This is a genomic window from Polaromonas sp. P1_F6, from assembly GCF_056405695.1.
Genome location: NZ_JBFUBQ010000003.1, coordinates 111385 through 223614 on the forward strand (window position 1 = coordinate 111385; position 112230 = coordinate 223614).

The 112230-nt window shown below is 62.4% G+C and carries 107 protein-coding genes, 1 tRNA gene and 2 pseudogenes (2 of these 110 cut by a window edge); 60 read left to right on the forward strand and 50 right to left on the reverse strand.

What is annotated here, in order from left to right; translation table 11 throughout:
• The 7 genes from AC1DY9_RS10165 to AC1DY9_RS10195 all read left to right on the forward strand — a co-directional run.
• Positions 1 to 728, forward strand: the 3' portion of a protein-coding gene (locus AC1DY9_RS10165) for a hypothetical protein (protein WP_477666449.1). It extends 307 nt beyond the left edge of the window; the window shows 728 of its 1035 coding nt (coding positions 308-1035); its start codon lies beyond the left edge, outside the window; its stop codon occupies positions 726 to 728.
• Entirely contained in the window at positions 718 to 1737 is a 1020-nt protein-coding gene (locus AC1DY9_RS10170) for an alpha/beta fold hydrolase (RefSeq protein ID WP_457281451.1), read from the forward strand. The genes AC1DY9_RS10165 and AC1DY9_RS10170 overlap by 11 nt, the downstream gene beginning before the upstream one ends.
• 128 nt (positions 1738 to 1865) lie before the next feature.
• On the forward strand, positions 1866 to 2330 hold the full coding sequence (locus tag AC1DY9_RS10175) for a YiaA/YiaB family inner membrane protein (RefSeq protein ID WP_457281450.1): 465 nt from the start codon (positions 1866 to 1868) through the stop codon (positions 2328 to 2330).
• A gap of 30 nt (positions 2331 to 2360) precedes the next feature.
• Entirely contained in the window at positions 2361 to 2819 is a 459-nt protein-coding gene (locus tag AC1DY9_RS10180; RefSeq protein WP_477666450.1) for a hypothetical protein, read from the forward strand.
• 13 nt (positions 2820 to 2832) lie between these two features.
• Positions 2833 to 3648: a DUF2145 domain-containing protein gene (locus tag AC1DY9_RS10185; RefSeq protein WP_477666451.1), complete on the forward strand. Its 816-nt coding sequence runs from the start codon at positions 2833 to 2835 to the stop codon at positions 3646 to 3648.
• Between the two features lie 30 nt (positions 3649 to 3678).
• Positions 3679 to 4707, forward strand: coding sequence for a serine endopeptidase (locus tag AC1DY9_RS10190; protein WP_457281447.1), 1029 nt, complete (start codon positions 3679 to 3681; stop codon positions 4705 to 4707).
• Positions 4707 to 6125, forward strand: a complete 1419-nt coding sequence (locus AC1DY9_RS10195; protein WP_477666452.1) for an FAD-binding oxidoreductase — start codon at positions 4707 to 4709, stop codon at positions 6123 to 6125. Before AC1DY9_RS10190 ends, AC1DY9_RS10195 begins: the two co-directional genes overlap by 1 nt.
• Positions 6126 to 6172: 47 nt before the next feature.
• Here AC1DY9_RS10195 and AC1DY9_RS10200 read toward each other — a convergent pair whose 3' ends face one another.
• Positions 6173 to 7177: an aldo/keto reductase gene (locus AC1DY9_RS10200; protein ID WP_457281445.1), complete on the reverse strand. Its 1005-nt coding sequence runs from the start codon at positions 7175 to 7177 to the stop codon at positions 6173 to 6175.
• A 253-nt stretch (positions 7178 to 7430) separates the two neighbouring features.
• Here AC1DY9_RS10200 and AC1DY9_RS10205 point away from each other — a divergent pair, with 253 nt between their 5' ends.
• Positions 7431 to 7904, forward strand: a complete 474-nt coding sequence (locus AC1DY9_RS10205) for a hypothetical protein (protein ID WP_457281444.1) — start codon at positions 7431 to 7433, stop codon at positions 7902 to 7904.
• Between the two features lie 47 nt (positions 7905 to 7951).
• On the opposite strand, the gene AC1DY9_RS10210 is transcribed toward AC1DY9_RS10205, so the two are convergent.
• Genes AC1DY9_RS10210 through queA form a run of 6 tightly spaced genes read right to left on the reverse strand, consistent with a single transcriptional unit; the run spans position 7952 to position 14648 of the window.
• Positions 7952 to 8764: a YiiX/YebB-like N1pC/P60 family cysteine hydrolase gene (locus tag AC1DY9_RS10210; RefSeq protein ID WP_457281443.1), complete on the reverse strand. Its 813-nt coding sequence runs from the start codon at positions 8762 to 8764 to the stop codon at positions 7952 to 7954.
• Between the two features lie 55 nt (positions 8765 to 8819).
• The gene (locus AC1DY9_RS10215) at positions 8820 to 10619 is read right to left on the reverse strand and encodes an ArnT family glycosyltransferase (RefSeq protein ID WP_477666453.1); all 1800 of its coding nucleotides are present in this window, start codon (positions 10617 to 10619) and stop codon (positions 8820 to 8822) included.
• Positions 10606 to 11145 (reverse strand): GtrA family protein, encoded by a 540-nt coding sequence (locus tag AC1DY9_RS10220; protein WP_457281441.1) that lies wholly within the window; start codon positions 11143 to 11145, stop codon positions 10606 to 10608. Before AC1DY9_RS10220 ends, AC1DY9_RS10215 begins: the two co-directional genes overlap by 14 nt.
• A 10-nt stretch (positions 11146 to 11155) precedes the next feature.
• On the reverse strand, positions 11156 to 12388 hold the full coding sequence (locus tag AC1DY9_RS10225) for a glycosyltransferase family 9 protein (RefSeq protein ID WP_477666454.1): 1233 nt from the start codon (positions 12386 to 12388) through the stop codon (positions 11156 to 11158).
• Between the two features lie 3 nt (positions 12389 to 12391).
• Complete coding sequence (tgt, locus tag AC1DY9_RS10230; RefSeq protein ID WP_457281439.1) at positions 12392 to 13555, reverse strand: tRNA guanosine(34) transglycosylase Tgt; 1164 nt, start codon at positions 13553 to 13555, stop codon at positions 12392 to 12394.
• A 31-nt stretch (positions 13556 to 13586) separates the two neighbouring features.
• A complete protein-coding gene (queA, locus tag AC1DY9_RS10235) occupies positions 13587 to 14648 on the reverse strand; it encodes a tRNA preQ1(34) S-adenosylmethionine ribosyltransferase-isomerase QueA (protein ID WP_457281438.1) in 1062 nt (353 codons plus the stop codon).
• 256 nt (positions 14649 to 14904) lie between these two features.
• On the opposite strand from queA, the gene recG reads away from it, so the two are divergent.
• The 4 genes from recG (at position 14905) to ubiA (ending at position 19735) form a co-directional block, all read left to right on the forward strand.
• Positions 14905 to 17055 (forward strand): ATP-dependent DNA helicase RecG, encoded by a 2151-nt coding sequence (gene recG / locus AC1DY9_RS10240; protein WP_477666455.1) that lies wholly within the window; start codon positions 14905 to 14907, stop codon positions 17053 to 17055.
• Between the two features lie 47 nt (positions 17056 to 17102).
• Entirely contained in the window at positions 17103 to 18104 is a 1002-nt protein-coding gene (locus AC1DY9_RS10245) for a LysR substrate-binding domain-containing protein (protein ID WP_477666456.1), read from the forward strand.
• A gap of 91 nt (positions 18105 to 18195) precedes the next feature.
• On the forward strand, positions 18196 to 18720 hold the full coding sequence (locus AC1DY9_RS10250; protein ID WP_477666457.1) for a Dps family protein: 525 nt from the start codon (positions 18196 to 18198) through the stop codon (positions 18718 to 18720).
• 166 nt (positions 18721 to 18886) lie between these two features.
• Entirely contained in the window at positions 18887 to 19735 is an 849-nt protein-coding gene (ubiA, locus tag AC1DY9_RS10255; RefSeq protein WP_477666458.1) for a 4-hydroxybenzoate octaprenyltransferase, read from the forward strand.
• 98 nt (positions 19736 to 19833) lie between these two features.
• Here ubiA and AC1DY9_RS10260 read toward each other — a convergent pair whose 3' ends face one another.
• On the reverse strand, positions 19834 to 20046 hold the full coding sequence (locus AC1DY9_RS10260; RefSeq protein ID WP_477666459.1) for a hypothetical protein: 213 nt from the start codon (positions 20044 to 20046) through the stop codon (positions 19834 to 19836).
• A 228-nt stretch (positions 20047 to 20274) separates the two neighbouring features.
• On the opposite strand from AC1DY9_RS10260, the pseudogene AC1DY9_RS10265 reads away from it, so the two are divergent.
• Together AC1DY9_RS10265 and AC1DY9_RS10270 are read left to right on the forward strand one after the other, a co-directional pair.
• A pseudogene (locus AC1DY9_RS10265) lies at positions 20275 to 20502 on the forward strand (IS1595 family transposase); the annotation flags it as partial.
• A gap of 167 nt (positions 20503 to 20669) precedes the next feature.
• Entirely contained in the window at positions 20670 to 21512 is an 843-nt protein-coding gene (locus AC1DY9_RS10270; protein WP_477666460.1) for a creatininase family protein, read from the forward strand.
• A 19-nt stretch (positions 21513 to 21531) separates the two neighbouring features.
• On the opposite strand, the gene AC1DY9_RS10275 is transcribed toward AC1DY9_RS10270, so the two are convergent.
• Both AC1DY9_RS10275 and AC1DY9_RS10280 read right to left on the reverse strand, forming a co-directional pair.
• Complete coding sequence (locus tag AC1DY9_RS10275; RefSeq protein ID WP_457281431.1) at positions 21532 to 22956, reverse strand: hypothetical protein; 1425 nt, start codon at positions 22954 to 22956, stop codon at positions 21532 to 21534.
• Positions 22956 to 24239, reverse strand: a complete 1284-nt coding sequence (locus AC1DY9_RS10280) for an SPFH domain-containing protein (RefSeq protein WP_457281430.1) — start codon at positions 24237 to 24239, stop codon at positions 22956 to 22958. Before AC1DY9_RS10280 ends, AC1DY9_RS10275 begins: the two co-directional genes overlap by 1 nt.
• A 208-nt stretch (positions 24240 to 24447) precedes the next feature.
• On the opposite strand from AC1DY9_RS10280, the gene AC1DY9_RS10285 reads away from it, so the two are divergent.
• The 4 genes from AC1DY9_RS10285 (at position 24448) to AC1DY9_RS10300 (ending at position 29796) form a co-directional block, all read left to right on the forward strand.
• Positions 24448 to 25173 (forward strand): response regulator transcription factor, encoded by a 726-nt coding sequence (locus tag AC1DY9_RS10285; RefSeq protein ID WP_477666461.1) that lies wholly within the window; start codon positions 24448 to 24450, stop codon positions 25171 to 25173.
• Complete coding sequence (locus tag AC1DY9_RS10290; protein WP_477666462.1) at positions 25170 to 27302, forward strand: sensor histidine kinase; 2133 nt, start codon at positions 25170 to 25172, stop codon at positions 27300 to 27302. The genes AC1DY9_RS10285 and AC1DY9_RS10290 overlap by 4 nt, the downstream gene beginning before the upstream one ends.
• A gap of 561 nt (positions 27303 to 27863) precedes the next feature.
• Positions 27864 to 28322 (forward strand): Lrp/AsnC family transcriptional regulator, encoded by a 459-nt coding sequence (locus AC1DY9_RS10295; RefSeq protein WP_457281426.1) that lies wholly within the window; start codon positions 27864 to 27866, stop codon positions 28320 to 28322.
• A 133-nt stretch (positions 28323 to 28455) separates the two neighbouring features.
• Positions 28456 to 29796: a PQQ-dependent sugar dehydrogenase gene (locus AC1DY9_RS10300; protein WP_477666759.1), complete on the forward strand. Its 1341-nt coding sequence runs from the start codon at positions 28456 to 28458 to the stop codon at positions 29794 to 29796.
• 96 nt (positions 29797 to 29892) lie between these two features.
• On the opposite strand, the gene AC1DY9_RS10305 is transcribed toward AC1DY9_RS10300, so the two are convergent.
• From AC1DY9_RS10305 to AC1DY9_RS10375, 15 genes are all read right to left on the reverse strand, one after another.
• On the reverse strand, positions 29893 to 31023 hold the full coding sequence (locus AC1DY9_RS10305; RefSeq protein WP_477666760.1) for a hypothetical protein: 1131 nt from the start codon (positions 31021 to 31023) through the stop codon (positions 29893 to 29895).
• Positions 31024 to 31116: 93 nt separating this feature from the next.
• Positions 31117 to 31785, reverse strand: coding sequence for a histidine phosphatase family protein (locus tag AC1DY9_RS10310; protein ID WP_457281425.1), 669 nt, complete (start codon positions 31783 to 31785; stop codon positions 31117 to 31119).
• A 139-nt stretch (positions 31786 to 31924) separates the two neighbouring features.
• Entirely contained in the window at positions 31925 to 32947 is a 1023-nt protein-coding gene (locus AC1DY9_RS10315) for a threonine dehydratase (protein ID WP_477666463.1), read from the reverse strand.
• Positions 32948 to 33002: 55 nt separating this feature from the next.
• Positions 33003 to 33641: a LysE family translocator gene (locus AC1DY9_RS10320; protein WP_457281423.1), complete on the reverse strand. Its 639-nt coding sequence runs from the start codon at positions 33639 to 33641 to the stop codon at positions 33003 to 33005.
• Position 33642: 1 nt separating this feature from the next.
• Entirely contained in the window at positions 33643 to 34356 is a 714-nt protein-coding gene (locus AC1DY9_RS10325; RefSeq protein WP_477666464.1) for a VOC family protein, read from the reverse strand.
• 15 nt (positions 34357 to 34371) lie between these two features.
• A complete protein-coding gene (locus AC1DY9_RS10330; protein ID WP_457281421.1) occupies positions 34372 to 35286 on the reverse strand; it encodes a PhzF family phenazine biosynthesis protein in 915 nt (304 codons plus the stop codon).
• Between the two features lie 35 nt (positions 35287 to 35321).
• On the reverse strand, positions 35322 to 35942 hold the full coding sequence (locus tag AC1DY9_RS10335; RefSeq protein WP_457281420.1) for a glutathione S-transferase family protein: 621 nt from the start codon (positions 35940 to 35942) through the stop codon (positions 35322 to 35324).
• 21 nt (positions 35943 to 35963) lie between these two features.
• Positions 35964 to 37157: an aminotransferase-like domain-containing protein gene (locus AC1DY9_RS10340; RefSeq protein WP_477666465.1), complete on the reverse strand. Its 1194-nt coding sequence runs from the start codon at positions 37155 to 37157 to the stop codon at positions 35964 to 35966.
• 114 nt (positions 37158 to 37271) lie between these two features.
• On the reverse strand, positions 37272 to 37733 hold the full coding sequence (locus tag AC1DY9_RS10345) for a DUF6196 family protein (protein ID WP_477666466.1): 462 nt from the start codon (positions 37731 to 37733) through the stop codon (positions 37272 to 37274).
• Between the two features lie 19 nt (positions 37734 to 37752).
• Positions 37753 to 38400: a DJ-1/PfpI family protein gene (locus tag AC1DY9_RS10350; RefSeq protein WP_477666467.1), complete on the reverse strand. Its 648-nt coding sequence runs from the start codon at positions 38398 to 38400 to the stop codon at positions 37753 to 37755.
• Positions 38401 to 38506: 106 nt separating this feature from the next.
• On the reverse strand, positions 38507 to 38836 hold the full coding sequence (locus AC1DY9_RS10355; RefSeq protein ID WP_457281416.1) for a DHCW motif cupin fold protein: 330 nt from the start codon (positions 38834 to 38836) through the stop codon (positions 38507 to 38509).
• A gap of 5 nt (positions 38837 to 38841) precedes the next feature.
• Entirely contained in the window at positions 38842 to 39303 is a 462-nt protein-coding gene (locus AC1DY9_RS10360; RefSeq protein ID WP_457281415.1) for a RidA family protein, read from the reverse strand.
• A gap of 69 nt (positions 39304 to 39372) precedes the next feature.
• The gene (locus AC1DY9_RS10365; protein WP_457281414.1) at positions 39373 to 39705 is read right to left on the reverse strand and encodes an antibiotic biosynthesis monooxygenase family protein; all 333 of its coding nucleotides are present in this window, start codon (positions 39703 to 39705) and stop codon (positions 39373 to 39375) included.
• Positions 39705 to 40661, reverse strand: coding sequence for a DMT family transporter (locus tag AC1DY9_RS10370; protein WP_457281413.1), 957 nt, complete (start codon positions 40659 to 40661; stop codon positions 39705 to 39707). Before AC1DY9_RS10370 ends, AC1DY9_RS10365 begins: the two co-directional genes overlap by 1 nt.
• Entirely contained in the window at positions 40658 to 41269 is a 612-nt protein-coding gene (locus AC1DY9_RS10375) for a LysE family translocator (protein ID WP_457281412.1), read from the reverse strand. The genes AC1DY9_RS10370 and AC1DY9_RS10375 overlap by 4 nt, the downstream gene beginning before the upstream one ends.
• A gap of 121 nt (positions 41270 to 41390) precedes the next feature.
• On the opposite strand from AC1DY9_RS10375, the gene AC1DY9_RS10380 reads away from it, so the two are divergent.
• The 5 genes from AC1DY9_RS10380 to AC1DY9_RS10400 all read left to right on the forward strand — a co-directional run bounded on the left by AC1DY9_RS10380 (position 41391) and on the right by AC1DY9_RS10400 (position 55729).
• Positions 41391 to 42881 (forward strand): aminotransferase-like domain-containing protein, encoded by a 1491-nt coding sequence (locus AC1DY9_RS10380; RefSeq protein ID WP_457281411.1) that lies wholly within the window; start codon positions 41391 to 41393, stop codon positions 42879 to 42881.
• A 675-nt stretch (positions 42882 to 43556) separates the two neighbouring features.
• Positions 43557 to 44057 carry a hypothetical protein gene (locus AC1DY9_RS10385; protein WP_477666468.1) on the forward strand — a complete coding sequence of 167 codons (501 nt, stop codon included), beginning with the start codon at positions 43557 to 43559 and terminating at the stop codon, positions 44055 to 44057.
• Between the two features lie 118 nt (positions 44058 to 44175).
• Complete coding sequence (locus AC1DY9_RS10390; RefSeq protein WP_457281409.1) at positions 44176 to 46818, forward strand: beta strand repeat-containing protein; 2643 nt, start codon at positions 44176 to 44178, stop codon at positions 46816 to 46818.
• 116 nt (positions 46819 to 46934) lie between these two features.
• Positions 46935 to 52973 carry an SdrD B-like domain-containing protein gene (locus AC1DY9_RS10395; RefSeq protein WP_457281408.1) on the forward strand — a complete coding sequence of 2013 codons (6039 nt, stop codon included), beginning with the start codon at positions 46935 to 46937 and terminating at the stop codon, positions 52971 to 52973.
• Complete coding sequence (locus AC1DY9_RS10400; RefSeq protein WP_477666469.1) at positions 52970 to 55729, forward strand: hypothetical protein; 2760 nt, start codon at positions 52970 to 52972, stop codon at positions 55727 to 55729. The genes AC1DY9_RS10395 and AC1DY9_RS10400 overlap by 4 nt, the downstream gene beginning before the upstream one ends.
• A 213-nt stretch (positions 55730 to 55942) precedes the next feature.
• Here AC1DY9_RS10400 and proC read toward each other — a convergent pair whose 3' ends face one another.
• From proC to AC1DY9_RS10420, 4 genes are all read right to left on the reverse strand, one after another.
• Positions 55943 to 56779: a pyrroline-5-carboxylate reductase gene (proC, locus tag AC1DY9_RS10405; RefSeq protein ID WP_457281406.1), complete on the reverse strand. Its 837-nt coding sequence runs from the start codon at positions 56777 to 56779 to the stop codon at positions 55943 to 55945.
• Positions 56780 to 56785: 6 nt separating this feature from the next.
• Positions 56786 to 57970 (reverse strand): esterase-like activity of phytase family protein, encoded by a 1185-nt coding sequence (locus AC1DY9_RS10410; RefSeq protein ID WP_477666470.1) that lies wholly within the window; start codon positions 57968 to 57970, stop codon positions 56786 to 56788.
• Positions 57971 to 58047: 77 nt separating this feature from the next.
• On the reverse strand, positions 58048 to 59541 hold the full coding sequence (gene glpK / locus AC1DY9_RS10415) for a glycerol kinase GlpK (protein ID WP_477666471.1): 1494 nt from the start codon (positions 59539 to 59541) through the stop codon (positions 58048 to 58050).
• 48 nt (positions 59542 to 59589) lie between these two features.
• Positions 59590 to 60357 (reverse strand): DeoR/GlpR family DNA-binding transcription regulator, encoded by a 768-nt coding sequence (locus AC1DY9_RS10420; RefSeq protein ID WP_457281403.1) that lies wholly within the window; start codon positions 60355 to 60357, stop codon positions 59590 to 59592.
• Between the two features lie 267 nt (positions 60358 to 60624).
• Between AC1DY9_RS10420 and AC1DY9_RS10425 the strand changes: the two genes are divergently transcribed.
• The 26 genes from AC1DY9_RS10425 to AC1DY9_RS10550 all read left to right on the forward strand — a co-directional run bounded on the left by AC1DY9_RS10425 (position 60625) and on the right by AC1DY9_RS10550 (position 77990).
• Positions 60625 to 61710: an ABC transporter ATP-binding protein gene (locus AC1DY9_RS10425; RefSeq protein ID WP_477666472.1), complete on the forward strand. Its 1086-nt coding sequence runs from the start codon at positions 60625 to 60627 to the stop codon at positions 61708 to 61710.
• 39 nt (positions 61711 to 61749) lie between these two features.
• Positions 61750 to 62829, forward strand: coding sequence for an ABC transporter ATP-binding protein (locus AC1DY9_RS10430; RefSeq protein ID WP_457281402.1), 1080 nt, complete (start codon positions 61750 to 61752; stop codon positions 62827 to 62829).
• Positions 62826 to 63716: a carbohydrate ABC transporter permease gene (locus AC1DY9_RS10435; protein WP_457281401.1), complete on the forward strand. Its 891-nt coding sequence runs from the start codon at positions 62826 to 62828 to the stop codon at positions 63714 to 63716. The genes AC1DY9_RS10430 and AC1DY9_RS10435 overlap by 4 nt, the downstream gene beginning before the upstream one ends.
• Positions 63713 to 64534, forward strand: coding sequence for a carbohydrate ABC transporter permease (locus tag AC1DY9_RS10440; protein ID WP_457281400.1), 822 nt, complete (start codon positions 63713 to 63715; stop codon positions 64532 to 64534). Before AC1DY9_RS10435 ends, AC1DY9_RS10440 begins: the two co-directional genes overlap by 4 nt.
• Before the next feature lie 134 nt (positions 64535 to 64668).
• Positions 64669 to 64977, forward strand: coding sequence for a DUF2160 domain-containing protein (locus tag AC1DY9_RS10445; RefSeq protein WP_457281399.1), 309 nt, complete (start codon positions 64669 to 64671; stop codon positions 64975 to 64977).
• Positions 64978 to 65062: 85 nt separating this feature from the next.
• Positions 65063 to 66793, forward strand: a complete 1731-nt coding sequence (locus AC1DY9_RS10450; RefSeq protein ID WP_457281398.1) for an ABC transporter substrate-binding protein — start codon at positions 65063 to 65065, stop codon at positions 66791 to 66793.
• Positions 66794 to 66921: 128 nt separating this feature from the next.
• The gene (locus AC1DY9_RS10455) at positions 66922 to 68508 is read left to right on the forward strand and encodes a glycerol-3-phosphate dehydrogenase/oxidase (protein WP_477666473.1); all 1587 of its coding nucleotides are present in this window, start codon (positions 66922 to 66924) and stop codon (positions 68506 to 68508) included.
• Between the two features lie 398 nt (positions 68509 to 68906).
• Positions 68907 to 69275, forward strand: coding sequence for a 50S ribosomal protein L14 (gene rplN, locus AC1DY9_RS10460; protein ID WP_007869247.1), 369 nt, complete (start codon positions 68907 to 68909; stop codon positions 69273 to 69275).
• Between the two features lie 9 nt (positions 69276 to 69284).
• Positions 69285 to 69605 carry a 50S ribosomal protein L24 gene (gene rplX, locus AC1DY9_RS10465; protein WP_348045257.1) on the forward strand — a complete coding sequence of 107 codons (321 nt, stop codon included), beginning with the start codon at positions 69285 to 69287 and terminating at the stop codon, positions 69603 to 69605.
• Between the two features lies 1 nt (position 69606).
• Positions 69607 to 70179 (forward strand): 50S ribosomal protein L5, encoded by a 573-nt coding sequence (gene rplE, locus AC1DY9_RS10470; protein ID WP_092130238.1) that lies wholly within the window; start codon positions 69607 to 69609, stop codon positions 70177 to 70179.
• Between the two features lie 8 nt (positions 70180 to 70187).
• A complete protein-coding gene (gene rpsN / locus AC1DY9_RS10475; RefSeq protein WP_188709725.1) occupies positions 70188 to 70493 on the forward strand; it encodes a 30S ribosomal protein S14 in 306 nt (101 codons plus the stop codon).
• An 18-nt stretch (positions 70494 to 70511) separates the two neighbouring features.
• Positions 70512 to 70907 carry a 30S ribosomal protein S8 gene (gene rpsH, locus AC1DY9_RS10480; RefSeq protein ID WP_371436766.1) on the forward strand — a complete coding sequence of 132 codons (396 nt, stop codon included), beginning with the start codon at positions 70512 to 70514 and terminating at the stop codon, positions 70905 to 70907.
• Between the two features lie 24 nt (positions 70908 to 70931).
• Positions 70932 to 71465, forward strand: coding sequence for a 50S ribosomal protein L6 (gene rplF, locus AC1DY9_RS10485; RefSeq protein WP_457281396.1), 534 nt, complete (start codon positions 70932 to 70934; stop codon positions 71463 to 71465).
• A gap of 11 nt (positions 71466 to 71476) precedes the next feature.
• The gene (rplR, locus tag AC1DY9_RS10490; RefSeq protein ID WP_457281395.1) at positions 71477 to 71842 is read left to right on the forward strand and encodes a 50S ribosomal protein L18; all 366 of its coding nucleotides are present in this window, start codon (positions 71477 to 71479) and stop codon (positions 71840 to 71842) included.
• A gap of 17 nt (positions 71843 to 71859) precedes the next feature.
• The gene (rpsE, locus tag AC1DY9_RS10495) at positions 71860 to 72378 is read left to right on the forward strand and encodes a 30S ribosomal protein S5 (protein ID WP_457281394.1); all 519 of its coding nucleotides are present in this window, start codon (positions 71860 to 71862) and stop codon (positions 72376 to 72378) included.
• Between the two features lie 12 nt (positions 72379 to 72390).
• On the forward strand, positions 72391 to 72573 hold the full coding sequence (gene rpmD, locus AC1DY9_RS10500; protein ID WP_431098656.1) for a 50S ribosomal protein L30: 183 nt from the start codon (positions 72391 to 72393) through the stop codon (positions 72571 to 72573).
• Positions 72574 to 72597: 24 nt separating this feature from the next.
• Positions 72598 to 73029 (forward strand): 50S ribosomal protein L15, encoded by a 432-nt coding sequence (rplO, locus tag AC1DY9_RS10505; RefSeq protein ID WP_431098655.1) that lies wholly within the window; start codon positions 72598 to 72600, stop codon positions 73027 to 73029.
• 29 nt (positions 73030 to 73058) lie between these two features.
• Entirely contained in the window at positions 73059 to 74378 is a 1320-nt protein-coding gene (gene secY / locus AC1DY9_RS10510) for a preprotein translocase subunit SecY (protein ID WP_477666474.1), read from the forward strand.
• 18 nt (positions 74379 to 74396) lie between these two features.
• Positions 74397 to 74615: a translation initiation factor IF-1 gene (gene infA / locus AC1DY9_RS10515; RefSeq protein ID WP_007869286.1), complete on the forward strand. Its 219-nt coding sequence runs from the start codon at positions 74397 to 74399 to the stop codon at positions 74613 to 74615.
• Positions 74616 to 74645: 30 nt separating this feature from the next.
• Positions 74646 to 74759 (forward strand): 50S ribosomal protein L36, encoded by a 114-nt coding sequence (gene rpmJ / locus AC1DY9_RS10520; RefSeq protein ID WP_028820150.1) that lies wholly within the window; start codon positions 74646 to 74648, stop codon positions 74757 to 74759.
• Between the two features lie 24 nt (positions 74760 to 74783).
• Positions 74784 to 75149: a 30S ribosomal protein S13 gene (gene rpsM, locus AC1DY9_RS10525; RefSeq protein ID WP_074579313.1), complete on the forward strand. Its 366-nt coding sequence runs from the start codon at positions 74784 to 74786 to the stop codon at positions 75147 to 75149.
• 13 nt (positions 75150 to 75162) lie between these two features.
• Entirely contained in the window at positions 75163 to 75567 is a 405-nt protein-coding gene (gene rpsK, locus AC1DY9_RS10530) for a 30S ribosomal protein S11 (RefSeq protein WP_007869288.1), read from the forward strand.
• A gap of 132 nt (positions 75568 to 75699) precedes the next feature.
• Positions 75700 to 76323 carry a 30S ribosomal protein S4 gene (gene rpsD, locus AC1DY9_RS10535; protein ID WP_457281392.1) on the forward strand — a complete coding sequence of 208 codons (624 nt, stop codon included), beginning with the start codon at positions 75700 to 75702 and terminating at the stop codon, positions 76321 to 76323.
• 95 nt (positions 76324 to 76418) lie between these two features.
• Entirely contained in the window at positions 76419 to 77408 is a 990-nt protein-coding gene (locus AC1DY9_RS10540) for a DNA-directed RNA polymerase subunit alpha (RefSeq protein WP_122954336.1), read from the forward strand.
• Between the two features lie 85 nt (positions 77409 to 77493).
• Entirely contained in the window at positions 77494 to 77895 is a 402-nt protein-coding gene (gene rplQ / locus AC1DY9_RS10545) for a 50S ribosomal protein L17 (RefSeq protein ID WP_477666475.1), read from the forward strand.
• An 18-nt stretch (positions 77896 to 77913) separates the two neighbouring features.
• Positions 77914 to 77990, forward strand: a tRNA-Met gene (locus AC1DY9_RS10550).
• Positions 77991 to 78134: 144 nt separating this feature from the next.
• Here the strand turns inward: AC1DY9_RS10550 and AC1DY9_RS10555 are convergent.
• From AC1DY9_RS10555 to AC1DY9_RS10590, 8 genes and pseudogenes are all read right to left on the reverse strand, one after another.
• Positions 78135 to 78476 (reverse strand): annotated as a pseudogene (locus tag AC1DY9_RS10555) (RidA family protein); the annotation flags it as partial.
• 50 nt (positions 78477 to 78526) lie between these two features.
• A complete protein-coding gene (locus AC1DY9_RS10560; protein ID WP_477666476.1) occupies positions 78527 to 78967 on the reverse strand; it encodes an acyl-CoA thioesterase in 441 nt (146 codons plus the stop codon).
• Entirely contained in the window at positions 78964 to 80619 is a 1656-nt protein-coding gene (locus AC1DY9_RS10565; protein WP_477666477.1) for a benzoate-CoA ligase family protein, read from the reverse strand. The genes AC1DY9_RS10560 and AC1DY9_RS10565 overlap by 4 nt, the downstream gene beginning before the upstream one ends.
• The gene (locus AC1DY9_RS10570) at positions 80616 to 81797 is read right to left on the reverse strand and encodes an acyl-CoA dehydrogenase family protein (RefSeq protein ID WP_477666478.1); all 1182 of its coding nucleotides are present in this window, start codon (positions 81795 to 81797) and stop codon (positions 80616 to 80618) included. The genes AC1DY9_RS10565 and AC1DY9_RS10570 overlap by 4 nt, the downstream gene beginning before the upstream one ends.
• A 26-nt stretch (positions 81798 to 81823) precedes the next feature.
• Entirely contained in the window at positions 81824 to 82678 is an 855-nt protein-coding gene (locus AC1DY9_RS10575; RefSeq protein ID WP_477666479.1) for an enoyl-CoA hydratase family protein, read from the reverse strand.
• Positions 82675 to 83163, reverse strand: coding sequence for a MarR family winged helix-turn-helix transcriptional regulator (locus AC1DY9_RS10580; RefSeq protein WP_477666480.1), 489 nt, complete (start codon positions 83161 to 83163; stop codon positions 82675 to 82677). The genes AC1DY9_RS10575 and AC1DY9_RS10580 overlap by 4 nt, the downstream gene beginning before the upstream one ends.
• 37 nt (positions 83164 to 83200) lie before the next feature.
• Positions 83201 to 85537, reverse strand: coding sequence for a bifunctional salicylyl-CoA 5-hydroxylase/oxidoreductase (locus tag AC1DY9_RS10585; RefSeq protein ID WP_457281385.1), 2337 nt, complete (start codon positions 85535 to 85537; stop codon positions 83201 to 83203).
• Positions 85538 to 85695: 158 nt separating this feature from the next.
• Positions 85696 to 86445: a 2OG-Fe dioxygenase family protein gene (locus AC1DY9_RS10590; RefSeq protein ID WP_457281384.1), complete on the reverse strand. Its 750-nt coding sequence runs from the start codon at positions 86443 to 86445 to the stop codon at positions 85696 to 85698.
• 140 nt (positions 86446 to 86585) lie between these two features.
• Between AC1DY9_RS10590 and AC1DY9_RS10595 the strand changes: the two genes are divergently transcribed.
• Positions 86586 to 86888, forward strand: coding sequence for a DUF1840 domain-containing protein (locus tag AC1DY9_RS10595; RefSeq protein ID WP_436156923.1), 303 nt, complete (start codon positions 86586 to 86588; stop codon positions 86886 to 86888).
• A gap of 83 nt (positions 86889 to 86971) precedes the next feature.
• On the opposite strand, the gene AC1DY9_RS10600 is transcribed toward AC1DY9_RS10595, so the two are convergent.
• The 10 genes from AC1DY9_RS10600 to AC1DY9_RS10645 form a co-directional block, all read right to left on the reverse strand.
• Complete coding sequence (locus tag AC1DY9_RS10600; protein WP_457281653.1) at positions 86972 to 87925, reverse strand: Bug family tripartite tricarboxylate transporter substrate binding protein; 954 nt, start codon at positions 87923 to 87925, stop codon at positions 86972 to 86974.
• 231 nt (positions 87926 to 88156) lie between these two features.
• Positions 88157 to 89152 carry a tripartite tricarboxylate transporter substrate-binding protein gene (locus AC1DY9_RS10605; protein WP_457281383.1) on the reverse strand — a complete coding sequence of 332 codons (996 nt, stop codon included), beginning with the start codon at positions 89150 to 89152 and terminating at the stop codon, positions 88157 to 88159.
• 190 nt (positions 89153 to 89342) lie between these two features.
• The gene (locus AC1DY9_RS10610) at positions 89343 to 90602 is read right to left on the reverse strand and encodes a phenylacetate--CoA ligase family protein (RefSeq protein ID WP_457281382.1); all 1260 of its coding nucleotides are present in this window, start codon (positions 90600 to 90602) and stop codon (positions 89343 to 89345) included.
• A gap of 131 nt (positions 90603 to 90733) precedes the next feature.
• Positions 90734 to 91543: an ABC transporter ATP-binding protein gene (locus AC1DY9_RS10615; protein ID WP_457281381.1), complete on the reverse strand. Its 810-nt coding sequence runs from the start codon at positions 91541 to 91543 to the stop codon at positions 90734 to 90736.
• Between the two features lie 182 nt (positions 91544 to 91725).
• Complete coding sequence (locus tag AC1DY9_RS10620; protein WP_457281380.1) at positions 91726 to 93060, reverse strand: ABC transporter substrate-binding protein; 1335 nt, start codon at positions 93058 to 93060, stop codon at positions 91726 to 91728.
• Between the two features lie 126 nt (positions 93061 to 93186).
• Positions 93187 to 94263 (reverse strand): branched-chain amino acid ABC transporter permease, encoded by a 1077-nt coding sequence (locus AC1DY9_RS10625; RefSeq protein ID WP_457281379.1) that lies wholly within the window; start codon positions 94261 to 94263, stop codon positions 93187 to 93189.
• Positions 94264 to 94400: 137 nt separating this feature from the next.
• Positions 94401 to 95330, reverse strand: coding sequence for a branched-chain amino acid ABC transporter permease (locus AC1DY9_RS10630; RefSeq protein WP_457281378.1), 930 nt, complete (start codon positions 95328 to 95330; stop codon positions 94401 to 94403).
• Positions 95331 to 95408: 78 nt separating this feature from the next.
• Positions 95409 to 96191 (reverse strand): ABC transporter ATP-binding protein, encoded by a 783-nt coding sequence (locus AC1DY9_RS10635; protein WP_457281377.1) that lies wholly within the window; start codon positions 96189 to 96191, stop codon positions 95409 to 95411.
• Positions 96192 to 96339: 148 nt separating this feature from the next.
• Complete coding sequence (locus tag AC1DY9_RS10640; protein WP_477666481.1) at positions 96340 to 98286, reverse strand: AMP-dependent synthetase/ligase; 1947 nt, start codon at positions 98284 to 98286, stop codon at positions 96340 to 96342.
• Between the two features lie 147 nt (positions 98287 to 98433).
• Positions 98434 to 99633, reverse strand: coding sequence for an ABC transporter substrate-binding protein (locus AC1DY9_RS10645; RefSeq protein WP_457281375.1), 1200 nt, complete (start codon positions 99631 to 99633; stop codon positions 98434 to 98436).
• Between the two features lie 160 nt (positions 99634 to 99793).
• Between AC1DY9_RS10645 and AC1DY9_RS10650 the strand changes: the two genes are divergently transcribed.
• Positions 99794 to 100510, forward strand: coding sequence for a Crp/Fnr family transcriptional regulator (locus tag AC1DY9_RS10650; protein ID WP_457281374.1), 717 nt, complete (start codon positions 99794 to 99796; stop codon positions 100508 to 100510).
• A 210-nt stretch (positions 100511 to 100720) separates the two neighbouring features.
• On the opposite strand, the gene AC1DY9_RS10655 is transcribed toward AC1DY9_RS10650, so the two are convergent.
• From AC1DY9_RS10655 to AC1DY9_RS10665, 3 genes are read right to left on the reverse strand one after another with little or no spacing between them, the layout of a single operon-like run.
• Positions 100721 to 101077, reverse strand: a complete 357-nt coding sequence (locus tag AC1DY9_RS10655; RefSeq protein WP_477666482.1) for a hypothetical protein — start codon at positions 101075 to 101077, stop codon at positions 100721 to 100723.
• The gene (locus AC1DY9_RS10660; protein ID WP_477666483.1) at positions 101074 to 101742 is read right to left on the reverse strand and encodes an HD domain-containing protein; all 669 of its coding nucleotides are present in this window, start codon (positions 101740 to 101742) and stop codon (positions 101074 to 101076) included. The genes AC1DY9_RS10655 and AC1DY9_RS10660 overlap by 4 nt, the downstream gene beginning before the upstream one ends.
• 4 nt (positions 101743 to 101746) lie before the next feature.
• On the reverse strand, positions 101747 to 102688 hold the full coding sequence (locus tag AC1DY9_RS10665) for a LysR substrate-binding domain-containing protein (protein ID WP_477666484.1): 942 nt from the start codon (positions 102686 to 102688) through the stop codon (positions 101747 to 101749).
• Positions 102689 to 102780: 92 nt separating this feature from the next.
• On the opposite strand from AC1DY9_RS10665, the gene AC1DY9_RS10670 reads away from it, so the two are divergent.
• The 9 genes from AC1DY9_RS10670 to kdpE all read left to right on the forward strand — a co-directional run.
• On the forward strand, positions 102781 to 103566 hold the full coding sequence (locus AC1DY9_RS10670) for a sulfite exporter TauE/SafE family protein (protein ID WP_477666485.1): 786 nt from the start codon (positions 102781 to 102783) through the stop codon (positions 103564 to 103566).
• Positions 103567 to 103579: 13 nt separating this feature from the next.
• Positions 103580 to 103774 (forward strand): hypothetical protein, encoded by a 195-nt coding sequence (locus AC1DY9_RS10675; RefSeq protein ID WP_477666486.1) that lies wholly within the window; start codon positions 103580 to 103582, stop codon positions 103772 to 103774.
• Positions 103775 to 103990: 216 nt separating this feature from the next.
• Positions 103991 to 104089 (forward strand): potassium-transporting ATPase subunit F, encoded by a 99-nt coding sequence (locus tag AC1DY9_RS10680; RefSeq protein ID WP_457281368.1) that lies wholly within the window; start codon positions 103991 to 103993, stop codon positions 104087 to 104089.
• The gene (gene kdpA, locus AC1DY9_RS10685; RefSeq protein WP_477666487.1) at positions 104089 to 105888 is read left to right on the forward strand and encodes a potassium-transporting ATPase subunit KdpA; all 1800 of its coding nucleotides are present in this window, start codon (positions 104089 to 104091) and stop codon (positions 105886 to 105888) included. Before AC1DY9_RS10680 ends, kdpA begins: the two co-directional genes overlap by 1 nt.
• 25 nt (positions 105889 to 105913) lie before the next feature.
• Positions 105914 to 107989, forward strand: a complete 2076-nt coding sequence (kdpB, locus tag AC1DY9_RS10690) for a potassium-transporting ATPase subunit KdpB (RefSeq protein ID WP_477666488.1) — start codon at positions 105914 to 105916, stop codon at positions 107987 to 107989.
• Between the two features lie 24 nt (positions 107990 to 108013).
• Positions 108014 to 108586 (forward strand): potassium-transporting ATPase subunit KdpC, encoded by a 573-nt coding sequence (gene kdpC / locus AC1DY9_RS10695; RefSeq protein WP_457281365.1) that lies wholly within the window; start codon positions 108014 to 108016, stop codon positions 108584 to 108586.
• An 11-nt stretch (positions 108587 to 108597) separates the two neighbouring features.
• Positions 108598 to 108774, forward strand: coding sequence for a hypothetical protein (locus tag AC1DY9_RS10700; RefSeq protein ID WP_457281364.1), 177 nt, complete (start codon positions 108598 to 108600; stop codon positions 108772 to 108774).
• A 33-nt stretch (positions 108775 to 108807) separates the two neighbouring features.
• Positions 108808 to 111516 (forward strand): DUF4118 domain-containing protein, encoded by a 2709-nt coding sequence (locus tag AC1DY9_RS10705; RefSeq protein WP_477666489.1) that lies wholly within the window; start codon positions 108808 to 108810, stop codon positions 111514 to 111516.
• Between the two features lie 19 nt (positions 111517 to 111535).
• Positions 111536 to 112230, forward strand: partial view of a two-component system response regulator KdpE gene (kdpE, locus tag AC1DY9_RS10710; protein WP_457281362.1) — the 5' portion only. 10 nt of this gene lie beyond the right edge of the window; the window shows 695 of its 705 coding nt (coding positions 1-695); it begins with the start codon at positions 111536 to 111538; its stop codon lies off the right edge, out of view.

Sequence of the window (112230 nt, forward strand, 5' to 3'; positions counted from 1 at the left end):
TCATGGTGATAGGCACCAGCACGACGGTGGAATATGCGCTCAAGTCGGCCTATGAGACGCTCGTCGGACGGCTCGCCGAATCACTGGCCGGCCGGCCCACGCCCGAGGACAGGCATGCGGCCAGCGTTGCGCAGGACTATGTGCGGTTTATCCGCGTAGAGCCCTGGTACCTGTATGACTTCGACAAGGCGCTGGCAGGCCTTTGGCGCGATGTGCCTCTCACCGGGCCGGACATGGTCCGCAAGTGGGAACGCCGTTTTGCCCTCACGACCGAATACCTGGTCAAGGCGGGTTATGCCCGGCTGATCAAGTTGGGTACGCAGACGATCTACGATGCGCCCTTGCCGGTCACTGCCGTGGTGGCAAAGCCTGTGCCGCGGGCCGACGCCGCGCTGCCGGAACTCAAAGTGCTCTCACCGAAGCCCGACGGTTCGGCCCTGGTCACCATCCCCCGCTATGAGGCATTCATGCGCTATGCCCAGGCATTGGCGGTGCAAGGCGTCAATTTCAGCGAGATCGCAGGCAATGATTCATTCATCCTGGTCAGCGTGTTGGCGCCAGGCACCTGGGAGCCCACCAGCCCCGCCACGCCACTGCTGAGGCAACCCATCCTCACCCGGCCCGGCATCCAGCGGGTGGTGTTGACGGTGCCCGTCAAACACCTGGCCGAGTCGTTGCGCCAGTGGCAAGCCGGCAATCTGCAGGTGGAGCACATTTTTGACTATTAAGCGGCGAGAGCAGAAGCCAGGGCGCACCTGGCTTATTTACCCGTGGCGCGTACTCATGGCGCTGGTGGCCTGCCTGTTGCTGGTCGTGGTTTTTTCCTGGGCCCGCATGCTGTGGGTTGAGGACCACAGCCCGCGTGAGGCGGCACCCAGGGAAGGGCGCTGGCTGCATGCGCATGACGTGGACCTGTATGTGCAGGAATTCGGCGACCCGGCCGCGCCGCCCCTGGTACTGACCCACGGCACCGGCGCATGGAGCGGCACCTGGGACCAGAACGTGAAGGCCATGGCGGCCGCCGGCTATCGCGTCATTGCGGTGGACCTGCCGCCCTTCGGCTTCAGCACGCGGCCTGCTGCGCGCGACTACAGTCGCAACGCACAGGCGCGCCGCATCATCGGCTTGATTGATGCGCTGAAGCTTGGCCCGGTGACACTGCTGGGCCACTCCTATGGCGGCGGGCCCGCGGCCGAAGCCGCCATGCTGCAACCCGACCGCGTGCGCCATCTCATCCTGGTCGACGCGGCAATCGGCCTGATGGAATATCCCGCACCAGCGAAAAGCGGTGGCGTGGCGGCGAGCCTCTTTGGCATTCGCCCGCTGCGCACGGCACTGATTGCCACGGTGGGCACTCAGCCCTTGTTCAGCGAATTCTGGTTGCGCCAGTTCGTGGCTCGCAAGGAGGTCGTCACGCCTTCGCGCACGGCAATTTATCGGCAGCCTTTCGTGCTGGACGGCTTCACCGCCAGCCTGGGCGACTGGGCCGCGCAATTTGCCGGCGAGAGCGGCAAGTCCTTGAGCGAGAAACCTGAAGGTTTCCGCGAGCTGCCCATGCCGCTGACCTTGGTCTGGGGGCAAGAGGACACGATCACGCCGCTGTCCCAGGCCGAAACCCTGCAGCGCCTGGTCGCCGGATCAAGACTGCTGGTATTGCCTGGCGTCGGTCATATTCCGCAAATTGAGGATCCGGCCTTGTTCAATATGCGCATGACCGAGGCGCTAAGACATCCTTGAACCGGTTCCTTGGATAAGTATCAAAATTCGATACTCTTCGATCATTGCTGAGGATCTGTATCGTTACTCGCGTGATTTTGCAGCGTTGGCCCGCACAGTAGCGGCACCTCAACAACCGCAAGGTTTTTATGCAGACGCTGATACACCGTGACTCCAAACCCTGGCAGGTTCAGGTGTGGGCCTCGTTCGTGATTGCAGTTTTCCTTTGCGCTGTGGGCTTGTCCTGGCTGCCCGGCAAGGACCTGGACCGCGCTTTCATGATCATGGGGTATTTCTTCTGCCTGTCGGCCGCTTTCGTGCTGGCCAAGTATGTGCGTGACCAGGAGCAAAGCCGGGCCGAAGGCCGGCTGACGGACACCCCGATGTTCAAGCTGGTGGTGTGGGGTGGCTTCTTCCTGGCGATGTCGCTGACGGGCTGGGGTTTGTGGCGCATGGAGATCAATGAAACCTACAAGGCTTTCCTGGGCGTGAGCTGGCTCTACCTGATCACCTGCAGCTTTACCCTGGCCAAAACCCTGCGCGACCGGCACGAAGCCGACTTGAGCGAAGCCCGTATGGGCCGCGGGCCCCGCGGTCACGCGGCCAGCGACTAAGTAACAACACCTCTGCTTCTGGAACGCATCATGAAAAAGTCATTTGCTACATATTTAATAGCTGTTTGCGCAATATTGGCGGGTGCTACGGCATCTTTTAATGCGCAAGCCCAATCGGAGGCTTCCGCTCTCAGTGCCGTCTCGGCACTGCCGGTAGCCTCCGTCGTAGTCACGGCCAGCGCCGCGGTGGGTGCAGTCGTCGCTGTGCCTGTGGTTTTGTCTACGGCCGGTACGGTGCTGGTGGTCAAAACGGTGGAGAGCACGGCAAGGGGAACGGTGTACGTGCTGGAGCGCGCCTCCGACGGTGCCCGCGCCAGCATCGAGGTGGTCGGCCGGGGCGTTGCCGGCGTTTCCATGGTCGTCGGCACCGCCGTGGTGGTCAGTGTGGTAAGTGCCGGGGTGGTGCTGTCGGCGGCCGGAGAGGCCATTGCCTTTATTCCCAATGCGCTAGGCCGCGCGTTGCTGCACAACGAGCGGTTGACCCATTAAGGCGGAGTACCCCATGAAAATCACTCGAGTTTTCCTGCCGTTGTTGCTGGCGGCTTTTTTCCTGGGCGTCGCCCCAACCGTCCATGCCGGGCGTTCCTGCGAAGCGCGCAAGACCACTTCCCAGACCGTTGAACGCGGCATGACACTGGCCGAGAAGACGCTGGCGTCGCTCAATACCAGCGGCGAGAAGGTGGTGGTGCTGGCGCGGGCAGGCCAAGACCTGGGCAAGTACGGCATTCGCTATTCGCATCTGGGCCTGGCCTATCAGCTGCCCGACGGCCAGGGCGGCATGACCTGGCGCGTGGTGCACAAGCTCAACACGTGCGGCACCAGCGAGTCGGCGGTTTATCGCCAGGGATTGGGCGAGTTTTTTCTGGACGACCTGTGGCGTTACGAGGCCGCCTGGATGGCACCTGCGCCGGAAGTCCAGGCACGTCTCCTGGCGCTGCTGCAAGACCCGGGCCGGTTGACAGCCATGCACCACAAGCCTTACAGCATCGTGAGCTACGTGTGGGGCCGCAAGTACCAGCAGTCCAACCAATGGGCGATTGAAACCGTGGCCGCCGCGATGGAACCCGGGGTGACCACACGTGAGAAGGCTCAGGCCTGGCTGCAATTCAAGGGCTACGAGCCCACCACGCTCAAGCTGGGCCCTTTGACCCGCCTGGGCGGGCGCGTGACCGCGGCGAATATCGCGTTTGACGACCATCCCAACGACAAACGGTTTTCTGACCGCATTGAGACCGTCACGGTGGATTCGGTGTTTGACTGGCTGCAACGCGCACAAATGACGGTGCCCGGCAAGCCCGTGACCGTCATCAAACTGTGAAAACCTGTTTTCCAGAAAACGGAGATAACCATGGCCAACACTTTGCGATTGACGGAAAAATGGATGCACCGCGGCCTCTGGCTGGTGGCTTTGGTGTTTGCCGGTTTCCTGATCGGTTTGGGTGGCACGGTGGTCGGCGATTTGCCGAAAGTCGAGAAGCAGCTCTCGGTCGACGACTACATGGACGCCACGGCCAGCAATGCGCTGCGCGGCACCATCAAAACGGCCGAGCGGGCCGAGCGTGACGCGCAAACCGCGCTGGAGCAAGCCCAGCTTAAACGCCGGGCAGCCCAGGCGGATTCGGCCGCAGCGCGTGAAACCTTCGACAACTGGCTGTCTACACGGCGTGCCACGCAACTGGCTGAACAGGACACCGAGTTGCTGTCGCGTACGCGGGCGCTGGACGGGCTGAAAGACCGTGAACGCGCGGCGGGCGTCGCCGTAGAAGCTCAGCAGCAGGCGGCACTGGATGCCCGGCAGGGTGCGACGCGCGAACGCCGCAAGCTGGCGGAGATGGAAGAGGCTGCCCAGGTGCAACTCAACGCCGAATACCGGCGTGTGGAACTGCGCGTCTTTCTGTATCGCCTGGCCCTGACTCTCCCGTTGCTGGTGGCGGCCGGCTGGCTGTTTGCGAAAAAGCGCGAGACGACTTACTGGCCCTTTGTGTGGGGTTTTATCTTCTTTGCTGTGTTTGCCTTCTTCGTCGAGCTGGTGCCTTACCTGCCTAGCTACGGTGGTTATGTGCGTTATATCGTGGGCATTGTCGTCACGGCGCTGGTGGGCCGGCAGGCCATTGTTTCGCTGAACCGATACCTGGAAAAGCAGAAGCTGATCGAGCAGCTGCCGAACGTGCAACGCCGCGAGGAACTGAGCTACGACACGGCGCTGACAAGGCTTTCCAAAGGCGTGTGTCCGGGCTGTGAGCGGGTGGTGGATCTGAAAAATCCGGTGATTGACTTCTGTCCGCACTGCGGCATTGGCCTGTTCGACCATTGTGCGAAGTGCTCCACGCGCAAGAGCGCGTTCGCCAGGTTCTGCCATTCCTGCGGTGCCAGCTAATGCGCTTTGACCCATCGCGCAGGAGGGCGCTATCGGCAATCGCGGGTGGTGCTGCGCTGACGCAACTGAATGCCGAGGCGAAATGCCCGGTCGATCCGTTGAGTGTGTGCAATGTCACGCATCTGAGTTCTGTGACGGTGGCCGGGATCGCGGAAATTCGTGGGTCCGATGATGTCCGGCAGGCTTTAAAAAAATGGCAAGGCCGCGTGAGTGTCGGCGGCGGCAGATTCAGCATGGGTGGACAAACCGCAATTCAAGGCGGACTGCAACTGGATATGCGCTCCATGAATGCAGTGGTGAAATTCGACCCTGCCAAACGAACCGCCAGAGTCCAGGCCGGTATGCGGTGGCGCGACTTGCAAACAATCATCGACCCGCAGGGGCTGGCGGTCCAGACCATGCAGAGCTACGCCAGTTTCACGGTGGGAGGTTCGGTGTCGGTGAATTGCCATGGGCGTTATGTCGGGCACGGGCCTGTGAGCCGTTCCGTCAGGGCCCTGCAGATCGTTTTGCCTGACGGTGAGGTGGTTGAAGCCAGCAGGCAAATCAATTCAGAACTTTTTCATGCCGCCATTGGCGGATATGGAGGGGTTGGCGTCGTCACGGAGATTGAACTCAATCTCGATGAAAACTTTCGCATAGAAAGATCAACGAACCGCATTTCCATTGAAGACTATCCGGGCTGGTTCCGCGAGAAGATCCAGTCTGACCCGAACGTGTTGTTGCACAACGCCGATTTATTCCCGGACCGGTTTGGCTATCCGCATTGCGTCACGTGGTCACGCACCGACAAGCCCTTGACCATCCAGGAGCGGCTGACGCCGCCGGGTCGCCCCTACACGAAAGAGAAATTTTTCTTCTGGGCCATGACGGAGTTGCCTGGCGGAGCTTTGCTCCGGGGAAAAGCCGCTACTTCCATCGAAGATACCCCGGCCGTGGTGTGGCGCAATTATGAAGCCAGCCTTGACGTTGCGCAGCTGGAGCCAGCGAGCCGGGATTTTTCCACTTATGTTTTGCAAGAGTATTTTGTTCCGGAGCGCCACTTCACGAGCTTCGCGCGAAAGATGGCAGACATCTTGCAAACGATTCCTACGGGAACGGTGAATGTTTCAATACGCCACTCGCCGCCTGATCATGCGGTACTGATGGCTTGGGCGCGGCAAGATGTATTTTCTTTCGTGATTTACTATAAGCAGGGCATGTCGGTCTATGCGCAGCGACACGCTGCGCAATGGACTCGCTCAATGATCGATCTGGCCTTGGCACATGAAGGTACCTACTACCTGCCGTATCAGCTGCACGCGACAAAGGAACAATTTCTTCGTGCTTACCCTCAGGCGCCAAGGTTCAGCAAGTTGCGTGAGCATATTGGCGCGTCGCGGTTCACGAATGCTTTGTGGTCGCAGTACCAGATCTGATGTGAAGCCGTTCCCGAAAGGCCGACAGAAGCCGCAGGTTCCTCGACTCAGGCCATCGGCCGCCCAAAAAATGGGTAACCCGGGTCGTTGTAGCCGTGGCTGGACGCGTGGCCGGGCACGACCAGATCATCAATAAAGGTTTCGTCGTCCTTGTCCAGCACAAGTTCCACCGCACCATACACATCCTCCAGGTGCGACAGGGTGCGCGGGCCGACGATGACCGAACTGATCAGTGGATTGGCCAGCACCCAGGCTGCGGCGAACTGGCCGGGCACTTGTCCCCGGGCTTCGCAGCGCGCCTTGATCTTCTGCGCGATAACGAGTGACTCTTCGCGGAATTCGGTCTCAAGGATGCGCTTGTCGCCGCTGCCCGCGCGCGTGCCTTCGGCCGGCGGCTGGCCTGGCGGGTACTTGCCGGTCAGCACGCCGCGCGCCAGCGGGCTGTAAGGCACCACTCCCATGCCGTAGTGGCCGCAGGCCGGCAGGATTTCAACCTCCGGGCCGCGGTTGAGCAGGTTGTAGTACGGCTGGCACACCACGGGTTGCGGCACGCCCAGCGCTTTGCACAGGTGCACCACCTCGGCAATGCGCCATCCCCTGAAATTGGACAGGCCGAAGCTGCGGATCTTGCCCACGCGGATCAGGTCGCCCAGCGCACGCACCGCCTCCTCCAGGTTGGCGTCATGGTAGTCACGGTGCAGGTAAAGAATGTCCAGGTAGTCGGTTTGCAACCTGGCCAGGATGGCCTCCGTTTCCTGCACCAGCCAGCGGCGGGAGTAGTGGCCTTCATTGATTGCCTCGCTGACAGGGTTGCCCAGCTTGCTGGCCAACACCCAGTGGTTCCGCTGGCCCGCGAGCAGCTTGCCCAGGTCTTTTTCGGACTGGCCCTGGTTGTAGACATCGGCCGTGTCGATGAAGTTGAGCCCGTGCTCGCGCGCCGACGCCACGATGCGCCCTGCTTCTTCAAACGGCGTCTGCTTGCCGAACATCATGGTGCCCAGGCACAGGACGGAGACTTTGAGGTTGCTGTTTCCAAGGCGGCGGTATTGCATGGTCATCTTTGCAGAAAAAGTGGGCAGGATCGCTGATGGTGCCTGAGCCTGAATCTTTGCGCTGCACGTCGGCTATTTGGTGACTGCGGCCCCCGCCATGAAGACCTGCTGTTTATATGTCGGTTTTCGGTGAGGTATCCTTATTTGATGCTAATCGTACTAATTTAATGATCTTGTATCTTTAAACGAAACTTTTAGGGCATTCCGCTCCACACTGCCTCTACAAGCATGTGCTTGGGCCTTCGGGTTATTTATGAAGATCGATTCCTCCCTGTTCTCCCTGTCACGCCTGACGCGTCGCACGGCTTTGGCCGCTGCGGTGTTGGGTGCCACTGCCCTGACGGGCTGCTACGTCGTGCCGGTCCAACCCGGCCATCCGCCGGTTTCCTCCACGGTGTATGTCACACCGGCCATGCCGGCAAGCACGACCTTTGCGGCGCGGCTGTACCCGGCGAACGACACCGCCCAGGCCTACGGCATGGTGGGCGCGGTGGTGACCAATGACATGAACGGGCGCGGCACCTTCACCACCAACATCAACGGTGAAAGCTTTAACGGGGAAGCTACGCGCATCGCAGGCTCTTCAACGCGCGAAGGGGTGGCCAACGGCTCCGGCAGCCGGGGCAGCTATATCAGTTGCCGCTACCAGATGAACTCGTCAACGATGGGGACGGGGCAGTGCAAGCTCTCCAACGGCGCGCAGTTCACGATGCACATCGGCGGTTGAATCAACTGAAATGGCCGTCGCCATAACGACCGCAACAGCGGCGCCGGTTACTGCTGCATCTGCTCGACGGCGACGATCTGGGGCGCCGCCTTGAGGTGCCCCACATACCGCAGCGGCTTGTGAATCATGATGGAGGGCACATCGCCCTCCCGCATGTGCAGCAGGTCGCCGGGGTTGATCAGCCGGGGGTCGGCGTCGGTCAGCGGCAGGCCGGCGCTGCGGTAGGCCTCCAGGATGAATTGCGAACAGAAGAACTGGTCATTGCGACCCAGCCCCAGCTGCACGGCTGCGATGCCGCGAATACAGAAGTCGCGCACCATGGAAGGTACCAGCGGCAGCTCGCACATGCGGCGCTCCAGCGCGAAAGGCGCCTGCAGCATCACGCCGACATAGTTGTATTTCTTGCCTTCATGGCTGGCAGCGAAGGTGTTGATCTTGATGGCCTGTTCGGCGGTGAGGTCGGGATGGCGAAACGCCACCACCGTCGCCTCATCATTGAGCAGCGCGTCCACGCTGCGCACGCGAATACCCGAGCCCACGGCTTCAGCGATCTGCCGGTTGCCCATATATATCGCAGCATGGCTGACCGGCGATAGCGTGATCAGGCGAATGCCCACCGAGTTGATGCCGTTTTCAGCGGTGAGGATGATGTCGCCCGGTAGCAGGACGTCGGGCCTGATCAGCTCTCCACCATTGCCCGGGTTCAGGGCCATGTTCTGAAAACCCAGCATAGGCGCACCCGTCTCCGCATGCGGCTTGATGGCCGTGGCGCAGCCGCCAAGCGCAAGGAGCAAGCTGCCCAGGACAGTCACCAGGGACAGCAGTCGGGCCATCGTGGCCTGCGGTGAGGTTTTCGGCATGCGCAGGGCTCCAGTCAAATACGGGGTTGGAATGAACAAAACAAGCAGCGGGCGCTCAGGGCGCGGCGCGCTCGACCAGGTATTCTCGGGCGTACCAGAAGGTTTCGGGCGACTTGAACGCGCCCAGCGTGCCTTCTTTTTCGTCCTGCCGTGAGCGCAGGTCCCAGCGCTGGTCGATGATGCGGCAACCGTCGCAGGGCTTTTGCCCGGCACGGCGCTGCACCAGGGCGTAGCGCGTGTTCTTGAACAGGGCATCCACGTCCTCGTAGTCCACCGGTTGCGCGGCAAAGTAGGGAACGATTTTGGCACCCGGAATGATGAACTCGTAGCGCTCAAAGTGCCCGTTGAAGTTGCTCGGCACCGACACGGACTGGCCTTTGAGCAATGCGTCGGTCTCGGGTCGGAAGTGGCCCATGTCGCCATTGAAGGGCAAGGTCACCCATGCGAGCGCAAAGAGTACGGCGAAGCTGCTCAGCGCAGCGACCGGGCGCGTCAGCTCACGTCTGATCATGCCCGCAATGCAGGCCACGGCCAGAGCCCCAATAAAGAGCCAGTAGAGCGATGAGTACAGTCCGGCATTCTGTGTGGCCCGCACACCGCCAAAGCCGATCAGTCCCATGGCCAGCGCGCCGCCCAGGCAGATCAGCAAGGTCAGGCTGAACCAGATGCGCGAGATGCGCTCCCAGTACAACGCGATCACTACGGCCAGCGCCGGCATGGCGGGGATCAGGTAGCGGGTGGAGCGCTGGGTGGGCACCATGAACACCAGCGCAAAGGCCAGCATCCAGAGCCACATGGCTTTTTCTGCATCGCTGATGGTCTTGCCAGTGCCCTTGCGCTGCCGCCAGGCGCGCCACGCCGCCACAAAGCAGCCCACGGCGACGGGTAGGAGGAAAAGGGCGTTGGAGAAGTAACCCGTCAATATCGTCAACACGCCGCTGCTGCCGCTGAACGCGATGGCGAAGTAGCCCTTGGACGAGTTCATCTTGCCGGCGTTTTCGCCGACGACGAACTCGCGCCAGACTTCTCCTGGTTGCGGGTCGATGGCAAACCACAATCCGAAGATTGCAAGTGCCAGCACGCAGATGGCTGTGACCTTGATGCCGTCGGCGACGATGCCGGGCCGGGAAATTGCCCAAGGGGCTTTTTGCGCACCCAGCATCTGGTAACACAAGGCCAGGCCGAACCCGACCGGCACCACCATGACAAACGATTTGTAGAGGCAGCCTATGCCGACGGCCAGGCCGGCGAGCAATGGAAATTTCCAGCGAGAGGCCAGCAACTTTGCCGGCGCCCAGGCAACGGCAAACAACACGCCAAACAGCCAGAAAGTTTCGGGTGCACTGGTGAGGTAGGGCCTGCCATAGCGGTAGGTGCTGAAGAACGACAGGTACACGATGGTCGCGATGGCGCCCATCGTCAGGGCATGGCGGCTGCTGTCGGTTGAAGCGGCATGGCTGACCGGCTCTTCTGCGACAGTGCCGGTAGCCGTGTTGCGAACGATCTTCCAGGTCAGCAGCCCGACCATGAGCGAAATTGCCCACGTATAGACCACACTCGGCAGGCGCAGGTTGAGGAGCGTCCAGTGCCCGCCCCATCCGCCGGCGACCATCGCCTGCCAAAACAGCACGGGTGGCTTGGTGTTGCGCATGAAATCGTAGGAGCTGACCAGCGGAAGCCACTTGCCGGTCGCAGCCGTCAGCCGGGCGATATGGGCATAGACCAGCTCATCGCCATTTCGCGGAATGTGGTCACCGGCAAGGCCAAACAGGTAAGCCAGCGCGACCAGCAGCGCCAGCGCTATCCAGATGCGGTGGGCCGGGACGCGGTTTTTCAGGGACTCAAGACTTGTCATGGATATCGGTGGATGGCGGCGCAGCGCCATCGGCATCAGGGGCCACGATTTTCGCGCGCCGGCGGCGAAATGTCATGCGGTCATTGGCCACAAAATTACACACGCTGGACAAGACAATCGCCAGCACATTGGCCAGCAGATAGTGCATGTACAGGGCCAGCCATTTGGTCAGTAGAGACTGCAGCACGATGGCCAGGCCAGCCGCCATCACGTACTTTGAAAAAAGGAAAAGTGCCGAGTGGTGCACCTCATGCTTGCGGTCGCGCCAGGTCAGCCGCCGGTTCCAGTAAAAATTGCTGATGGTGGCGACCGTGATCGCCAGCGCGATGGAGTAGTTCAGCCGGGAATGGAAGTCGGCAATGTGGCTGAACAGGAATTCCTGGGCAACATACAGCACGGCGACATTCACCACCGTGCCGCTGGCGCCCACCACGCCGAACTTGATGAAACGCCAGCGCGCCATGGGTTGCAGGCGCTCAGGCAGGCGGCTGACAAGAGCCTCTGCTATGGATCGGAGTGTTGTCATCGGAATGAGGTCAGGGCGTTGCCAGGCACTCGCGCGCCTTGGCCAGTACGGCTTCGGGCGCAATGACCTTGAGGCACTGGTTGTCGCCGTCGCAATAGGACGAGCGGTGGTTATAGGCAGTGAGGCAAGGCGAGCATGGCCACTGGCTGTAAAAGGAATGGCACTGCGGTGTAAGCGGCGCATACAGGCCCGGGGTCTCGGGGCCAAACAGCATCAGTGTCCAGATAGGCGTGAGCGCCGCGAACTGCCCGGGCCCGCCGTCGTTGGTGACCAGCAGGCTTGCCACATGAAAGAGCGCCAGCAGTTCGGAAATGGATCGCGTATAGCCAGTCAGGTCAATCACGGGGCTGCCCGGGAAGGCAGCCTGCACATTGGCCACCAGCTGCTGCGCCAGTGCCTGGTCGTCTTTCAGGCCGATCACGGCCACGGCGCAGCCGTCGGCCACCAGGCCTTCACACAAGGCGGTGTAGGAAGCCAATGGCCAGGCGCGTATCGGCAAGATGCCCCCGCCCGGGTAGACCAGCACGAGAGGCTTGCCGGCAATCGCGGGAAAGTCCTGAGCCAATCGCGTCCGGATGCCTGGCACCAGCGCCGCATCCAGCTGTACGTGCGGCGGTGGTTTTCCGGTGCCTGCCGCGGCCAGATTCGCGGGCAGTTTGGACTTGGGAACGGCCGTGGAATCAATCGCGCGCGCCAGCGTCAGAAACTGCGCGCTGATGTGCTGGTAGGGGTTGTAGGGAACGGGTCGGTTGATGTGCGAACCGCGGTACAGGCCTTCCTGCGTGTGGCGGTGAAAGCCCACGCGGATGCGCGCGCCGCTGGCATACGACAGCAGGCTGCTGATCCGCGAGAACAGCTCGCAGTCAATCGCCACGTCAACATTCGCGCGCCGCAGCTCGCCAATCGCCTTCCACAGGCTGGACAGCAGGCCGCCCAGCGACTTGTCGTCCACCGTGTGCACGTTGGCCGGGTCCACCACCTGCATGAGGTCGAGGATTTCGCGGTTCTTGCCGAAGAGCAGGGCATGCAGCGGCGCGTCGGGATACCGCTGCTTCAGGCGTGCGAACATGTCGTGGGCCAACACCAGGCTGCCCATCTCCGACAGCAAAATGACCACGATGGCACGCGGCGCGGGATCGGCGCCGGAGCGGAATTGCCGCAGTACGGCATCGACGCCCGATATTGCTGCGCACAGCGGTATGCCGACCCAGCGGTCAATCCAGCGTTGCAGGTCGATGTTCATCGTTTAAACGCCACGCTGCCTGTCGGCGTGGAACTGCGCGGTGAATTCACCAAAACGGCCGGCGTCCAGTGCGTCGCGGACTTCCTGCATCAGGTTCAGGTAGTAATGCAGATTGTGGATGCTCGACAGCATGGGGCCCAGCATCTCGCCGCAGCGGTCCAGGTGGTGCATATAGGCACGCGAGAAGTTCTTGCAGGTGTAGCAGCCGCAGGTCGCGTCGACCGGCTGGTCTTCGGTCTTGTAGCGCGCATTGCGGATCTTCAGGTCACCGAAACGCGTGAACATGTGGCCGTTGCGCGCATTGCGGGTCGGCATGACGCAGTCGAACATATCGACGCCGGCGGCCACGCCCTCGACCAGGTCTTCAGGCGTGCCCACGCCCATCAGGTAGCGCGGTTTGTTCGTCGGCAGGCGATGCGGCGTGTGCGCCATGATGCGCTGCATTTCTTCCTTGGGTTCGCCCACACTCACGCCGCCTATGGCGTAACCGGGCAGATCCAGCTCGACCAGGGCATCGAGCGATTCCTGGCGCAGGTTTTCAAACATGCCGCCCTGCACGATGCCGAAGAGTGCGTTGGGGTTCTCCAGTTTTTTGAATTCGGCAATGCAGCGGCCGGCCCAGCGCAGGCTCAGCTCCATCGAGCTGCGCGCTTCGCTTTCGGTGGTGATGTGGCCCTTGGTGTCGTAAGGCGTGCATTCGTCGAATTGCATCACGATGTCGCTGTTAAGCACCGTCTGGATCTGCATCGAGATCTCGGGGGTCAAAAACAGCTTGTCGCCGTTCACGGGCGAGGCGAACTTCACACCTTCCTCGGAAATCTTGCGCATCTCGCCCAGCGACCAGACCTGGAAGCCGCCGCTGTCGGTCAGGATGGGCTTGTTCCAGCTTTCAAACTTGTGCAGGCCGCCGAACTGCTGCATCACGTCCAGGCCGGGCCGCATCCAGAGATGGAAGGTGTTGCCCAGGATGATTTGCGCGCCCATGTCGTGCAGCGACTGCGGCATCACGCCCTTGACCGTGCCATAGGTGCCGACCGGCATGAAGATGGGGGTTTGCACCACACCGTGGTTGAGCGTCAGTTTGCCGCGCCGGGCGTAGGAGCCGAGGTAGGCGCCGGCCCCTTCGCCGGCCGGGGCGTCGGTCTTCAGAACTTCAAATTCGAGCATCTTGGGATTGTCGCAGGTGTATAGGGGTGTATCAGGCGCCTGCCAGAGGGGTTTTACGGGCCAGCAGCATGGCATCGCCATAGCTGAAAAAGCGGTATCGCCCGGCAATCGCATGCCGGTACAGCGCCATGATGTGTTCGTAGCCCGAAAACGCGCTGACCAGCATCATCAGCGTGCTTTTGGGCAGGTGAAAGTTGGTCAGCAGCAGGTCAACCACGGCAAATTCAAAGCCCGGGGTGATGAAGATGTTGGTGTCGTTGCAGTCGGGGCCGAATTTGGCGTGCGACTCCAGCGCCCGGACAGTGGTGGTGCCCACGGCCACCACGCGGCCACCACGCGCCTTGCACGCGGCAATGGCTTGCTGCGTGGCCAAAGGGACCTCAAAACGCTCGAAATGCATGGTGTGGTCTGCAATGTTTTCGGCCTTGACGGGCTGGAAGGTGCCGGCACCCACATGCAGCGTCACGCTCGCGCGCTGGATGCCGCGCGCTTCGAGCTGCGCCAATATGGCTTCATCGAAGTGCAGTGCCGCGGTGGGCGCGGCCACGGCGCCCGGGTTTTTGGCAAACACCGTCTGGTAGCGCTGCTCGTCGTCCGCGGAGTCGGTATGGGTAATGTAGGGCGGCAGCGGTACGTGGCCATGCTGCGCCATCAGCGCATAGGGGTCACTGCTCAGGCGGAAACGATACAGAGGTCCGCTTTCCTCGGGCCAGCGGCCCAGCAGCGTGGCGGTGAAGCCACCGTCCATTTGCAGCACCGCGCCCGGCAGGGGTTTTTTGCTGACCTTCATGTGGGCGGCGACTTCATGGCCGGCATCCGCATGGGGCGACAGCACGCGTTCGATCAGTAGTTCCAGTTTGCCGCCGCTGGCTTTCTGGCCGAAGAGGCGGGCTTTGACGACTTTGGTGTCGTTGAACACCAGCAGGTCGCCCGGCAGCAACAGGCCGGGGAGTTCGGTGAACCGCCGGTCCACTGGCAGGTCTTCACGCCCGTCAAGCAGGCGCGAGCCGCTGCGCTGGGCGGCAGGGTGTTGGGCAATGAGTTCTTCGGGCAGCGTGAAATCAAAATCGCTGAGGGTGAAATGGGGCTTCATAAACCTAGAAACCGCAGTTGGATGCGCCCGAGTGTGCCGCCCGCGCTGCGCCAGGCAAGGCGCGACAACGCTGTGGGCTGTTGCCCACAAGGCGGAGCAACGCCGCATGGTGCTGTGGGGGTGGCGCAATCGGGTGCATAGCGTTGTTATGCACAAGCTGAGTGCCAGCGAAGGGAGGGGTGACGGTATTCAAGCGGATTCTGAGAGGTTTGCAAGAGGTCAACTGCGGTTGCTAGGTTGACGGCACAATTGTCCCATGTCGCCTCCTGGTGCCTCCGTCCGAAAAACTGTCCCGCCTGAGACTGCAGTCGGGGACAACGCTGTGCTCCGCCCGCAGGTTGAGAAAGCCCCGCCCAAATCCCCTGCGCAAAAAGCCCTGGAGAAGCTGGGCCTGCGCCGCGACATCGATCTGGCCTTGCACCTGCCCCTGCGCTACGAGGATGAAACCCGCATCGTGCGGCTGGCGGACGCGCGGGACGGCGATCTGGTGCAAATCGAAGGCCAGGTGACGCACAGCGAGATCGCCTTTCGCCCGCGCCGACAGCTGCGGGTGACGGTAGACGACGGCAGCGGCACCTGCGTGCTGCGCTTCATCAATTTTTACCCGGCTCACCAGAAAACGCTGAGCACAGGCGCCCATGTTCGGGTGCGGGGTGAAATCCGCGGCGGCTTCCTCAGCCGTGAAATGATCCACCCCAGCTTCAGACTGGCCGGCGGTGAGCTGCCCGGCGCACTGACGCCGGTGTATCCCACCGTGGCCGGACTGCCGCAAACCTACCTGCGAAAAGCCGTGCTCAGCGGCCTGGCGCGGGCTGATCTCCGCGAGACCTTTCCGCCTGAGGTTTTAGGTGAAAACAGGCTGCAGCCCTTATGGAATCTGCGCGAGGCGCTACAGTTTTTGCATCACCCCACGCCAGATGTCTCGCTGGCCACGCTGGAAGACCGCAGCCACCCGGCCTGGCAGCGGCTCAAGGCCGAAGAGCTGCTGGCCCAGCAGCTGTCGCAGCTGCAGGCCAGGCGCATACGCGCAGCCATGCGCGCACCTTCGCTGGTGGGCCCGCCCATGCGCGGCACGCAGTGCACGCTGCATGACCAGTTGCTGGAGCGCCTGCCTTTCCGGTTGACCGCCGCCCAGCAGCGCGTGTGCAACGAGATTGAAGCGGACCTGAAAAAAAACATCCCCATGCACCGCCTGTTACAGGGCGACGTGGGCGCCGGCAAAACGGTGGTGGCGGCGCTGGCTGCGGCACGCTGCATGGATGCGGGCTGGCAATGCGCGCTGATGGCGCCTACGGAAATCCTGGCCGAGCAGCACTTCAGCAAGCTGATCGGCTGGCTGGAGCCGCTGGGCATCAAGACCGCCTGGTTGACCGGCAGCCAGAAAACAAAAGAGCGGCGCGAGATGCTGGCGCTGATCGAGAGCGGGGAGGCCGGTCTGGTCATAGGCACACACGCTGTGATCCAGGACAAGGTGAAGTTCAAAAACCTGGCGCTCGCCATCATTGACGAGCAGCACCGCTTTGGCGTGGCGCAGCGGCTGGCCCTGCGCAGCAAAATGACTGAAGGCGGGCAGGAACCCCATCTTTTGATGATGACCGCCACGCCGATTCCGCGCACGCTGGCGATGAGTTATTACGCTGACCTTGACGTCTCCACCATCGACGAGCTGCCGCCCGGCCGCACGCCCATCGTGACCAAGGTGGTGAGCGACGCGCGGCGCGACGAAGTGATCACGCGCATACGCGGGCAGCTGGCGGAAGGGCGGCAGATTTACTGGGTCTGCCCACTGATCGAGGAAAGCGAGTCCATCGACCTGGTCAATGCCACGCAAACGCATGAAGCGTTGAGCGCGGCCTTGCCAGGCGTCAGCGTGGGGCTGCTGCATTCGCGTATGCCGGTTGCAGAAAAGAAGGCCGTAATGAGCCAGTTCACCGCCGGGAAAATGGGCGTGCTGGTGAGTACGACGGTGATCGAGGTGGGCGTTGACGTGCCCAATGCTTCGCTGATGGTGATCGAGCATGCCGAGCGCTTTGGCCTGAGCCAGTTGCACCAGCTGCGCGGCCGTGTCGGGCGCGGCGCGGCAGCGTCGGCATGCGTGCTGCTGTATTCGACCGGCGAAGCGTCCCGGCTCGGCGAGATGGCGCGCGAACGCCTCAAAGCCATGGCGCAAACCAATGACGGCTTCGAAATCGCCCGGCGCGACCTCGAAATCCGTGGGCCGGGGGAGTTCCTGGGAGCGCGGCAGTCGGGGGCGCCGCTGTTGCGCTTTGCCGACCTGGAAACCGATGCCGCGCTGCTGGCCTGGGCGCGCGAGCGGGCTCCGCTCGTGCTGGACCGGCATGCGGAGCTGGCCCACCGGCACATCCTGCGCTGGCTGGGCGGCAAAGCCGATTACCTGAAGGCCTAAGCAACATCTGGCGATGCAGCGATTGAGAAAAGCAGCACAATAAGCCCATGACGCTGACCGAACTCAAATACATCGTCGCTGTGGCCCGGGAAAAGCATTTCGGCAAGGGCGCAGACGCCTGTCACGTCTCGCAGCCCACCCTCAGTGTGGCCATCAAGAAGCTGGAAGAAGAGCTGCAGGTCAAGCTCTTTGAGCGTAACGCCAACGAAATCACCGTGACGCCTCTGGGCGAAGAAATCGTGCGCCAGGCCCAGAGCGTGCTGGAGCAAGCCGACAACATCCGGGAAATTGCCAAGCGCGGCAAAGACCCGCTGGCCGGTGCGCTGCGGCTGGGCGTGATCTATACGATTGGCCCCTACCTGTTGCCCGACCTGGTGCGCCAGGCGATTGCGCATACGCCGCAGATGCCGCTGATGCTGCAGGAAAACTTCACCGTCAAGTTGCTGGAAGAGTTGCGTACCGGTGAAATTGACTGCGCCATCCTGGCCGAGCCCTTTCCCGACACCAACCTGGCCATTGCGCCGTTGTATGACGAGCCTTTCATGGCGGCGGTGCCCAGCGCCCATGCGCTGGCGTCCCGCAAAAGCGTGACGGCCGAGGAGCTCAAGAAGGAAACCATGCTGCTGCTGGGGACCGGCCATTGCTTTCGCGACCACGTGCTCGAGGTTTGCCCCGAATTTGCACGCTTTTCCAGCAGCGCCGAAGGCATCAGCAAAAGCTTCGAAGGTTCGTCGCTGGAAACCATCAAGCACATGGTGGCGGCGGGCATGGGCATCACGCTGGTGCCCCGACTGGGCGTGCCCAAGGAGGCTCTGGCCGAGCAGGCCGCAGCTGCCGGGAAGCCCGCCAAGGGAAAACCCGCCGCAAGCCGCAGCAAGGTGGCAGCAGAGCAACCTTCGTTCATCAAATACCTGCCGTTTGACGGCGATGTGCCGAGCCGGCGCGTGGTGCTGGCCTGGCGTCGCAGCTTCACGCGATACGAGGCCATTGCCGCGCTGCGCAACGCCATCTACGCCTGCGAACTGCCCGGCGTCATCCGCCTGTCTTGAATCCCGTCTATGACCGGCATTGACGGCGGCTGTTGCGGCCGTCGTCCTGATTTCGTTAAAGTTATCCCTGAATTTTAAAAAAGGAAACACCATGGCCAAGTCTTCTGCCAAACCAGCCGGCAAAACCACCGGCAAGCCCGCACCTTCCATCAACATTGGCATCAATGAAAAAGACCGCGCAGCGATCGCCAAGGGCCTGAGCCGCCTGCTGGCCGACACCTACACGTTGTACTTGACCACCCATAACTTCCACTGGAATGTGACGGGGCCGATGTTCAACACGCTGCACCTGATGTTCATGACGCAGTACACCGAACTGTGGGCCGCGGTTGACCCGGTGGCCGAGCGTATCCGCTCGCTGGGCCATCCCGCACCGGGCTCTTACGCTCAGTTCGGCAAGCTGGCGTCGATTCCCGATGTACCTGTGGTGCCGCCCAAGGCGCTGGAGATGGTGCGTATCCTGGTGCAGGGCCATGAAGCCGTCGCACGCACGGCACGCGAATTATTTCCACTGGCCGACAAGGCCAGTGACGAGCCGACCGCGGACTTGCTGACGCAGCGCCTGACGGTGCACGAGCAGACGGCCTGGATGCTGCGCTCCTTGCTCGAAGAGTAAGTCTTGCATGCGCGTTTCAGACGAGGCTGATAACGGCAAATCAGCACCGCTGCAGGCAAACAGCGCGAGGGACGCTTCTTCGCCAGCAGGGGCCGCGGAACCGGCTTTGCCGGGCCGCAGGCGCAGCGCCCCCTCGGGGGGCAGCGCATTACACGAAGTGAAAAGCGTGGGGGCCAATTATTTGCAACTGATCCGCTGGAATCGCCCGGCGGGCTGGTTGCTGCTGCTGTGGCCGACCCTGTCGGCGCTGTGGGTAGCTTCGCACGGCTTTCCGGGCTGGCATCTGCTGGCCGTGTTTACCTTGGGCACCTTCCTGATGCGCAGCGCGGGTTGTTGCGTCAACGATGTGGCCGACCGCGATTTTGACCGCCACGTCAAACGCACGGCGCAGCGGCCCGTGACCAGCGGCGCCGTCTCCGTCAGGGAGGCGCTGTTGCTGGGAGCCGTGCTGGCCCTGCTGGCTTTTGGCCTGGTACTCACCACCAATACCGTCACCATCGCCTGGTCATTCGCCGCGCTGGCTGTAACGCTGGTCTATCCGTATGCCAAGCGTTATGTCTCCATGCCGCAGGCGGTGCTGGGGGTCGCTTTCAGCTTTGGCATTCCGATGGCTTTTGCCGCCGTACAGTCGCGCATTCCGCTGCTGGCCTGGGTGCTATTGCTGGGCAACCTGTTCTGGGTGATTGCCTACGACACGGAATACGCCATGGTCGACCGTGACGACGACTTGAAGATCGGCATGAAAACGTCGGCCATCACACTGGGGCGGTTCGATGTGGCGGGCGTCATGCTCAGCTACCTGATTTTTCTGTTAATTTGGGCTGTAGCCCTTATGGATATTGCGCAACCAGCTATTTATTTAATAGCAATTGCGATGGCGCTCGGGCAGGCGTTGTGGCACGGCTGGCTGATCCGCAAGCGCGAGCGCGATGACTGTTTCAAGGCGTTTCGGCTCAACCATTGGCTGGGCTTTACGGTATTTGCGGGAATTGCGCTGTCGTACCTGGGCCGTTGAGCCTGCGCCGAAACAGACGGCCATAAAAAAGCCCGCATCTGCGGGCTTTTTCAATTCCTGCCGCCTGATCAAGGGCTCAGCGGAACTTCATTCGCAAATTACACCGATTTTTTGGCTTTTGCCTTGGCCTTGTGCTTGACCTTGTGTTTGGCTTTTGCCTTGGCTTTTGTGGGCGCGGCGGCTTTTTCGGCAGGTGCGGCGGCAGGGGCTGCTGCGGGTGCGGCGGCCTGGGCCGCTGCTGGCGTGGAGATCACGGCCAGGGGCATGGCGAGGACGGCTGCGCTGATGAGGGTGGACAGTAATTTGTTCATGGGGAAGCTCCGGATGTTGGAAAAGTTATGGTGCGGGTGTTGCCGGGTGAACTGTCCACGAAGGACCAGGGCAGCCGTGACAGACGCTCTTCTTCAACGTCTTCCCTCGCAGGGCGGTTGACTTGCCCGGCCGCGGTCATCCGCAAATCCCATGGCCACGTGCTGCCACGACAAAAGAATCATATTGCTATTAATTCAGGGGCTTAAGAGGCAAAGTTCATCACCAGAAGACACCTGCGGGTCAACCGCGGCAACAATGAGTTTGCCCGGGGCTCAGTTCACGTCAACGGTATCGAGAGCTTCTGGCGCTATGCCAAGCGACGTCTGGTGCAGTTCAGCGGTGCACTCAGGCACACCTTCTAACTGCACTTGAAGGAAACCGGGTTCAGGTTCAACCACCGCCACTGCAGCCTGTACAAGTCGCTGCTATCCTTGCCGGGAAACAATCCTCTTTAACGGGATTTTTGCTTCTTAAGCCCCTGATTGATGGCGATCGGTGCGCTTTCACGCTCGGTTGAGCCGCCAGAGCCTGGGGATTTGCCCGCTCGCCAGAACTGTTTCGATTCGCCACCAGCCAGAAGTCCCCAGCCCCCGGCATCGCCAGATAGCTCAAAATACCCTCCATGACCTTCGATGCAGCCAACCCACCCCGTTTCTGGCCCGACCTGAAAAGCCCTGACTTTTCGCGCCTGGACTTGGCCCGCTGTATTGCGGTGCTGCCGGTGGCCGCGGTGGAGCAGCACGGCCCGCACCTGCCGCTTAATGTGGATGCGACGTTGGTGGAAGGTGTGATTGCAGCCGCTTTGCCGCATTTACCCCCAACGCAGCCGGTGCTGTTTTTGCCCACGCAGGCGGTGGGCTTTAGCCCCGAGCACGATCGCTTTGCCGGCACGCTCACGCTAAAAGCCGAGACCGTGATCCGGCTCTGGACCGAGCTGGCCGAATCCGTTGCGCAAACGGGGGTCAAGAAATTGGTGCTGCTCAATTCGCACGGCGGCCAGGTTGGCCTGCTGGACGTGGTGGCGCGCGACCTGCGGGCCCGGCTGGGCATGCTGGTCTACAGCGTGAACTGGTTCAACCTGCCGCTCACAGGTGAGGATGGCAAGTCCGTGAATGATTTGTTCAGTGCCGAAGAGCACCGCTTCGGCATCCACGCCGGCGAGATCGAAACCTCCATGATGCTGGCGCTCAAGCCGGGTCAGGTCGACATGGCCAAGGCGCAGAACTTTCACTCCACTTCACAGGACAGGGCTGCGAAGTTCAGCATCCTGGGTGACGGCCGCAGCGCCAAGCTGGCCTGGCAGATGCAGGACTACAACCCGCAGGGTGCGGTGGGCAATGCGGCTGCCGCTACAGCAGACAAAGGCCGCGCCCTGCTGAATGCAGCGGGGCGCAGCCTGGCGCGGCTTCTGTCGGAGATCGACCAACTGCCGGCTGATACGCTGAGCGATAAAACCGCGTTCTAGGCTGTTGCGGGGCGGGTATTTAGCGCAGGATCACGGTCTGGCGCTTCCACGCGGCGTCCTGCGAACGGGCGAAGGCCGCCAGCGTTCCCGGGTCACCGGCCTGCTTCTCGGCCGTCAAGCTGTCCATGCGCGCCACCTCGAAACTGCGGCGCAGGCGCCCGGCAATGCGGGTCTCGCGGGCCAGCAGCATGTGAGGCGTGCCGCGCACCCAGCCGGCAAATTCCACATAGCCCAACTCGGGGCCATTGCTGGCGGGCGGCAGCACCTCAATCGTCCATTGCCCGGATCTTTTGCGAAACACCCACAGCTCGCGCCAGGCGTCCAGCGGCTGCACCGCGAGCGCCAGGGCCTGGCCATCCGGGTGGGCGCTGGCGGACGCGGTCCACACGATGCCGTAGGTGCAGCGCCTGGCCACGGCCTCCTTGCCGGGTTTGCCGTCGGCCTTGTTTTCGTACAGCGCCACGCAGGTTTCGCCGGCCTGGCCCGTCTCGGTGGCTACCGTCAGTTTGGCGAAGCGGGGTAGCGCGGTTTCAGCGCCCCATCGTGAGGCGCCCACTCGAATCGCCGCGTCGTTGTAGTCCTGCCTGTCGTTGTCCGTCAGCTCCAGCTTGTTCACCGCCGCGAGTTCCGCCAGGGCGCGCTGGGCGGCTGCCGTGGGTGCTTCGGCCCGGCGCGCCTGCTCAAACGCCAGGCTGGCGTGCACGCCGGCACGGCGCAGGCGCAAACGGTTTTTGCTGACTTCAGGCAACTGGGCGAACTGCGCGGCGCTGACCTTGTCCAGCACTTCGGCGCGCCACTGGTCTTGCGTGAAGCGGTCCTGCGGATGCAGGTCGGGGCTCATGCAGTCGGGGCGGGTCACGGCCAGCGCGGCGCGTGCGCGTTGCTCGGCGTCGGATGGCAGCGCCAGCACACGGCGAAAGGCCTCGCCGTTGTAGCAAAGCTGCATGCTTCCGTTCTGCTCATAACCCTTAAAGTTCACGCCATAAAAGGTGGCCACTTCCATGTGCGCAGAGATCACGTCACTCGTGGCCTTGCCGTGCTTCATGGAGGCGCGGCGCGCCAGGCGTTCGGCCATGGTGCCCAACGCATCAAAGGCTTCCGCGCCTATGGCGTCTGCCGGCGCGGCCTTGAGGTAAGCGGCCGTGTACGCAATGCCCAGGGCTTCGGCGCCCGGGCTTTCGCGCAGGAAGCGCACCACCGAGAGGAGCTGCGGCGCGTCCTCGGGCTGCAGCGAGACCGTGCGAACCTGACTCACGTGGATGAAGCCCGCGCGTTCACGCCTGTGGTCGTAGACCTGCAGGTAATCCATGCGCTGGCCGCGGATCTCGAGCGCGTCGCCTTGCCACAGGGCCGCCTGCTGTGCGGCCGAATCACGCGGCGCGGCGCGCAGGGTGGCCTGGTCCTGCGTCACGATGGCGAGGGTAAGAAGTGCGGTGGTGATCATTATTCGGCCTCTTCTTTGTCGTTGTTGTCTTGCGTGCCGGCGTCGCGCGGCGCTTGCGCCACGGTGCGGCCGGCCTTGGGCGCGCCGCCCAGCAGGCCCGCGCCCACAAAGCCGCCGCTGGTGGAGGGCGGGGCGATGATCACGGTGATCTTGTCGCTCAGCTTGTCGGCCATGGTCTTCTGGATCAGCAGCGGGTGGCGCGTGATCAGCACGCCTTCGCGCGCCATCTGCTCGCTGTTGATCTTGCCCACGCGGTCCAGCCGGTAGGCTTCGGCATCCGCCAGTTTCTGGCGCGAATCGGCTTCGCCCGATGCCTCGATGCGCCGCGCCTGGGCGCTGCCCTCCGCCGTGCGTATGCGTGACTGCTTGTCGGCTTCGGCTTCGAGCTGGCGCTGCTCGATCTGCTTTTGCTTGAAGGGAAGGACATGTTTCATGGCTTCTTCCTGCGCTTTGGCTGCAATTACCTGTTCACTGGCGGCGGCCTGCGCATTGGTTTCACGGCGTATTTTTTCGGCCATCGCGTCCAGCTCGGTTTCCTTGACGCGCTTTTCCTTCAGGGCCAACGTGTAGCGCATCTTTTCCGTGGCCAGCTCTTCGGCCAGCAGCTTGTCCATGCCCTGGCGGTAGTCGGCGGGCAAGTCGACCTTGCCCATCTGCACCGTGCGCAGCAGGATGCCGTCGGCCGCGAGCTTGGGTTTGAGTTCGGCTTCGATGAGCTGCTGGATCTCGGCACGCTTGCTTGAGAAGATCTCCCGTACGGTGTAGCGGGTGAAGGTCTTGTAGATCACGCCTTGCACGGCGGGCTGTACGATCTGGCCGGCAATGTCGTCAGGCAGGTTTTTCGACAGTGCGTTCACCTTGGTGGGGTCCAGTGCATAACGCACCGTGATGTCCACACCCAGCGACATGCCTTCAATCGACTGGAAGGGCGAGGGGCCGTCGGCACGGCTGCTGCCTTCAGGGCGGTAGACCTGGTCGCGCAGCGAGAAGGTACGCACCTCGTGCAGGCCGGGCAGCAGCAGCAGGGAACCTTCGCGGAATTCGTCGACGCCGCCGGTCAGCTGGTTGGTGCGAATCGCCACGTCGCCGCGCGCCACCGATTCCATGGGAGGGTGCACCCACAGCAGGTAGCCGACCGCGCCCGCCGCGGCGGTGGCGATCATCAGGCCGCTGGCGCTGGCGGCGCGCTGCACCCCTGTGGCAGCGATACGGCGGGTGCCGCGCACCCCCCTGGAAAAGATGGCGCGGATGCGCAGGGAAATACGGCTAAGGCGTGGGTTCATGATGGGCTCCTCCGGTTGGTTTGGCGAGAGGCGCGGGTTGCGCTTTCTCTGGCCTCCATTGTTCGAATCGGGCCCGGAGCATTCAATGCGCCTGCGCGGTGTCTTTGCACGGTTTGGCGGCGGCAACCCTCCGCCAACGGAAGAAACACTCACACGGCCTGGCGCAGGCCACACCCATAATGGCGACACCCCATCCTCTTGAGGCCTCATGACCAAAATTGCCGTGATCGAAGACGACCTGCCCATGAGCAACCAGCTCAAGGGCTGGATTGAATCGGCCCGTCCGGGCATCCAGGTCGACCAGTGGTTCAACCGCGACGACGCCGAGGCCGCCGTTGCCCGCGAAGGCTATGACGCCGTGGTGCTGGACATCGAACTGGGGCGCGAACGCCATGCCGGCGTGGCCATCATCAACGCCATCAACAAGCAGCGGCAGGGTACGCCCGTGCTGGTGGTGTCCGCCATGCCGGCCGCCATCTACCGCAGCATCATGAAAGCTCTGGACGCCTGGGACTATCTGCAAAAAACCACGTTTGAGGAGGCCGACTTCATCGAGACCTTCCTGGACATCCTGCGGACCGCCAAGGCCAAACCCGCAGGCAGGGCGCCAGCCGGCGACAGCCAGGAACTGCAGCTGGACCCGCTGCGACAGAACACCGCCATCTGGCGCGGTCAGCGCGTGAATCTGCCGCTGACGGCGCAACGCATCCTGGCAGCGCTGCACGCGCGCCGCGGCGAGGTCGTGAGTTACGACGACCTCTACCAGGTGGTCAAGAGCGGCCGCAACCGCGACAACATCCGCAAGCACGTCAGCACGATTCGCGACGCGTTCAAGGAAATCGATGCGGCCTTTGACGGCATTGAAAACATCCCGATGCGAGGCTTTCGCTGGGCTGAGGCGCCGGAGCCCCCGCGCGGCAGAGGCAAGGCGTGAAGCTGCCCACCCGCCTGGATGTCGAGCGCCTGCTGCCGGCGCGCGTACCCTTCGGCCTGCGCGTATTTTTTCGCGGCGCTTTTTTTCTGCTGGCACTGGCCACCGTCGCCCTGGCCATCGCCGTGTTGCAAGACGAAAAGGAGCGCAGCTACCGCAATTACCAGGACGGCTTTCGCAAGAACCAGGCGCAGATCGCCGCCAAGCTGCGCCATCCCACGGGCCAGCTGGTGCTGCTCAACCCCACGGCCTACGAGCATGAGGTGACGCCGCTGCGCCCGTTGGTGCTGCCTTTTTCGGCCCTCGATTTCGACGATCGCAACAAGGCCCAGCAGGCAGTGGAGATGGCCGGCTGCCTGGTGCAATACCCCGACGCGGCGTCGATGTGCGTGGCCGTCGGCAACAACCCCTTTGCCGGCGGTTTTCTTTATGCCGTCGGCAGCTTCAACAGCGGGCCCCTGGTGTCGCACATCTCCGGAACGCTGGACTTAAGCCAGGCGCACCGCGCCCGCATCACGGTCGACATGCGCGGGCAGCGCTCCCGCTGGATCGCACCTTTCCAGGCCATGCAGGCCATGGACGAGGGACGCAACGCCTCGCCTCTTGCCAATGCCAGAGGCCGGCTGGTCGGCTTTGCCGATGAGGGCCCGATCACGCCGGCCAGCCGGCCCGTGCGCGACTTCCGCGGCTGGCTTTGGCAAGACAGCCGCTGCGTGGACGGCACGCTGGCGGCAGACCCTGATTGTGCCCGGCGTGCCTTTGTCAGCGTGCGCCTGCCGGTGGAGCTTTTTCGCGAAGCCCTGTTTACCAAAGGGCCTGCGGGCATCGTCTGGCCGCCGGCTGACCTGGACCAGATCAAGGTGCAGGTGGAAATGCTGGCCCCCGGCGAGGGCAAGCCGTTGTTTGACAGCAATGCCGCAGGCGCCACGGCGCCATTCTCATGGGCTGAGCTCACCCCCTTGCTGTTGCCCGGCGAAAAGCTGCGCATCCGCAAGCTGGGCGCCGCCGGCGCCAGCACCGACATCGTGGCGCTGTCCGGCGCAGAGGCGACAGAGCGCTCCTCCCCCTTGATCGCTTACCTGATACGCCGGCTGCAAGTCGATGGCTACGACGCACCCATCACCAGCACCGACATCATCAGCACGCCGCTGGGGCGCTATGAGCTCACGCTGACCGGCGACATCCGCACCGTCAACAAGGCCCTGACGGCTGTGGCCACCCGTGTGTCCTGGTTTGTGGGGGCCATGCTGCTGGCCATCTTTGTGACCTGGCTGGCCATTGAGCTGCGCATCATCCGCCGCATCACCGAACTCACCCGCCGCGCCGCCACCGTGTCCAAGGGCGTGCGCGCCAGCGACAACCTGGCGACGGTTGACCTGGCCGACCTGCGCGGCGGCGACGAGCTGGGTGTGCTGGCCGGCGGCCTGCAAGACCTGCTGCAGCGCGTCAATGAAGACGTGCGCCGCGAACAGATCCGCGTCGCCCAGGAAAAAGACACCTGGCACGCGGTAGGCCACGAAATCATGTCGCCCCTGCAATCGCTCATGGTGCTGCACGGAAGTGCCGACGACCCGGCGCACCGCTACATCAGCCGCATGCAGCAGGCCGTGCGCGTGCTCTACGGCAGTGCGTCGCCCAGCGAAGCCTTTGAATCCACCGCGCTCAATGTGCAGACGCTGGATGCCAATGAATTCCTGAGCCATGTGGCGCGCAACGCTGAGGCCGCGGGCATTCCCGGTGTGGCTTTTGATCCGCTGGCCCAGCCGGTCAGAGTGCGTGCCGACGAGTATTCGCTGGAAGATGTCGTGTCACATGTGCTGCGCAACGCTGATCGCTACCGTTTGCCCGGCAGCCTGATTCGCATCACGCTGTCGCGGCAGGCACAGGAAGGCACAGCGCCCGAGGCAGTGATCAGCATCAGCAACCAGGGCCCGCAGATCGAGGCCGGCCTGTTGGACAAGATTTTCGAGTACGGCGTGTCTGACCAGCCAGATACCGGCGTGGCGGGACAGCGCGGGCAGGGCCTGTTTGTCGCCAAAACCTATATGGCCAAGATGGGCGGCACCATCACCGCGTACCACCGGGATAGCGGTGTTTGCCTGGAGTTGCGCCTGCAGTGCGCTGTCGGCTGATCCCTGATTCCATTGCTAATTCGCTGCGAGAGTAGGCGCGCCGCCGCAGACAGTGCTTAGGGCCTGCCAATGCCATTTATGCAGATGCGTTGCGAGTCAAAAAGGCCTTGAGCAAGGCGCAAAACGCAGGCGGGGCAGACCCCGTCAAGGCGTTTGCAACGCCGCGCAAGGCCTTTTTGATCGCAACCCGGAGGGAATGGGGTGAAAACGGCGCCACTCGGCGTTGCGCTTCTAGCCAGACAAAAGTCTGGGCGTCGTCGCGCGCCTTGATTGGCACCGTTTTCACCCCATTCGCATTTGCAGAAATGGCATTGGCAGGCCCTGGCACGGCAAGGCGGCGTAACGACCTATCGCAGCGAATTAGCAATGGAATAAAAATCAAAGCCCCCAGTGAGCGGTAACTCGCTGGAGGCCTTGTCTTGCCAGACGGACCGGTAAGTCCGCTGCCATGGAAGAAAGTATCTCCCGGGTAGGGCCGAATAATTTGCCTGATTTGCTGCTGAATTTCCCATAAACAGATAAAAAATCTGTAAAACAGAAAATTTCAGATAAATTACCTGAATGGATACTTTAGACCGGAAAATCCTTCAGGTTTTGCAGGCTGACGCGCGCACCAGCCTGCAAGACATCGGTCAGGCCGTGGGCCTGAGCCCCTCGCCCTGCTGGGGCCGCATCAAGAAGATGGAGGAAGCCGGCGTGATCGAGGGCTACACGGTGCGCCTCAATGCGCAGGCGCTGGGCCTGGGCGACACGGTGATGGTGCAGGTCACGCTGGACAGCCATTCCGACAACACGTTGGAGAAATTCGGCGAGACGCTGGCGGCGATCCCCGAGGTGATAGAGGCTTATCTGGTGTCCGGTGAATACGACTACCTGCTGCGCATTGCCGTGCACGACACCAAGGACTACGAGCGCCTGCTGCGCGAGCGGCTCTACAAGATCAAAGGCATACGCCACAGCAAGTCCAGCTTTGTGCTGCGCACCCTCAAGAAGGCTGACCTGCCCCTGCTGACGGGCTGAGCCAGGCGAAGGTCAGCGCTGACAGCGGCCGGTGGGGCCGGCTGACAGCTGCGCGGACCTCACCCGCCCACACTGACGAATGCCCCGCACCAAGCAGGGCGCTGGCATTGCCGTCATTTCATCAGGGGGTTTTATGCGATCGATTGCCCGTCAACGCGTCTGGCATGTTCTGCTGCTGTGCGCGGCATGCGCCTGTACGCTGGCCGCGTGCGGCGACACCGCCCTGTTGCCGCCGGAGGCCGGTATGGGAGCCAATCCAACCCTGCCCAAACCCAGCAAGACCCTGTTTCCCACGGTGAACATTGCGCCGGCCAAGGGCTGGCCCGAGGGTGCTATGCCCACGCCCATGGCGGGCCTGGGCGTGACGGCCCTGGCTGGCGGCCTGGACCATCCGCGCTGGGTCTACGTGCTGCCTAACGGCGACGTGCTGGTGGCTGAAAGCAATGCGCCACCCAAGCCGGAAGATGGCAAGGGCATCCGCGGCTGGTTCATGAAAAAGGTGATGGGCCGGGCCGGCGCCGGCGCGCCCACGGCCAACCGCATCACCCTGCTGCGCGATGCCGACGGCGACGGCAAGGCCGAAAGCCGCAGCGTGTTTCTGGAAGACCTCAACTCGCCCTTCGGCATGGTACTGGTGGGCAACGATTTCTACGTGGCCAACACCGATACTGTTGTGCGCTTTCCTTACCAGCCGGGCCAGACCCGCATCACGGCGGCGCCCGTCAAGGTGGTGGACCTGCCGGCCGGCCCCATCAACCACCACTGGACCAAAAATATCATTGCCAGTCCGGACGGCAGCAAGCTGTATGTCACCGTCGGCTCCAACAGCAATGTGGGCGAACGCGGCATGGAGGCCGAAACTGGCCGCGCCGCCATCTGGGAGGTCGATGCCAAAACCGGCAGCCACCGCGTGTTTGCCTCTGGCCTGCGCAATCCGAACGGCATGGGTTGGGCACCCGGCAGCGGCGCACTCTGGACGGTGGTGAACGAGCGCGACGAGATCGGCAGCGACCTCGTGCCCGACTACCTGACTTCGGTGCGCGATGGTGTGTTTTACGGCTGGCCCTACAGCTATTACGGCCGGCACGTGGACGACCGCGTCAAGCCGCCGCGTCCGGACCTGGTGGCGCAAGCGGTTTCACCCGACTACGCGCTGGGCTCCCATGTCGCGCCATTGGGCATGGTGTTTTCAGAAGGCAATGCGCTGCCGCCATCACTGGCCATGGGAGTTTTTATCGGTGAACACGGTTCCTGGAACCGCGTGCCGCACAGCGGGTACAAGGTGGTGTTCGTGCCTTTTCGCCAGGGCTTGCCGGCCGGTTTGCCGGTGGATGTGCTCACGGGTTTCCTGAGCCCCGAAGGCCATGCCTACGGCCGGCCGGTGGGCGTGGCGATGGACAAGCGCGGCGCGCTGCTGGTGGCTGACGATGTGGGCAACGTGGTCTGGCGGGTGAGCGCTAGCCAGCCGAAATAGAAGGTTTGGGTTTCTTAAGGGGAAAGTGCCTGAAGCCCTTATGTGATGAGCGCAAGCAGCTATTAATTTAATAGCGGTCACGCTGCCTGAATCGCATCAGGCTGTCGGCAACACCATGTCGGCGGTGCCGGGGCAGACCCAGCGGGGGTGTTCCCGCGAGGTGTCTATGCACCCGCCCGATACATACACGCCCTTGGGTTCACGCATGCGCAGCATCAGTTCCAGGATTCGTGCCGTCTCGGCCGGGTCGGTGCTGGAGGCCTTGACGCCGGCTTCCACGATGCTTTCATTGATACGCAACTCGCCGGCTTCGTCGGTGTAGGTGGCATGCCGCCAGTGAAACAGCTCCAGGCATTTGGCCGTCAGGGTGTAGGGCTGCTCGCGTTTCCAGAAGTTGGTGAACTGCCCGTTGCCGATGTAGAACACCCAGGAGCCTTCATAGCCCGAAACGTCCGAAGAGTGTTCATCGGGGTTTCGGAACCATAGCCGGTCGCCGGGCACGTAATACCTGGGCGGCAGGGGTTGTTCCATCGTGCCGTATTCGCGCAGGAACACGTCGTGGAATTTGCCCGACATGATGGCCTGGCGCTCCCAGCGCTGCTGCAGCGCGGCCAGCAACGGCGGGTTGCAGGTTTCGAGTTCCTGCGCGATGGCCAGCAGGATCACGTATTCGGTCGCGCGGTAGCAGGAAAAGGAATACAGCTTGCCCGAGGCCTCGGGTTGGGTGGCTTTTTCCAGGGCGGGAATCAATGCGTGACCGGGCTTGACGGTAAAGCCAGCGTCTTCCGAGTAGACCCAGCAGTCCTCCGGCCGGTTGACTTCGGTGGTGTGAAATTCCAGTGCAGTCTTGCGCGCAGCCAGCACGATGTTGCGGCGTATGCGCACTGCCGATGCCAGCTCCGCATGGCTGGGAAATTCAAACGCGACCGGGCTGAGCAGCATGGCCAGAAGAATCTCTCGTTCCAGGTCTTCGCTGTTGTTCAGCGTATCCAGCTGCAGCCGTTCTGCCAGGCCCAGGGTGTCCAGGCCGGGCGCCCATTGTGCGGCGAGGCCGTCCGGCAGGCAGAAGCTTCTTGCGGCGGTGGAGCCCGGAAAAATCTCCCTGGTTTCCACGGCGTCCTGCAGGCCGAGCTTTTCAAGCTGCACCAGGAAACTGTAAGTGGAAGCTGCCAGCGCGCCGGTTGTTTCACCGTGAAGGCGAATTCCGACAGGACGAAGGCTGGGCATCAGGGCGGCGGTCATATTGCCGCAAAGTATCTTTGCTTGTGGTCGATTCGGCAATGGCGGAAAAACCACGAAGCCGGCTGCTCGCGGGCACGGTCAGGCGTAAGTAATCCAGCTTGCGTGTTCGGGCGCGTCCAGGTGTGGCAAGGTGTTGTAGGTCACCAGCATGTGCCGCTTGGGCGTAAAGGCAAACTCGGTAAGTGAGCAGTTGCGTATGCGCAGGTTCAGCTCTATCGTGGTTTCAGGGCTGGTGCCCAGCACATGGCCCACAGCGGTCGAGATGGGTCCGCCGCTGGAAACCAGCAGCACATTGCCGTTGTAACTGGCACGAATGTGGTTCAGGACAGAGGTTACACCCTCAACAAACCCGGTGTAGCTTGGCATGCCCTGGGGGCTGACCACGCCGGCCATCCACTGTGCCAGCCCGTCACGCAACAGCCGGAAGTGGCCGCGGTATTCCTCGGGCGTGGTGGGTTTTTCGAGCTTGTGCGGGTGAATGGCGCCGATGACTGCGTGGCTGTCATATTCATTGAGCCCGGGACGCTGTGTGGCTTGCATGGTGATACCCATGCCTTCACAGATCCCGGCAAAGGTATTGATCTGCCGCTGCAGCGTGCCGGTGAAAGCGGCGTCAAAGGTGATGCCCTTGTACTTGAAGTACTCGCCCAGACGCACGCTTTGCTGGCGCCCCATGGGGCTGAGCACGTCGTAGTCGTCTTCGCCAAATGAGGCCTGGCCATGGCGCACGAGGTAGAGGGTTCCCATGGCTGGAATTGTGTCGTGCGTGGCAACTGCGGCCAGTCACGCGTGCGACCGGTGCCGGCACCCAAAGGCCAATCCAGCCGGGGCCGCGGAACCGGCTTTGCCGGGCCGCAGGCGCAGCGCCCCCTCGGGGGGCAGCGCACTACGCGAAGCGAGAAGCGTGGGGGCCGGCAGCTAGCACCTTGGCGACAGTCGCCGTGTCCACATTCCCGCCGCACAAGGTGGTGCCCACCACCAGGCCTTTGAGCCGGCCGCGCTCCTGCATGGCCGCAGCAAAACTTGCCGCACCCGCGCCTTCGGCCACGTTGTGTGTGTCGGCATAAAGGTCGCGCATGGCCTGGGCTACTTCGTCGTCCGTCACCTTCACGACGCGTTCCAGGTGCGGCAGCAAAATATCAAGTGCTGCCTGGTCGGCGACGCGGCAGGCCATGCCGTCGGCCAGGTAGGTAGTCACCGGTGCTTCAATCACGCGCCCCGCGGCCAGCGAGTCGGCGTAGGTGGTGGCGTGCGCGCTGACCACGCCCACGATGCGCAGCTTGCGGCCCAGCGCCAGCTTGGCGGCAACGGCCGAACACGCGCCCGAGCCCTGGCCTATCGGCACATACACCACGTCGAGTTGCGGCACCGCCAGCATGAATTCCCACCAGTAGGTGCTGACGCCGCGCAGCAAATCCGCATGAAAGCTCGGCACCATGTGGGCGCCGCGTTCGGCAGCCAGCCTCTTTGCAAACTCGCGGCTTTCCTGGAAGTCGTTGCCGTGCTCGATCAGTGTGACGCCCAGTGCGCGCATGGCGGCGTTTTTCTCCACCGCATTGCCATGCGGAACCACGATGGTGCAAGGCACGCCGTGCGCGCGGGCGGCCCAGCCTATGCTCTGGCCGTGGTTGCCGCGTGTGGCGCTGATGGCTTCTCGCGGCAGCTCGCCGCGTTGCCTGAGTGCCTCAAAGTAGGTGAGCCCGCCGCGCAGCTTGAACGCGCCCACCGGTGTGTGGTTCTCGTGCTTGATCCAGCAGTCGGCGCCCAGCCGCTGGCTGGACAGGCCCCAGCGGTACTGCGGCGTGGCCTGGAACTCGCGGTAGACGACACGGGCCGCATCTTCAATCTCCTGCAGCGAAGGCAGCATGCTGTTCCCCAGCTCCGGCGCGCGGTCGAGTACCGTGCTCATTGGGTGGCCTCCGCTTTGCGAGCTGCGGCATTCGCCTTGGGAACGGCCCGGCGGCTCATGCGGCCACCCGCTTTTCAGTCAGCAGGCGCAGCGCCAGCAAGCCCAGCACGGTGCCCATCACATAGCGCTGCACGCGCATCCAGCTGATATTGCGGTTGAGGAAACCGGCAATCGCCGCGGCGAAGCAGATCAGCACTGTGTTCACACCCGTGCTGACGCTGATCTGCACGGCGCCCAGCGTCAGGCTTTGCAGCAGCAGGTCGCCGCGTTCTGGGTGCAAAAACTGCGGGAAGAACGAGAGATAAAACATGGCGACCTTGGGGTTGAGCAGGTTGGTCATAAAACCCATGAGGAAGAGCGTGCGCGGCGGGTCGTGCGGCAGCTCGCGCGTTTCAAAAGGCGCCAGGCCCCCGGGCTTGACGGCTTGCCAGGCCATCCAGAGCAAATAGGCCGCGCCCGCCACCTTGATCGCATCAAAGGCCAGCGGCACGGCCAGCAGCAGTGCGGTTAGCCCGAACGACGCGGCCAGCAGATGGACGACAAACCCCAGCGCCACGCCGCTAAGCGATACCAGCCCGGCGCGGGGGCCCTGGCACAGCGTGCGTGAGATGCAGTAAATCATGTTAGGCCCGGGCGTGAGCACCAGCACCAGGGCGGCGAGAGCAAACCAGGCGAGTTCAGTGGACGTCAACATTTCAGGCTCCTTTGGATTCCAGGGTGACGAGGCCGCGCGGCGTCTGCAGCGTGGCGATGAGATTGGGCGGGCCTTGCGAGAGGCCTACACCGGCCAGCCCTATGGCCTCGTAGCCGCCGCGCAATGCGTCGGGGCGCGGGTGGCTGGCGTGCAGCGATTGCAGCGTGACGCCTGAGGGCGCCATGCCATCGGCCGGATGCACGTCGCCCCACTGGATCAGCGTGGGCAGCGCACCGTAAAACAGCCTCTGACCATCTTCACGCACGGTGATTTTCCAGCTGAGCTGGCCTTGCGGCGTCATGCGCGAGACGTCCAGCGCCTCACCGCGATCCAGCCCCAGGCGGGAAAGCGCCCGCACCGCCGCGATCACACGGGGCGTCGAGGCGACAAAGTGCGCGAGCTGCGGGCCGGTCTTGCTCAGCCGCAGCTGCAACTCATGATCATCCAGGTCATACCAGCGTCTGGCCGGTGCCGTACGCGGGGTTTGCTTGTCCGGATTGATTGCAATGATTTCGAAATAGGCGCGTGGAAAGGCCGGCGAGGCCACTGTGAAGAGCCGGTTGTGCGTGCCCATCAGCGGATGCTCGCCGCCCGGCCCGGGCGTGATGCCCAGCACGCGTTCGCACCACTGCACGCCTTCGGCGAGGCCGGCCGCCACCACCACGAGGTGGTCGACCTGTGAGGCCAGCGGCGGGAGTGCGGTGCTGCGTTCCATGGTGAGGGCTGGTTCCTAAAGCGTCACGCTTCCGTCAATGCAGGTGACCGATTCGCCGCCCACCCACACCTGGCCGGCTGCATCGCGCTCGATATGCACCTGACCGGCGCGGCCCAGGCAGACACCTTGCGAGGCGGTATAGCGCTCGGGCGCGTGGCCTTCGGCAATCAGCCACTGGGCCAGGCTGGCATTGAGGCTGCCGGTGACGGGGTCTTCGTCGACGCCGATGGGAGCGGCGAAGGCCCGCACTTCGAAATCAGGGGTTGTTTCAGGTGCGGAGGCTGCGAACGCCTTGGCTTCGCGGTTGGCGCGTGCAATCAACGGCGCGGTTTCCTCACGTGGGTAGCGCGCCACCACGCCGACTTTGGTGCCCAGCTTGGCCAGCGCCTTGTGATCGGGCGCCAGTTGCAGCACGGTCTCCGGGCTGTCCAGCAGCAAGCCCAGCCACATCGGGCCGTTGTCCAGGCACTGGGCGGCGAGGATGCTTGTCGCTTTTAATCCCAGCGCGCCGGCTACCTGTGCCAGCAACGAGGGGCTGGGCGCGGAGCGCTTCAGGGCCGGCGCGGCAAATGCGAGGCGCCTTGTGCCCGTCTCGCGGCGAATCTTCACCAAGCCTACTTTGCACTCCTGCACGATAAAGTCTTTGCTGTGCGGTTGCCCACCGGCTTCCAGCCAGCTGTGGCAGCTGCCCAGCGTGGGGTGGCCGGCAAAAGGCAGTTCGCCGCCGGGTGTGAAGATGCGCACGCTGTAATCAGCCGTGGCGTCTGCGGGTGGCAACAGGAAAGTGGTTTCCGAGAGGTTGGTCCACTTGGCAAAGCGCTGCATGGCGGCGTCATCCAGGCCGCTGCCGTCGATTACCACGGCCAGGGGGTTGCCGAAGTAAGGGGTGGGTGTGAACACGTCGACTTGCTTGAATGCGCGCTGCTTCATGGGGTTTCTCGGTTTTCCAGGATAGGTTTGAAGATTTATGACAAAGGCAGGTCCAGCACGCCGCGCGTGGCGGGCCGTGCCAGGAGGGTTTGGTACCAGCGGTCCAGGTGGGGCCGAATGGGCCGCGGCTGCGGCAAGCCGAACCAGCGGTGCATTTCGCAGCCCAGCGGGATGTCGGCCATGCTGAACTGGTCTCCGCCCATGAACGCATGGTCAGCCAGGTGCGCATCGAGCAGTGCCAGCAGCGCTTCGGTGGCGGCTACGGACTGCGCGATCAGTTCTGCATTGCGCTGCTCCGCAGGCGTGCGAATCCACTGCACGAAAGCCGTGCGTCCGGCCGGGTTGAAGGTGGTCTGCTGCCAGTCCATCCACTGCTCGGCGGCAAAGCGTTGCGGCAGCGCTGTGGGATAAAAATTGCCTGGCGAGTGCTTGGCGCACAGGTAGCGCACGATGACATTGGACTCCCAGATGAGCACTTCACCGTCTTCCATCAGCGGGACCAGCGCATTCGGGTTCTTGCGCCGGTAATCGGCCTCCTTGACGATACCGAACTGGCCCCCGGCGTCGGTTCGCTGCATCGTGAGCCCCAGCTCCTGCGCGGCCCACACGACTTTTCGCACGTTGATGGAGCTGATGCGCCCCCAAAGATGAAGCATGTCAGACCCCTTTCGCGTTCATCATGCTGCCGCGCGCAGTTGAGGCACGCCGGCAGGTAGTTGCTCGCGTATGGCCGCAGCCAGCGCGGCGATGCCGATGTTGATCTGCTCGACGCTGGACGTGACGAACGAGAGGCGCAGCGTGCGGGCGTCGGCATGGTCGGCGTAGAAGGCCCAGCCGGGCACAAAGGCCACGTTGCGCTCCACGGCCTTGGGCAGCAGGTCGATGGCGTTCATGCCTTCAGGCAGGCGCACCCACAAAAACATGCCGCCGGCCGGTGTGTTCCAGCTCACACCTTCGGGCATGCCCTGCTTCATCGCGGCCAGCATCGCGTCGCGCTGCGATTTGTAGAGCGCGCGAATGGTCGGCACGTGGCGGTCCAGGAAGTTGTTCTTCATGGTCTCGACCACCATGCGCTGGTTAAAGCCCGGCGTGTGCAGGTCGGCCGCTTGCTTGGCTTGCAGCAGCTTGGGGTAGAGCGACTTGGGCGCGACCAGAAAGCCCAGGCGCAAACCCGGCGCCAGGATTTTCGAGAACGAGCCCATGTAGACGCAGCCTTCCGGGTTGCGCGCGGTGAGCGGCAGCGGCGGCGGCGTGTCAAACCACAGGTCGCCATAAGGGTTGTCTTCGACGATGGGCAGGCCCAGGCGCGCAGCCTCTGCGCTCAGCGCGGCACGGCGCGCCTCGGTCATGGTGCGGCCGGTCGGGTTCTGGAAGTTGGGCAGCACGTAGAAGAAGCGCGCGCCAGCAGCTTTGCTGGCGAGATCCTTGATGTCCACGCCTTCGTCATCGCTGGCCACGCCGACGATTTCGGGCTCCATCGGTGTGAAGGCCTGCAGCGCGCCCAGGTAGGTGGGCGTTTCCACCAGCACGCGGCTAGCGGCGTCGATCAGGATCTTGGCGATCAAATCCAGGCCCTGCTGCGAGCCGGTGGTGATCAACACCTGCGCTGGGTCCACATCCCAAGGCAGCATGGCGGCCACCATCTCGCGCAGCGGGGCGTAGCCTTCGCTGGCCGCGTATTGCAGCGCGGCATGGCCGTCTTCGCGCAGCACCTTGTCGCACGCTTCACGAAAGGCGGCGACCGGAAAGGTCTTGGGCGAGGGCAGTCCGCCGGCAAAACTGATGATGCCGGGCTTCTCCGTGACCTTGAGGATCTCGCGGATCACCGAGGGGTTCATTTTTTTGGCGCGCTGCGCTTGGGTCCATTCCATTTCACTCTCCTCCTGATGGGCTGTCAAAGACAAGCCTGGTCACAAAAACTTCTGCAAGGCATTTAGCTAAAGCGCTGCCGCGACGGCGGCCGGCGGCAGGGTGAGTCAACGCGTTCATTCTGCACCCCTTCCTCGCGCCTGCATGGCGTGAATCAGGCTCACGGCCTGCGGCGCCACGCTTCCCGGAATTCCCCAGTAATCAAAGACGCCGCCGTCGGCCGCGTGGTGCCCGCAGACGACAAACACCCCCGTTCCCAGCTGCTGCTTGAACTCGCTGGCGAGCCAGCCTACAAAGCCGCTGTTGGGAATATCGGGCGCGAAATGCAGGCACACCACGGCGTAGCGGTCCTCGGCTTTCGTGGATGCCGATGCGGGCAGCAGCGCGCTCCAGACCGCATGGTCGCGGACCAAAGCGAGCGCTTCGCTGGCAGGGTTTGCGACCAGATGTACAGGAAACTGCGCCAGGGGAAACTCGGCGAAGGTGTAGTCGCCCGGGAGCACGTCCACACGCGCGTGCGCCATCACGCGCAAAAGCCGTTTGTGTGTTTGTTCGGGGGTTTCCGGCGTCACGTCCATTGGCTTGGTTCCGCTGTTGTCACGATGGCACGCCGGACGTTTCCGGCGTCATGGGCTGCTCCTGCAAATTCGCCTCCAGGTGGGCAAGTCCCCGCGCGACGTATTCTTCCTTTTCACCGACCGGGGCAAAGTAGTGCAGCACCTCACGGGCTTCGTCAATGCCCTTCAGCCGGGCAATCAGCCATGCGGAAATGTATTGCGCGGACATGCAGCCGCCCGCGGTCGCCAGGTTACCCTTCGCAAAGAAGGCCTGGTTCAGGATGCTCACCCCGGCTGCCTGAACCCAGGGCTTGCTGGTCAAGTCCGTGCACGCCGGCATTTGGCCGACAAGCCCCAGCTTGGCGAGCAAAAAGGTCCCGGAGCACTGCGCTGCGATGAGCTGCCTTTGCGGATTGAGCTGCAGTTGGCCGAGGATGGACGCATCGTTGGCGACTTCGCGCGTTTTCATGCCGCTGCCTATCAGCACGGCATCAGCCTGGTTGGCTTCCCTCAGGTTGATATGTGCATCGATGGTGAGGCCGTTCATGGACGTCACCCGCTCGGTGGGACTGGCAATGCTGACTCTCCAGTCGGCATCACCCCGCAGCGAAATGCGGCTCAGCATTCCGTAGGCTATCAAGGAGTCCAGTTCGTTGAAGCCGTCGAAGGTAAGGATGGCGATATGCATGAAAGCTGTCCTGATGCGGGTTGAAATAGCTACTTCACTGAAAGAAGAAAAAACGTTGCGGTGAATCGGTCTACCGGTACCGGCGGTGGAGACGGTTCGCGACGGGTCAGTCCACGATAAACAGTTTGGCCCCCGAAGGCGAGGTCGACCGGTGGGCCTCGGCGCCGTCTGCCACCTGGTAGCTCATGCCGGGCAACAGCACATGCACACTGCCGTTGTCCAGTTCCGTCTGCAACTCGCCTTCCAGGCAAAGCAGGATGTGGCCTTTGCTGCACCAGTGGTCGGAAACATAACCGGGTGTGTACTCCACCATGCGCACGCGCACATCGCCAAACTTGCGAGTGCGCCAGAAGGCCTTGCCTTCCAGGGCGGAATGTTCGGTGCGCTCCACGTTGGACCAGTCGGTGGTGCCGAAGGGGATTTCGTTGATTTGCATGCTGTTTACTCCGTGACCGACACGATGGCTTCGATTTCCACTGCAAATCCGCGCGGCAGGGAGCCCACACCGACTGCCGAGCGCGCATGGCGGCCGGCCTCACCGAATACCTGCACCAGCAGATCTGAGCAGCCGTTGATGACTTCGGTATGACCCATGAAGTCGGGTGTTGCGTTGACCATTCCCAGCAGCTTGACCACGCGCCGCACGCGCGAAAGTTCGCCCAGGGCGGCCTTCATGGTGGCAATCAGGTTCAGTCCGACGTCGTGGGCATGGTCGCGGGCTTCCTCCGCGCTGATCTCGCGCCCGACCTTGGGCACCACGGCCAGGTCTTGCCGCAGCGGCGAGCCCTTGCCCGACAGGTACAGCATGGAACCGTCGAGCACCCAGGCATCGAAATTACCGCGAGGTGTCACGACGGGCGGCATGATCAGGCCGAGTTGCTGCAGGCGTTGTTCGGGGGTCATCGATGGTTCCTTGTTATAGGAGATATCCTGGAAAGAAGTGCAAAAGCGGCGGGTCGCTTCATGCCCACTTCATGCCCGTTTCCGCTGGTTGGGCGTGATGTGCGCGATGGTGCCGTCGCCGTAAGAGCGCAACACCTGCGAGATGACGATGTGAAAACCTTTGTACCACTGCGTGTACTGGCGTTTGGCTTCCAGGTGCTTGGGGTGTGCTGAAAAAACGCGCAGCGATTCTTCGGTTTCCCAGAAGTAAGTGGCATTGGTCAGCACGCCATCCGGCGAACGCCAGGACTCCGCGCCCAGGTAGCCAGGCGTGGCCTGGGCGGCTTCTTCGATCAGCGCGTCCAGCGTGTGGAACCGTTCGTCGTAGGTGCCGGGTTCAAAAATAAAGGCGGCTGAGTACATCACAACTTTCTGGTGTTAAGCAAAGAGCCAGGTTCGGCGGCCCGGACGCGAGCGCCTGACTGCACCGGCATTTTTTTTCCGATGAAAACGGTGGCAATCACGGCCAGCCCGAAGCCGACGGTGACGGCGTCCAGGTGCTCGCCAAGCAGCGGCACAGAAAACAACATGGACAAAAACGGCTGCACCAACTGCACCTGGCTGACACGCACCGTACCGCCGAGCGCCAGGCCGCGGTACCAGGCAAAAAATCCCAACCAGGCCGAGAACACCGCCACGTAGGCAAAGCCGGCCCAGGCGCTGACCTTGAGTGGTGCTGTGGGCCAGCTGAAAAGAGACAGGGGCAAAGTCAAGGGCAGCGAGAGCACCAAGGCCCAGCAGATCACGTGCTCGGCGCGCATGTGCTGGGACAGCCGCGCACCGTAGCCGTAACCGACGGCCGCGCACAAACAGGCGGCCAGCAACAAAAGGTCAGCAAAATGGATGGACAGCCCGCCCACACTGTTTGAACGCAGCATGGCGAACAGAACCACCAGCGCGCTGCCCAGTGCCGCACACAGCCAGAAGCCGGCAGACGGACGCTGGCGGTGCAGCAGGGCGCCCACCGCCGCGGTGGCCAGGGGCAGCACGCCGAGAATGACGCTTGCATGTACGGCTTCCACGTAGCGCATGGCGATCGAGGTGAAGAGCGGAAAACCAAACACCACGCCGCCCGCGGTGACGGCCAGCGGCAGCCAGTCCTTTCGCTGCGGCAGCGCTGCGCGGGTGGCCAGCAAAAACACCGCCGACAACACGGCCGCCACCGTGGCCCGCCCGAGCGCGATGAAAACGCCCGACATCTGCGGCGCATCCGGCGTGCCCACGGCCAGGCGTGTCATGGGCAGCGTGACGGCAAAAATCACGATGCCCAGCAAGCCGAGCCATAGCCCTTTGGTTGTGTCGGCAGATGTGGACGTCATATAAAAAGCATCCAGATGGCGGTAGCCACGAGTACCAGCGCCATGGCGCGGTTGAACCACTGGAGCCGACGCCCGCTGCCGGACGGGCCGGTCAGCCACTCGCGCAACAAAGATCCGGCGAGCGCGTAAGTGAGGTTGCTCACAAAAGCGTAGGCCAGCATCACAGGTAATACGATGGCCAGTCGCGCGGCCGGCGCCTCGCGGCCGGCAATCCAGCCGCTCACGATGGCCAGCGCCAGCATCCATGCCTTGATGTTGACAAACTGCAGTGCGGCGCCTTGCCAGAAAGTGACGTTCAGGCGCGCCGCGTCCGCCTCGCTCAACTGGCGCGACTGTGAAATCTTCCAGGCCAGCCACAGCAAGTACGCCACGCCGATGATCTTCACGGCCCAGCTCAGCAAGGGCACGGCCAGCACCAGTGCGCCCAGCCCCAGGGCACACACCAGCAGCAGTACGCCCCAGCCGACCGGCACCGCGCAGACAAAAGGCAGTGCGCGTTTCAACCCATGGTTGGCTCCCAGTGCGGTTGATAGCGTCGTGTTGGGTCCCGGCGAAAAGCTCATCGCCGTTGCCAGCACCAGTAAGGCCGTAAATTCTTGCCAGTTCATGCTTTCAACTTTATAGTTGAAAGCAATACACCACCAGTACAGTTGTTGGTACAAATTCCCAAACTGTATTGGTTAAATTGTCAGCACACATGCCGCCTGCAGGGCGTGCCAAGGCCACACCATGTTGATGAAAACCGCTTCACAGTCCCTGACCGAACAGCTGTCGGCGCGCTTTGCCGAACGCATCCGTAGCCGGCTGTTGGCCCCTGGTGCGCGCCTGCCTTCTGTGCGGCTGTGCGCCGAGCAGCAAGGTGTAAGTGCCTCCACCGTGGTGGCGGCTTATGACCAGTTGCTGGCGCAAGGCCTGGTGGTGGCGCGCAAGAACCGCGGTTTTTTTGTCCGTGATACTTCGCTTAATGCGGCGCTGGCGCAGGCTCCTAAAGCGCCGGCAGCTATAAAAAATATAGCAGACGCAAAAACTGGTACGCCCGCGGGCCACACCCCCCCGGGCGCCTGGAGCACTGCGACCTGGATGGCCACGCGCCAGGCGCCGGTGGATGCGACGGCGCTGATCCGCGGGATGTTCCACAAGGTCAGCAACAAGCCGCAACCCGGCATGGGCGTGTTTCCACCAGACTGGCTCGAAACCACCTTCATGCCGGCCGCCGTCCGCAAAGTCACCAGCGTCAGCGCGTTGCGGGACTTTTCGCTCCAGTACGGTGAACCCATGGGCGACAGCGGCCTGCGCCGCGCGCTTTCGCAGAAGCTCAGTGCACTCAATGTGCACGCCGCGCCCGAGCAGATCATCACCACCGTTGGCGCCACCCATGCGCTCGACATCGTCAGCCGGACGCTGCTGCGTGCCGGGGACTGTGTGATGGTGGAGGAGCCCGGCTGGGCGGTGGAGTTCGCCCGGCTGGACGCTTTAGGCATGCGCATCCTGCCGGTACCGCGCCGCGCCGACGGCCCGGACCTGGCGGTGATGGCCCAATACTGCGAAATCCACCAGCCCAAGCTGTTTGTCAGTGTCAGCGTATTCCACAACCCGACGGGCTACTGCCTCACGCCCGGCAGCGCCCACCGCGTGCTGCAGTTGGCGATGCAACACAACTTCCACATTGTTGAAGACGACACCTACAGCCACCTGGCGCCTGAGCATGCCACGCGGCTATGCGCCCTCGATGGGCTGCAGCGCACGATTTATGTCAGCGGCTTCGCCAAGATCCTGGCACCCGGCTGGCGCGTCGGCTTCATGGCCGCACCCCCCGACCTCATCGAGCGCCTGCTGGACACCAAACTGCTGGCCACGCTAACCACGCCAGCCCTGCTGGAGAAGGCGCTGGCCTGGTGCATAGATCAGGGCCAGTTACGCCGGCATGCCGAGCGTATTCGCACCCGGCTTGACGGCGCGCGTGCACGCAGCGTCAAATTGGCCCTGGCTCACGGCTGCACATTTGCTGCGGAGCCCGCCGGCCTGTTCGGCTGGGTGGACACGGGCGTCGATACCGATGCGTTGTCCCAGCGCATGCTGGACGAGGGCTACCTGATTGCGCCTGGCGGCTTGTTTCACGCGGCGCGCAAACCCAGCACATTGATGCGCATCAACTTTGCAACCACGCAGGAGGCTGCGTTCTGGAAGGTGTTTGCGCGCTTGCGTGATGCCGTGAGGTAACTTTCCTCCTTTTTTCGCGGCTTGCCCTGGCAGAACGGGGCCGGCAGTGAAGAAGCGAGCTTTGAGCGAGCTTAGTGCCGAGTTCGGGCCGCTTGTCTTCGCCGCTGCCCGCCGGGAACGGTCGCGACTATGCGGGTATGTCTTCCGCCCGCCATGCTCCGCGTTGGAGTTCGCCTGGCTTGTTGCGCCTGGAGCGTTGCTCTTTCCTCCCTTTCCTCCTTGTTTTCCTCATCCTCCGGCTTCCCGTTGGCGCTGCCCGGCTACCTATCCCCTTTCGAAAATGACACTCGGCTTGGCCGGTAATCTGATGGTCGTTTCTATTGGTTACGAGTTAACTCTAATTGATCAACTGAAGATCCGGTTTTTAGTTAATTTCCATTAGTTTTTTCAGAGTTTTTGGTGGATTTCCAATGTTTTAACATGTAACTTACTGTTTCAATTGATCAAATTGAAGGCTGAAATTCAACTAAATACGGACATTTGTGCGATTTTTCTCACGGAATTTTTGTTTTTATTCACATCTATTGCGTTCATGTGAAGTAATCGAGGCTCTGAAAGTTGATAAGTAACATAAAGTTACGTCTCAAATACATATCGATGCGCATATGTTGCCGGCCCTACATGGATCTGCCTCCGAGCCAGCCATTTGCCGAGAGTCACGAAAGGACGTTACCCATGAAATCTGCCCTGAAACTTTGTATTTTTGCCGTCGGGCTGGTGTTTGGCCAGGCCGTGCTGGCCCAAGCCTCGCCGGTGTCTTCCCAGCTCCTGGCGCAGCGCGTGGAGATGGTGGGCGGCAAGCCCGTGCTCAAGCCTGCCGGCGATGGCAAACCGGGGGATGTCCTGCAGTACAGCGCAACTTACCGCAATACCAGCGCCGCTGCAGCCGGCAAGCTTCTGGCAACCATACCGGTGCCTCCGGGCACCACCTTTATCGCGGCAAGTGCCGAACCTGCACAGGCCCTGGCCTCCACGGATGGAACTGTCTTCGCACCCATGCCACTGACGCGCATGGTCAAGCAGGCCGACGGCAGCGTGCGCAAAGAGCCCGTTCCCCTGGCTGACTATCGCGCCTTGCGCTGGGAAACCGGCACCTTGGCCGCAGGCGCCAGCACCGTGGTCAGTCTGCGTGTGCGTATCGATTCACCTGCGGCCGCACTGGCTGCCAAACCGTGATGACGGCCAGCTTCCTTCGCAGCTGCGCCTCCCGCCATGCGGGCGGCGCATTTCGCCTTTCCGTTCCCCGTTAATTGTTTGTTGATTCACCGTTGTTAAGTAGCCAGGAGAAAAAGCCATGTATGCCAATCCTTCGAGTCCGCAGCCTTTAGGGTTGCAGCACTTCTTCACCCACTGGATTGTGGGATTGTTTGTCGCGCTTGCGCTGGCTCTGGCCGGTCTGGCGGCCCACGCCGCGCCGCCGCCGGCGGGCACGTCCATCAGCAACCAGGCCTCGGCCACGTACTCGGATGCATCCGGCATAACGCGCACGGTCACGTCGAACGTGGTGCAGACCACGGTGCAGCAGATTGCGAGCTTGACCCTGGCGGCCAACGGCGCGCAGAACGCGACACCCGGCAGCGTGGTGTACTACCCGCACACCCTGACCAACACGGGTAACGGCACGGACACGTTCAACCTGACCACCAGCAATACCGGTGGCTTCTCGATGGCCAGCGTCCAGATTTTTGCCGACAACGGCAGCGGCACACCAACGGGCCCGGCGATCACTTCGACGGGCGCACTGGCGGCAGGCGGTCTCTTCAAGTACATCGTGGTCGCCACCTTGCCGGGCACGGCTACGGCGGCACAGACCAACACCATCACGGTGACCGGCACCAGCGTATTTGACCCGACGAAAACCCAGTCGAACACCGACGTGACCACGGCCACGACCAACGCAGTCGTCACGCTGACCAAGTCGGCCAGCGTATCCAGCGGCTCCGCCGGCACGGCCATCACCTACACCCTGACCTACACGAACACCGGTAACAGCACGGCCACCGCCGTGGCGATCACCGACGTTCTGCCGACAGGCCTGACCTATACCGCAGGCTCTGCACGTTGGAGCGTGACGGGCGCCACGGCGCTGAGCGACGCTGGTGCCTCCAGTGGTTCTGCACCCAACACCCTGACTTCGGGCTACACCCTGGGCACCAAGACCTTGCTGGTCACGCTCAACCAGGTAACGGCTGGCCAATCTGGCACCATCAGCTTCGGCGTGACCGTGGCCGGGGGAACTGCACCCGGCGTGCTGAACAACACCGCCACGACGTCCTACAACAACGGCGCTACCACGGTAACGGGCGGCTCCAATACGGTGCCGTTCACGGTGCTGCAGACCGCCGCCGTGACGCTGACCGGCACCACGGTGCCTGGCCCGGCCGCGCCCGGCTCGACGGTAAGCTTCACCAACACGGTGACCAATACCGGTAACGGTTCCGACACCTTCAACATGACGCTGAGCACGGGCAACTTCCCGGCCGGCACGACCTTCCAGCTTTACAAGAGCGACGGCGTCACGCCGTTGGTCGATACGAATAGCGACGGCACGGTTGACACCGGCCCGCTGGCCGCAGGCGCCACCTACAACGTGATCCTCAAGGCCACGCTGCCGCCGAACGCGACCAACACCGGTGCGCCTTTCATCATTGCCAAGACGGCCACCTCGGTGTTTGATCCGACCAAGACGGCCACCACCAACGACCAGTTGACCGCCGTGACTGCCGCGGCAGTTGATGCGACCAACAATCTGCCGACCGCCGTGGGTGTTCCCGGCGTGGGTGTGTTTGCCAACGGTGAAGGTGCCGCGCAGGTCACCAACACGCTGAACCCGGGCGCTTCGACGGTCTTCACCATCGTGGCCAACAACACCGGCCCGTCGCCGGACAGCTACAACCTGGGCGCCAGCACGGTGAACACCTTCGCCAGCGTGACGCTGCCCGCTGGCTGGACGGTCAGCTTCCGCGCCGACGGCGGCGTGGGCAACTGCTCGACCACCGGCGCGACCATCACCAACACCGGCTCCGTGGCCGCCGGCGGCAACGTCGTCGTCTGCGCGGTGGTGGGTGTGCCGGCCGGCTTTGCGGCAGGCACCACGCAGCTGTATTTCCGCACGCTGTCGCCCACGTCGAACGCTTCAGACACGCTGCATGACGCCGTGATCGTGAGCGCTGTCCGCTCGGTCACCCTGACGCCCAATGGCGCCGGCCAGACCTACCCGGGCGGCTCCTACGTCTACAGCCACACCTTGACCAATACCGGCAACGTGCTGGAAGGCAACGGCACAGTCAGCACGCTGACCCTGGCCGGCGCCGACAACCAGGCCGGCTGGACTTCCGCGCTGTACTACGATGCCAACGCCAACGGCGTACTCGACGCGACCGACCCTCAGATCAGCAGCACGCTGCACGCCGCGGGCGTCCTGCCTGCGGGTCTGGCTCCCGGTGCATCGATCACGGTGTTCAACAAGGTGATCGCTCCTAGCGGTGCAACCCCCGGTGCAGTGGACGCCACGACCATCACGGTCACGACCACCAATGGCAGCTACGCGACGACAGTTCCTGCCGTGGCTACTGCGGTTGACAGTACGACCGTGATCGCCGGCAACCTGACGCTTACCAAGGCGCAATCCCTGGACACGGCTTGCGCAGGCGCCAACGGCGGCACGGTCTACGCGGCGGCTACCCTCAGCGCCCGTCCCAACCAGTGCGTGCTGTACCAGATCACCGTGACCAACGTGGGATCCGCGAATGCGACCTCCGTTGTGGTGTCCGACGCGACGCCTAGCTACACCACCCTGAGCAGCGCTGCGGCAAGCACGGTAGGTACCGTGACCGGCCCCTCCGCAGGCGCAGCGGGCACCGTCACCGCGACGATCGGCACCCTGACCCCTGGTCAGTCGGCTGTCGTGACTTTCGGTGTACGCATCAACCCCTAACCCGGGACTGACCTCAAGCGCGGGAAGCGAAAGCTTCCCCGCTTTTCAAAGGGCACGGCCGCGTGCCCTTTGGAAAGCGACGCCCTGTCGAAAACCGAACAACAAGCCCATCAACCATGCTTCCTCGCCCGCTGCGCAAGCTGCTGATCTCCTGCATGTTGCTGCTCTTCTGGGCAGCAGCACAGGCAGCGCCGACCCCGGCGGGGACGGTGATCAGCAACACGGCGACGGCGACTTTTGTGGACACGGCGACGGGCCTGACGGTTCACCTCAACTCCAACACCGTGAACACCACGGTGGCGACGCTTGAAGCGCTCACGCTGGCATCCAGCCAGAACCTGTTGATCGGCGTAGGTTCGTCATTCACGATCAACCATAACCTTGCCAACACCGGCAACAGCACGACGAACTACCTGATCACGGCCAGTGTGTCCGGCGGCAGCGCCTTCACACCGCTCAATGTCCAGGTGGTGCTGGACGTCAATGGCAACGGTCTGGTGGATGCGGGTGAACCCGTGGTTCCTGCCGGAAGTCCCGTGATGGTTGCCGTTGGCGCCAATGCCGGATTGCTGATCACGGGCCAGATCCCGCCGGGCGCGACGCCTGGCCAGACGGCCCAGATTACCCTGAGTGCGTTGAGCCAGGTCCAGGGGGCCAGCGCGACCAACACCGATACGATCAATCTCACCAATGGTGCGGCAATCCAGGTCAGCTATTCAGCCTCGTCGGCCACCGCTACTCAGGGTGGTGCTCTCAGCTTTACCGCAAGGGCCATCAACAACGGAAACATGGCGGCCAGCCCGGCGAATGTGCTTGTCAATGGCGCACCGGTGGCGCTTTTTATCCTGCGCGCCCCGGTGCCGGTCAACACGGCCTTTGTCTCGGCCCTGCCGTCTACCAGTCCCGGTGCCCAGACGCTGTATCACCTGCTGGGCGGAGCGACCAACAGCTATGTCACGGCAATACCCGGTGGTGCCACGGTGGATGCCGTTGCCTGGGGCATTGCCGCGTTGCCCCAGGGCGGATTGTTCCAGGGAACATTTAATGTCAGCGTGAACGCCAACGCGTCCGGCAATGTGTCGGGCACGGCCTATGCGGACTGGACTGACGCCGCTGCACCGTTGACCACCACCAGCAATATGGTGGTGCTGCCGTTGCCGGCATACGCGGCAGACATCCTTTTCTACAGCAACGCCTCTTATGCCAACCGGACCGCCCTCGGTACGCCGGGCCATCCACTGTTTGTGCAGGCCAATGCTGCTGTGTGCAACGCTGACTCCACGACAGTAGGTACGGTGCCCATCACGCTGGTGAGCCGGCTTACGGGAGATTCGGAAACCTTTACGGCTGTGGAAACCGGCCCCAACACTGGCATCTTCCGCATCATGCCGAATGTTCCCACAGCCAATGCGGCGACGCACATCGTGGCTTCCGGCGACGGCATACTGGAAGTGCTGCGAAACGACACGGTGACGGCCACGATTTCCTCCTGCGGCGGCATCACCGTCTCGGCGACGACCACGCTGCTGGTGGATCCTTCCGGCATCGTGTTCAATTCATCCACCAACCAGCCTGTTGCCGGCGCCACGGTAGCGCTGATCGACGTCACCGGTGCCGGCAATGGCGGGGTTCCCGGTGGGCCAGCCGTCGTGTTCCAGATAGATGGGGTAACGCCGGCTCCCAGCGTTGTCGTGACAGCTGCCGACGGGTTTTATGAATTTCCGCTGGTGGCCAACAGCACATACCGGCTGGTAATCACCCAACCGGCGGGCTTCACCTTTCCATCGCTGCTTCCTGCCGGGGTACAGCCTGCGGGTCGGCTGATCGATACACCGGGCTCTTACGGGGGCAATTTCGTCGTGGCGGGTGTGCCTGTGCATTTCGACGTACCCCTGGATCCAGGTGCGAATGCGGGTGGCCTGTTTATCCAGAAAACAGCCAACAAGAAGACAGCAGAAGTCGGGGACTTTGTTGACTACTCGATCAAGTTCAACAACGTCAGCGCAGGGGCACTCCCCGGTGTTGTGGTCAGCGACAGCCTGCCTGCCGGCTTTGCCTATGTGCGCGGCACGGCACGGCTCAACGGCGTGCCCCTTTCAGACCCTTCAGGCGGTGCGGGTCCCAGCCTTCAGTTTGCGGTGGGTGCCATCGCCTCCGGCTCGCAGCCGACGCTGACCTACCGCGTGCGCGTCGGCGTGGGCAGCCAGGGCGGCGACGGCATCAATACGGCGCAGGCCGCCAGCGGAGTGGTGCGGTCCAACCGGTCCAGCGTTCGCGTCCAGGTCGTCGGCGGTGTGTTTTCCAACAAAGCCTATGTGATCGGCAAGGTGTTTGCCGATTGCAGCCGTAATGGTGTGCAGGACGCGGGTGAGCCAGGCATTCCGGGCGTTCGGATCTATCTGGAAGACGGCACCTATGCCGTGACGGACGAGGAAGGCAAATACAGTTTCTACGGCCTCGAGCCACGCACCCATATCGCCAAGATCGACAGCATCACATTGCCTGCAGGTGCTTCGCTCCAGGTGCTCAACAACCGGAATGCCCTGGATGCAGCCAGCCGTTTTGTGGACTTGATCAATGGCGAACTCCACAAGGCCGACTTTGCCATCGCCGAATGCACGCCTGCCATTCAGGAGCAGATCGCGCTTCGCCGAAAGGCCTTGGGCAATCCGTCGGAGATCGCCCAGGCTGCAGGCCAGTTGCTGCAGTCCAGCCGTGCAGCCTCGGTGGACAGCCGGACGCTTCCCTCCAGCGGCGTGCTCGGTCTGCCCGGAGCACAGAAAAACAATACTCCCGCAGGTTCGGTGGCACCGCTGCCGGGCACCCTGGGCGCAGTGGGCGATCCGGGCGGACCATACGCGCCTAACGCCCAGGGGTTGCCCAAACCTATTTACACGCCTTTGGAGGTCGCGTCGGAGTCTGTGCCACCTTCCGCGGTTTCCGCTGCCGAATCACTACAGGCAGTCGTTCCACTGGAAGATCTCCTGCCGGAGCTCAATGGTGAAACGGGTTTTGTCGGGCTGGTCAACGAGCAGGTGTTGCCTTCAGCCCAGACCCGCGTCCGGGTGAAAGGCCCGCTAGGCGCCACGTTTGAGGTCACCCTCAATGGGCAACTGGTACCCGCCACACAGGTAGGCAAGAAGAGCAGTCTTGAGAAGAACCGCGTCGTCGCCTGGGAATACATCGGTGTTGACCTCCGGCCCGGCCGCAACACGCTGGGTGTGCGCGCTGTTGACGGTTTTGGCAATGCACGTGGAACGGCGCAAGTCACGATCCTGGTTCCCGGTGCCCTGGCAAAGATCGAAGTTGGCGCGCCTGCGCAGCTGATTGCTGACGGTGCGACTGCCGTCCCTGTCACCATTTCGCTGCGCGATGCGCAAGGGCTGCCGGTGGCCGTGCGAACCCAAGTGACGCTGCAGGCAAGCCTTGGCCAGTGGCAGACTCCCGACCTGGATGCACGCCAGCCCGGCACGCAGGTCTTCGTTGAAGGTGGTGAGGGCCGCTTTTTGTTGTTGCCACCAGCCCAGCCCGGAAAGGCGGAGCTTGGTATTGCCAGCGGCACCGTCAAGTCTGTGGCGGCCATCGAGTTCATGCCCAACCTGCGGCCCATGATTGCGGCCGGTATTGTGGAGGGCACCCTCAACCTGCGCAGCCTCAATCCTTCCGCATTGCAACCCGCGCAAAGCGGCGATGTTTTTGAACGGCAGATCCGGAGCACGTCGCGCAGCTTTGCGGGCGGCAAGGGCGAAGCGGCTGCGCGGACTGCGCTGTTCCTCAAAGGCAAGGTGCTCGGCTCTTCCCTGCTGACGCTGGCCTACGATTCCGACAAGCCTTCCGATACGGCGCTGTTCCGCGATATCCAGCCCAACCAGTTTTACCCGGTGTATGGCGATTCGTCGGCGCGTGGCTTTGACGCCCAGTCCACCGGCAAGCTCTACGTGATGCTGCAAAACGGCACCAACTACGCACTGCTGGGCGACTATTCAACCCAGAGCGACAACGCCGCACGTCAGCTCACGCAATACGCGCGCGCCCTGAACGGTGTCAAGGGCCGTTACCAGGAAGGCGCAGTGACCGTGGAAGGTTTTGCAAGCCGCACGGCGACGACACAGCTGGTGCAGGAATTCCGCGCCAATGGCACTTCCGGGCCGTTCCGGCTCAACATCAACGGCGTGGTTAATAGCCAGCAGGTCGACATCCTCACGCGAAGCCGCAGCCAGGCGTCGGTCATCATCAATGACGCGCCGCTGGCGCAGTTCACCGACTACGAAATCGAACCTTTCAGCGGCCAGCTCCTGCTCAAGACTCCGGTTCCGAGCGTGGACGCCGACCTGAATCCGATCTTCGTGCGGGTCAGCTATTCGGTGGACTCGGGCGGCCCCAAACATACGGTCGCCGGCGCCGATGCGCGCCTGGAAGTCCTTCCGGGTATATCGCTCGGCGCGACGGCGGTGCAGGACACCGACCCCGCCAATCGCCAAAACCTCAGCGGGTTGAACGTGACGGCGAAGCTGGGCGAAAAGACCGTGGCCACCGGTGAAATCGCCCGCAGCAGCACAGATCTGCAGGGCAACGGCTCAGGCCAGCGCGTGGAAGTCCGCCATGATGACCAGGCGCTGCAGGCGCGCGTCTGGGGTGCGCGCACCAGTGCGGGTTTTTACAACCCCAACAGCGTGCAGTCGGCCGGGCAGTCTGAATACGGCGCAAAAATCGGTTACGCGGTGGATGACAAGAACAGGCTTGTCGCTGAAGCGCTGCGCACTGCCAACAGCGTGACAGGCGCGGCACAAACCGGCGCGGACCTGAAGCTCGAACACAGCCTGCCCGGAAATGTGAAGGTGGAAGTTGGCGTGCGCTACAGCAGCGCCAACACCGCCGCTGCGCTTTCCGGTCCGGCCTTGCCTGGCAGTACCGTTCCGGTGACGCCTTCCGCCACGGCGCTGGCTTCAGGCTCGTCCGAGGAGGTGGGTTACACCACGGCGCGGGTCAAGGTGACGGTGCCGGTTCCGGATGTGCCCCAAGCCGACGTCTACGGCCTGGCCGAATACGCGATCGACGGCAGCGGCGGCCGGGAGATCGGCGTCGGCGGCAACTATGCCATTAATTCCACAACGCGTCTGTATGCGCGCCATGACTTCATCAATAGTCTGAAAAGCATTTACACGCTCAATGCGTCGACTTCGCAATACACCACCGTTGCCGGTATCAACACAGAACTGTCGGACAGCACGCAGCTGTTCAATGAATACCGCATGGGCGACAGCATCAACGGCCGCAGCAGTGAAGCAGCTGTTGGCCTGCGCAGGCTCTGGCGCCTGGACAGCGGCGTCGGTCTGACAGCCAGCTTGCAACGCATCAAGCCGTTGTCGGGTGTGACCATTGACGATTCCAGCGCCGTCACCATCGGGGCCGACTACACGGCCGCGGCCACCTGGAAAGCGTCCGGCCAGGTGCAGTGGCAGACATCGACCACTTCGAGCAGCTGGCTGCTGACGGGCGCGCTGGCCAACAAGCTGGACGACAGCTGGACCCTGCTCAATCGCGGCCTCTACAGCGAGCAGACCAACCTCGGCGCCACGGGCGGCAAGCGTGAATTGATTACAGCCCAGTCCGGCGTGGCCTATCGCCCGGTGAGCACTGACGTGTGGAATGCGCTGGGTCGCATCGAATACAAAAAGGATTCGGACAGCACCCTGGGCCCGGGCGTCAGCCGCGATGAGTCCGGGCTGATTCTTTCCACACACCTCAATATTCAGCCCAGCCGCAGCTGGGTGACGAGCGCGCGCTATGCCGCCAAATGGGGCCGCGACAAGTCCAACGGCATCAGCAGCCGCTCCTTTACACAGTTGATCGGCGGCCGCTCCACCTGGGACCTTACCGAGCGCTGGGACGTCAGCCTGCAGGCCTACCGCATGTGGGGTAACGGTGCTGCGGAGACCGCGGTGGGCGTGGAAGTCGGCTACCTGGCCTGGAAAAACATGTGGGTGTCACTGGGCTACAACATCAAGGGTTTCAGGGCCGCTGACCTGGCGGGTGAAGCCTACACCCAGCGCGGTGTCTACCTGCGTGTACGCTTCAAGTTTGACGAGAATGTGTTCGAACCCGCTGGCACGGCTACTGCCTCACCTACCAACACGGCGGGCCCCAAATCATGATGTTCTTTCAGCGTCCAGGCTTCTCCCTCCATGCGCTTCGCCTGCGCCCGCAGTCCCGCAGGGTGGGGCGCATGGCATGGGCCGCTGTCATCATGCTGGTGGCAGCGCCGTGGGCGATGGCTCAGACGACCCTTAATTACACCGGCGCCCTGCAGACCTACACCGTTCCTGCGGGGGCGGGCGGCGTGATCATCCAGGCCAACGGCGCGGGCGGCGGCAGCGGTGGCAATGATTTGAACGGCGACGGCGGCGCTGGCGCCGCGGGTGCGCGGGCCACCGGCACTTACTACATCGCTCCCGGCACCGTGCTCAACGTGGCCGTCGGACAGGGTGGCCGGCCCGGCAACACATCGCAAGGTGCTTTTACCTGCGCCAACGCGGCGGGCGCGGGCGGCCTTGCGGGCGGTGCTCCGGGCTGGGCCGGCGGCTCCGGTGGCCAGGCCGGCTGCAGCGGCTGGTCCGGCGGCGGTGCTGGCGGCGGTGCCGCCAGCGTGGTGGCCACGGCCGCCAATGCCAGGCTGATCATCGCCGGCGGCGGTGGCGGCGGGCAGGGCGGCGCGCTCGACGTGCCGGGCCGCGCCGGCCTGCCGGCAGCGATAACGATCGGCACCTTGCAAGGCGGGGCCGGCACCGCCGGCACGACGCGTGTCGGCGACGGTTCCGGCGGCGGCGGTGGTGGCGGCGGTTGTGCGGCCGGTGTGGGTGGCGCGGAACTGGTGGACAGCAGCGGTGCCAACGCCACCCGCCAGGCCACGGGAGGCGGCTCCTGCCGCGACACGGTGCTGATTTCAGCCTTCACCGCGAGCGCCTCGGCGGGCGGCGCGGGCGGCGCTTCCGTAACCGGCACAGCGCCGGGTACAGGCAACCCCGGCGGCAATGGCTCCGTCACCATCACGCCGATTTACCCCACGCTGACCGTCAGCAAGTCTCAGCCCAGCCCGGCGCTGCAGGTGGGCGCCAACAGTGTCTACACCCTCACGGTGGCAACCACCACCACGACGCCGGCCTTTGTGGCGCGCGTGGTCGACCAGCTCCCTGTCAACATGACCTACGTCAGCAGCAGCGGCACCGGCTGGACCTGCTCGACCGCGGCCAATGCCGGCGGCACGCTGGTGACCTGCGATTTCGTCGGCACCATCGCCGCGAGCGGCGGCACCTCGACCCTGCAAATTACGGCAAGACCGACGAGCAACATCACGGTCACCAATTACACCGCCGTGGATCCGGCCGGCGGCACCAGCCCGCCGACAGCCACCACCTGCACTGCCGCCAACACGCCGAGCGCCGGCTGCGCTGCGCCCGTGGTCAGTACGGTAGCCCTGGGTTTCGGCGGCAACGTTTACAGCGACCCCAACCACAACAGCAACCTGGATGCGGGCGAGGCCGGCATAGGCGGAGCCAGCGCGCTGTGGGTCAAGCTTGCGCCGCGCACGGGCGGCACTTGCACTGGGCCGGCCACCGTGGCTGCATCGGTCAACCTCACCACCGGCGCCTACAGCTTCACCAACATACAGCAGGGCAACTATTGCCTGATCGTGGACGGCAACAACACGCTGAGCGACATCGCGGCTGCGTATCCGGCCGGCTTCATCGGTACGCAGAACCCCACCGGCGTGATTCAGTTCAGCATCGTGGGCGCGCCGCCCCCACCGCAGAACTTTGGTCTGTACAGCGGCAGCACGCTGAGCGGCAACGTGTTTGCCGACAACGGCGCGGGCGGCGGCACTGCCAACAACGGCGTGAAGGCCGGAACGGAGCCCGGCCTGGCCGGCATCACCGTCAACGCCATGCAGGGTGCGACGACGGTGGACACCGAACCCACTGCCAGCGATGGCAGCTTCATTCTGTGGATTCCCGGTGTCACCAGCGGCACCGTGGTCATCACGCCCGTGCTGCCGGCCGGCTACACCGCCACCGGCGGCTCGGCCGGTACCACGGGCGGCAGCTACACCCGGCCCAGCGTCAGCTACACCGCCGGCGCTGGCCTGGCCCGCACCGGCATCAGCTTCGGCATGGTGGCGCCCAACACCCTGAGCCCCAATGGCGCGCAAACCGCCCAGCCCGGCACGGTCGTGTTTTACGCCCACACCTACACCGCCGGCACCGGCGGGCAAGTCACCTTCTCGATGGCCAACACCGCCACGCCGGCCAGCCCTGCGTGGAGCCAGGTGCTGTATCAGGACAGCAATTGCAACGCAGCGCTGGAGGCCAGCGAGGCGCAGGTCACCACAGCTCTCACCGTCACCGCCGGGCAGACCGTCTGCCTCATCGTCAAGCAGTTCGTGCCCGCTGGGGCCGGCCAGGGCGCGCAGAACAGCGTAACCTTGAGCGCGGCCTTCAGCTACACCAACGCCAGCCCGGCGCTCAGCGTCAGCACCCTGCTTGTCACCGATATCACCACCGTCGGCCAGGCTGGCGACCTGTCGCTGGCCAAGCTGGTGAGCAACGTCACCCAGGCTATCGCCTCGGCCACCAGCGTAAACGCCAGCCCTGGCGACACGCTGCAGTACACGTTGACGGCCACCAACAACGGCACACAGGCGCTGTCCACGCTGTTTGTGAGCGACTCGACCCCGGCGTTCACCGGCTTCGTCTCCACCGCCTGCCCAGGCGTGCTGCCCACGGGCATCACGGGCTGCACGGTGACCACGCAACCGGCCGTGAACGCGCAGGGGGCATTGAAGTGGACTTTTACCGGTTCGCTGGCCTCTGGGGCACAAATCGTCGTCACTTACCGTGTCAAGGTCGATCAGTAGGCTTCCCTGGTGCTCACAGAGGCGGAAAACGGCTTTTTTCAGGCTGTTCTGTAGTTTTGGCCATTGACATCGAATATGTGCCTGGGCAGCTATTAAGTTGGGGGCTTGGGAAGCAAAGTTCATCACCAGATGAGCTGAGTTCCTAAACTCCTAAATAGATAGCTGCTTGCGCTTTCCTACATTGGGTTGCAGGAGATTTTCTCTTAAACCTCTTCAGCCCGCACCAAACTCATCACCCAATTCACCGGCTCGCTGCCTCGCCGTGTGGATGGCGCGCATGAACAGCATCTTGACGCGGTCCTGCTCCATGGAGGTCAGCGCGGCGTAGGTGGTGCCCCCTTTGGACGTGACCTGGGCGCGCAGGGTCTGGGGCGTCTCGTCGGACGCCTGCAGCAGCGCCGAAGCGCCTACAAAGGTGCCGACGGCAAGCTTGCGCGCTTGTTCCGGCGCAAGGCCCATGTCCGTGCCTGCCTCGATCATGGCTTCCACAAAATAAAAGACGTAGGCCGGGCCGGAGCCCGAAATGGCGGTGACCGCGTCCAGATGGGCTTCCTCGGTGAGCCACAGGAAATCCCCTGTGGGCTTGACCACCTGCTCGACGGCCAGCCTGTCATCGTCTGTCACGGCATCCCGCGCAAACAGCGCCGTCATGCCTTTGCCGACCAGCGCCGGCGTGTTGGGCATGGCGCGCACCACGCGCTCGGTGCCCAGCCAGCGCGCGATGCTGCTGGACCGCACGCCGGCTGCCACGCTCAGGTGCAGGGCGGTTTTGGTGTGAAAGCGTGTTTGCAGGGCTGCATCCTTGAAAGTCTGCGGTTTTACAGCCCAGACCACCAGGCCGGCGCTGGCCAGTGGCGCGCCGGGTTTTTCATGCACCTGCACGCCGAATTGCCGGGTGAGCTTGTTGCGTTGCTCCTCAAAAGGCTCGACCACCTGGATCTGGCTGGCTGGCATGCCCTGTTTAAGCAGGCCGCCAATGATGGCGCTGGCCATGTTGCCGCCGCCTATGAAGGCAATGTGTTCGTTGCTTGTGCGGGAAGTGGAGGTCATGCGTTGTCAATCCAAAAATTCAAAGGCCAGCCACTGGCTGATTTGCCGGGAGCTGAAATTGTCGTCGCTAATGAAGACCAGGCTGCGATTTCCGTTGGGCAGTACCGGGCCCCAGGCCATGCCTTCCGTATTGTCCAGACGTTCCAGCCGGAGGCCGGGCCCCGGGCCGGTGAAGGTGGAAAAGTCGGCGATCAGTGTTTTGTCCACCGCGCGATAGGTGCCAGTCTGCAGGACAGGCGTTGCGAGCGTGTCGGATCCCTGCCGGGTGTCGATAAGGTACAGGCGCAGCGAGTTACCTGCTTGCGGGCCCCAGCCGGCCATATAGGCCCGCTCCAGCACCAGCATGCGGTCGGCATCGAGCATCAGGATTTCCACCACACCGTTGTCGGCATAGGTGGCTGGTGCGACAGGTGCGCGCGGAATGGCGTCGGGCACATACGCGATTTGCCGCAATGCTTTCCCGCTGGCAAGGTCAATTTGGGTGAAGCGGCAGGGCCCGCCCTTCGCTTTCACCGTGGGTACGGGTCCATCTTGACGGAAAGCGTTTTCCATGGCGATCCAGGCGGTCTTGTCATCGGGTGTCAGCGCCAGGCCTTCCAGCGCCAGATTGACGCGCGGCCCCCGGATGAGATGAAACTCAAACATGGGCGGCAGCGTAAATTCGCGAACCATCGTGCCGTCAGTCCGGCTTTCGCGCAGCTCCGGTGCCACGCCCGCCAGGGAGTGCCCCTTACTGGTCCACAGCAGCGTCTGGCTGGTGGGGCGCCAGCGAATCGCCTCCGGGTCGGGAATCTGGATGCCCCGCAATACGGCCGCATACGCGTCGCCATTGCCTTCGCGCAGGGTGGTGACGCTCAGCAATTCCGGCTGGCCCAGGCTGTTCATGTCCAGCGCGATGCGTGCGGTGTAAAACCGCGCGGGGTTGACGTCGGAGCCGTCGTCGCTGATCAGGTAATACAGGTCGCTGGCGGCGTCGTAGTCGATGCCCGAGAGCCCGCCCACCGTGGTGCCCTGGAATTGCAGCCGGTGTGGAATGCGGGATTCACCGATCAGGCGCAGGCGTGTTCGAGGCGGCTGGGTGGCTGCGGCCACCGGTTGCGGCGCTCCGCAACCGGCCAGGCCCAGCACAGCGGCCGCGCCGGCTCCGAGGACCAGCCGGCGCCTGGAGGGTGTTGTGGAGTAAGGGTTCATGCGGCCAAGTCTAGCGGCCGCGCTTGAGGGGAGTGTGACAAGCGCAGGCGCGCAAATCGTGTCGGGCAGGGCCGCGCTTACTGCAGCACGGTCTGCCGCACTGCCTGTTCCCACCGCGCCATCAACTCAGCGGCCCGGTCCGCGCCCAGAGTCGGCAAAAACTTGCGCTCGGCGCGCCACATGCCTGACAACTCGTCGGTGCTGCCGTACACGCCGCTGGAAAGCCCCGCCAGGTAGGCGGCGCCCAGCGCGGTGGTTTCAATCACGGCCGGACGGATCACCGGTATGCCCAGCAGGTCGGCCTGGAATTGCATCAGCAGGTCGTTGACGCAGGCGCCGCCGTCTACACGCAGCTCGGCCACAGGCGCTGCGCCGGCACTGACCGCGTCGCGGCTCATGGCCTGCAACAGCGCTGCGCTTTGGTAGGCGATGCTTTCGAGTGCGGCGCGTGCGATGTGGGCCACCGTGGTGCCGCGCGTGAGGCCGGTGATGGTGCCGCGCGCGTCCGGTTTCCAGTAGGGTGCACCCAGGCCGGTGAAGGCCGGAACCATCATCACGCCGCCTGAATCAGGCACGCTTTCGGCCAGCGCCTGCACTTCGGCGCTGCCTTTGATGGCGTGCAGGCCGTCGCGCAGCCACTGCACCACGGCGCCGCCAACAAACACGCTGCCTTCAGTGGCGAACTGCGTTTGGGTTGTTGCCTGGGCTGCGCTGGTGGTAAGCAGACCGTTGCGTGAGGTTTGAAACTGGCTGCCCGTGTGCATCAGCATGAAGCAGCCGGTGCCGTAGGTGTTCTTGGCCATGCCGGCCTTAAAGCAGGCCTGACCGAAGAGGGCACTTTGCTGGTCGCCGGCAACGCCGCCGATGGCAATGGCGTGGCCCAGCAGGTCGGGCCGCACGTCACCGTAATGCGCACTCGACGGCAACACCCTGGGCATGAGCGAGGCCGGTATGCCCAGCAGGTCAAGCAACTCATCGTCCCACTGGTTGGTGTGCACATTGAACAGCATGGTGCGTGACGCATTGCTGACATCGGTGGCGTGCAACGCGCCGCCGGTGAGTTGCCACATCAACCAGCTGTCGATGGTGCCGAAGGCCAGTTCGCCGCGCTCGGCCTGCGCGCGTGCGCCGGGCACGTTGTCCAGCAGCCATTTGAGCTTGGTGCCAGAAAAATAGGCATCGATCAGCAGCCCGGTTTTGGACTGGATCAGCTTTTCCTTGCCGCGCTCACGCAACTCGGCGCAGGTGGCTTCCGCGCGCCTGTCCTGCCAGACGATGGCGTGATGAACCGGCAGGCCGGTCTTGCGGTTCCAGAGGGCGGTGGTCTCGCGCTGGTTGGTGATGCCCAGCGCGCGGATGTCACTGGCCTTGATATGGGCCTTGGCCAGCACCTCGCGGGCCGTGGCCAGCTGCGTGCGCCAGATCTCCATCAGGTCGTGCTCGACCCAGCCTGGCCTGGGGTAGATCTGCGGCAACTCCTGCTGGGCCAGGGCCACGATGTGGCCGTGTTCGTCAAACACGATGCTGCGGGAACTGGAGGTTCCCTGGTCGAGTGCGAGAAGGTATGTCATGCGCTGGAGTGTATGAAAGGGTGGCAGGCGCGCACAAGTGCGCGGGGCTCAGGAATGGGCCACTTCACAGTTGACGTCCGCCTCTTCCAGCAAGGTGGGGAATGGCTCGGGCGGAGGCATGTCGGTAAACAGCCGGTCAATCTGGGAAAGCGTGGCCAGCTCCACCATGGCGGGCCGGTTGAACTTGCTGCTGTCTGCCGCCAGCCAGACTTCGCGGGCATGCTCGATGATGGTCTGGGCAACTTTGACTTCGCGGTAGTCGAAGTCGCGCAGGGAGCCGTCAGGCTCGATCCCGGAAATGCCGATGATCGCGATGTCTACCCGGAACTGGCGTATGAAGTCGACTGCCGCTTCGCCCACGATGCCGCGGTCGCGTGAACGCACTACACCACCGGCGACGATGACTTCGCAATCGGTATTGCTGCACAGGATGCCGGCCACGTTCAAATTATTGGTGATGACCCGCAGTCCCTTGTGGTGCAGCAGGGCCTTGGCGATGGCTTCGGTGGTGGTGCCGATATTGAGGATCAATGAGCAGTCGTTCGGAACACGCCGGGCCACCGCGCGCGCGATGCGCGCCTTGCCTTCGGCGTTAAGGCTTTCGCGCTGGCGGTGCGCAATGTTTTCGATGGTGGAGCTGGGCACCCGCACGCCGCCGTGAAAGCGCGTCAGCAAGCCTGCTTCCGCCAGGCGCTGCACATCCCGCCGGACGGTCTGCAGGGTCACGTCCAATTTTTCTGCGAGCTGCTCGACGGAGGCCGAGCCATGGGTTCGCACGACGTCGAGGAGCTTGATTTGCCTGGGATTGGAGTTCACGCGGGTTCAAGTTTGATGGAATCGTGGAGGTCTGGAAACTTTATATCGAAACAAAAGGAAACAGATAAGGGAAAACAATTAGATAAAACAATCACAAAAGAAGAAAAATAGAAAAAAACCGAACTTCGTCCAAGTTTCGCCGGGAGCCCTTCTCTTGTCTACTGCTTCTTTTTGTTTGCCTGCCGCTGCCCCGGCACAGAGGCTCCACCGCCGTTTCGGGTCGCTGCGACGCATTCTCAATGGCCGGTTGCACAGAGGGGGCGCGTGATGCAGCTGTCCCTGGACCACGTCAGCAAAAAAGTCGGCGCCGAACAATGGCTTTATGAAATGAACCTTGCGCCGCGCAGCGGCGAAGTCACTGTGTTGCTGGGCGCGACGCAGGCCGGGAAAACCAGCCTGATGCGCATCATGGCGGGTCTGGATGTCCCCACGCAGGGAAAAGTCCTGGTGAACGACGCCGATGTGACCGGCATGCCGGTTCGCGAGCGGAACGTCGCCATGGTCTACCAGCAGTTCATCAACTACCCGTCGCTACGGGTGGCGGACAACATCGCCTCGCCCCTCAAGTTGCGCGGCGAAAAGAACATTGACCGGACGGTGCGAAAACTGGCCGAACGCCTGCATATCGAGATGTTTCTGGACCGCTACCCTGCGGAGCTGTCGGGCGGGCAACAGCAGCGGGTGGCCCTGGCGCGTGCACTGGCCAAGGGGGCTCCCCTGATGCTGCTGGACGAGCCGTTGGTTAACCTGGACTACAAGCTGCGCGAGGAACTGCGCGAAGAGCTGACCCAGCTTTTTGCCGCCGGCGATTCCACCGTGATCTACGCCACCACCGAGCCTGGCGAAGCCTTGTTATTGGGGGGCTACACCGCCGTGATGGACGGTGGTGAACTGCTGCAGTACGGCCCGACCGCCGAGGTCTTCCACTCGCCACGATCCTTGCGCGTTGCGCGTGCGTTCAGCGATCCGCCCATGAATCTGATAGCGGCCCTGCCCGCAGCGCAAGGCCTGCAGCTGGCGGCAGGGCCTACCCTGGCGCTGGCCTTGCCCGATGCGCCGGCGCAAAACCTGGCCACCCTCACGGCCGGTGTTCGCGGCAGCGCCCTGCGCGTCCAAAAGCGTGAGGGTGATGTGGCGCTGCCGGGAAAGGTCGAGTTGGCTGAAATTTCGGGTTCCGACACTTTTGTCCACGTTGCCACGGCGGTGGGTGAGCTGGTGGCCCAACTGACCGGCGTGCACTACTTCGAGCTGGGTGCGCCCATCACCTTGTTTCTCAGCCCCGCCCAGGTGTATGTCTTTGATGCGACTGGTGCCTTGCTTTTGGCGCCAGAGCGCAAGGGAGGACTCGCATGAAGCACCTTTTTGCAACGACTTCTGTGCTGCGGAGGCCTTATGGCGCGTATTGATCTCGACCTGGCCCACGCCTACCGGCCGAATCCGCGCGAAGACAGCGACTACGCGTTGCTCCCGCTCACCATGAGTTTTCGCGATGGCGGCGCTTATGCGTTGCTGGGCCCGTCGGGCTGCGGCAAGACCACCATGCTCAACATCATGTCGGGCTTGCTTGTGCCGTCGCAGGGCACGGTCAAGTTTGACGGCGTAGATGTGACGCACGCCTCGCCGCAGCAGCGCAATATTGCGCAGGTGTTCCAGTTTCCGGTGATCTACGACACCATGACGGTGGCTGAAAACCTGGCGTTTCCGCTGCGCAACCGCAAGGTGCCGGAAGACCAGATCAAAAAACGCGTTGGTGAAATTGCCGAGATGCTGGACATGAGCGGCCAGCTCAACCACCGCGCGGCTGGGCTTGCGGCAGATGCCAAGCAGAAAATCTCGCTGGGCCGCGGCCTTGTGCGGCCCGATGTGTCTGCTGTGCTGTTTGACGAGCCGCTCACGGTGATCGACCCGCACCTGAAATGGCAACTGCGGCGCAAGCTCAAACAGATTCACCATGAATTGAAGCTCACCCTGATTTATGTGACACACGACCAGGTTGAGGCATTGACCTTTGCCGAAGAAGTGGTGGTGATGACGCGCGGCCGTGCTGTGCAGACGGGCTCGGCCGATGCGTTGTTTGAGCGCCCCCGCCATACGTTTGTAGGCCACTTCATCGGATCGCCCGGCATGAACTTCTTGCCGGCCACCGTCGTCGGTGGCGCGCTACGCGTCGCGGAGCGGCCGTTGGCGCTGCCACCCGAGCGCGCCATGCCCGACGGTGAGCTCAAGCTGGGCGTTCGACCTGAATACGTGGTGAAGACAGCGCCCGGCGATCCGGCCGCATTGCCTTTTACTGTCACGCTGGTGCAGGACATCGGCACGCACTGGATGCTGACGGCGCGGATCGGTGAACACACGATCAAGGCCCGGTTGAACCCTGCTTCCCGCGCGCCGCAAGTTGGCGAGGAGGTCTGGCTGCAGGTGATGGGGCCACACACCTGCCTGTACCTCAATGACGAACTGGTGGATGCATGAGCACGACGACTAAGCCCGTTAATCAGAAGGCCTGGCTGCTGGTGCTGCCCGTCATCATCTGCGTGGCGTTCTCCGCCATTCTGCCGCTGATGACCGTGGTTAACTATTCGGTGCAGGACATCATCTCGCCCGAGCGGCGCGTGTTTGTCGGCACTGAGTGGTTTGTATCCGTCATGCGTGACGAAGAACTGCATGCGGCGCTCTGGCGGCAACTGACGTTCTCGCTGGCCGTGCTGGCGGTCGAAATTCCGCTGGGCATCGCACTCGCGCTGTCCATGCCGGCGCAAGGCTGGAAGGCCTCGTTGGTGCTGGTGCTCGTTTCGCTCTCGCTGCTGATTCCGTGGAACGTGGTGGGCACTATCTGGCAGATCTATGGCCGGGCTGACATTGGCCTTTTGGGCGCGATGCTGCAAAAGATGGGCTTTGACTACAGCTACACCGGCAATGCCACGCACGCCTGGGTGACGGTGCTCATGATGGATGTCTGGCATTGGACGCCGTTGGTGGCGCTGCTGGGCTATGCCGGTTTGCGCTCCATTCCCGACGCCTACTACCAGGCCGCGCGCATCGACGGCGCCAGTAAATTTGCGGTGTTCCGTTATATCCAGCTACCCAAAATGCGCGGTGTGCTGATGATTGCCGTGCTGCTGCGCTTCATGGACAGCTTCATGATTTATACCGAGCCTTTTGTGTTGACGGGCGGCGGGCCGGGCAATGCCACGACATTCCTTTCGCAATATCTCACGCAAAAAGCCGTCGGCCAGTTTGACCTGGGCCCGGCGGCGGCGTTCTCGCTGATTTACTTTTTGATCATCCTGCTGCTGTGCTTCATCCTCTACAACTGGATGCAGCGCGTGGGCACGCAAGAGAAAGAGGGCGTGGAATGAACTCACCTAACGCACCCAGATTCCAGGCGCGCACGCTGTTCCTGATCGCGTACATCCTGTTTGCGCTGCTGCCCATCTACTGGATGGTCAACATGAGCTTCAAGACGAATGCTGAAATTCTGTCGAGCTTCTCGTTTTTCCCCCAGGACTTTACCTGGAACAACTACAAGACCATCTTCACCGACCCGTCCTGGTATTCGGGCTACATCAACAGCCTGATTTATGTGGCCATCAACACCGTGATTTCGGTCACTGTGGCCCTGCCGGCCGCCTATGCGTTTTCGCGGTACAGCTTTTTGGGCGACAAGCATGTGTTCTTCTGGCTGCTGACCAACCGCATGACACCGCCGGCGGTGTTTTTGCTGCCCTTCTTCCAGCTCTACACTACAGTGGGGCTGATGGACACCCACATCGCGGTGGCCCTGGCGCATCTGCTGTTCAACGTGCCGCTGGCGGTGTGGATCCTGGAGGGGTTCATGAGCGGGATCCCGCGCGAGATTGACGAGACCGCGTACATCGACGGCTATTCATTCCCCCGCTTCTTTGTCCGCATCTTCCTGCCGCTCATCAAGGCCGGTGTCGGTGTGGCGGCGTTCTTTTGCTTCATGTTCAGCTGGGTCGAATTGCTCCTGGCGCGCACACTGACCAGCGTCAATGCCAAGCCCATCGTCGCGACCATGACACGGACGGTGTCGGCATCCGGCATGGACTGGGCCACGCTGGCGGCGGCCGGCGTGCTGACCATCGTACCGGGCGCCATCGTGATCTGGTTTGTGCGCAACTACATCGCAAAAGGCTTCGCAATGGGCAGGGTATGACCCCGCGCGAAGGAACAGGAGAGACCCTATGACTATCACTCGGTATATCAAGCGGCCGCCGCGGATCTGGCTTTGCCAGGCCGCTTGCGGCGCCCCCTTGAGGGGGAGCGCCGAAGGCGTTCGGGGGGGAGCCCATGTTTGACTGGATGGCCTGGACGACGCCAGTGGCAATTTTCTTTACGTGCATCGTGCTGATGCTGGTGGGCATGACGGTGTGGGAATTGAAATCTCCGACAACGATACGGCGCGGCTTTTTGCCGCTGGAAACCACCCGCGGTGACCGGCTTTTTATCGGCCTGCTCAGTGCGGCCTACGTCAACCTCATCTTTGTGGGCATCAGCGGCAAGCTGGCCGGGTGGCTGGGTCTGGAGGGCGACCCGTCGATCTGGATCAGTTTTTTGCTGTCGATGGCCCTGCTCGCACTTGTCATGCGCAAGGGATAGAAATCTTGAAAAGGAACCCGGCTCATATTCCCCGGAGCCGAATAAGCCTTCAACCACGGGGAGTGAACCAATGAGGAGACAAATCATGAAGATGCGTTATACGGCCCTGGCAGTGGCCGCAGTGTGTGCCATGGCCAGCCCGGGGTGGGCCGACGAGGCGGCTGCCAAGAAGTGGATTGACAATGAATTCCAGCCCTCTACCCTGAGCAAGGACAAACAGCAGGCGGAAATGAAATGGTTCATTGACGCGGCCAAGAAACTGCAGGCCAAGGGCGTGAAGGAAATCTCGGTCGTGTCCGAGACCATCACCACCCACGAATACGAATCGAAGACGCTGGCCAAGGCCTTCGAGGAAATCACCGGCATCAAGGTCAAGCACGACCTGATCCAGGAAGGCGATGTTGTCGAGAAGCTGCAGACTTCCATGCAGTCCGGCAAGTCGATATACGACGGCTGGATTTCCGACTCGGACCTGATCGGCACCCACTACCGCTATGGCAAGGTGATGAACCTGACCGACTACATGGCGGGCAAGGGCAAGGAATACACCAACCCGGGCCTGGATCTCAAGGACTTCATCGGCACGAAGTTCACCACCGGCCCGGACGGCAAGCTGTACCAGCTGCCTGACCAGCAGTTTGCCAACCTGTACTGGTTCCGCGCCGACCTGTTCGCGCGCAAGGACTTGCAGGACAAGTTCAAGGCCAAATACGGTTACGAGCTGGGCGTGCCGCTGAACTGGAGCGCCTATGAAGACATCGCCGAGTTCTTCACCAACGACGTGAAGACCATCGACGGCAAGCCGATTTACGGCCACATGGACTACGGCAAGAAGGATCCGTCGCTCGGCTGGCGCTTTACCGACGCGTGGCTGTCCATGGCCGGCACGGCCGACATCGGCACGCCCAACGGCCTGCCGATTGACGAATGGGGTATCCGGGTGGCGGCCGACAAGTGCACGCCGGTGGGAGCCTCGGTAGCGCGCGGTGGCGCGACCAATTCACCGGCTGCTGTTTACGCGTTGACCAAGTACGTCGACTGGATGAAGAAATATGCGCCTAAGGAGGCCACCGGTATGACCTTCGGGGAAGCCGGCCCGGTGCCGGCCCAGGGCCAGATCGCCCAGCAGATTTTCTGGTACACGGCCTTCACCGCCGACATGACCAAGAAAGGCCTGCCCGTGGTGAATGCCGACGGTACGCCGAAGTGGCGTATGGCCCCCGGCCCCAACGGCCCCTACTGGAAACAGGGCATGCAAAACGGCTACCAGGACGTGGGCAGCTGGACTTTCTTTGCCGCGCACGACGAGAACAAGACGGCCGCCGCCTGGCTGTACGCGCAGTTCATCACCGCCAAGACCACGTCGCTGAAAAAGACCATTGTTGGCCTCACGCCGATCCGCGAGTCGGATATCCAGTCCAAGGCCATGACCGACATGGCGCCCAAGCTGGGCGGCCTGGTCGAGTTCTACCGCAGCCCCGCCCGAGTGGCCTGGTCGCCGACTGGTACCAACGTACCCGACTACCCCAAGCTTGCGCAGCTGTGGTGGAAGAACGTGGCCCAGGCAGTGACCGGCGAGAAGACGCCGCAGGCAGCCATGGACACGCTGGCGGGCGAGATGGACGACGTGATGGGCCGCCTGGAGCGCGCCGGCATGGCCAAGTGCCCGCCCAAGCTCAACCCCAAGGGTGATCCCGCCAAATGGCTGAGCGACAAGTCGGCGCCATGGGCCAAGCTGGCCAATGAAAAACCCAAGGGCGAAACCATCAACTACGACAAGTTGCTGCAGGCCTGGAAAGACGGAAAAGTACGCTGATCGGATGGCCGTGCGGTGCGTGAGCGCTGCACGGCTTTTTTTCTGGATTCAGGTTATTGCAACAAGCGCAGGGTAAGCTCGGCGCACTTTTTACCAATGGGTTTGTATGGAAACGGGAAGCAAAGCCCATGACGACTGAATTAGCGCCTGCGCAAACGCGGCGCCAGGATTTAATGGCCCGGCTTGCCGAGCCGTACCACTACGACATCGCGATCATTGGCGGCGGCGCTACCGGCCTGGGGGTCGCACTGGATGCGGCCGCCCGCGGGTTTTCTGTCGTGCTGGTCGAATCGCACGACTTTGCCAAGGGCACATCGTCCCGCGCCACCAAGCTGGTGCATGGCGGTGTGCGCTACCTCGCGCAGGGCAATATCTCGCTGGTGCGTGAGGCCTTGCACGAACGCACCACGCTGCTGGCCAACGCGCCGCATCTGGCGCAGCCCTTGCCCTTTGTCATGCCTTCCTACAAGTTCTGGGAGGCGCCGTTCTACGGTATCGGGCTCAAGATGTATGACGCGCTGGCTGGCAAGGCGGGTCTGGGCGCCACGGAATTCCTGAACCGGCAAGAAACTCTTGCCTGCCTGCCGACAGTGCAGGCTCAAGATCTCAAGGGCGGCGTCAAGTACTGGGATGGCCAGTTTGATGACGCGCGGCTGGCGTTGGCGCTAGCCCGCACGGCGGCGCGGCAGGGTGCGTTGCTGGTGAATTACTGCGCGGCAACGGGCCTGATCCATGAGGGCGGCAAGCTGGTCGGCCTGCATGCACGGGACCAGGAAACGGGCCGCACATTCGAAATCCGCGCCAACTGCGTGGTGAACGCGGCGGGTGTCTGGGTAGACCAGTTGCGGCTGCAGGATGGGCAGGCCATAGGGCGGGACGCCAAACCCATGGTGGCACCCAGCCAGGGTGTTCATATTGTGGTGAATCGCTCGTTTTTGCCTGGCGACCACGCCCTGCTGGTGCCCAAGACGGCCGACGGCCGGGTGCTGTTTGCAGTGCCATGGCTGGGTAAAACCATTCTGGGAACCACGGATACGCCGCGCCACGACCTGGCCCGCGAGCCGCTGCCTTTCCGCGAAGAAGTTGACTTCATCCTGCGCGAATCGGCTCGCTACCTGAGCCGCGCGCCCGGTCCGGCTGACATTAAAAGCATCTGGGTGGGGTTGCGGCCCCTGGTCAAGCCGCCGGATGAGGATGCCGGAAGCACCCAGGCGTTGTCGCGTGAGCACACGGTGCTGGTCAGCAAAAGCGGCCTGGTCACGGTGACCGGCGGCAAGTGGACGACCTATCGGGCGATGGCTGAAGATGTCCTGGCTAAGTGTTTTGGCGCGGCGTTGCTGCCAACACGCGGGGCCGGCGTCACCACAAACTTGAAGTTAGTTGGCGCTCACAATTCGAATCACAAAATTAGCGAGGCACCAGGGTCTCATCTGTATGGCAGCGAGGCGTCCGCCATGGAAAACCTGCCGGGTGCCAGCCGCGAATTAGGCGGTGGGCTGACGGAGGCAATGGTGCGTTTCGCTGCCCGCCATGAATATGCCCGCACCGTTGAAGACGTACTGGCACGGCGTTCCCGTCTGCTGTTTCTCGACGCGGCACTGGCCAGAACCCTGGCGCCGGAAGTGGCCACTCTGCTACAGCAGGAAAACGGCGTGGATCCCCAGCTGGACGAATTCCTGACGCTGTGTGGCCAATACCTCAGCCTGCCAGCCTGAATTGCCGCAGTTGCCGTCCTGCAAAGGAGGCGGGCGAATTGGATGCCCGGGCGGATTTATGCTCTCTTTTTGATAGCTGCTTGCGCACGCCCCTATTGGTTCTAGGCGGGATTTTGATACCGAAAAACTGCCCGGGGCGCCAGTGCGAAGCGCGGCCGGTACCCGAGGGCGCGCCGGGCTTCTGGGCCGCCGCTTCGTTATTGTGGGGATATTTTCACGGCAGGCGGTTGACAGTGGCTTTTCGTTCAGTCATAATCGTGGGCTTCGCTCTAAAAAGGCGAGGAATTCTGCCTAACGGAAGCATTGCAAGTGGTTTGCAGTGTGGACGACGGGCCCAAGACTGATTGGCTGGTAATCCCAAGGGGTTGCCTTCCGGTGCAAGTTGGGAACACATTTAAATGATTCAAACGCAATCCAAGCTCGATGTTGCTGACAACACGGGTGCCAAGTCCGTGATGTGCATCAAGGTTCTGGGCGGCTCCAAGCGCCGGTACGCCAGCGTTGGTGACGTCATCAAGGTGAGCATCAAAGAAGCCGCTCCGCGTGGCCGCGTCAAAAAAGGCGAGGTTTACAGCGCTGTGGTCGTTCGCACCGCCAAGGGCATTCGCCGTGGCGATGGTTCGCTCGTCAAATTCGACGGCAACGCAGCAGTGTTGCTTAACGCCAAGCTGGAGCCAATCGGCACCCGCATCTTCGGACCAGTGACGCGCGAGCTGCGCACTGAAAAGTTCATGAAGATCGTGTCCCTGGCTCCTGAAGTTCTGTAAGGACTCGCCATGAACAAAATCCGTAAAGGCGACGAGATCATCGTGATCGCTGGTCGCGACAAAGGCAAGCGCGGCAAGATTTCGCTGCGCAAAGATGATAGCTACGTGCTGGTGGATGGGATCAACCTGGTGAAAAAACACACCAAGCCCAACCCCCTCAAGGGCACCACCGGCGGCATCGTCGAAAAAAGCATGCCGATTCACCAGTCGAACGTGGCAATTTTCAATGCCGCTACCGGCAAGGCGGATCGCGTTGGCATCAAGCTCCTGGCAGACGGCAAAAAAGTGCGCGTCTTCAAGTCCAGTGGCGAAGAAATCAAGGTTGCATAACATGGCAAAGACCGCACCTGTACAAGCTGCTTCGCAGGCCCGCCTGCAAGCCCAGTACCGCGAAAAAATCGCCCCCGGCCTGATTGAAAAATTCGGCTATACCTCGCCCATGCAGGTTCCCCGCATCACCAAGATCACGCTCAACATGGGTGTGAGCGAGGCTGTTGCCGACAAGAAGGTCATGGACAACGCCGTTGGCGACATGACCAAGATTGCCGGTCAGAAGCCTGTCGTGACCAAGGCCAAGAAGGCTATCGCCGGCTTCAAGATCCGCGAAGACTTGCCTATCGGCTGCATGGTGACCCTGCGCGGCGTGAAGATGTATGAGTTCCTCGATCGTTTCGTCACTGTGGCCCTGCCGCGTGTGCGTGACTTCCGCGGTATTTCCGGCCGGGCCTTCGATGGCCGCGGAAACTACAACATCGGCGTGAAAGAGCAGATCATTTTCCCTGAGATCGAGTACGACAAGGTTGATGCCTTGCGTGGCCTGAATATCAGCATCACCACAACGGCAAAGACCGATGAAGAGTGCAAGGCACTCCTCACCGCCTTCCGTTTTCCGTTCAAGAACTGAGGCGGGACATGGCAAAACAAGCTTTACTGCAACGTGAACTGAAGCGCGAGAAACTCGCCGCGAAGTTCGCCAAGAAATACGCTGAACTCAAGGCGACGTCCAACGACGCCAAGCGCTCTGACGAAGAGCGTCAGCTGGCTCGCCTCGAGCTGCAAAAACTGCCCCGCAATGCGAACCCGACCCGCCAGCGTAACCGCTGCGCGATCACGGGCCGCCCACGCGGTACTTTCCGCCAGTTCGGCCTGGCTCGCGCCAAGATCCGTGAGTTGGCTTTTGCTGGTGATATCCCTGGTATCACCAAGGCAAGCTGGTAAGCATAGGAGAACCACAAAATGAGCATGAGTGATCCTATCGCCGACATGTTGACCCGCATCCGCAATGCACAGATGGTTGAAAAAGCCGTCGTGCTGGTGCCGTCGTCAAAAGTCAAAGTTGCCATCGCGCAGGTTCTGAAAGATGAGGGCTACATTGATGGCTTCTCCGTCAAGACCGACGAAGGCAAATCCCAGCTGGAAATCGCCCTGAAGTATTACGCAGGCAAGCCCGTGATTGAGCGCATTGAGCGCGTCAGCCGCCCAGGCCTCCGTGTTTACAAAGGCCATGGCGCCATCCCCCAGGTCATGAATGGCCTTGGTGTGGCAATTGTCACGACCCCGCAAGGCGTCATGACCGATCGTAAAGCCCGCGCTACCGGTATCGGTGGTGAAGTGCTTTGCTACGTGGCCTAACGGCGGCATTGAGGAGAAACTGAAATGTCTCGTGTAGGAAAAATGCCAGTGACCGTGCCTCAGGGTGTGGACGTGGCCATGAAAGCAGACCAGATCAATGTCAAGGGTGCCCTCGGCACCCTGGCGCTGACGCAGAACGCGCTTGTCACCATCAAGAATGATGCGGGCAAGCTGACTTTTGTGCCGGCCAATGATTCGCGTGAAGCCAATGCCATGAGCGGCACGATGCGTCAGCTCGTGAACAACATGGTGACTGGTGTGACCAAGGGCTTCGAAAAGAAGCTCAGCCTGGTCGGCGTGGGCTACAAGGCCCAGGCTCAGGGCGCCAAGCTGAACCTGACCGTGGGGTATTCGCACCCTGTGATCATGGACATGCCTGCTGGCATCACCGTTGCAACGCCGACTCCCACGGAAGTGGTGATCAAGGGTTCCGACCGCCAGCGCGTCGGCCAGATCGCCGCTGAAGTTCGTGCTGTTCGTCCTCCCGAGCCTTACAAGGGCAAGGGCATCCGCTATGTGGATGAGAAGATCACGATCAAAGAAACCAAGAAGAAATAAGGAGCTGCATCATGTTGACCAAAAAAGAGCAGCGCCTTCGTCGTTCACGTCAGACCCGCATTCGCATTGCCACGCAAGGTGTTGCCCGTTTGACCGTGAATCGCACCAATCTGCACATCTATGCCAGCGTTATTTCTGGCGACGGCACCAAGGTCCTGGCTGCTGCTTCCACCGCGGAAGTGGAAGTCCGCAAGGAAATCGGCGCTTCGGGTAAAGGTGGAAACGTTGCTGCTGCGCAAGCCATTGGCAAACGCATTGCCGAAAAGGCAAAAGCAGCAGGTGTTGAAAAAGTGGCGTTTGATCGCGCCGGTTTTGCGTACCACGGCCGCGTCAAAGCGCTGGCTGAGGCGGCTCGCGAAGCTGGTTTGCAGTTCTAAGCAGACTGGAATTAAGTATGGCTAAGTTTCAAGCAAAACAGCAAAACGACGCTCCAGACGATGGTCTGAAGGAAAAAATGATCGCGGTTAACCGCGTGACCAAAGTCGTAAAGGGCGGCCGTATCCTCGGTTTCGCCGCGTTGACCGTCGTGGGTGACGGCGATGGCCGCGTCGGCATGGGCAAAGGCAAGTCGAAAGAAGTGCCGGCAGCCGTGCAAAAAGCGATGGAAGAAGCGCGTCGCAACATGACCAAGGTTTCGTTGAAAAACGGCACCATCCACCACAATGTTTTCGGTCACCACGGTGCAGCCAGCGTCATGATGGCGCCGGCTCCCAAGGGTACCGGCATCATCGCTGGCGGCCCAATGCGCGCCGTTTTCGAAGTCATGGGCATTACCGACATCGTGGCGAAGAGTCATGGTTCGAGCAACCCTTACAACATGGTGCGTGCCACCATGGATGCACTGAACAATTCCACGACCGCTTCTGAAATTGCGGCCAAACGTGGCAAATCGGTCGAAGAGATCTTCGGCTAAGGCGGCATTGAAATGACCAAAGAAACCAAAGTCAAAGTCCAGCTGGTTCGCAGCCCGATTGGCACCAAGGAATCGCATCGCGCCACCGTGCGCGGTCTGGGCCTTCGTGGCGTCAACAGCGTGAGCGAGCTGCAGGACACGCCCGCAGTGCGCGGCATGATCAACAAGATCGCGTACCTGGTCAAGATTGTCTGAGCTCCGGCTCGATAGGAATTCAAAATGGAATTGAACGGAATCAAGCCTGGCCAAGGCGCCAAACATGCCAAGCGCCGTGTCGGTCGCGGCATCGGCTCCGGCCTTGGCAAAACTGCCGGTCGTGGTCACAAGGGTCAGAAATCGCGCTCAGGCGGCTACCACAAGGTTGGCTTCGAGGGTGGTCAGATGCCCATGCAGCGTCGCTTGCCCAAGCGCGGCTTCAAGTCGCACCTGCTCAAATTCAACGCTGAAGTTACGTTGGCTGCTCTTGAGCAGTTGGGCCTGGCTGAAGTCGACCTGTTGGCACTGAAGACCGCTGGTCTCGTGGGTCAACTCGCCAAGAATGTCAAGATCGTGAAGACCGGTGAACTGACCAAGGCTGTGAAGCTGAATGGTATCGGTGCAACGGCAGGCGCGAAATCGGCTATCGAGGCAGCCGGCGGCTCGATCGCCTAATTACTGAACGTAACTGACAGGATCCATCAGTGGCAACCAGCTCGGCTCAAATTGCAAAAACCGGCAAGTACGGTGACTTGCGCAATCGGCTCGTCTTTTTGCTGCTGGCTCTGGTGGTGTACCGCATTGGTGCGCACATCCCGGTGCCGGGAATTGATCCTGGCCAGTTGAAAGAGCTTTTCAAGGGCCAGCAAGGCGGCATATTGAATTTGTTCAATATGTTTTCTGGTGGTGCCCTGTCGCGCTTTACGGTATTCGCCCTGGGCATCATGCCGTACATCTCGGCATCGATCATCATGCAGCTACTGACGTACGTCGTTCCGACGTTCGAGCAGATGAAAAAAGAAGGCGAAAGCGGCAGGCGCAAGATTACGCAGTACACACGTTACGGCACGCTGGCTTTGGCATTGTTCCAGTCCATGGGCATTGCTGTGGCGCTGGAAAGCTCGCCGGGCTTGGTGTTGGCGCCCGGCTTTGGTTTCCGCATGACGGCAGTGTTCAGCCTGACGGCCGGCACGATGTTCCTGATGTGGCTGGGTGAGCAGATTACCGAGCGTGGTTTGGGTAACGGCATTTCGATCCTGATTTTTGCAGGCATTGCGGCAGGTTTGCCGAGCGCAATGGGTGGCTTGCTGGAGCTGGTGCGTACCGGCGCCATGAGCATTCTGGTGGCCATTGTGATCGTCGCGGTGGTTGTGCTGGTGACCTATTTCGTGGTGTTCGTAGAGCGTGGACAGCGCAAGATTCTTGTGAACTATGCGCGGCGCCAGGTGGGTAACAAGGTTTACGGCGGGCAGTCATCGCACTTGCCGTTGAAGTTGAACATGGCGGGTGTGATCCCCCCGATTTTCGCTTCATCGATCATTTTGCTGCCTGCTACCGTCGTGGGCTGGTTTAGCACCGGTGAAAGCATGCGCTGGCTCAAAGACATCGCCAGCACGCTGACGCCGGGCCAGCCAATCTACGTAATGCTGTATGCCAGTGCGATCGTGTTCTTCTGCTTCTTCTATACGGCGCTGGTGTTCAACAGCCGTGAAACGGCGGACAACCTGAAAAAGAGCGGTGCGTTCATTCCGGGTATTCGGCCGGGCGATCAGACGGCGCGCTACATTGACAAAATCCTGGTGCGTTTGACGCTGGCAGGTGCGGTTTACATCACATTCGTGTGCCTGTTGCCGGAGTTTTTGATTTTGAAATACAACGTGCCGTTTTATTTTGGCGGTACGTCGTTGATGATTATTGTCGTGGTGACCATGGATTTCATGGCCCAGGTACAGAACTACATGATGTCGCAACAGTATGAGTCGTTGCTTAAAAAGGCGAACTTCAAGACGTCACTGGGCGGTTAACTGGGTATTTGATGGGATATGTCTAAAGATGATGTGATCCAGATGCAAGGCGAGGTTGTAGAAAACCTTCCCAATGCGACTTTCAGGGTGAAGCTGGAAAATGGACATGTTGTACTGGGGCACATCTCGGGAAAAATGCGTATGCACTACATCCGCATTCTTCCCGGTGACAAGGTAACGGTTGAGTTAACGCCTTACGATTTATCGCGCGCACGAATTGTTTTCCGTGCCAAGTAAGCACAGAGTGAAAGTTTAGGAGTAATAGAAATGAGAGTTTCAGCTTCGGTCAAGAAAATTTGCCGTAACTGCAAAGTTATCCGTCGCAAGGGCGTTGTCCGTGTGATTTGCACGGATCCGCGTCACAAACAGCGTCAAGGCTGATTTCAAGAGTTTTAGAGGACGAACATGGCTCGTATCGCTGGTATCAATATTCCGCCGCAGCAACATGCCGAAATCGGCTTGACTGCTATCTTTGGCATCGGTCGCACGCGCGCTCGCAAAATTTGCGAAGCATGTGACATCGCTTACGCCAAAAAGGTCAAAGACCTGACCGATGGCGACCTGGAAAAAATCCGTGAGCAGATCGCCCTGTTCACCATCGAGGGTGACCTGCGTCGTGAAACCACGATGAACATCAAGCGCCTGATGGACATCGGTTGCTACCGTGGTTTCCGCCACCGTCGCGGCCTGCCCATGCGTGGCCAGCGCACCCGGACCAATGCCCGTACCCGCAAGGGCCCGCGCAAGGCCGCTGCAGCTTTGAAGAAATAATTGAGAGGTCGTCATGGCAAAATCACCAAGCAATAACGCCGCACAACGCGTTCGCAAGAAAGTTCGCAAGAACGTGGCCGATGGTATCGCCCACGTCCACGCTTCTTTCAATAACACGATCATCACTATCACGGATCGCCAGGGCAATGCCTTGTCCTGGGCGTCTTCCGGTGGTCAGGGTTTCAAAGGTTCGCGCAAATCCACCCCTTTCGCAGCGCAGGTCGCTTCCGAAGTGGCTGGTCGCGCCGCCATTGAGCAAGGCATCAAGAATCTTGACGTCGAAATCAAGGGTCCTGGTCCAGGCCGTGAATCATCTGTCCGCGCGTTGGGCGCACTCGGCATCCGGATCAATTCGATTGCCGACGTGACCCCGGTTCCGCATAACGGCTGCCGCCCGCAAAAGCGCCGCCGCATTTAATTCCCCGTGCCTAGGCATCCGGCGGGTTGTTTCAGCCCGTCAGATACCAGGCATTTTTACCAAGCCCACCGCCGCAGGTTACGACCTCCGGCTCCTGCAATTCATTGCAGCAGATGACAAAAGGACACTCAAGTGGCACGTTACCTAGGCCCCAAGGCCAAACTATCCCGCCGTGAAGGCACCGACCTGTTCCTGAAGAGTGCACGCCGCGCCATCAGCGACAAGGCCAAATTCGACTCCAAGCCAGGTCAGCACGGCCGTACCTCTGGTACCCGTACTTCCGACTTCGGCTTGCAATTGCGCGAAAAGCAAAAAGTCAAGCGCATGTATGGTGTGCTCGAAAAGCAGTTTCGCCGTTATTTTGAAGAAGCGGATCGTCGCAAGGGCAACACCGGCGCCAATCTACTGTTCATTCTTGAGTCGCGTCTGGACAACGTTGTGTATCGCATGGGCTTCGGTTCGACCCGTGCTGAAGCGCGTCAGCTGGTTTCGCACAAGGCCATCACGGTCAATGGCGGATCTGTCAACATTCCTTCGTACATGGTCAAGGCCGGCGACATCATTGCCGTGCGTGACAAGTCGAAGAAGCAGACCCGTATCACGGAAGCCCTTGAGCTTGCAAAACAGGTCGGTCTGCCCGCCTGGGTCGATGTGAACGCCGACAAGGGAGAAGGCACCTTCAAGAAGGTACCTGATCGCGACGAGTTTGCCGCCGACGTCAACGAATCGTTGATTGTCGAGTTGTACTCACGCTAATTTTTCGTTCCTGCGATACGGGGCACCGTATCGCCAGGGTGTGCTTCGCCGGCCTTATCGGTGTAACGAACCGAGGGTATTGAGAGGAAGACTGCATGCAGACCAATTTGTTGAAACCAAAAACCATTAATGTTGAGCAGCTCGGCGCCAACCGCGCCAAGGTGACTCTGGAGCCGTTTGAGCGTGGCTACGGCCATACGCTGGGCAACGCGCTGCGCCGCGTACTGTTGTCTTCCATGGTCGGCCACGCCGCCACCGAAGTCACCATCGCGGGCGTCCTGCACGAGTACTCGTCCATCGACGGTGTGCAGGAAGACGTCGTCAACATCCTGTTGAACCTCAAAGGTGTGGTGTTCAAGCTCCACAACCGCGACGAAGTTACGCTGAGCCTGCGCAAAGACGGCGAAGGCCCAGTCACCGCCGCCGACATCCAGACGCCACATGACGTGGAAATCATCAACCCTGAACACGTGATCGTGAACCTGTCGCACGGCGGCAAGATCGACATGCAGATCAAGGTGGAAAACGGCCGCGGCTATGTGCCCGGCAACCAGCGCCGCTATGGCGATGAGTCGCCAAAATCGATCGGCCGTATCGTGCTGGACGCGTCGTTCTCGCCCGTCAAGCGCGTGAGCTACATCGTCGAAAGCGCCCGCGTTGAGCAGCGCACCGACCTCGACAAGCTCGTGCTGGAAATCGAAACCAACGGCGCAGTGACGGCAGAAGATGCTGTCCGTGCCTCGGCCAAGATCCTGGTCGAGCAACTGGCCGTGTTCGCACAGCTCGAAGGCAATGAACTGGCCGCGTTTGACGCGCCCGTTCAGCGCAGCTCGCAGCAGTTCGATCCGATTCTGCTGCGCCCTGTCGACGAACTCGAACTTACCGTTCGTTCGGCGAACTGCCTCAAAGCGGAAAACATTTACTACATCGGCGATCTGATCCAGCGCACTGAGAATGAGCTGCTGAAGACGCCGAACCTGGGCCGTAAATCGCTCAACGAAATCAAGGAAGTGCTTGCCTCGCGCGGCCTGACTCTTGGTATGCGCCTGGAAAGCTGGCCACCCGCCGGCCTCGACAAGCGTTAATTTGAACCACAAGATCCCGCCCGAAAGGGGATCTCGCACGGGCAGTACCTGATACGGCTGCCTGGATTTTAAAAAAGGAAACACCATGCGCCACGGACACGGATTACGTAAACTCAACCGCACCAGCGAGCACCGCCTCGCCATGTTGCGCAACATGATGAACTCGCTGCTGCAGCACGAAGTCATCAAGACCACCCTGCCCAAGGCCAAGGAATTGCGCCGCGTGGTCGAACCCATGATCACCCTTGGTAAAGAACCTACTCTGGCCAACAAGCGCTTGGCATTTGATCGCCTGCGTGACCGCGATATGGTCGTCAAGCTGTTCGCAGAGATCGGCCCACGCTACAAGGCACGTCCCGGCGGCTACACGCGTATCCTGAAGATGGGTTTCCGCGTTGGTGACAACGCGCCCATGGCGCTGGTCGAACTGGTGGACCGTCCTGAAGTGTCGGAAGACACTACAGGTGACACGGCCAAGGCAGAGTAAGCTACAATACACACATACCGCGCGGTGGAGCAGCCTGGTAGCTCGTTGGGCTCATAACCCAAAGGTCGTAAGTTCAAATCTTGCCCGCGCAACCAACACGTTAGCCTCTCAAGGCCAACAGCAAAACGCCTGCATCAAGCAGGCGTTTTGCTTTCCGGCCTTCATTCGGCGTTCAGCGGTTCTGCTGCCAGTAGCATCACTGGCAGTCATTGCTTGCGGCTGGCCTGTATAGCCGTTGCTCAGTCCGGCACAACTGCTGTCACTTCAATTTCGACCTGGGCGCGGTCTTCAACCAGTGCCGCAACCTCGACACATGTCATGGCCGGAAAATTCTTTCCCATGACTTCGCGGTAGACAGCGCCGAGCTCCTTGAGCCTGGCCACGTACTCGACACGATCCACCACATACCAGGTCATGCGGACCATATGTTCGGGTCCGGCGTCACCGGCCTTCAGCACGGCCGCAATGTTCAGCAGCGCCTGGCGCGTCTGCGCGATGAAATCGTCGCTCTCGAACTGTTGCTGCGCATTCCAGCCAATCTGGCCGCCCACAAACAGCAGGGCCCCGCGAGCAAGGATGCCGTTGGCATAACCTTTCGGCTCGGCCCATCCGGGCGGTTGTAATTTCTTGATCATGAGCTTCCTGAGGGTGTTTTCACATAAGGTAAGAGGGCGCTGCGCATTCGTTCGGGAAGCGGCAGGGGCTTGCCATGGGGGAGCTCCGAATAGACCACCACGCCATGCGCTTTCAGCTTGATGGCCTCGGCGCCGTCTGGCGAGGTTGGGCTGCCATGGATCTCGTAGTGCATACCCATGCTCGCGTTGCCAAGGCGGGTCAGTTCCAATGTAATTGTCAGTAGGTCGCCATGGCGGCACATACCCAGAAATTCGACCTTCAAATCCACAATCGGAACACCCGTGCCTCCGGCAATCAGGACATGCTCGGGAAAGCCGATGTGCGCCAGAAAGTCTTCTTGCACCTCATGCAACAGATAGAGAAACTGCGGGTAAAAAACGATACCGGCCGGATCACAATGGTGAAACCTGACGAGCTTTTGTGCGGTGAATTTCATGATTCGCGCAGCTTGAAGCGTTGCAGCTTGCCGGTTTCGGTGCGCGGGAGTTTGGTCACGAATTCGATCTGACGGGGATATTTGAAAGGCGCAAGCGCCGCCTTGACATGGTCTTGCAGGGCTTTTGTCATGGCGTCATCTGCTGCGTGGTCAGGCTTGAGCACAACAAAGGCCTTGACGACCATCCCCCGGTCGTCGTCGGGCAAGCCCACAACACCGCATTCAGCCACGGCAGGGTGCTTGAGCAGGGCATCTTCCACCTCAGGGCCCGCCACGTTGTAGCCCGCGGTAATGATCATGTCGTCGGCGCGCGCCTGGTAGAAGAAATAACCGTCGGCGTCCTGCATGAAGGCGTCGCCCGGGTAGTTCCAGCCGTCCTTCACATAGTTGCCCTGGCGTGCATCGTCCAGGTAGCGGCAGCCCGTGGGCCCCACCACCGCCAGCTTGCCGATGGTGCCGCGCGGCACTTCCGCGCCGGTGTCGTCCACCACCCTGGCGGTGTAGCCTGGCACCACCTTGCCGATGGCGCCGCGGCGCACGTCGGCGCCGGCTGCGGAGATAAAGATGTGGAACATCTCGGTCGCGCCTATACCGTCGATCATCTCAATGCCGGTAGCGTCCTTCCATAGCTGCCGCGTGGCGTCAGGCAGGCTCTCGCCGGCACTCACGCACATCCGCAAGCCGGGCACGCCGTGCTGTTTGGCGAACGCAGCCATCTGCCGGTAAAACGTCGGTGCCGTGTAGCAGACCGTTGCGCCGACCTGGTTGATCAGCTTGACCATCGCTTCTGGCGTATAGGCAATGGAGGGGTAGTAAACAGAGGCACCGGCCCACATCGGGAAAATCAGCATGCCGCCCAGGCCAAAGGTAAAAGCCAGCGGTGGCGAGCCGATGACGATGTCGTCCGGCTTGGCCTTGAGCACATGGCGCGGCCACGCCTCGCAGGCGGCCAGCACGTCGCGATGCGTGTGCACCGCGGCCTTGGGCTTGCCTGTAGTGCCGGAAGTGAAGGCCATCAAGGCGATGTCGTCGGCGGCCACCGGGCAGGGCGTAAATTTGCCGTCCTTCTGCGCCGACAGCACCGCCAGCGAGCCCGGCGCGTCCATCAGGTTGAAGGGCACGACGGTGGGCAAGGTATCGCTTTGCGCCTTTGCCGCCTGCAGCTCATCCAGCAGCGTTGCATCGCACAATGCCAGCGCGGGCCGGGCCTTTTCAATGATCTCGCTGAGTTCCTTGGCGCGCAGCAGCGGCATGGTCGCCACCGCCACCAGCCCGGCCTGCACCACGCCCAGCCAGGCCAGCGCCATGCCGATCGAGTTGCCGCCGCGCAGCAACACCCGGTTGCCGGGTTGCAGGCCGAAGTCGTCGATCAGCACCTGTGCGATGCGGTTCACGCGCTCCAGCGCGTCGACATAGGTCAGGGTGATCTTGTCCGAGCGCAGCATCGGTTTGTCCGCGCGTCCCTCGCGAAAGGCCTTGTCAAACAAGGCCTGCACCAGATTGGCCTGCGCCGGTATGCGCAGCTCGGGCAGCGCGTACACCATGCGGGGCAGTTGCCCGGGCTGCGGCAGGCGGTCATGCACAAAGCGGTCTGCCTGCGCGGAGGGCGCCGCGGACACTTTTTCTACTGGGTCGGAGACAGAGGTGCTCATGATTGCAGTACGGCCTTTCCAATGATGAGTTGCTGCACTTCGGTCGCGCCTTCGTAAATGCGCAGCGAGCGGATATCGCGGTACAGGCTTTCCACCTTGGTGCCCACTTTCACGCCCAGGCCGCCGTGCATCTGCAGCGCCATGTCGATGACCTTTTGCGCGTTCTCGGTGGCCGTCATCTTGGCCATGGCCGCTTCGGCGGTGATACGCGCACCGCTGCCCAGGCGTTCGCTTTCGTCGCGCATCCAGGCGGCGCGGTAGGTCAGCAGCGCAGCGGCATCCACCAGTGCCGCCATCTCGCCAAGCTTGGCCTGCGTGAGCTGGAAGTCGGCCAGGGTCTGGCCGAACATCTTGCGTTCCTTCGAGAAATGCACTGCCTCGGCCAGCGCTCGGCGCGCCATGCCCAGCGCGGCAGCGGCCACGGAGGCGCGGAAGATGTCCAGCGTCTGCATCGCCAGCTTGAATCCCCCGTGCAGCGCCCCCAGCTGCGCCTCCCGCGGCAGCTTGCAATGCGTGAACTTCAGTGTGGCCAGCGGGTGTGGCGCCATGACGGCGATGTGTTCGCTGCTGTCCAGGCCCTTGTTTTCCGCATCGACGATGAAAGCCGTAATGCCGCGCGTGCCGGCCTGCGGATCCGTCTTGGCGAAGGTCACGTAAAAATCCGCGATGCCGCCATTGCTGATCCAGGTCTTGCTGCCGTTCAAGGCCCAGCCGTCGCCCGTGTCTGTGGCGGAGGTCACCATGGCACCGGCGTCCGAGCCAGCGTCGGGTTCGCTCAAGGCGAAGGCCGCGATCTTCTTGCCGCTGGCCACCTGCGGCAGGTAGGCAGCCTGCTGCGCCGGTGTGCCCGCCAGTGTGATGGCGCCGCTGCCCAGTCCCTGCATCGCAAACGCGAAATCGGCCAGTGGCGAATGAAAGGCCAGCGTCTCGCGCAGGATGACAAGCGCGCGGGAGTCCAGCTTTTCCAGTGCGCCGCCCAGGGTGCCGTCCTTACCCGCCGGTACGCAATAGCGCAGCCAGCCGTTGGCACCCAGCAGGCTCACCCACTCCTTGCAGGCCCGGCGGTCATCGCTTTCGTCGATGTGCTGCTGCGGCATCCAGTCGGCCAGGCGCTGCGCCAGGTCGCGGTGAACCTCGTCAAAAAAAGGCAGCGCCAAGTGGGCGGTGGTCGATCTCATGCGTGATCCTTGTCGTCCTGCCGCGCTCAGTCGCCGCGGAACACTGGTTTCTGTTTGGCTGAAAAGGCCTCGTACGCCCGTGTGAAGTCTTGCGTCTGCATGCAGATGGCCTGGGCCTGCGCTTCGGCTTCTATGGCCTGATCCAGCGTCATGGCCCATTCCTGGTGCAGCATGGTTTTGGTCATGCCGTGCGCAAAGGTCGGGCCGTCGGCCAGCTCTTGCGCCAGCTTTTGCGCCTGCGCCAGCACATCTTGCGGCTCGTGCAGCGCGTTGAAGAAGCCCCACTGCAAGCCTTCCTGCGCGCTCATGGATCTGCCGGTAAACAGCAGTTCCGATGCGCGCCCCTGTCCGATCAGGCGCGGCAGCAACGCGCAGGCCCCCATGTCGGCACCGGCCAGCCCCACGCGCGTGAAGAGGAACGCCGTCTTGGCCTGGGCCGTGCCCAGGCGCATGTCGGCGGCCAGCGCCATCATGGCACCGGCGCCGGCGCAGATACCGTCAATCGCCGCGATGATGGGCTGGGGGCACAGGCGCATGGCCTTGATCAGGTCGCCCGTCATGCGCGTGAACTCCAGCAGTTCGGGCATGGTCATTTTTGTCAGTGGGCCGATGATCTCGTGCACATCGCCGCCCGAACAGAAGTTGCCGCCGGCACCAGTGATGACCACCGCCTTCACGTCGGTGGCAGTATTCAGCGTGCGGAACAGATCGCGCAGCTCGGCGTAGGAGTCGAAGGTCAGCGGGTTCTTGCGCTCGGGCCGGTTCAGCGTCAGCGTCGCGACGCCGGCGTCGAAGGCATAAGCGAAATGCTCCGCCTGGTGATGGGCCAGCGCATCAAACTGCGCATGCATGGGGTTGGCCAGGCCGATGTAGTGTTTCATGTCGTTTCCAGTTTGCTGTCGGTCAGCAGGGCGTTGTGGTGTTGTTTGACCTTGCCCAGCAGTTTGTGCAGGGACTCCACCTCGCGTGGTGACAAAGCCTCAAAGGCCGCGACGATCCAGGCTTCATGCTCGTTTGCCATTTCGTCGAACAGCTTTCGTCCTCGGGGGGTCAGGCGCACGCGGTAGGCCCGGCGGTCGCCCTCCACGTCCACACGCTCCACCAGTCCTTCGTTCACCAGCTGGTCGGTAATGCCCGTCACGTTGCCGCCGGTCACCATCATGCGGCGCGACAGCTCGTTCATCTTCAGCCCTTCCGGGCTGCGCTCAAGTTGCGCCATCAGGTCAAAGCGCGGCAAGGTGGTGTCGAACTGCTCGCGCAATTGGGTACGCACCTGCTTCTCGACCAGCTGCGTGCAGGTCAGCATGCGCAGCCAGAGCCGCAAGGCCTCGGGGTGTTCGCTGTGCCCTCTTGCTTCCATGTCCATGGCTTGTCTCCTTGATGGTGTAATTCGTTGGCGCTATCTATTTGATAGCTGCTTGCGCCCGTTCTTCCTGGGCTACAAGCTCTTTTTTCTTTGAGAGTTCACGGTAGAGCTGGTCGCGCCCGCTCAGGTAGGGCAGAGGCCAGTCCACATGCCGGCTTTGCAGCCTGGCGGCCTCGTGCAGCGTCCAGGCGGGGTCAGCCAGGTGCGGCCGGGCAATGGCGCACAGGTCGGCACGGCCGGCGGCGATGATGCTGTTGACATGGTCGACTTCCGAGATCGCGCCCACGGCGATGGTCTTTATGCCCACCTCGTTGCGGATGCGGTCGGCAAACGGCGTCTGGTACATGCGGCCGTAAACCGGCCTGGCCGCGCGCGTGGTCTGGCCCGACGAGACGTCGATGAAGTCGCACCCTGCTGACTTGAACATCCGGGCGATGGCCACAGCGTCATCCGCCGTGTTACCGCCCGGCGCCCAGTCGTGCGCCGAAATGCGCACGCTCATCGGCAGATGCGCCGGCCACACTTCACGCATGGCGGCAAACACTTCCAGCGGAAAGCGGCAGCGGTTTTCCAGGCTGCCGCCGTAGTCGTCCGTGCGCTGGTTGGTCAGCGGCGTGATAAAGCTCGACAGCAGGTAGCCGTGCGCGCAATGCAGTTCCAGCCAGTCAAAGCCCGCTTCGGCTGCGTAATGCGTGGACTGCACGAACTCCGCCTTGACGCGGTCCATGTCGGCGCGCGTCATGGCTTTCGGCACCTGGTTGGTGGGGCCGTAAGCCACGGCGCTGGCCGCCAGCAGCGGCCAGTTGCCGGTGGCGAGCGGCTCATCGGGTTGCTCCCAGCCGACTTGTGTCGAGCCCTTGGGGCCGCTGTGGCCGAGCTGCATGCCAATCCTGGCGCCAGCGCCCGAGGCGTGCACAAAATCCACGATGCGTTTGAACGCCTTGGCTTGCGTCTCGTTCCAGAGGCCCGGGCAGCCGGGGGTGATGCGGCCCTCTGCGCATGGCGCGGTCATTTCCACAAACACCAGTGCAGCGCCGCCCAGCGCGCGTGCGCCAAGGTGCACCAGATGGAAGTCCTGCGGCACGCCGTCTACCGCGCTGTAGGTAGCCATGGGAGAAACGACGATGCGGTTCTTCAGATTCAGTTCGCGGGTCTTCAAAGGCAGCAGCATGGGCGGCGGCGCATGCGGTGCGCTGCTTTTAGCCAACCATTGCTCATAGCCCTGCAGCCAGGCGGCATCGCGCACACGCAGGTTCTCGTGGCTGATGCGCTGCGAGCGTGTGAGCAGCGAATAAAAGAACTGCTCGGCTTCCATGCCGCTGTAGCGGTCCACATTCTCGAACCACTCGGTCGAGTTGCGCGCCGCGTTTTGTATCTTCAGCACCTCGACCGAGCGCAGCGCTTCATAAGCCTGCAGCGCCGCGGTGGCATCACCGTGCTGGGCAAAGCAGTTGGTCAGCTCAATCGCGTCTTCCAGTGCCAGCTTGGTCCCGCTGCCAATCGAGAAATGCGCCGTGTGCGCCGCATCGCCCATCAACACAATCGGCACCTGCTTGCCATTGATGGCGACCTCATGTACCCATCGCTCGCATACCACACGCGGGAAACGTATCCAGATGGCCGAGCCGCGCACGTGCGTCGCGTTGTTCATCAGCGGGTTGCCGTCCAGGTATTTGGCAAACAGACGTTCACAAAATGCGATGCCGTCTTCCTGGCTCATCTGGTCCAGGCCGTGCGCCTTCCACACGGCCTCGGGTGTCTCGACGATAAAGGTCGAAGTGTTCTCGTCAAACTTGTAGGCATGCGCGGCGAACCAGCCATGCTCAGTCTGCTCGAAGGCAAAGGTGAAGGCGTCGAACGTCTTGTGCGTGCCCAGCCAGACAAAACGGCAGGCGCGCAGCTCCACGTCGGGCTTGAAGGTCTCCGCATACCGGTTGCGGATGCGGCTGTTCAGACCGTCGCTGGCGATCACCACGTCGGCGTTGTATTGCGCAGCGATAGCCTGGTCGTCCTGCACGTCGGTTTCGAACACCAGGTCCACGCCTAGCGCGATGCAGCGCTCCTGCAGGATGTTGAGCAGACGCTTGCGGCCGATGCCGCAAAAACCGTGGCCGCCGGAGCGCACCGAGCGCCCCTTGAAAAACACCTCCACGTCATCCCAGTGGTTGAAAGCGTCGCCGATCAGTTGCGCGCTGACCGGGTCGGCCACGCGCAGGTTGCCCAGCGTCTGGTCCGACAGCACCACGCCCCAGCCGAAGGTGTCAAAAGGCCGGTTGCGCTCGACCACCGTCACCTGATGCGCCGGGTTTTGCAGCTTCATCAGCAGGGCGAAATACAAGCCTGCGGGACCACCGCCCAGGCAAAGAATGTGCATGAATGCGTACTCTCTGGATTAATTTGACCTTAATTGTTTAGGTTTAAACTAAATCCGTCAAGCGGATTTTCCGGTGTTTTCCGCAACACCGGAAAACGGGTGTTACTGCAGCGGGTAGAGGCCGCGGGGGTATTTACGGCTGCCGCACCAACCGCATATCAGGGTGCCTGAAAGCCAGCTGCCCGGTAAGTGAGCACCAGCGTATCCCGAAAACCGCCGCCGGTCCGATCGTCTGCCGGCAGTATGGGCGTGGTTTCGTGAATCACCCGTGCGTCGTCCAGCAGCAGCGCTGTCAGCGGCTCCTGCATCACAAAACGCACGCCGTGCGGGCCGTTGGCGTCAAACACCCGGGTCTCGCCGCCCTTCACGCCGTGGCGCCCCACCATCATCACCACCACAAAGTCCACGCCGTCGCGGTGTGCGCCTTCCGGCGTGGGCCGGCCTACGCCGCCCGCGGTGTCGATGCGGAACTGGTGCGCTTCAATATGCCAGCGCCCGGCGGGCTGTACTTGCGCAAACAGCTTGCCCAGGTTGGCCAGCAGGTCCGTCCACGCCTGGGCTGTAGCTACCGCTGGCTCGACCGGGTCGAACCAGCGCTCGAAGCCGCCGTGCAGGGCGTTGTAATCGGTGGGTTGCCAGTGGGCGCGATGCGGGGTTTGCGTGAGCGTGCCTGTGGCCAGTTCCTGGACGAAGCAGGAATGGCGGCGCTTGCGGTAGTGGCCGCCGTCCTTCAGATGGGCGTCAGGCGGCAAGCGGTTCCAGGAGTCTGTCAGCGCCTGCCAGCCTGATGTCCATGCCGGCGTCGGCAGTTCCAGCGTGGCCGTCAGCTCGGCAGGGTTGAGCAGGCTCAGCCCATCCTGGCTGAGAGCCTGGCGAGCCGACTTGGGGACAGTGGCGATATTGAACATGGGCCCTATTTTGCTTGAGCCGCGCGGCCGGCCCGGCGGCCGCAGCCGGAACCCCGAGGCCGCAACAGGTGAAACCTGCCTACATACACGCGTCCGAAAACTTTCCATAATGGCCTGTCTGTCCAACTAGAGGAGCATCCATGCTTTACAAATTCAAATCAAAAGACGCCGGCGATGTGATCATGCTCGAAGCCAACGGCCGCAAGGTCCTCGAAATCATCGGCAAAGACCCCGCCCCCAAAGGCATCATCCTGCCCGAGCAAATGCCCGCCGCGATAGCCGCCCTGCAGGCAGCGATCGCGCATGAAGAAGCCCACGACGCCAATGCCGAAGACGGCGTCGTCCCAGGCGACGGCCTGGGCCTGCGCCAGCGCGCCGTGCCTTTTATTGACATGCTGCAGCGCAACCTGAAGTCGGGGCATGAGGTGGTTTGGGGCGTTTAGGCTCAGCAGGGCCAGCGGTCGCGCCGAGCCATATTAAAAAAGCCCTGGTGACAGGGCTTTTTGCGTGGTGAGTTGATATGCACTCAGTCCACCTTCGCCCCCGAAGCCTTCACCACCTGCGCCCACTTCTTGTGTTCGGCGTTAATAAAAGCCGTGAACTGTGCCGGCGTATTGCCGCTCGGAATCGCACCCTGGGCCAGCAGTTTTTCTTTCATCGCAGGCGTGCCCAGCGCCTTGGCGGTTTCCTGCTGGATGCGATTCACGATGTCGGGCGGCGTGCCGGCGGGGGCAAGCAGGCCGAACCAGGAGCTCGCGTCGAAACCTTTCATGGCCGGGCCGCCGGCCTGTTCTATGGTGGGGACGTCAGGCAGGGCGGCTGAGCGTTCTGAGCTCGTCACGGCCAGGGCTTTGAGCTTGCCGGACTTGATGAGCTGCATGGAAGACGGCAGGTTGTCGAACATCACATCCATGTCGCCACCCACAAGCGCCAGCAGTGCCGGGCCGGAGCCGCTATAGGGGAAATGGGTCATGTAAGTGCCGCTCATGGTCTTGAACAGTTCACCCGCCAGGTGGATGGACGTGCCGTTGCCGCTGGAGGCCATGTTGAAAGTGCCGGGCTTGGCTTTGGCCGCGCGTATGAAGTCCGTGACATTGTTGATGCCGGCGGCTTTCGCCTTTTCGGTATTCACCACCATCACGTTGGGTACGCCCGCGACCAGCGTGATGGGCGCGAAGTCCTTTTGCGGGTCGTAGGCCATCTTGCTGTACAGCGACTTGTTGATGCCATGCGTGCCCACGGTGCCCATCAGCAGGGTGTAGCCGTCAGGTGTGGATTTGGCGACCACGTCTGCGCCAATGTTGCCGCCGGCACCGGCACGGTTCTCAACCACAAAGGGCTGGCCGAATGCCTTGGAGAGTTCAGGTGCCATGGCGCGGGCCAGGATGTCGGTGGTGCCGCCTGGCGCGAAGGGCACGACGATTTTGACGGGCCTGGTGGGCCAGCTGGCGCTTTGCGCCCAGGCGGAGGGCGTGGCCATAAAGGTGGCGACGGCGGTCAGCGCGGTGGCCAGGAAAGCGCCGTAGCGACGGGAAAGAAAGGGCTTGCTGTTGTTGTTCAAGAGGGGCTCCAGGGATGGCCGGCGCGGCCGGGGGTCACATGAAGATAGCGTGCGTGGGTCCATGCTTCAAGAGGGTTTCAACCCAGCCACCCAAAAAAAGAAAAGCCGCCCGGCGTGAACCGGGCGGCTGGCAATCAAACGGTCAACGGATCAGTCGGCGAACTTGCCGGCGGCGTCGATCACGGGCTTGAGCTTGTTGATCTCGGCCGATACAAAAGCCTTGTGGGCGGCAGGTTCGACGCGCTTGTCGGTCACCACCACGGCGCCAAGGCCTTCCTGCTTCTTGATGAAGTCGGGGTCTTTGAGCGCCACTTTCAGGGCGTTGTTGAGCTGGGTCATCACGGCCGGCGGCGTTCCCTTGGGGGCGTACATGCCATGCCAGATCGTCAGGTCGAAGTTTTTGAGGCCCATTTCCTGCAGCGTCGGGTAGTCCTTGAGCAGCTTGTTGTTCTTCAGCGGTTTGGCGGTCGTGACCGCAAACGCCTTGACGCGGCCGGCTTCAATCTGGCCGGTGGTGTTGGTGGTCTGGTCACACATCATGTCGACCTGTCCGCCCACCAGTGCATTCATGGCTGGTGCTGTACCGCCGAAGGGGATGGTGGTCATCGCGTCCTTGGCGTTGATGGCTGCCTGCCACATCAGGCCACAGAGGTGCGATGCGGAACCCAGGCCGGCATGGGCGATGTTGAGTTTGCCGGCATTGGCGCGAATGTAGTTCTCGAAATCGCGGTAGTTGTTGGCCGGTAGCTGCGGTTTGCCGATGATGGTCATCGGTACTTCGTTGATCATGCCCAGGAACTCGAAGTCGTCCAGCACCTTGTAGGGCAGCTTGCGGTACAAGGCCGGCGCAGCCGCCATGCCGATGTGGTGCACCAGCAGGGTGTGGCCATCGGGTGTTGCGCGGGCTACCTTGGCCGCACCGATGGTGCCGCCGGCGCCGTTGACGTTTTCCACCACGAAGTTGGCACTGCCGCCCATGGCTTTGCGCATGGCTTCGGCCAGGTCGCGTGCCACACGGTCGGTTGGGCCGCCGGCCGCGAATGGGACCACCAGAGTGACTGGCTTGGAGCCGGGGAAGGCGGGGGCTTGCGCGTGGGCTGCAAACATGGCCGTTGCAGCAGCGGCGAGGACTAACAGGCGTTTCATGAGCGTCTCCTTGTGATGAACGCGCCAAGTTTACGGTCCGCTTACTGCGCAAACATCGCGGGAACTACGTAAGGGCTAGCCCCCGGTCGCTTTGCGGGCAGCGCGCAACCCCGGGCTTTGGGAGTTCAGGCCAGCAGGGGCTGCGGGACTGGCTTCGCCAGACCGCAGGCGCAGCGACAAGCTGGGGGCTCTACTTGTAACTACGTGCATCCTCAATAACCTTTCCGTCGTTGGGGAGACTTCCCGGGGCCATTAGCTGGACCGTTCCACGCAGTTTGGTGACGTCACGGATGGCGTCGCCGATACGCTGGTCCAGGCCATCCGGGGCGGAAGCGGTTTCTACCTGGAAATGCATGTTGTCGCTCGCCATCTCTCCGCTGACGACCAGCCTGGCCTTGATCACTTCCGGAAAGCGCCGGGCGATATCGGCGACCTGTCCGGGGTGTACAAACATCCCGCGGACCTTGACGGTCTGGTCGGCTCGTCCCATCCAGCCCTTGATGCGCGCATTGGTGCGTCCCGTGGGGCAGGTGCCCGCCAGGATGGCGGAAAGGTCGCCCGTACCAAAGCGAATCAGCGGATAGCCGGGATTGAGGGTGGTCACCACCAGCTCTCCCACTTCGCCCTCAGCCACCGGGTCACCCGTTCCAGGGCGCACGATTTCCACGATCACGCCCTCATCCAGCACCAGGCCTTCCCGCGCTTCGGTTTCATAGGCAATCAGGCCCAGGTCGGCCGAGGCATAGCACTGGTAGCCCGCAATGCCGCGCTCACCCAGCCAGTCGCGCAGGCTGGGGGGAAACGCCTCGCCTGAAACCAGTGCCCGCGTCACGGTCGGCAGTTCCACCTTCATTTCGGCGGCCTTCTCCATGATGATTTTCAGGAAGCTTGGTGTGCCGATGTAGCCGGCCGGCCTGAGTTCCGCCATGGCGTGTACCTGCTGCTCCGTCTGGCCGGTGCCGCCCGGGAACACGGTGCAACCGAGGGCATGCGCGCCGGTTTCCATCATGGAGCCCGCCGGCACAAAGTGGTAGCTGAAACTGTTGTGAATCAGCTGGCCGGCGCGAAAGCCGGCGGCATACAAGGCCCTAGCCATGCGCCAGTAGTCCTTGCGCTTGCCGCCGGGCTCGTAAATGGTGCCAGGGCTGGCAAAAACATGGGGCATATGCGCGCCGTAGCGCAAGGCGCTGAAACCGCCAAATGCATTGCCACTGCCACCGGGCGCGCGCTCGGCCTGCTGGCGCTCAAGCAACTCATGCTTGCGCGTGACGGGCAATTGCGCCAGTTCCGCACGTGATGTGATGGCCTGGGCGTCAACGTCTTTAAGGATGGCTGTGAATGCGGGGGCCCGGGTCTTGGCATGGGCAATCTGCTGCGGCAAGGCGGTCAGCAGCGCCGCCTCGCGTTCCGCAGGGCTTCGCACTTCCAGTGAGTCGTAATGTGTGGTCATATTTGGAGAAAACCTGGGCAAGGAGAGGTCTTAAACCAGCCGGGGCCGCGGAACCGGCTTAGCCGGGCCGCAGGCGCAGCGGCCCCCTCGGGGGGCAGCGCAGTACACGAAGTGACAAGCGTGGGGGCCATTCAGGCCAGCCACCGTTTGCGGCGCTTGTAGCTCTTCACATCCTTGAAGCTCTTGCGCTCGCCGCCGCCCACGCCAAGGTAGAACTCCTTGACATCCTCGTTATTGGCCAAGTCGCTGGCCGCGCCATCCATCACCACGCGGCCGCTTTCCATGATGTAGCCGTAGTCGGCATATTTGAGTGCCATGTTGGTGTTCTGCTCGGCCAGCAGGAAGGTGACCTGCTCCTTCTGGTTCAGGTCCTTCACGATGTTGAAGACTTCTTCGACGATCTGCGGCGCCAGGCCCATGGAGGGCTCGTCCAGCAGCACCATGGAAGGGCTGGCCATGAGCGCACGGCCGATGGCGCACATCTGCTGCTCACCGCCAGACGTATAAGCCGCCTGCGAGGTGCGCCGGGTTTTCAGGCGCGGGAAATAGTTGTAGACCTTCTCCAGGTTGGCCGCCACTTCGGCCTTGCTGCTGCGCGTGTAGGCGCCGGTCAGCAGGTTTTCCTCGATGGTCAGGTGGGCAAAGCAGTGCCGCCCTTCCATCACCTGCACCACGCCGCGTTGCACCAGGTCGGCCGGCGAGAGGTTTTCAATGCGCTCGCCGCGCAGCTCAATGGAGCCTTTGGTGACTTCGCCGCGCTCACCCCTGAGCAGATTGGAAATCGCGCGCAGTGTGGTGGTCTTGCCCGCGCCGTTGCCGCCCAGGATGGCCACGATGCGGCCCTGCGGGACTTGCAGCGAGACGCCCTTGAGCACCAGGATCACGTGGTTGTAGATAACCTCGATGCCGTTGACATTGAGAACGATGTTAGGTGTGTCCATATTTTTTCCTGACCAATTGGAAGACCTGCGTGCAGGCCTTCCAATTGGCGGCTCGCGAGAGCCGCACCCCTCCCGCCTGGCGGAAGGATTTCAAGGCAAGGGCACCGTGGATCCGGCTTTGCCGGTCCACCAGTGCCGCCCCTTGAGGGGGAGGCGGCGCAGAGCGCCGCCACGGGGGGAGCCTAGCTTTGGCAGTCAGCGGGTGTGCGCGCCGTCAGCTTTTTCTCGGTGGCGTACTTGGCGGCGGTGGACTTGACCAGGGGCTTGATCACCTGCTCATCAGCCTGCAGCCAGTCGGAGGTAAATTTCCATTCCTTTCCGTCCCAGGTATGGATGCGCGCCCATGCCGAACCCATGTGGTCGGTGCACGAGGTGCTGATAGGCCGCATCACGCCGGCAAAGCCCAGCGCATCCAGCTTGGCCTGCGTCAGGTTCAGGTTTTCCAGGCCCCAGCGCACTTGCTCGCCGGTCATGATTTTTCCCTTGCCGAAACGGTCTTGCGCGGCGCGCAAACCTTCCACGCCCAGCATCGCGCTCATGGCGCCACGCATGTAAAGCACCTGGCCGACTTCTTCCTTGGGGCCTGTGCCCTGGCCTTTGCCGTGCACCAGGGTCAGCATGTCTTTGGCCAGCTTGGAATTCGGCTCGGCGCCGTGCTGCATGGTCACGGCGTTGTAGCCCTTGGCGCCTTCAGCCACGTCTTTCACGTCAGGCTCTGCGCCGGCCCACCACACGCCGTACATCTTCTCGCGTGGGTAGCCGGTGGCTTGCGCTTCCTTGATGGCGGTGGTGTTCATGATGCCCCAGCCCCACAGTGCAACGTAGTCTGGGCGCGACTGGCGAACCTGCAGCCAGGTGGCTTTTTGCTCGACACCGGGCGCGGTGACGGGCAGCAGCTGCAGCGTGAAGCCGTGCATGGCGGCGCGTTCCTGCATCAGCGGAATGGGTTCTTTGCCGAACGGCGAGTCGTGATAGACCAGCGCAATGCGTTTGCCCTTGAGCTTGTCGAAGCCGCCTTCCTTCTTGGCGATGGCCTGGAGGATGGCGTCGGCGGCGACCCAGTAGGTGCCGGCAATCGGGAAGTTCCATTTGAAGATGGAGCCGTCTGCGCTCTCGCTGCGGCCATAGCCCACGGTCACCACCGGAATTTTGTCGACGGGGGCTTTTTCTGTGATGGCAAACGTCGCACCGGTAGACAGCGGTTGCACCAGCGTGGCGCCGCCGTTCTTGCCTTTCAGGCGTTCGTAGCATTCGACACTGCGCGCGGTGTCGTAGCCGGTTTCGCACTCTTCAAACGAGATCTTCACGCCATTGATGCCGCCGCGGGCATTGACCAGCTTGAGGTAGTCCACATAGCCGTTGGCCCAGGGCACGCCGTTGGGCGCGTAAGGCCCGGTGCGGTAAGACAGCACCGGAAAGAATTGCTCTTTGGCCTGTGCGAATGCGCTGGTCGCCACGAGGGACGAAGCGCCGGTGGCGAGGATTGCCACCGCCAACATCACGTTACGAATCTTCATTGTTGTCTCCTGGAAAATTTATAAACACCGCGAAAAAAACTGACACCTCAGTAAACGACCTAACAATCCATTGCGCATTGGTGATTTCGAGTAATTCTTAACCCTAGGCCTGGCGTATCGGAGCGCTCAGTGGGGGAATGGCCATAGCCGTAATTTCTGCTTTCCAACGGCCCACAGCTTGGCCAGCCCATGCGGCTCGACAATCAAAAACCACACGATCAACCCACCAAAAATCATCAGTTCCGCGTGCGAGATGCCCGCCGTGGAGATCGATATACCCAGCCAGCCGGCAAGCACCGGCAGCAGCTGGCTCAGCACAATCGGCAGCACCACGATGAAGGCCGCGCCGAAGAAGCTGCCCATGATGGCGCCCATGCCGCCGATGATCACCATGAACAGCAGGCGGAAGGAGTAGTCCACTGAAAAGGCGGCAGGCTCCCAGGCGCCCAGGTAAATAAAGGCCCACAGGCCGCCAGCGATGCCGATGATGAAAGAGCTGACTGCAAAGGCGCTGAGCTTGGCGTACATCGGGCGAATGCCGATCACGGCGGCTGCCACGTCCATGTCGCGAATGGCCATCCACTCGCGGCCGATCGCGCTGCGCACCAGGTTTTTGGCCAGCAGGGTGATCACCACCACGATGGCCAGGCAAAACAGGTATTTGCTCAGCGCGCTTTCGATGGGCAGTCCAAACACCTGCAGGTTGGAGACCGACACCGAACCCGAAGGCGTGTCCATCGTGAACCACTTGATGCGCAAAAACATCCAGTCGCTGAAGAACTGCGCGGCCAGCGTGGTCACCGCCAGGTACAGGCCTTTCACGCGCAGGCTGGGCAGCCCGAACAGGATGCCGAACAGCATGGCACACAAGCCGCCCAGGATCAGTGCTGGAATCAGCGGCATGCCGGGAATACGCACAAAGAAATTGTAGGCGCCATAGGCCCCCACCGCCATAAAGGCACCCGAGCCCAGCGAGATCTGTCCGCAATAGCCGACCAGGATGTTCACCCCAACGGCTGCCAGCGAAAAGATCAGGAAGGGAATCAGGATGGCGCGGAACAGGTAGTCGCTGGCCAACAATGGCACGACAACGAAGGCGAACGCCAACAGCAAGCCGATGGCGATCCGGTCCTGCAGGATTGGGAAGATCTGCTGGTCAGCCCGGTAGTTGGTTTTGAACTGGCCGTTTTCTCTGTAAAACATAAAGGTGAGCCGCCGTTAGATCGCAATAAAAGAAGTTGTGCGCTGGGCTTTGCCGCGCCGTAGGCGCATCGGCCCCAATTCACATGTAAGGGGCAGCGCGCCGAAGGCTCGAAGTGACAAGCGTGGGGGCTTCATGTCTATACGCGATCGATGATTTTTTCGCCGAACAAGCCCTGAGGCCGGACCAGCAAGACACACAGCGCAAGTACATACGCAAACCAGATCTCGATACCACCGCCGACGTAAGGGCCGAGAAAGACTTCGGCCAGTTTCTCGCCAACGCCCAGAATCAGCCCACCCACAATCGCGCCAGGCACCGAAGTCAGGCCACCCAAAATCACCAGCGGCAGCGCCTTGAGCGCCAGCACCGACAGCGAAAACTGCACGCCCAGCTTGCTGCCCCAGATGACGCCGGACACCAGGGCCACGAAGCCCGCCACGCTCCAGACGATGACCCAGATGCGGTTGAGCGGAATGCCGATGGATTGCGCGGCCTGGTGGTCGTCGGCTACGGCGCGCAAGGCCCGGCCTGTACTCGTGTACTGGAAGAAGGCGGCCAGTGCCGCCACCAGGGCGGTGGCGATCAGCGCGGCGACCAGGTCTTCCTGGTTCACCAGCAGGCCACCCTGGAAGACACCTTCCAGCAGGAACATCGGATCCTTGGGCATGCCCACGTCAATCTTGTAAATGCTGGAGCCAAAGATGGTCTGGCCGAAGCCGTCCAGGAAATACGAAATGCCCAACGTCGCCATCAGCAGCGCGACGCCTTCCTGGTTCACGAGTTTGCTGAGCACCAGCTTTTCAATCAACCAGGCCACCACGACCATGATGGCCAGCGCGACTGCAAAGGCCAATGCATTGTTGATGAACTTGCTGTCCAGTCCCGTCCACTGCGGAATCCACTCGGAAAAACGCGCCATGGCCAGCGCCGCGAACAGCACCATCGCGCCCTGGGCGAAATTGAAGACACCCGAGGCTTTGTAGATCAGCACAAAGCCCAATGCGACCAGCGAATACAGCATGCCCGACATCAGGCCGCCAATAATCGTCTCTAAAAATGAACCCATCACTGGCTCCCTTCGCTGGATGGGGACATCGTGGGTTGCGGGGAACGCTGTGGTTTCATCTTGGTGTTCTCGTCCATGTCAGTGGCTGGTGCCGAGGTAGGCCCGGATCACGTCTTCGTTGTTGCGTACTTCGTCGGGAGTGCCATCGCCGATTTTTTTGCCGTAGTCGAGCACCACGACGCGGTCGGAGATGTCCATCACCACGCCCATGTCGTGCTCGATCAGCACGACGGTGGTGCCGAACTCGTCGTTCACGTCGAGCACAAAGCGGCACATGTCCTGCTTTTCTTCCACGTTCATGCCGGCCATGGGTTCGTCGAGCAGCAGGACTTGCGGCTCCATCGCCAGCGCACGGCCTAGGTCAACGCGTTTTTGCAGGCCGTAGGGCAGTTGCCCGACGGGCGTCTTGCGGTAGGCCTGGATTTCCAGGAAGTCGATGATTTTTTCCACTGCCTCGCGGTGCATGATTTCTTCTTTTTCGGCGGGGCCTATGCGCAGCGCCTGCAGCAGCAGGTTGCTTTTGATCTTGAGGTTGCGGCCCGACATGATGTTGTCGAGCACGCTCATGCCCTTGAAGAGCGCCAGATTCTGGAAAGTGCGCGCCACGCCCATGACGGCCACCTGGTGGCTGTTCATATGCTTGAAGGTCTGGCCGCGAAAGGTGATGGAGCCCTGCTGCGGCGCATAAACGCCGTTGATGCAGTTGAGCATGGAGCTTTTGCCGGCGCCGTTGGGTCCGATGATGGCGCGGATTTCATGCTCTTTCACATTGAAGGAAATATCCGAGAGGGCCTTGACCCCGCCAAAACTCAGGCTGATGTTGTTGACGTCAAGGATGACGTCACCGATCTTTTTAGTCATGCTGCTGCCTTCACGGGTGCAAACTTTGCCCCCACGCTTGTCACTGCGTGTACTACGCTGCCCCCCGAGGGGGCCGCCCGCCTGCGGCCCGGCAAAGCCGGTTCCGCGGCTCGAGCTGGTATCTGGGGGACTTGCTGTTGCTTGTTGTTCATGCTGCCGCCTTTATTGGCGCAAAAGTCTGTGTGTCGCTGATCTTCAGCGTCGCACTGACGCTGCCTGATCGGCCGTCTTCAAACTTCACGACGGTTTCAATGAACTGTTCGGTCTTGCCGCCATAAAGCGCATCGATCAGCGGCTGGTACTTCTCGGCAATGAAGCCGCGCCGCACCTTGTTCGTCCGTGTGAGTTCGCCGTCGTCGGCGTCCAGCTCCTTGTGCAGCACCAGGAAGCGGCTGACCTGTGAGCCGGCCAGCAGGGCGTCCACGCTGAGGTCGGCGTTGACTTTTTCGACGCACTCCTTGATGAGCTGGTAAACCTCGGGCTTTTGCGCCAGGTCGGTGTAGCCGGCGTAAGGCAGATTGCGGCGTTCGGCCCAGTTGCCCACGGCGTCGAAGTCGATGTTGATCATCACGCAGACTTTTTCGCGGCCGTCGCCGTAGGCCACGACTTCCTTGATGTGCGGGAAGAATTTGAGCTTGTTTTCCACGTACTTGGGCGCAAACATGGCACCGTCGTTGGTGCCACCCTTGATGCGGCCCACGTCTTTCACGCGGTCGATGATCTTGAGGTGGCCGGCGGCATCGATAAAGCCCGCGTCGCTGGTGTGATACCAGCCGTCGGCGCTCAGCACCTCGGCCGTCGCCGTGGGATTTTTGTAATATTCCTTGAGCAGGCCGGCGGACTTCACCAGGATTTCCCCGTTGTCGGCCACCTTGATCTGCACGCCGCTGATCGGCACCCCTACCGTATCGGCGCGTGCTTCGTTGTCCGGCTGCAGGCACACAAACACGGCGGTCTCGGTCGAGCCATACAGCTGTTTCAGGTTGATGCCGATGGAGCGGTAGAAGGTAAAGAGGTCCGGTCCAATCGCTTCACCCGCGGTGTAGGCCACGCGAACGCGCGAAAAACCCAGCGTATTGCGCAGCGGGCCATAGACCATCACGCTGCCCAGTGCATATAGCAGGCGGTCAAGCCCGCCCACCGGCTTCCCGTCCATCAATGCGGGGCCGGCGCGTTTGGCCACGCCCATGAAATAGTTGAACATGCCGCGTTTGATGCGGCCCGCGTCTTCCATGCGGATCATCACGGTGGTCAGCAGGCTTTCGAAAATCCGCGGTGGCGCAAAGTAGTAGGTCGGGCCGACTTCTTTCAGGTCGATCATCACGGTGCTCGCGCTCTCGGGGCAATTCACCACATAGCCGCAGGCCAGCCACTGCGCATAGCTGAAGATGTTCTGGCCGACCCACGCGGGTGGCAAGTACGCCAGCACTTCCTCGCCGGAGGTGAGTTTGTCGAAGTCGGCGCCGGCCTTGGCGCGGTCCAGCAGGGTGTTGTGGGTATGGACCACGCCCTTGGGATTGCCCGTGGTGCCCGAGGTGAAAAACATCGCGGCCACATCATCCGGCCGGGATTTTTCGACTTCGCTCTTGAAGAAGCCGGGTTGTTTCGCGGCAAAGGCTTCGCCCTTTTCCAGCAAGGCGTCCAGCGATTGCAGGCCAGCCTCGGCATAGTTGCGCAGGCCGCGCGGGTCGTCATAAATGATCTGGTCCAGTTGCGGGCACTGGCTGCGTATCTCCAGCAGCTTGTCCACCTGCTCCTGGTCTTCCACCAGCGCAAAACGTACGTCGGCATTGTTGATGGGAAAGACACACTCGGCGCCCACGGCGTCCTGGTAAAGCGGAATGGGTATGGCGCCCAGCGACTGCGCGGCCAGCATGGTGGCGTACAGGCGCGGCCGGTTGGCGCCGATGATGACCATGTGCTCGCCACGCTGCAGCCCGGCTTCATGCAGGCCGCAGGCGATGCGCTCCACCAGCTGCGCCATGCCGGCCCAGCTGTGCGCCTGCCAGATGCCGTACTCTTTTTCGCGCATGGCGGCGGCGCCGGGGCGTTCGGCCGCATGTTTGAGCAGCAATCGTGGGAACGTGGTCTGCATTCGCTTTCTTGTCTCCGTTCTTGTGCGGCTTCTCGTTGAAAGCCGCTGGTATGCAATGAATAGTAGGACCGGCTTTGACGTTACGGTGTCATTGCGACGACAATTTCCGGGTAAGTCCTACTGGGGTGTGCCCGGGGTCGGCGCGGTTTATCGGATAAAGCGCCCGTCGCGCGAAACCATGGTGAGTTCCACAAAGCGTGAGGCATTGCGGGCCGAGTCGCTGAAGCTCACTTCAAAGCCGCCCAGGTCATAGCGCTTCAAATTCCAGGTGCCGTCGATGAAGCCGGCGCGCGTGGGGTTTTTGCCTGCACGCCGCAGCGCCTCGGCAAACACGCGGGCATTGATGTAACCCTCCAGCGCCAGGTGTGAAGGCTCCAGCGTCACGCCCGCGGCTTTCCAGGCCTGCTGGAATTCGCGCACCATAGGCACCACGGTATTGCCCGGCAAGGGCACGACTTGAGACACGGCAATGCCGGTGGCGTCGTCACCCATAGCCTTGAGTGTGGCGGCTGCGCCCATGATGGACAGCGCATAAAGCGGCAGTCCCTTGCGCTGCACGCGTATCGCTTTCACGAAGTCGATGGTCGGCTTGCCGGCCAGGCCCACCAGCACGGCTTCCGGGTTGGAGCCCGCAATTTTTACCGCTGCCGGGCCGGTATCCGAAGAGTTGTTTTCCACCGTGACAATCGCGGTCGCTTCCAGCTTGTGTTTGGCCATGGAGCGCTGGGTGGCGTCGAAGACTTCTTTCCCAAAGGAGTTGTTCTGGTAGACGATCGCGATGCGCCGGATCCCGATGGTTGCCAGGTGCTGCACCAGCTGCTCGGCTTCGTCGGCGTAACTCGCGCGGATGTTGAACACATTGCGCGCATTGGCCGGCCGTGCCGACAGCGCACCGGAAAACGGTGCGAAGAAAGGCATGCCCGACTCCATCACCTGAGGCAGCATGGCTTCGATCATGGGTGTCCCCATGCAATTGAAGAGCGCGAAATTGCTTTTGTCGTCGATGAAGCCTTTCACATTGGTCAGCGCGCGTTTGACGTCGTAGCCGTCGTCGGCCACGGTGAGTTCGATCAGCCGGCCGTTCACGCCGCCCTTGGCGTTGATGCTGGCAAAGCAGGCTTTTGCACCCTGGTGCATGGCTTGGCCCAGCTCGCCCAGCGGCCCGCTCAGCGCGATGGATTGCGCGATGTGCACCGGGCCGGTGTCCTGAGCGCGCGCCGGCCCGTAAAGTGCGGCGGGCACGGCGGCGAGTGCGCCCAGCATGCGGCGGCGTGTCAGGCGGGTGCGCTGCGGGTCGATGCCTGCAGGAAATGAATCGGTCGGCGAAGGTGTGCGGTTTTCGGTCATGGCGGGTCTCCTGGCTTTCGTTGTTGGTTTGCTGTCTCAGCGGGGCCGATGCTATGCTTTGGATTGGCAATGAAATGTCTATCCGACGACAATCCAAGGGTTGCGCCCGCCCCGGACTTTCCCTGACCTTTCACTGACTTTCACCCGAATGCTGTGAGCCATGTCCACTGAACCGCCTCTTCACCAGCGCCGCAGGAACCCCACGCCCGACGAGCTGCGCGGCATTCCCTGGCTGCCCTTGCTGCAGCCTGAAGAAAGGGCACGTGCGCTGGCGGGGCTGCAGGTAGGCGACGCCGCGCCGGGCGACTATGTGTGCCGTGTGGGCAAGCCGGTGACCTACTGGTTTGGCGTGGTCGAAGGCCTGCTCAAGATGAGCAGCGACAACGAGCAGGGCATGACCATGACGTTCACCGGCGTGCCGCCCGGCGGCTGGTTCGGTGAAGGCACGGCGCTCAAGCGCGAGCCCTACCGCTACAACATCCAGGCGCTGCGCAAAAGCGTGGTGGCGGGCCTGCCCGTTGAAACCTTCCACTGGCTGCTGGACCACTCCATCGGCTTTAACCGCTTTGTGATGAACCAGCTCAATGAGCGGCTCGGTCAGTTCATCGCCGCGCGCGAGATCGACCGCATGAACAACCCCGACATCCGTGTGGCGCGCAGCCTGGCCTCGCTGTTCAACCCGGTGCTGTATCCGGGTGTGGGCGAAATCCTGCGCATCACGCAGCAGGAACTGGCTTACCTGGTGGGTTTGTCACGCCAGCGCGTGAACGAGGCGCTCAATGCCTTGCAGGCCCAGGGCCTCATCCGCATCGAATACGGCGGCCTGCGCGTGCTGGACCTGGGCGCCCTGCGGTCCAGTGTTTTTTCAAGCAAATAATGGCTGCAGGCCAATGGGGGAAAGCGCAAGCAGCTATTGAATTAATAGCAATTTGTAGAGAGAAAACTATCCTGGGAAGCCATCTTTGGCACTTGGCGTGTGGTGCCCGACATTTTTTTGATGTCAAAAGTGCCTTCGGACCAATCAGGATATGCGCTGGCAGCTATGAAATTGATAGCGTTATGGTGCGACAGGTGGGGGCACCGTCCCTCAGGAAAGAAACGAAATAAAGATGGAAACCGCGGCGACCACCCAATTGGCGCGGTTTGCAGCCTGGGCGTTTTCCTTGAGGATCGGCCAAAGCGCTTCGCGCTGCCATGCCCACAGGTTGTAGGCCGCTGCCAGCAGTCCACCCGACAACCCGGCCAGCCATGAGCTGGTCAAAAAACCGGCAAGGACGGCAAGCATCAACAGGACGGATGTCAGGATAAATGTGCCGCCGGCGGCGCTGGCCAGAACATGCGAGAGCCCTCCGCACACGGTGCAGGTGGCGGGGTTGCCGCGGCTGGAGAAACGTTTTTCCCAGATCTTGATTCCAGCCTGACGGCAGTGGGGGCAGATGTTCATCGTGCTGAAGGGCTGGTTGCCGATGTCGCGCCGGCAATCGCCTTGCGCAGGTTCTCGCGCGCACGCGCTTCCAGTGTTTCGTGGAAATGCGCCGTGCTGTAGATCACAGGCCGGTCCAGGAAACCCTGCAGGATTTCGCCCCGCTTTTGCCGGAACACGGCCGCGGGTACAAAAGCGTATTCGTCCCGGATCTGCTGCTCGTATTCGGCAAACCTGGCTGGGCCGGCGCCCAGGATGGACAGGTCGATATCGACCAGCAGCTGTTCGTCGGGCGAGTCCGGCAGCGCCGTATGGCGGGTGGCCATGACCAGGTCATGAACGCGCTGCGCGGCGGCTTCGGCGGTGCCGTGCGCCAGCAGCACCTCGCGAGCCCAGTCGGCACTTTTTTCCTCGTTGTCGTGGCGCTGCGTGTCGTAAATCGCATCATGGAACCACAGTGCCATCTCGACTTCTGCGGGCTGTTCAGCCAGGTCGCGGACGCCTTCGAAATGCGAGAGGCATTCGCCCAGGTGCTGCACGGTGTGGTACTTGCGGTGCGGCTCTGAGTAGCGCGCCACCAGTCCGTCGAACACCGCCCGCCCGATTGGCCGGACGGCAAGGGCATCAGCGCAAAGCCGCCAGGATCTGGCCAGCAGGTCTGTGGGTTCAGGGGTTTGCATGGGCATGACTTTATCGCTTGGGTGTTGTGTGCGCGTGTGAGCGCTCCGGCGGCGCGGCAGGCGCGCACAGCGACTCGACCAGTCTTAGCGCCGGCAGCGACAGCTGGTCAAAGCGGCGCGCGCAGATCAGCAACTGCCGGTCGGCCCAGGTGTCGGTCAGCTTGAGGATGCGCAGCTTGCCTGCCTCCGCATGGCGTTCGGCCGCGATGGCCGGCACCACGGCCACACCGACCCCGGCCTCCACCATGCGGCAGACCGCCTCAAAGCTGCGAAGCCGTATGCGGGTGCGCATGCGCAGCCCCAGGCGCTCGGCCTGCAGGTTCAGGTGCTGTTGCAGGGCGCTGTCTTCCTCCAGGCCGACGAAGTCATGGCTCAATGTTTGCCCGAACGGTATCTGGCGCTGGCGGCCGAAGCCGCTGCCGGCTGGAACCACCAGCACCAGCCGGTCGCGCCGGAAAGGTTTTGATTCAAGGCTGGAGATGTCGGCGGAGTCTGCCACGATGCCGAGGTCGGCCGCCTGGCCCAGCAGCTGCGACACGATCAGGTGGCTGGGGCGCTCCTCCAGGTCGACGTCGATGGCCGGATGCGTGTTGAGGAAATCCGCGAGTGCTTGCGGCAGGTAGTCGGTGATGGCGGCGGTGTTCGACAGCAAACGCACCTTGCCGGCCAGCCCGCCGGCATAGTCGCCGATCTCGCCGTGCATGCGCTCGATTTGCTGCAACACCAGCCGCGCATGGTGGGCCACGGCCAGGCCGGCCTTGGTCGGCTTCACGCCGGCGCGCAGGCGTTCCAGCAGCGGCACACCCAGGGCGTCTTCCATGCCGCGTATGCGTGCGCTGGCCGAGGCGAGCGCCAGGTGTGAAAGCTTGCTGCCCGCCGTGATGCTGCCGGTATCGACGGTGTGCAGAAACAGCCGAAGGTCGATGAGGTCAAAGCGAAGGGTGGCGGGCATGGGCTGCAGGCGTTTTAGCCTTCGGCAACGGCGAAGGCTGTGAACGGATATTACCGCTTGAGCGCCAGCGCGCCGCTGCGCAGAATCGGTGCATGAACTCGATGAACAACTTCGTGAGTGCAGGGAACGACACCCTCTTGATGGCCGCCGTCGCCGGCGTATTCCTGCTGGCCGGCCTCGTCAAGGGCGTGGTGGGCCTGGGGTTGCCGACGCTCTCCATGGGCTTGCTGGCCGGCGTGATGCCGCCTGCGCAGGCAGCCGTCATCCTGATCCTGCCTTCGTTGCTGACGAATGCCTGGCAGATGTGGGACGGCGCCGCGCTGGCAAGCCTGTTGCGGCGCCTGTGGCCGCTGCAGGCTGGCGTGATCGCCGGAACGTTGTGGGCACCGGTAAGCCTGGTCACCCTTGATGCGGACCTCGCCTCGGCAGGTCTGGGCGCCGCGCTGATCATTTATGCGCTGCTGGGGCTGTGCGCGCTGCCGCTGGTGGTCCCGCCCCGCGGTGAGCGGGTTTCTTCCTTCGCTGCCGGCCTGGCGACCGGCGCCATCACCTCGGCCACCGGCGTGTTTGTCTTTCCGGCTGTGCCTTACCTGCAGGCCTTATCGCTCAAGAAAGACGAGCTGGTGCAGGCGCTGGGCCTGTCTTTCACCGTTTCTACTGTCGCACTTTTTCTGCGCCTGGTGATGGAAGGCTCTTTTGCCATGGGCAGCATGCCGGGTGGCTGGAGTTTGCTGCTGCCATTGCCCGCTGCCTTGCTGGGCATGGCCGCCGGCCAGAAGCTGCGCGGGCGGGTGGGCGAGAAGGGTTTCAGGCGCCTGTTTTTCACCGGTCTGCTGCTGATAGGCGTTTACATGGTCACCCGCAGCGCGATGCGATAGCCACGCCGGTGCGATGGAAAACCACAGCGAGGTTTCGCAGACGATGGAGGCGCTCCATGCCAAGGTCGCGCGTCTGGTCTTGCTGTTGGAGGAAGCGGGCGATCAGGGTGATCCCTTGCTGCCTTTGGCCTCGTCCCTGCTGGACGACATTGACGCCCTGCGCGCGCTGCACCTGCGCGTGGTGATGCGGTCTCACGCATCGGCTTGAACAGGGTTTAAACCCCTGATTTTTACGCTTTCTTTATACCGGCTACCGGTCTTTCATCCCCGTTTTTACACGTCGGATCCGAAACTTCTTCCATCGTTTGTTGTTGGAGAAAGTCATGGATCTCGCGTTTATTCTTGGCGCCGCCGCCCTCTGGGGTGTGATGGTCTTGCTGGTCTGGGGCTTCCAGAAGCTTGAAAAATCCGAAGGAGGCCGTTCATGATCAGCCTCGACGTTTTGTACGGCTTCGGCGGCGTCTGTGCTGTCCTGCTGCTCACTTACCTCGTCTATGCGCTGATCTGCGCCGAGGAGTTTTGATGAGCAACACTTCCTGGGGCTTGCTGGCCCTTTTTCTGGGCGTATTGCTTGTTACGGCCTGGCCGCTGGGCATCTGGTTGGCCCGCCTGTATTCCGGCAACCTTCCGGGCTGGATGCACAAGCTCGAAGCGCCGCTGTACCGCCTGGCCGGTACCTCGGCCGATACCAACATGAAATGGTCGCAGTACGCGTTGGCCTTGCTGGCCTTCAACGCGCTCGGCGTGCTGGCTGTCTATGCCCTGCAGCGCCTGCAGGTCTGGTTGCCGCTCAACCCTGCCGGCATGGCCGCGGTGACGCCCGACTCGGCCTTCAACACCGCCGTCAGCTTTGTTTCCAATACCAACTGGCAAGGCTATGCCGGCGAGTCCACCATGAGCTACCTCACGCAGATGTTGGTGTTGGCTGTGCAGAATTTCTTCTCCGCAGCCACCGGTATCGCCGTGGTGTTTGCGTTGTTCCGCGGTTTTGCCGCGCGCGCGACCGGCGCCATCGGCAACTTCTGGGTGGACATCACGCGCATCACGGCCTGGCTGCTGCTGCCGTTGTCGCTGGTGTTTGCCGTCTTTCTTGTGGGGCAGGGCGTCATCCAGAACTTTGATGCCTACAAAGACGTGAGCACACTGGAAGTGACCAGCTATCAGCAGCCGAAAAACGGCCCTGATGGCCAGGCGCTGAAAGACGACAAGGGCAATCCCGTGATGGAGGATGCCAAATCCGACAAGCAGACCCTGGCCATGGGCCCGGTCGCGTCTCAGGAAGCCATCAAGATGCTGGGCACCAACGGCGGCGGTTTCTTCAACGCCAACTCGGCCCACCCTTACGAAAACCCGACGGCGCTGAGTAATTTCTTTCAGATGCTGTCCATCTTCCTGATTCCGGCGGCGCTGTGCTTCGCTTTCGGCCGCGTGGTGGGCGACCAGCGCCAGGGCTGGGCCGTGCTGGCCGCCATGACGGTGATATTTGTCGTCGCCGTCGTGGCCATCACCCCGGCCGAGCAGGCCGGCAACCCGTTGCTGCCGCCTTTGGGCGTGGACCAGACGGCCAGCGCGCTACAGGCCGGCGGCAACATGGAAGGCAAGGAAACCCGCTTCGGCATCAATGCCTCCAGCCTGTTCGCGGTCATCACGACGGCGGCGTCCTGCGGCGCGGTCAATGCCATGCACGACTCCTTCACGCCGCTGGGCGGCATGGTGCCCATGGTGATGATGCAGCTGGGCGAAGTGGTGTTTGGCGGCGTTGGCACGGGGCTTTATGGCATGCTGATCTTCGCCATCCTGGCGGTGTTCATCGCCGGCCTCATGATTGGCCGCACGCCGGAATACCTGGGCAAGAAGATCGAGGCGCATGAGATGAAGCTGACCTCAATCGCCATCCTGGTCACGCCTGTCCTGGTTCTGGCCGGCACCGCCATCGCCGTATTGGCCGGCGCAGGCAAGGCGGGCATTGCCAACCCCGGTGCGCACGGCTTTTCTGAAATCCTTTACGCGCTGAGCTCGGCCGGCAACAACAATGGCAGCGCCTTCGCGGGGCTGTCGGCCAACACGCCGTTCTACAACACGCTGCTGGGCATCGTGATGTGGCTGGGGCGCTTCGGCTTCATCGTTCCGGTGCTCGCCATTGCCGGTGCGCTGGCCACCAAGAAACGCCTGCCGGTTACGGCCGGCACCATGCCCACGCACGGCCCGCTGTTCGTGATGCTGTTGATAGGCACTGTGCTGCTGGTGGGCCTGCTCAATTACGTGCCCGCCCTGGCGCTGGGCCCGGTGGTCGAGCACCTGATGCTGTGGCCAGGCCAATAACCGCGAGGCTCAAAGAGAAACCCATATGAGTACCCAAAAAACTTTAATGCTGCTGGATCCCGCGCTGCTCAAGCCGGCCATCGTGGCTTCGTTCACCAAGCTGAGCCCGCGCGTGCAGTGGCGCAACCCCGTGATGTTTGTCGTCTACATCGGCAGCATTCTCACAACCTTGCTGGGCCTGCAAGCCCTGCAGGGCCAGGGCGAAGCGTCTGCCGGATTCATCTTTGCCGTGGCCGTCTGGCTGTGGTTCACCGTGCTGTTCGCCAACTTTGCCGAAGCGCTGGCCGAGGGCCGTAGCAAGGCACAAGCGGCGTCGCTGCGGAGCCTGAAAAAAAGCACCTGGGCCAAGAAGCTCAAGGAACCCCGGCATGGCGCCACGTTCCTGCCGCGAGAAGCTGAAAATCTCCGGAAAGGGGACGTGGTGCTGGTCGATGCCGGCGACATGATTCCGCTGGACGGAGAAGTGATTGAAGGCGTGGCCTCGGTCGACGAAAGCGCCATCACCGGCGAATCGGCCCCGGTGGTGCGCGAGTCGGGCGGCGACTTCTCCGCCGTGACCGGCGGCACGCGCGTGCTGTCAGACTGGCTGGTGGTGCGCATCACCGTCAACCCCGGCGAATCCTTCCTGGACCGCATGATCAGCATGGTCGAAGGTGCCAAACGCCAGAAGACGCCCAATGAAATCGCCTTGACGATTTTGCTGGTGGCGCTGACCATTGTTTTCCTGGTGGTTACTGTCACGTTGCTGCCGTTCTCCGTCTTCAGCGTGGGTGCGGTGGGGGCGGGCACGGTGGTGAGCATCACCGCACTGGTAGCGCTGCTGGTCTGCCTGATCCCGACCACGATTGGCGGCCTGCTGTCGGCTGTGGGTGTGGCCGGCATGAGCCGCATGATGCAGGCCAATGTCATCGCCACTTCGGGCCGCGCGGTTGAGGCTGCCGGCGACGTGGATGTGCTGCTGCTCGACAAGACCGGCACCATCACCCACGGCAACCGCCAGGCTTCGAGCTTTTTGCCCGCGCCCGGCGTGTCTGAAAAAGCGCTCGCCACCTGCGCCATGCAGGCCTCCTATGCCGACGAAACGCCGGAAGGCCGCAGCATCGTGGCGCTGGCCCTGAAGCTGGCCGTCAGCCAGTCGCCCATGCAGGCTGTGATTGAGGTGCCCTTTACTGCGCAAACCCGCATGAGCGGAATGGACGCCTTGAATCCCGATGGAAGCAAGCGGCAACTGCGCAAGGGCGCGGTCGATGCGATCCGCAAGCATGTGGAAGCACTGGGCGGAACCGTTCCGGCTGAAGTTCTGCGCGCTTCAGATGACGTGTCGCGCCGCGGCAGCACGCCGCTGGCCGTGGCCGACGGCAGCACGGTGCTGGGCATCGTGGAGCTGAAAGACATTGTCAAGGCCGGCATCAAGGAACGCTTCGGCGAACTGCGCCGCATGGGCATCAAGACGGTGATGATCACCGGCGACAACAAGCTCACGGCCGCTGCCATCGCTGCCGAGGCGGGTGTTGACGACTTCCTGGCCGAGGCCACGCCCGAAGACAAACTCAAACTGATACGCCAATACCAGGCCGAAGGCCGACTGGTGGCAATGACGGGCGACGGCACCAACGACGCGCCGGCCCTGGCCCAGGCCGACGTGGCGGTCGCCATGAACAGCGGCACCCAGGCCGCCAAGGAGGCCGGCAACATGGTGGACCTCGACTCCAACCCCACCAAGCTGCTGGAGATTGTGGAGACCGGCAAGGCCCTGCTGATGACGCGCGGCTCGCTCACCACGTTTTCAATCGCCAACGATGTGGCCAAGTACTTCGCCATCATCCCGGCGATCTTTGTGACCACTTACCCGCAACTGGCTGCACTCAATGTGATGCGTCTGGGCAGTCCGTCGTCGGCGATTTTGTCGGCGGTGATTTTCAACGCCCTGATCATCATGTTCCTGATCCCGCTCGCGCTCAAAGGTGTGAAATACCGCGCTGTGGGCGCCGCTACGCTGCTGCGCCGCAACCTGCTTATTTACGGCCTGGGCGGTCTCATCGTGCCCTTTATCGGAATCAAGGCGATTGACTTGCTGCTGGTAGCAATGAACCTCGCCTGAACACCTGCATATCAAGGAATCCTCATGACAAATATTCTTCGCCCCGCAATTGTGATGTTCACCGTGCTGACCCTGGTCACCGGCGTGGCTTATCCCCTGGTGGTGACCGGCGCCGCGCAATCGTTGTTTCCGGCGCAGGCCGGCGGCAGCCTGATCCAGCGTGACGGCAAGGTTGTCGGCTCTTCGCTGATCGGGCAAAACTTCAGCGATCCCAAAAATTTCTGGGGCCGCCCATCGGCCACGGGGCCCATGCCTTACAACGCATCGGCTTCCAGCGGCTCCAACCAGGGCCCGCTGAATCCTGCGCTGGTCGACGCGGTCAAGGGCCGTGTCGAAGCGCTGAAAGCGGCCGATCCGGGCAACACGGCCCAGGTGCCGGTGGACCTGGTCACGGCGTCTGCCAGCGGGCTGGACCCGCACATCAGCCCGGCTGCGGCGCGCTACCAGGTGGCCCGTGTGGCCAAAGCGCGTGGCCTGGCGCTTGAGAAGGTTCAGGCCCTGGTCGGGCAGTACACCGAGCAGCCTTTGCTGAGCTTTCTGGGCGAGGCCCAGGTGAATGTGCTGCAACTCAACCTCGCGCTGGAAGCGCTTCGTTAAGAGAAATGTCCATGGACTCTGATCTTCTGCGGGTCTTGTGTGCGCTGGCCGCCTTTGGCGTGCCGCTGGCGGTGGCCTGGTGGATCGCGGGCCGCGGTGAAAGGCGGGAGTCCGGCATGCCAAAAGATGGCGAGTCAGGCGAACAGGAAAAACACACCCGGTGTTACCCTTTGCGAGGCGATCTTTGAAACTTTTGAATCACCCAGGAATAGCGCAACGGCATGGCCAGTTTTTCCGACTCCCGCCCTGACCCCGACGAACTTCTCGACCGTCTGCGCGGCGAGGAGGAAAAAGCGCGCCGGGGACGTTTGCGCATCTACTTCGGTGCCAGTGCCGGCGTGGGCAAGACCTACGCCATGCTCAGCGCCGCGCAGCGCGAGCGCAAGGCCGGGCGGGATGTATTGGTCGGTGTGGTCGAAACCCATGGCCGCAGTGAAACCATGGAACTGCTGACCGGGCTTGAGCAACTGCCCTTGCAGGAGGTAGCCTACCGCGGGCACAGGTTGAAAGAGTTCGACCTGGACGCGGCGCTGGCGCGCAAGCCGGCACTTCTGCTGGTCGACGAGCTCGCCCACAGCAATGTGGAGGGCTCGCGCCATGCCAAGCGCTGGCAGGATGTGCAGGAGCTGCTGGAAGCCGGCATCGACGTCTGGTCAGCGGTCAATGTGCAGCACCTGGAAAGCCTCAATGGCACGGTGGGTGCCATCACCGGCATACGCGTGCATGAAACGGTCCCGGACACGGTGCTGGACGGCGCCGATGAAATCATCCTGGTCGACGTCACGCCTGACGAACTGATGGCGCGGTTGAAAGCCGGCAAGGTCTACCTGCCGCAGCAGGCCGAGCGCGCGGCGCAGAATTTTTTCCGCAAAGGCAATTTGATCGCACTGCGCGAGATTGCATTGCGGCGCACGGCCGAGCATGTGGAAGACGACGTGCGCAGCTACCGCGTCGAAAAATCCATCGCCCCGGTCTGGAACACCGAAGGCGCCATCCTCGCCTGCATAGGCCCGCGTGAAGGCGCCGAGCAGACCGTGCGCACGGCGGCGCGCCTGGCCGGCCAGCTCAATGTGCGCTGGCATGCGGCTTATGTGGAAACGCCGCGCCTGCAGCTGCTGGAGGTCGCCAGGCGCGACCGCATCCTGGCCGTCATTCAGCTGGCCGAAGAACTGGGCGCGGCCACGGCGGTGCTGACCGGCAGCGATGCCGCGGCCGAACTGGTGGCGCAGGCACAGCAGCTCAATTGCGCCACGCTGGTGGTGGGGCGCCCGCAGCTGCCGGGCTGGCGCGCGCTGTGGGCCGGCTCCACCATGACGCGCCGGCTGGCGACGCTGGCGCCCACACTGGACATTGTGGAGGTGGGCCATGCCGACAGTGCGCGGCGGCTGGCGCGCGCCGTGCAGCGTTCTGCCGACGATGATGCCGCCGCGGCCTGGCAGGAGAGCCTGCCGCGATACGCATGGGCAATGGCTGGTAGCGCCGCAGTCACCTTGCTGGCTTTGCCTTTGCTCAGATTTTTTGACCTCGCCAACATCGTGATGCTGTTTCTGCTCGGTACGGTGCTGGTGGCGCTGAAGTTCGGGCGCGGGCCGGCAGCGCTGGCGGCTTTCCTCAATGTGGCGGCGTTTGACTTTTTCTTTGTGCCGCCCCGCCTGTCGTTTGCCGTCAGCGATGTGCAGTACCTGCTGACATTTTCCGTCATGCTGATGGTGGGGCTGCTAACCGGGCAACTCACGGCAGGCCTGCGTTTTCAGGCGCGCATTGCGGCCGGCCGCGAGCGCCGCGCGCAGTCGCTGTTCGAGCTCACGCGCGACCTGTCGGCGGCGCTGCTGAGTGAGCAGGTCATGGAACTCGGCGAAGCGGCCGCGCAGCGCAACTTCGGCGGGCAGGCGGTGGTGATGGTGACCGACAGCCACGACCAGTTACTGCCGCCCGCCAAACCGCCCGCGGATTTTGACGCCAGCGTGGCCGACTGGGTGTTCCGCAACGAACAGCCGGCGGGGTTGGCCACCGCCACCTTGTCGGCCCAGGCATGGCATTACATCCCGCTCAAGGCGCCGATGCGCGTGCGTGGCGTGCTGGCGCTCAAGCCTGCGCAGGCGCGCTGGCTGCTGATTCCCGAGCAGATGCAGCAGCTCGAAACCCTGGCGCGGCAGATCGCCATCGCGCAGGAGCGCGTGCACTATGTGGAGGTGGCCCAGCAGGCGGTGGTGCAGATGGAGTCCGAGAAATTGCGCAACATGCTGCTCGCGGCGATTTCGCACGATGTGCGCACGCCGTTGACCGCGTTGATCGGCCTGGCCGACTCCCTGCAGCGCACGGCGCCGCCGCTCAGTAGCGAACAGTCGCAGGCGGCGCGCGCCATCGCCGGCGAAGCGCGGCACCTGAGCGCGCTGGTCAACAACCTGCTGGACATGGCGCGGCTGCAAAGCGGTGCCGTTAACTTGCGAAGCGAATGGCAGTCTGTCGAGGAAATTGTCGGTTCGGCGATCCGCCAGGCGCAGCACGCGCTGGCCGGCAAGGCTGTCACGGCGGCGCTACCCGCCGATCTGCCGCTGGTCGAATTTGACGCGGTGCTGATGGAGCGCGTGCTCGTCAACCTGCTGGAAAACGCCGCCAAGTACGGGCGGTCGCCTATAGAAATCAGCGCAGAGGCGACGGAGCAGGCGCTGATGCTGGCGGTGCGTGACCACGGGCCCGGCCTGCCCGCCACCCTCAAGGGCCGCGAGCACGAGCTGTTCGAGAAGTTCACGCGCGGCGAGACCGAATCGGCCACGCCGGGCGTGGGGCTGGGCCTGGCCATCTGCCAGGCGGTGGTGCAGGCGCACCGCGGGCAGATCACAGCCGCCAATGCGCCGGGCGGTGGTGCAGAATTCACCATCACCCTGCCGCGCCGCCCGCCGCCGCAGGGCCTGCCCGAAACCGCCTGACCCTTCTTCCTCTTTACCCATGTCCCACCCCACACCCGTTGCCGTTGTGATTGAAGACGAGCCGCAGATACGCCGCTTTGTGCGCGCGGCGCTGGAGGCCGAAGGCTGGCAGGTGTTCGAGGCGGACACCGGCAAGCGCGGGTTGACCGAGGCCGGCACGCGCAAGCCCGACCTGCTGGTGTTGGACCTTGGCTTGCCCGACGGCGACGGGCTGGAGGTGATTCGCGACGTGCGCGGCTGGTCGGCCGTGCCGATTGTGGTGCTGTCGGCGCGCGCGGACGAGGCCGACAAGATCGCCGCGCTGGACGCCGGCGCCGACGACTACCTGACCAAACCCTTCGGCGTGGGCGAACTGCTGGCCCGTGTGCGCGCCAACCTGCGCCGCCCGCGCGCTGCCAGCGCTGACGGAACGCCTGACGAGCCGCTTTTTACCTTTGGCGATGTGGTGGTGGACCGCCAGGCGCGGCTCGTGCGCCGCGGCGGCGTGGAGGTGCACCTCACGCCGATCGAATACCGCCTGCTCACCGTGTTGATGACCAACGCCGGGCGGGTGCTGACACACCGCCAGCTGTTGCGCGAAGTGTGGGGCCCCGCCCATGCCGGGCAAAATCACTACCTGCGCATCTACATGGGCCACCTGCGGCAAAAACTCGAGGCCGATCCGGCGCAGCCCAAACACCTGCTCACGGAAACGGCTGTGGGTTATCGCCTTTG

What these genes read in the sequence shown, in the direction of transcription:
- AC1DY9_RS10175 (WP_457281450.1), top strand. Translation starts at nt 1,866, where the DNA reads ATGCAGACGCTGATACACCGTGACTCCAAACCCTGGCAGGTTCAGGTG.
- AC1DY9_RS10180 (WP_477666450.1), top strand. Translation starts at nt 2,361, where the DNA reads ATGAAAAAGTCATTTGCTACATATTTAATAGCTGTTTGCGCAATATTG.
- AC1DY9_RS10185 (WP_477666451.1), top strand. Translation starts at nt 2,833, where the DNA reads ATGAAAATCACTCGAGTTTTCCTGCCGTTGTTGCTGGCGGCTTTTTTC.
- AC1DY9_RS10190 (WP_457281447.1), top strand. Translation starts at nt 3,679, where the DNA reads ATGGCCAACACTTTGCGATTGACGGAAAAATGGATGCACCGCGGCCTC.
- AC1DY9_RS10195 (WP_477666452.1), top strand. Translation starts at nt 4,707, where the DNA reads ATGCGCTTTGACCCATCGCGCAGGAGGGCGCTATCGGCAATCGCGGGT.
- AC1DY9_RS10200 (WP_457281445.1), bottom strand. Translation starts at nt 7,177, where the DNA reads ATGCAATACCGCCGCCTTGGAAACAGCAACCTCAAAGTCTCCGTCCTG.
- AC1DY9_RS10205 (WP_457281444.1), top strand. Translation starts at nt 7,431, where the DNA reads ATGAAGATCGATTCCTCCCTGTTCTCCCTGTCACGCCTGACGCGTCGC.
- AC1DY9_RS10210 (WP_457281443.1), bottom strand. Translation starts at nt 8,764, where the DNA reads ATGCCGAAAACCTCACCGCAGGCCACGATGGCCCGACTGCTGTCCCTG.
- AC1DY9_RS10215 (WP_477666453.1), bottom strand. Translation starts at nt 10,619, where the DNA reads ATGACAAGTCTTGAGTCCCTGAAAAACCGCGTCCCGGCCCACCGCATC.
- AC1DY9_RS10220 (WP_457281441.1), bottom strand. Translation starts at nt 11,145, where the DNA reads ATGACAACACTCCGATCCATAGCAGAGGCTCTTGTCAGCCGCCTGCCT.
- AC1DY9_RS10225 (WP_477666454.1), bottom strand. Translation starts at nt 12,388, where the DNA reads ATGAACATCGACCTGCAACGCTGGATTGACCGCTGGGTCGGCATACCG.
- tgt (WP_457281439.1), bottom strand. Translation starts at nt 13,555, where the DNA reads ATGCTCGAATTTGAAGTTCTGAAGACCGACGCCCCGGCCGGCGAAGGG.
- queA (WP_457281438.1), bottom strand. Translation starts at nt 14,648, where the DNA reads ATGAAGCCCCATTTCACCCTCAGCGATTTTGATTTCACGCTGCCCGAA.
- recG (WP_477666455.1), top strand. Translation starts at nt 14,905, where the DNA reads ATGTCGCCTCCTGGTGCCTCCGTCCGAAAAACTGTCCCGCCTGAGACT.
- AC1DY9_RS10245 (WP_477666456.1), top strand. Translation starts at nt 17,103, where the DNA reads ATGACGCTGACCGAACTCAAATACATCGTCGCTGTGGCCCGGGAAAAG.
- AC1DY9_RS10250 (WP_477666457.1), top strand. Translation starts at nt 18,196, where the DNA reads ATGGCCAAGTCTTCTGCCAAACCAGCCGGCAAAACCACCGGCAAGCCC.
- AC1DY9_RS10260 (WP_477666459.1), bottom strand. Translation starts at nt 20,046, where the DNA reads ATGAACAAATTACTGTCCACCCTCATCAGCGCAGCCGTCCTCGCCATG.
- AC1DY9_RS10270 (WP_477666460.1), top strand. Translation starts at nt 20,670, where the DNA reads ATGACCTTCGATGCAGCCAACCCACCCCGTTTCTGGCCCGACCTGAAA.
- AC1DY9_RS10275 (WP_457281431.1), bottom strand. Translation starts at nt 22,956, where the DNA reads ATGATCACCACCGCACTTCTTACCCTCGCCATCGTGACGCAGGACCAG.
- AC1DY9_RS10280 (WP_457281430.1), bottom strand. Translation starts at nt 24,239, where the DNA reads ATGAACCCACGCCTTAGCCGTATTTCCCTGCGCATCCGCGCCATCTTT.
- AC1DY9_RS10285 (WP_477666461.1), top strand. Translation starts at nt 24,448, where the DNA reads ATGACCAAAATTGCCGTGATCGAAGACGACCTGCCCATGAGCAACCAG.
- AC1DY9_RS10295 (WP_457281426.1), top strand. Translation starts at nt 27,864, where the DNA reads ATGGATACTTTAGACCGGAAAATCCTTCAGGTTTTGCAGGCTGACGCG.
- AC1DY9_RS10300 (WP_477666759.1), top strand. Translation starts at nt 28,456, where the DNA reads ATGCGATCGATTGCCCGTCAACGCGTCTGGCATGTTCTGCTGCTGTGC.
- AC1DY9_RS10305 (WP_477666760.1), bottom strand. Translation starts at nt 31,023, where the DNA reads ATGCCCAGCCTTCGTCCTGTCGGAATTCGCCTTCACGGTGAAACAACC.
- AC1DY9_RS10310 (WP_457281425.1), bottom strand. Translation starts at nt 31,785, where the DNA reads ATGGGAACCCTCTACCTCGTGCGCCATGGCCAGGCCTCATTTGGCGAA.
- AC1DY9_RS10315 (WP_477666463.1), bottom strand. Translation starts at nt 32,947, where the DNA reads ATGAGCACGGTACTCGACCGCGCGCCGGAGCTGGGGAACAGCATGCTG.
- AC1DY9_RS10320 (WP_457281423.1), bottom strand. Translation starts at nt 33,641, where the DNA reads ATGTTGACGTCCACTGAACTCGCCTGGTTTGCTCTCGCCGCCCTGGTG.
- AC1DY9_RS10325 (WP_477666464.1), bottom strand. Translation starts at nt 34,356, where the DNA reads ATGGAACGCAGCACCGCACTCCCGCCGCTGGCCTCACAGGTCGACCAC.
- AC1DY9_RS10330 (WP_457281421.1), bottom strand. Translation starts at nt 35,286, where the DNA reads ATGAAGCAGCGCGCATTCAAGCAAGTCGACGTGTTCACACCCACCCCT.
- AC1DY9_RS10335 (WP_457281420.1), bottom strand. Translation starts at nt 35,942, where the DNA reads ATGCTTCATCTTTGGGGGCGCATCAGCTCCATCAACGTGCGAAAAGTC.
- AC1DY9_RS10340 (WP_477666465.1), bottom strand. Translation starts at nt 37,157, where the DNA reads ATGGAATGGACCCAAGCGCAGCGCGCCAAAAAAATGAACCCCTCGGTG.
- AC1DY9_RS10345 (WP_477666466.1), bottom strand. Translation starts at nt 37,733, where the DNA reads ATGGACGTGACGCCGGAAACCCCCGAACAAACACACAAACGGCTTTTG.
- AC1DY9_RS10350 (WP_477666467.1), bottom strand. Translation starts at nt 38,400, where the DNA reads ATGCATATCGCCATCCTTACCTTCGACGGCTTCAACGAACTGGACTCC.
- AC1DY9_RS10355 (WP_457281416.1), bottom strand. Translation starts at nt 38,836, where the DNA reads ATGCAAATCAACGAAATCCCCTTCGGCACCACCGACTGGTCCAACGTG.
- AC1DY9_RS10360 (WP_457281415.1), bottom strand. Translation starts at nt 39,303, where the DNA reads ATGACCCCCGAACAACGCCTGCAGCAACTCGGCCTGATCATGCCGCCC.
- AC1DY9_RS10365 (WP_457281414.1), bottom strand. Translation starts at nt 39,705, where the DNA reads ATGTACTCAGCCGCCTTTATTTTTGAACCCGGCACCTACGACGAACGG.
- AC1DY9_RS10370 (WP_457281413.1), bottom strand. Translation starts at nt 40,661, where the DNA reads ATGACGTCCACATCTGCCGACACAACCAAAGGGCTATGGCTCGGCTTG.
- AC1DY9_RS10375 (WP_457281412.1), bottom strand. Translation starts at nt 41,269, where the DNA reads ATGAACTGGCAAGAATTTACGGCCTTACTGGTGCTGGCAACGGCGATG.
- AC1DY9_RS10380 (WP_457281411.1), top strand. Translation starts at nt 41,391, where the DNA reads ATGTTGATGAAAACCGCTTCACAGTCCCTGACCGAACAGCTGTCGGCG.
- AC1DY9_RS10385 (WP_477666468.1), top strand. Translation starts at nt 43,557, where the DNA reads ATGAAATCTGCCCTGAAACTTTGTATTTTTGCCGTCGGGCTGGTGTTT.
- AC1DY9_RS10390 (WP_457281409.1), top strand. Translation starts at nt 44,176, where the DNA reads ATGTATGCCAATCCTTCGAGTCCGCAGCCTTTAGGGTTGCAGCACTTC.
- AC1DY9_RS10395 (WP_457281408.1), top strand. Translation starts at nt 46,935, where the DNA reads ATGCTTCCTCGCCCGCTGCGCAAGCTGCTGATCTCCTGCATGTTGCTG.
- AC1DY9_RS10400 (WP_477666469.1), top strand. Translation starts at nt 52,970, where the DNA reads ATGATGTTCTTTCAGCGTCCAGGCTTCTCCCTCCATGCGCTTCGCCTG.
- proC (WP_457281406.1), bottom strand. Translation starts at nt 56,779, where the DNA reads ATGACCTCCACTTCCCGCACAAGCAACGAACACATTGCCTTCATAGGC.
- AC1DY9_RS10410 (WP_477666470.1), bottom strand. Translation starts at nt 57,970, where the DNA reads ATGAACCCTTACTCCACAACACCCTCCAGGCGCCGGCTGGTCCTCGGA.
- glpK (WP_477666471.1), bottom strand. Translation starts at nt 59,541, where the DNA reads ATGACATACCTTCTCGCACTCGACCAGGGAACCTCCAGTTCCCGCAGC.
- AC1DY9_RS10425 (WP_477666472.1), top strand. Translation starts at nt 60,625, where the DNA reads ATGCAGCTGTCCCTGGACCACGTCAGCAAAAAAGTCGGCGCCGAACAA.
- AC1DY9_RS10430 (WP_457281402.1), top strand. Translation starts at nt 61,750, where the DNA reads ATGGCGCGTATTGATCTCGACCTGGCCCACGCCTACCGGCCGAATCCG.
- AC1DY9_RS10435 (WP_457281401.1), top strand. Translation starts at nt 62,826, where the DNA reads ATGAGCACGACGACTAAGCCCGTTAATCAGAAGGCCTGGCTGCTGGTG.
- AC1DY9_RS10440 (WP_457281400.1), top strand. Translation starts at nt 63,713, where the DNA reads ATGAACTCACCTAACGCACCCAGATTCCAGGCGCGCACGCTGTTCCTG.
- AC1DY9_RS10445 (WP_457281399.1), top strand. Translation starts at nt 64,669, where the DNA reads ATGTTTGACTGGATGGCCTGGACGACGCCAGTGGCAATTTTCTTTACG.
- AC1DY9_RS10450 (WP_457281398.1), top strand. Translation starts at nt 65,063, where the DNA reads ATGAAGATGCGTTATACGGCCCTGGCAGTGGCCGCAGTGTGTGCCATG.
- AC1DY9_RS10455 (WP_477666473.1), top strand. Translation starts at nt 66,922, where the DNA reads ATGACGACTGAATTAGCGCCTGCGCAAACGCGGCGCCAGGATTTAATG.
- rplN (WP_007869247.1), top strand. Translation starts at nt 68,907, where the DNA reads ATGATTCAAACGCAATCCAAGCTCGATGTTGCTGACAACACGGGTGCC.
- rplX (WP_348045257.1), top strand. Translation starts at nt 69,285, where the DNA reads ATGAACAAAATCCGTAAAGGCGACGAGATCATCGTGATCGCTGGTCGC.
- rplE (WP_092130238.1), top strand. Translation starts at nt 69,607, where the DNA reads ATGGCAAAGACCGCACCTGTACAAGCTGCTTCGCAGGCCCGCCTGCAA.
- rpsN (WP_188709725.1), top strand. Translation starts at nt 70,188, where the DNA reads ATGGCAAAACAAGCTTTACTGCAACGTGAACTGAAGCGCGAGAAACTC.
- rpsH (WP_371436766.1), top strand. Translation starts at nt 70,512, where the DNA reads ATGAGCATGAGTGATCCTATCGCCGACATGTTGACCCGCATCCGCAAT.
- rplF (WP_457281396.1), top strand. Translation starts at nt 70,932, where the DNA reads ATGTCTCGTGTAGGAAAAATGCCAGTGACCGTGCCTCAGGGTGTGGAC.
- rplR (WP_457281395.1), top strand. Translation starts at nt 71,477, where the DNA reads ATGTTGACCAAAAAAGAGCAGCGCCTTCGTCGTTCACGTCAGACCCGC.
- rpsE (WP_457281394.1), top strand. Translation starts at nt 71,860, where the DNA reads ATGGCTAAGTTTCAAGCAAAACAGCAAAACGACGCTCCAGACGATGGT.
- rpmD (WP_431098656.1), top strand. Translation starts at nt 72,391, where the DNA reads ATGACCAAAGAAACCAAAGTCAAAGTCCAGCTGGTTCGCAGCCCGATT.
- rplO (WP_431098655.1), top strand. Translation starts at nt 72,598, where the DNA reads ATGGAATTGAACGGAATCAAGCCTGGCCAAGGCGCCAAACATGCCAAG.
- infA (WP_007869286.1), top strand. Translation starts at nt 74,397, where the DNA reads ATGTCTAAAGATGATGTGATCCAGATGCAAGGCGAGGTTGTAGAAAAC.
- rpmJ (WP_028820150.1), top strand. Translation starts at nt 74,646, where the DNA reads ATGAGAGTTTCAGCTTCGGTCAAGAAAATTTGCCGTAACTGCAAAGTT.
- rpsM (WP_074579313.1), top strand. Translation starts at nt 74,784, where the DNA reads ATGGCTCGTATCGCTGGTATCAATATTCCGCCGCAGCAACATGCCGAA.
- rpsK (WP_007869288.1), top strand. Translation starts at nt 75,163, where the DNA reads ATGGCAAAATCACCAAGCAATAACGCCGCACAACGCGTTCGCAAGAAA.
- AC1DY9_RS10540 (WP_122954336.1), top strand. Translation starts at nt 76,419, where the DNA reads ATGCAGACCAATTTGTTGAAACCAAAAACCATTAATGTTGAGCAGCTC.
- rplQ (WP_477666475.1), top strand. Translation starts at nt 77,494, where the DNA reads ATGCGCCACGGACACGGATTACGTAAACTCAACCGCACCAGCGAGCAC.
- AC1DY9_RS10560 (WP_477666476.1), bottom strand. Translation starts at nt 78,967, where the DNA reads ATGAAATTCACCGCACAAAAGCTCGTCAGGTTTCACCATTGTGATCCG.
- AC1DY9_RS10565 (WP_477666477.1), bottom strand. Translation starts at nt 80,619, where the DNA reads ATGAGCACCTCTGTCTCCGACCCAGTAGAAAAAGTGTCCGCGGCGCCC.
- AC1DY9_RS10570 (WP_477666478.1), bottom strand. Translation starts at nt 81,797, where the DNA reads ATGAGATCGACCACCGCCCACTTGGCGCTGCCTTTTTTTGACGAGGTT.
- AC1DY9_RS10575 (WP_477666479.1), bottom strand. Translation starts at nt 82,678, where the DNA reads ATGAAACACTACATCGGCCTGGCCAACCCCATGCATGCGCAGTTTGAT.
- AC1DY9_RS10580 (WP_477666480.1), bottom strand. Translation starts at nt 83,163, where the DNA reads ATGGACATGGAAGCAAGAGGGCACAGCGAACACCCCGAGGCCTTGCGG.
- AC1DY9_RS10585 (WP_457281385.1), bottom strand. Translation starts at nt 85,537, where the DNA reads ATGCACATTCTTTGCCTGGGCGGTGGTCCCGCAGGCTTGTATTTCGCC.
- AC1DY9_RS10590 (WP_457281384.1), bottom strand. Translation starts at nt 86,445, where the DNA reads ATGTTCAATATCGCCACTGTCCCCAAGTCGGCTCGCCAGGCTCTCAGC.
- AC1DY9_RS10595 (WP_436156923.1), top strand. Translation starts at nt 86,586, where the DNA reads ATGCTTTACAAATTCAAATCAAAAGACGCCGGCGATGTGATCATGCTC.
- AC1DY9_RS10600 (WP_457281653.1), bottom strand. Translation starts at nt 87,925, where the DNA reads ATGGCCACGCCCTCCGCCTGGGCGCAAAGCGCCAGCTGGCCCACCAGG.
- AC1DY9_RS10605 (WP_457281383.1), bottom strand. Translation starts at nt 89,152, where the DNA reads ATGAAACGCCTGTTAGTCCTCGCCGCTGCTGCAACGGCCATGTTTGCA.
- AC1DY9_RS10610 (WP_457281382.1), bottom strand. Translation starts at nt 90,602, where the DNA reads ATGACCACACATTACGACTCACTGGAAGTGCGAAGCCCTGCGGAACGC.
- AC1DY9_RS10615 (WP_457281381.1), bottom strand. Translation starts at nt 91,543, where the DNA reads ATGGACACACCTAACATCGTTCTCAATGTCAACGGCATCGAGGTTATC.
- AC1DY9_RS10620 (WP_457281380.1), bottom strand. Translation starts at nt 93,060, where the DNA reads ATGAAGATTCGTAACGTGATGTTGGCGGTGGCAATCCTCGCCACCGGC.
- AC1DY9_RS10625 (WP_457281379.1), bottom strand. Translation starts at nt 94,263, where the DNA reads ATGTTTTACAGAGAAAACGGCCAGTTCAAAACCAACTACCGGGCTGAC.
- AC1DY9_RS10630 (WP_457281378.1), bottom strand. Translation starts at nt 95,330, where the DNA reads ATGGGTTCATTTTTAGAGACGATTATTGGCGGCCTGATGTCGGGCATG.
- AC1DY9_RS10635 (WP_457281377.1), bottom strand. Translation starts at nt 96,191, where the DNA reads ATGACTAAAAAGATCGGTGACGTCATCCTTGACGTCAACAACATCAGC.
- AC1DY9_RS10640 (WP_477666481.1), bottom strand. Translation starts at nt 98,286, where the DNA reads ATGCAGACCACGTTCCCACGATTGCTGCTCAAACATGCGGCCGAACGC.
- AC1DY9_RS10645 (WP_457281375.1), bottom strand. Translation starts at nt 99,633, where the DNA reads ATGACCGAAAACCGCACACCTTCGCCGACCGATTCATTTCCTGCAGGC.
- AC1DY9_RS10650 (WP_457281374.1), top strand. Translation starts at nt 99,794, where the DNA reads ATGTCCACTGAACCGCCTCTTCACCAGCGCCGCAGGAACCCCACGCCC.
- AC1DY9_RS10655 (WP_477666482.1), bottom strand. Translation starts at nt 101,077, where the DNA reads ATGAACATCTGCCCCCACTGCCGTCAGGCTGGAATCAAGATCTGGGAA.
- AC1DY9_RS10660 (WP_477666483.1), bottom strand. Translation starts at nt 101,742, where the DNA reads ATGCCCATGCAAACCCCTGAACCCACAGACCTGCTGGCCAGATCCTGG.
- AC1DY9_RS10665 (WP_477666484.1), bottom strand. Translation starts at nt 102,688, where the DNA reads ATGCCCGCCACCCTTCGCTTTGACCTCATCGACCTTCGGCTGTTTCTG.
- AC1DY9_RS10670 (WP_477666485.1), top strand. Translation starts at nt 102,781, where the DNA reads ATGAACTCGATGAACAACTTCGTGAGTGCAGGGAACGACACCCTCTTG.
- AC1DY9_RS10675 (WP_477666486.1), top strand. Translation starts at nt 103,580, where the DNA reads ATGGAAAACCACAGCGAGGTTTCGCAGACGATGGAGGCGCTCCATGCC.
- AC1DY9_RS10680 (WP_457281368.1), top strand. Translation starts at nt 103,991, where the DNA reads ATGATCAGCCTCGACGTTTTGTACGGCTTCGGCGGCGTCTGTGCTGTC.
- kdpA (WP_477666487.1), top strand. Translation starts at nt 104,089, where the DNA reads ATGAGCAACACTTCCTGGGGCTTGCTGGCCCTTTTTCTGGGCGTATTG.
- kdpB (WP_477666488.1), top strand. Translation starts at nt 105,914, where the DNA reads ATGAGTACCCAAAAAACTTTAATGCTGCTGGATCCCGCGCTGCTCAAG.
- kdpC (WP_457281365.1), top strand. Translation starts at nt 108,014, where the DNA reads ATGACAAATATTCTTCGCCCCGCAATTGTGATGTTCACCGTGCTGACC.
- AC1DY9_RS10700 (WP_457281364.1), top strand. Translation starts at nt 108,598, where the DNA reads ATGGACTCTGATCTTCTGCGGGTCTTGTGTGCGCTGGCCGCCTTTGGC.
- AC1DY9_RS10705 (WP_477666489.1), top strand. Translation starts at nt 108,808, where the DNA reads ATGGCCAGTTTTTCCGACTCCCGCCCTGACCCCGACGAACTTCTCGAC.